At 62.3% G+C, this 115343-nt stretch carries 97 protein-coding genes and 1 pseudogene (1 of these 98 running past the window's edge); 51 read left to right on the top strand and 47 right to left on the bottom strand.

Annotation, left to right across the window (positions count from 1 at the left end; all coding sequences use genetic code 11):
• The coding region (locus F6S08_RS00005; protein WP_315871131.1) for a transposase at window positions 1–496 on the top strand (496 nt) is incomplete at its 5' end.
• 135 nt (window positions 497–631) lie between these two features.
• Here the strand turns inward: F6S08_RS00005 and F6S08_RS00010 are convergent.
• From F6S08_RS00010 to dadA, 6 genes are all read right to left on the bottom strand, one after another.
• Window positions 632–2554 carry an acetyl-CoA hydrolase/transferase C-terminal domain-containing protein gene (locus tag F6S08_RS00010; protein ID WP_315871132.1) on the bottom strand — a complete coding sequence of 641 codons (1923 nt, stop codon included), beginning with the start codon at window positions 2552–2554 and terminating at the stop codon, window positions 632–634.
• 136 nt (window positions 2555–2690) lie between these two features.
• The gene (locus tag F6S08_RS00015; RefSeq protein WP_043293857.1) at window positions 2691–3101 is read right to left on the bottom strand and encodes a c-type cytochrome; all 411 of its coding nucleotides are present in this window, start codon (window positions 3099–3101) and stop codon (window positions 2691–2693) included.
• Window positions 3102–3283: 182 nt separating this feature from the next.
• Window positions 3284–3832: a cupin domain-containing protein gene (locus F6S08_RS00020; protein WP_003176893.1), complete on the bottom strand. Its 549-nt coding sequence runs from the start codon at window positions 3830–3832 to the stop codon at window positions 3284–3286.
• Window positions 3833–3948: 116 nt separating this feature from the next.
• Window positions 3949–5022 carry an alanine racemase gene (gene alr / locus F6S08_RS00025; RefSeq protein ID WP_315871133.1) on the bottom strand — a complete coding sequence of 358 codons (1074 nt, stop codon included), beginning with the start codon at window positions 5020–5022 and terminating at the stop codon, window positions 3949–3951.
• 79 nt (window positions 5023–5101) lie between these two features.
• Window positions 5102–5455 (bottom strand): RidA family protein, encoded by a 354-nt coding sequence (locus F6S08_RS00030; protein WP_065926702.1) that lies wholly within the window; start codon window positions 5453–5455, stop codon window positions 5102–5104.
• Window positions 5427–6728, bottom strand: coding sequence for a D-amino acid dehydrogenase (dadA, locus tag F6S08_RS00035; RefSeq protein WP_315871134.1), 1302 nt, complete (start codon window positions 6726–6728; stop codon window positions 5427–5429). Before dadA ends, F6S08_RS00030 begins: the two co-directional genes overlap by 29 nt.
• A gap of 156 nt (window positions 6729–6884) precedes the next feature.
• Here dadA and F6S08_RS00040 point away from each other — a divergent pair, with 156 nt between their 5' ends.
• Complete coding sequence (locus F6S08_RS00040) at window positions 6885–7373, top strand: Lrp/AsnC ligand binding domain-containing protein (protein WP_003176896.1); 489 nt, start codon at window positions 6885–6887, stop codon at window positions 7371–7373.
• Here F6S08_RS00040 and F6S08_RS00045 read toward each other — a convergent pair.
• Window positions 7370–7723 (bottom strand): YkgJ family cysteine cluster protein, encoded by a 354-nt coding sequence (locus tag F6S08_RS00045; RefSeq protein ID WP_003176897.1) that lies wholly within the window; start codon window positions 7721–7723, stop codon window positions 7370–7372. The genes F6S08_RS00040 and F6S08_RS00045 overlap by 4 nt on opposite strands.
• 115 nt (window positions 7724–7838) lie before the next feature.
• Between F6S08_RS00045 and F6S08_RS00050 the strand changes: the two genes are divergently transcribed.
• Window positions 7839–9131, top strand: coding sequence for an FAD-binding oxidoreductase (locus F6S08_RS00050; protein ID WP_315871135.1), 1293 nt, complete (start codon window positions 7839–7841; stop codon window positions 9129–9131).
• Here F6S08_RS00050 and F6S08_RS00055 read toward each other — a convergent pair whose 3' ends face one another.
• A complete protein-coding gene (locus F6S08_RS00055) occupies window positions 9132–9356 on the bottom strand; it encodes a DUF1127 domain-containing protein (protein ID WP_065926706.1) in 225 nt (74 codons plus the stop codon).
• Between the two features lie 166 nt (window positions 9357–9522).
• Here F6S08_RS00055 and F6S08_RS00060 point away from each other — a divergent pair, with 166 nt between their 5' ends.
• Both F6S08_RS00060 and F6S08_RS00065 read left to right on the top strand, forming a co-directional pair.
• Complete coding sequence (locus F6S08_RS00060) at window positions 9523–10947, top strand: PLP-dependent aminotransferase family protein (RefSeq protein ID WP_065926707.1); 1425 nt, start codon at window positions 9523–9525, stop codon at window positions 10945–10947.
• 62 nt (window positions 10948–11009) lie between these two features.
• On the top strand, window positions 11010–12575 hold the full coding sequence (locus F6S08_RS00065) for a phospholipase D family protein (protein WP_065926708.1): 1566 nt from the start codon (window positions 11010–11012) through the stop codon (window positions 12573–12575).
• Window positions 12576–12587: 12 nt separating this feature from the next.
• On the opposite strand, the gene F6S08_RS00070 is transcribed toward F6S08_RS00065, so the two are convergent.
• Window positions 12588–13730, bottom strand: coding sequence for an MFS transporter (locus F6S08_RS00070; protein WP_146476964.1), 1143 nt, complete (start codon window positions 13728–13730; stop codon window positions 12588–12590).
• Between the two features lie 148 nt (window positions 13731–13878).
• On the bottom strand, window positions 13879–15372 hold the full coding sequence (locus F6S08_RS00075) for an aldehyde dehydrogenase (RefSeq protein WP_027608295.1): 1494 nt from the start codon (window positions 15370–15372) through the stop codon (window positions 13879–13881).
• Window positions 15373–15602: 230 nt separating this feature from the next.
• On the opposite strand from F6S08_RS00075, the gene F6S08_RS00080 reads away from it, so the two are divergent.
• Window positions 15603–15965, top strand: coding sequence for a cupin domain-containing protein (locus F6S08_RS00080; protein ID WP_027608294.1), 363 nt, complete (start codon window positions 15603–15605; stop codon window positions 15963–15965).
• A gap of 70 nt (window positions 15966–16035) precedes the next feature.
• Here F6S08_RS00080 and rpmG read toward each other — a convergent pair whose 3' ends face one another.
• Both rpmG and rpmB read right to left on the bottom strand, forming a co-directional pair.
• Window positions 16036–16191, bottom strand: a complete 156-nt coding sequence (gene rpmG / locus F6S08_RS00085; RefSeq protein ID WP_003176906.1) for a 50S ribosomal protein L33 — start codon at window positions 16189–16191, stop codon at window positions 16036–16038.
• An 11-nt stretch (window positions 16192–16202) separates the two neighbouring features.
• Window positions 16203–16436 carry a 50S ribosomal protein L28 gene (gene rpmB / locus F6S08_RS00090; protein WP_003176907.1) on the bottom strand — a complete coding sequence of 78 codons (234 nt, stop codon included), beginning with the start codon at window positions 16434–16436 and terminating at the stop codon, window positions 16203–16205.
• A 458-nt stretch (window positions 16437–16894) separates the two neighbouring features.
• On the opposite strand from rpmB, the gene F6S08_RS00095 reads away from it, so the two are divergent.
• Entirely contained in the window at window positions 16895–18487 is a 1593-nt protein-coding gene (locus F6S08_RS00095; RefSeq protein ID WP_065926710.1) for an ABC transporter substrate-binding protein, read from the top strand.
• A 50-nt stretch (window positions 18488–18537) separates the two neighbouring features.
• Here the strand turns inward: F6S08_RS00095 and radC are convergent, their stop codons facing one another.
• Window positions 18538–19212: a RadC family protein gene (gene radC, locus F6S08_RS00100; RefSeq protein WP_065926711.1), complete on the bottom strand. Its 675-nt coding sequence runs from the start codon at window positions 19210–19212 to the stop codon at window positions 18538–18540.
• A gap of 143 nt (window positions 19213–19355) precedes the next feature.
• Here radC and coaBC point away from each other — a divergent pair, with 143 nt between their 5' ends.
• From coaBC to argB, 4 genes and pseudogenes are all read left to right on the top strand, one after another.
• Window positions 19356–20564, top strand: a complete 1209-nt coding sequence (gene coaBC / locus F6S08_RS00105) for a bifunctional phosphopantothenoylcysteine decarboxylase/phosphopantothenate--cysteine ligase CoaBC (RefSeq protein WP_027608291.1) — start codon at window positions 19356–19358, stop codon at window positions 20562–20564.
• Between the two features lie 5 nt (window positions 20565–20569).
• Window positions 20570–21025 carry a dUTP diphosphatase gene (dut, locus tag F6S08_RS00110; protein WP_065926712.1) on the top strand — a complete coding sequence of 152 codons (456 nt, stop codon included), beginning with the start codon at window positions 20570–20572 and terminating at the stop codon, window positions 21023–21025.
• A gap of 241 nt (window positions 21026–21266) precedes the next feature.
• Window positions 21267–22688: pseudogene (locus tag F6S08_RS00115) on the top strand (phosphomannomutase/phosphoglucomutase); the annotation flags it as partial.
• A gap of 18 nt (window positions 22689–22706) precedes the next feature.
• On the top strand, window positions 22707–23612 hold the full coding sequence (gene argB, locus F6S08_RS00120; RefSeq protein WP_015886532.1) for an acetylglutamate kinase: 906 nt from the start codon (window positions 22707–22709) through the stop codon (window positions 23610–23612).
• Between the two features lie 62 nt (window positions 23613–23674).
• Here the strand turns inward: argB and pyrE are convergent, their stop codons facing one another.
• Window positions 23675–24322 (bottom strand): orotate phosphoribosyltransferase, encoded by a 648-nt coding sequence (gene pyrE, locus F6S08_RS00125; RefSeq protein ID WP_027608288.1) that lies wholly within the window; start codon window positions 24320–24322, stop codon window positions 23675–23677.
• An 82-nt stretch (window positions 24323–24404) separates the two neighbouring features.
• Between pyrE and F6S08_RS00130 the strand changes: the two genes are divergently transcribed.
• Window positions 24405–25184, top strand: a complete 780-nt coding sequence (locus F6S08_RS00130) for an exodeoxyribonuclease III (protein WP_003195493.1) — start codon at window positions 24405–24407, stop codon at window positions 25182–25184.
• A 58-nt stretch (window positions 25185–25242) separates the two neighbouring features.
• Here the strand turns inward: F6S08_RS00130 and F6S08_RS00135 are convergent, their stop codons facing one another.
• Both F6S08_RS00135 and rph read right to left on the bottom strand, forming a co-directional pair.
• Window positions 25243–25611 (bottom strand): DUF4870 domain-containing protein, encoded by a 369-nt coding sequence (locus F6S08_RS00135; RefSeq protein WP_027608287.1) that lies wholly within the window; start codon window positions 25609–25611, stop codon window positions 25243–25245.
• A gap of 22 nt (window positions 25612–25633) precedes the next feature.
• Entirely contained in the window at window positions 25634–26356 is a 723-nt protein-coding gene (gene rph, locus F6S08_RS00140; protein ID WP_027608286.1) for a ribonuclease PH, read from the bottom strand.
• 204 nt (window positions 26357–26560) lie between these two features.
• On the opposite strand from rph, the gene F6S08_RS00145 reads away from it, so the two are divergent.
• The 6 genes from F6S08_RS00145 to F6S08_RS00170 all read left to right on the top strand — a co-directional run bounded on the left by F6S08_RS00145 (window position 26561) and on the right by F6S08_RS00170 (window position 31857).
• Entirely contained in the window at window positions 26561–27424 is an 864-nt protein-coding gene (locus F6S08_RS00145; RefSeq protein WP_065948733.1) for a YicC/YloC family endoribonuclease, read from the top strand.
• A 10-nt stretch (window positions 27425–27434) separates the two neighbouring features.
• Window positions 27435–28055 carry a guanylate kinase gene (gmk, locus tag F6S08_RS00150; protein ID WP_027608284.1) on the top strand — a complete coding sequence of 207 codons (621 nt, stop codon included), beginning with the start codon at window positions 27435–27437 and terminating at the stop codon, window positions 28053–28055.
• Window positions 28056–28222: 167 nt separating this feature from the next.
• Window positions 28223–28486 carry a DNA-directed RNA polymerase subunit omega gene (rpoZ, locus tag F6S08_RS00155; RefSeq protein WP_017735757.1) on the top strand — a complete coding sequence of 88 codons (264 nt, stop codon included), beginning with the start codon at window positions 28223–28225 and terminating at the stop codon, window positions 28484–28486.
• Window positions 28487–28546: 60 nt separating this feature from the next.
• Window positions 28547–30652, top strand: coding sequence for a bifunctional GTP diphosphokinase/guanosine-3',5'-bis pyrophosphate 3'-pyrophosphohydrolase (spoT, locus tag F6S08_RS00160; RefSeq protein WP_005792489.1), 2106 nt, complete (start codon window positions 28547–28549; stop codon window positions 30650–30652).
• Window positions 30653–30676: 24 nt separating this feature from the next.
• Window positions 30677–31057, top strand: a complete 381-nt coding sequence (locus F6S08_RS00165) for a RidA family protein (RefSeq protein ID WP_003176922.1) — start codon at window positions 30677–30679, stop codon at window positions 31055–31057.
• A gap of 56 nt (window positions 31058–31113) precedes the next feature.
• Window positions 31114–31857, top strand: coding sequence for a hypothetical protein (locus tag F6S08_RS00170; protein ID WP_065926715.1), 744 nt, complete (start codon window positions 31114–31116; stop codon window positions 31855–31857).
• A gap of 64 nt (window positions 31858–31921) precedes the next feature.
• Here F6S08_RS00170 and F6S08_RS00175 read toward each other — a convergent pair whose 3' ends face one another.
• Window positions 31922–32773 (bottom strand): SDR family oxidoreductase, encoded by an 852-nt coding sequence (locus F6S08_RS00175; protein ID WP_065926716.1) that lies wholly within the window; start codon window positions 32771–32773, stop codon window positions 31922–31924.
• A gap of 189 nt (window positions 32774–32962) precedes the next feature.
• On the opposite strand from F6S08_RS00175, the gene exbB reads away from it, so the two are divergent.
• The 6 genes from exbB (at window position 32963) to F6S08_RS00205 (ending at window position 39737) form a co-directional block, all read left to right on the top strand.
• Window positions 32963–33934, top strand: coding sequence for a tonB-system energizer ExbB (gene exbB, locus F6S08_RS00180; RefSeq protein WP_315871136.1), 972 nt, complete (start codon window positions 32963–32965; stop codon window positions 33932–33934).
• Between the two features lie 6 nt (window positions 33935–33940).
• Window positions 33941–34366 carry a TonB system transport protein ExbD gene (gene exbD / locus F6S08_RS00185; protein WP_017526806.1) on the top strand — a complete coding sequence of 142 codons (426 nt, stop codon included), beginning with the start codon at window positions 33941–33943 and terminating at the stop codon, window positions 34364–34366.
• Window positions 34363–35112, top strand: a complete 750-nt coding sequence (locus tag F6S08_RS00190; protein ID WP_027608280.1) for a TonB family protein — start codon at window positions 34363–34365, stop codon at window positions 35110–35112. Before exbD ends, F6S08_RS00190 begins: the two co-directional genes overlap by 4 nt.
• 142 nt (window positions 35113–35254) lie before the next feature.
• On the top strand, window positions 35255–36175 hold the full coding sequence (locus F6S08_RS00195; RefSeq protein ID WP_015886540.1) for a hydrogen peroxide-inducible genes activator: 921 nt from the start codon (window positions 35255–35257) through the stop codon (window positions 36173–36175).
• Between the two features lie 8 nt (window positions 36176–36183).
• A complete protein-coding gene (gene recG / locus F6S08_RS00200) occupies window positions 36184–38259 on the top strand; it encodes an ATP-dependent DNA helicase RecG (RefSeq protein ID WP_065926719.1) in 2076 nt (691 codons plus the stop codon).
• A gap of 77 nt (window positions 38260–38336) precedes the next feature.
• On the top strand, window positions 38337–39737 hold the full coding sequence (locus F6S08_RS00205; protein WP_065926720.1) for an aminoacyl-tRNA deacylase and HDOD domain-containing protein: 1401 nt from the start codon (window positions 38337–38339) through the stop codon (window positions 39735–39737).
• 49 nt (window positions 39738–39786) lie between these two features.
• Here F6S08_RS00205 and F6S08_RS00210 read toward each other — a convergent pair whose 3' ends face one another.
• From F6S08_RS00210 to tagH, 13 genes are all read right to left on the bottom strand, one after another.
• A complete protein-coding gene (locus tag F6S08_RS00210) occupies window positions 39787–40167 on the bottom strand; it encodes a helicase (protein WP_065948786.1) in 381 nt (126 codons plus the stop codon).
• Window positions 40168–40291: 124 nt separating this feature from the next.
• Entirely contained in the window at window positions 40292–41218 is a 927-nt protein-coding gene (tagQ, locus tag F6S08_RS00215) for a type VI secretion system-associated lipoprotein TagQ (RefSeq protein ID WP_027608277.1), read from the bottom strand.
• Between the two features lie 84 nt (window positions 41219–41302).
• Window positions 41303–42961, bottom strand: coding sequence for a formylglycine-generating enzyme family protein (locus F6S08_RS00220; protein ID WP_242001056.1), 1659 nt, complete (start codon window positions 42959–42961; stop codon window positions 41303–41305).
• A gap of 43 nt (window positions 42962–43004) precedes the next feature.
• The gene (locus F6S08_RS00225; RefSeq protein WP_065926722.1) at window positions 43005–44189 is read right to left on the bottom strand and encodes an FtsX-like permease family protein; all 1185 of its coding nucleotides are present in this window, start codon (window positions 44187–44189) and stop codon (window positions 43005–43007) included.
• Window positions 44189–44893 carry an ABC transporter ATP-binding protein gene (locus tag F6S08_RS00230; RefSeq protein ID WP_074847988.1) on the bottom strand — a complete coding sequence of 235 codons (705 nt, stop codon included), beginning with the start codon at window positions 44891–44893 and terminating at the stop codon, window positions 44189–44191. Before F6S08_RS00230 ends, F6S08_RS00225 begins: the two co-directional genes overlap by 1 nt.
• Window positions 44893–47901, bottom strand: a complete 3009-nt coding sequence (locus F6S08_RS00235) for a serine/threonine-protein kinase (RefSeq protein ID WP_315871137.1) — start codon at window positions 47899–47901, stop codon at window positions 44893–44895. Before F6S08_RS00235 ends, F6S08_RS00230 begins: the two co-directional genes overlap by 1 nt.
• A complete protein-coding gene (locus F6S08_RS00240) occupies window positions 47898–48617 on the bottom strand; it encodes a PP2C family protein-serine/threonine phosphatase (RefSeq protein WP_027608272.1) in 720 nt (239 codons plus the stop codon). The genes F6S08_RS00235 and F6S08_RS00240 overlap by 4 nt, the downstream gene beginning before the upstream one ends.
• Complete coding sequence (gene tagF / locus F6S08_RS00245; RefSeq protein WP_065926726.1) at window positions 48618–49271, bottom strand: type VI secretion system-associated protein TagF; 654 nt, start codon at window positions 49269–49271, stop codon at window positions 48618–48620.
• The gene (gene tssM, locus F6S08_RS00250; protein WP_065926727.1) at window positions 49268–52768 is read right to left on the bottom strand and encodes a type VI secretion system membrane subunit TssM; all 3501 of its coding nucleotides are present in this window, start codon (window positions 52766–52768) and stop codon (window positions 49268–49270) included. Before tssM ends, tagF begins: the two co-directional genes overlap by 4 nt.
• Window positions 52765–54054: a DotU family type VI secretion system protein gene (locus F6S08_RS00255; RefSeq protein ID WP_027608269.1), complete on the bottom strand. Its 1290-nt coding sequence runs from the start codon at window positions 54052–54054 to the stop codon at window positions 52765–52767. Before F6S08_RS00255 ends, tssM begins: the two co-directional genes overlap by 4 nt.
• A gap of 6 nt (window positions 54055–54060) precedes the next feature.
• Window positions 54061–55395, bottom strand: a complete 1335-nt coding sequence (tssK, locus tag F6S08_RS00260; RefSeq protein ID WP_065926728.1) for a type VI secretion system baseplate subunit TssK — start codon at window positions 55393–55395, stop codon at window positions 54061–54063.
• Window positions 55396–55414: 19 nt separating this feature from the next.
• Entirely contained in the window at window positions 55415–55924 is a 510-nt protein-coding gene (gene tssJ, locus F6S08_RS00265) for a type VI secretion system lipoprotein TssJ (protein ID WP_315871138.1), read from the bottom strand.
• Between the two features lie 57 nt (window positions 55925–55981).
• Window positions 55982–57316, bottom strand: coding sequence for a type VI secretion system-associated FHA domain protein TagH (tagH, locus tag F6S08_RS00270; RefSeq protein WP_315871139.1), 1335 nt, complete (start codon window positions 57314–57316; stop codon window positions 55982–55984).
• Between the two features lie 393 nt (window positions 57317–57709).
• Here tagH and tssA point away from each other — a divergent pair, with 393 nt between their 5' ends.
• The 12 genes from tssA (at window position 57710) to F6S08_RS00335 (ending at window position 75282) form a co-directional block, all read left to right on the top strand.
• Window positions 57710–58729, top strand: coding sequence for a type VI secretion system protein TssA (gene tssA, locus F6S08_RS00275; protein WP_315871140.1), 1020 nt, complete (start codon window positions 57710–57712; stop codon window positions 58727–58729).
• Between the two features lie 54 nt (window positions 58730–58783).
• The gene (gene tssB / locus F6S08_RS00280) at window positions 58784–59290 is read left to right on the top strand and encodes a type VI secretion system contractile sheath small subunit (RefSeq protein ID WP_065926732.1); all 507 of its coding nucleotides are present in this window, start codon (window positions 58784–58786) and stop codon (window positions 59288–59290) included.
• A gap of 2 nt (window positions 59291–59292) precedes the next feature.
• The gene (gene tssC, locus F6S08_RS00285; RefSeq protein WP_065926733.1) at window positions 59293–60789 is read left to right on the top strand and encodes a type VI secretion system contractile sheath large subunit; all 1497 of its coding nucleotides are present in this window, start codon (window positions 59293–59295) and stop codon (window positions 60787–60789) included.
• Between the two features lie 175 nt (window positions 60790–60964).
• Window positions 60965–61453 (top strand): Hcp family type VI secretion system effector, encoded by a 489-nt coding sequence (locus tag F6S08_RS00295; protein WP_015886558.1) that lies wholly within the window; start codon window positions 60965–60967, stop codon window positions 61451–61453.
• A 207-nt stretch (window positions 61454–61660) separates the two neighbouring features.
• Complete coding sequence (gene tssE / locus F6S08_RS00300; RefSeq protein ID WP_027608263.1) at window positions 61661–62176, top strand: type VI secretion system baseplate subunit TssE; 516 nt, start codon at window positions 61661–61663, stop codon at window positions 62174–62176.
• Window positions 62173–64032 (top strand): type VI secretion system baseplate subunit TssF, encoded by a 1860-nt coding sequence (gene tssF, locus F6S08_RS00305; RefSeq protein WP_027608262.1) that lies wholly within the window; start codon window positions 62173–62175, stop codon window positions 64030–64032. Before tssE ends, tssF begins: the two co-directional genes overlap by 4 nt.
• The gene (gene tssG, locus F6S08_RS00310; RefSeq protein ID WP_065926735.1) at window positions 63996–65039 is read left to right on the top strand and encodes a type VI secretion system baseplate subunit TssG; all 1044 of its coding nucleotides are present in this window, start codon (window positions 63996–63998) and stop codon (window positions 65037–65039) included. The genes tssF and tssG overlap by 37 nt, the downstream gene beginning before the upstream one ends.
• On the top strand, window positions 65032–67695 hold the full coding sequence (gene tssH, locus F6S08_RS00315) for a type VI secretion system ATPase TssH (RefSeq protein WP_065946493.1): 2664 nt from the start codon (window positions 65032–65034) through the stop codon (window positions 67693–67695). The genes tssG and tssH overlap by 8 nt, the downstream gene beginning before the upstream one ends.
• Window positions 67696–67792: 97 nt before the next feature.
• On the top strand, window positions 67793–69733 hold the full coding sequence (locus F6S08_RS00320) for a type VI secretion system Vgr family protein (RefSeq protein WP_065946492.1): 1941 nt from the start codon (window positions 67793–67795) through the stop codon (window positions 69731–69733).
• Between the two features lie 15 nt (window positions 69734–69748).
• Entirely contained in the window at window positions 69749–70183 is a 435-nt protein-coding gene (locus F6S08_RS00325; protein ID WP_065946491.1) for a DcrB-related protein, read from the top strand.
• A gap of 12 nt (window positions 70184–70195) precedes the next feature.
• A complete protein-coding gene (locus tag F6S08_RS00330) occupies window positions 70196–74659 on the top strand; it encodes an RHS repeat-associated core domain-containing protein (protein ID WP_065926739.1) in 4464 nt (1487 codons plus the stop codon).
• A 35-nt stretch (window positions 74660–74694) separates the two neighbouring features.
• Entirely contained in the window at window positions 74695–75282 is a 588-nt protein-coding gene (locus F6S08_RS00335) for a hypothetical protein (protein WP_065926740.1), read from the top strand.
• A gap of 105 nt (window positions 75283–75387) precedes the next feature.
• On the opposite strand, the gene F6S08_RS00340 is transcribed toward F6S08_RS00335, so the two are convergent.
• The 3 genes from F6S08_RS00340 to F6S08_RS00350 all read right to left on the bottom strand — a co-directional run bounded on the left by F6S08_RS00340 (window position 75388) and on the right by F6S08_RS00350 (window position 77207).
• Complete coding sequence (locus F6S08_RS00340; RefSeq protein WP_003213368.1) at window positions 75388–75663, bottom strand: HU family DNA-binding protein; 276 nt, start codon at window positions 75661–75663, stop codon at window positions 75388–75390.
• Window positions 75664–75854: 191 nt separating this feature from the next.
• The gene (locus F6S08_RS00345; RefSeq protein ID WP_315871141.1) at window positions 75855–77003 is read right to left on the bottom strand and encodes an NAD(P)/FAD-dependent oxidoreductase; all 1149 of its coding nucleotides are present in this window, start codon (window positions 77001–77003) and stop codon (window positions 75855–75857) included.
• A gap of 36 nt (window positions 77004–77039) precedes the next feature.
• Window positions 77040–77207 carry a rubredoxin gene (locus tag F6S08_RS00350; RefSeq protein WP_003176960.1) on the bottom strand — a complete coding sequence of 56 codons (168 nt, stop codon included), beginning with the start codon at window positions 77205–77207 and terminating at the stop codon, window positions 77040–77042.
• A 197-nt stretch (window positions 77208–77404) separates the two neighbouring features.
• Between F6S08_RS00350 and F6S08_RS00355 the strand changes: the two genes are divergently transcribed.
• Window positions 77405–77968: a chorismate--pyruvate lyase family protein gene (locus F6S08_RS00355; protein WP_315871142.1), complete on the top strand. Its 564-nt coding sequence runs from the start codon at window positions 77405–77407 to the stop codon at window positions 77966–77968.
• Window positions 77968–78858 (top strand): 4-hydroxybenzoate octaprenyltransferase, encoded by an 891-nt coding sequence (ubiA, locus tag F6S08_RS00360; protein ID WP_065926743.1) that lies wholly within the window; start codon window positions 77968–77970, stop codon window positions 78856–78858. The genes F6S08_RS00355 and ubiA overlap by 1 nt, the downstream gene beginning before the upstream one ends.
• A 120-nt stretch (window positions 78859–78978) precedes the next feature.
• On the opposite strand, the gene F6S08_RS00365 is transcribed toward ubiA, so the two are convergent.
• The gene (locus F6S08_RS00365) at window positions 78979–79356 is read right to left on the bottom strand and encodes a hypothetical protein (protein ID WP_027608253.1); all 378 of its coding nucleotides are present in this window, start codon (window positions 79354–79356) and stop codon (window positions 78979–78981) included.
• Between the two features lie 155 nt (window positions 79357–79511).
• Between F6S08_RS00365 and phoB the strand changes: the two genes are divergently transcribed.
• The 3 genes from phoB (at window position 79512) to F6S08_RS00380 (ending at window position 83181) form a co-directional block, all read left to right on the top strand.
• Window positions 79512–80201, top strand: coding sequence for a phosphate regulon transcriptional regulator PhoB (gene phoB, locus F6S08_RS00370; protein ID WP_003176964.1), 690 nt, complete (start codon window positions 79512–79514; stop codon window positions 80199–80201).
• An 82-nt stretch (window positions 80202–80283) separates the two neighbouring features.
• On the top strand, window positions 80284–81570 hold the full coding sequence (gene phoR / locus F6S08_RS00375) for a phosphate regulon sensor histidine kinase PhoR (protein WP_235865632.1): 1287 nt from the start codon (window positions 80284–80286) through the stop codon (window positions 81568–81570).
• Window positions 81571–81840: 270 nt separating this feature from the next.
• Entirely contained in the window at window positions 81841–83181 is a 1341-nt protein-coding gene (locus tag F6S08_RS00380; RefSeq protein ID WP_027608251.1) for a hemolysin family protein, read from the top strand.
• 3 nt (window positions 83182–83184) lie between these two features.
• Here F6S08_RS00380 and F6S08_RS00385 read toward each other — a convergent pair whose 3' ends face one another.
• From F6S08_RS00385 to F6S08_RS00420, 8 genes are all read right to left on the bottom strand, one after another.
• Window positions 83185–83856, bottom strand: a complete 672-nt coding sequence (locus F6S08_RS00385) for a peptidoglycan DD-metalloendopeptidase family protein (RefSeq protein WP_065926746.1) — start codon at window positions 83854–83856, stop codon at window positions 83185–83187.
• Window positions 83857–83938: 82 nt separating this feature from the next.
• Window positions 83939–84850: a response regulator gene (locus tag F6S08_RS00390; RefSeq protein ID WP_027608249.1), complete on the bottom strand. Its 912-nt coding sequence runs from the start codon at window positions 84848–84850 to the stop codon at window positions 83939–83941.
• Between the two features lie 168 nt (window positions 84851–85018).
• Window positions 85019–85780: a phosphate signaling complex protein PhoU gene (gene phoU, locus F6S08_RS00395; protein ID WP_027608248.1), complete on the bottom strand. Its 762-nt coding sequence runs from the start codon at window positions 85778–85780 to the stop codon at window positions 85019–85021.
• A gap of 70 nt (window positions 85781–85850) precedes the next feature.
• Entirely contained in the window at window positions 85851–86684 is an 834-nt protein-coding gene (gene pstB, locus F6S08_RS00400) for a phosphate ABC transporter ATP-binding protein PstB (protein WP_027608247.1), read from the bottom strand.
• Window positions 86685–86777: 93 nt separating this feature from the next.
• A complete protein-coding gene (pstA, locus tag F6S08_RS00405; protein ID WP_027608246.1) occupies window positions 86778–88448 on the bottom strand; it encodes a phosphate ABC transporter permease PstA in 1671 nt (556 codons plus the stop codon).
• 15 nt (window positions 88449–88463) lie between these two features.
• Window positions 88464–90497 carry an ABC transporter permease subunit gene (locus tag F6S08_RS00410; protein WP_174562752.1) on the bottom strand — a complete coding sequence of 678 codons (2034 nt, stop codon included), beginning with the start codon at window positions 90495–90497 and terminating at the stop codon, window positions 88464–88466.
• Between the two features lie 384 nt (window positions 90498–90881).
• Window positions 90882–91868: a phosphate ABC transporter substrate-binding protein PstS gene (locus F6S08_RS00415; protein WP_016978637.1), complete on the bottom strand. Its 987-nt coding sequence runs from the start codon at window positions 91866–91868 to the stop codon at window positions 90882–90884.
• A 267-nt stretch (window positions 91869–92135) separates the two neighbouring features.
• A complete protein-coding gene (locus F6S08_RS00420; RefSeq protein ID WP_027608244.1) occupies window positions 92136–93425 on the bottom strand; it encodes an MFS transporter in 1290 nt (429 codons plus the stop codon).
• 409 nt (window positions 93426–93834) lie between these two features.
• Between F6S08_RS00420 and F6S08_RS00425 the strand changes: the two genes are divergently transcribed.
• Both F6S08_RS00425 and F6S08_RS00430 read left to right on the top strand, forming a co-directional pair.
• Entirely contained in the window at window positions 93835–94239 is a 405-nt protein-coding gene (locus tag F6S08_RS00425; protein WP_003176975.1) for an acyl-CoA thioesterase, read from the top strand.
• Between the two features lie 57 nt (window positions 94240–94296).
• The gene (locus F6S08_RS00430) at window positions 94297–95196 is read left to right on the top strand and encodes a D-hexose-6-phosphate mutarotase (protein WP_065926750.1); all 900 of its coding nucleotides are present in this window, start codon (window positions 94297–94299) and stop codon (window positions 95194–95196) included.
• 57 nt (window positions 95197–95253) lie between these two features.
• Here the strand turns inward: F6S08_RS00430 and F6S08_RS00435 are convergent, their stop codons facing one another.
• The 5 genes from F6S08_RS00435 to F6S08_RS00455 all read right to left on the bottom strand — a co-directional run bounded on the left by F6S08_RS00435 (window position 95254) and on the right by F6S08_RS00455 (window position 99023).
• Complete coding sequence (locus F6S08_RS00435) at window positions 95254–95790, bottom strand: DUF3299 domain-containing protein (RefSeq protein WP_027608241.1); 537 nt, start codon at window positions 95788–95790, stop codon at window positions 95254–95256.
• 77 nt (window positions 95791–95867) lie between these two features.
• Window positions 95868–96113 carry a GlsB/YeaQ/YmgE family stress response membrane protein gene (locus tag F6S08_RS00440; protein ID WP_065926751.1) on the bottom strand — a complete coding sequence of 82 codons (246 nt, stop codon included), beginning with the start codon at window positions 96111–96113 and terminating at the stop codon, window positions 95868–95870.
• 104 nt (window positions 96114–96217) lie between these two features.
• The gene (locus tag F6S08_RS00445) at window positions 96218–97303 is read right to left on the bottom strand and encodes a 5-(carboxyamino)imidazole ribonucleotide synthase (protein WP_065926752.1); all 1086 of its coding nucleotides are present in this window, start codon (window positions 97301–97303) and stop codon (window positions 96218–96220) included.
• A gap of 11 nt (window positions 97304–97314) precedes the next feature.
• Window positions 97315–97806 (bottom strand): 5-(carboxyamino)imidazole ribonucleotide mutase, encoded by a 492-nt coding sequence (gene purE / locus F6S08_RS00450; RefSeq protein WP_003176980.1) that lies wholly within the window; start codon window positions 97804–97806, stop codon window positions 97315–97317.
• A gap of 308 nt (window positions 97807–98114) precedes the next feature.
• Window positions 98115–99023, bottom strand: coding sequence for a LysR substrate-binding domain-containing protein (locus F6S08_RS00455; protein WP_065926753.1), 909 nt, complete (start codon window positions 99021–99023; stop codon window positions 98115–98117).
• 182 nt (window positions 99024–99205) lie between these two features.
• On the opposite strand from F6S08_RS00455, the gene aspA reads away from it, so the two are divergent.
• The 8 genes from aspA to F6S08_RS00495 form a co-directional block, all read left to right on the top strand.
• Complete coding sequence (gene aspA / locus F6S08_RS00460; RefSeq protein WP_025854459.1) at window positions 99206–100630, top strand: aspartate ammonia-lyase; 1425 nt, start codon at window positions 99206–99208, stop codon at window positions 100628–100630.
• A gap of 415 nt (window positions 100631–101045) precedes the next feature.
• On the top strand, window positions 101046–102491 hold the full coding sequence (locus F6S08_RS00465) for an alanine/glycine:cation symporter family protein (RefSeq protein WP_065926754.1): 1446 nt from the start codon (window positions 101046–101048) through the stop codon (window positions 102489–102491).
• A 77-nt stretch (window positions 102492–102568) separates the two neighbouring features.
• Window positions 102569–103546 carry an asparaginase gene (locus F6S08_RS00470; protein ID WP_065946487.1) on the top strand — a complete coding sequence of 326 codons (978 nt, stop codon included), beginning with the start codon at window positions 102569–102571 and terminating at the stop codon, window positions 103544–103546.
• A gap of 116 nt (window positions 103547–103662) precedes the next feature.
• Window positions 103663–108225 carry a hypothetical protein gene (locus F6S08_RS00475; RefSeq protein WP_315871143.1) on the top strand — a complete coding sequence of 1521 codons (4563 nt, stop codon included), beginning with the start codon at window positions 103663–103665 and terminating at the stop codon, window positions 108223–108225.
• Window positions 108226–108273: 48 nt separating this feature from the next.
• Window positions 108274–109266, top strand: a complete 993-nt coding sequence (locus tag F6S08_RS00480; protein WP_065946485.1) for an AraC family transcriptional regulator — start codon at window positions 108274–108276, stop codon at window positions 109264–109266.
• A gap of 139 nt (window positions 109267–109405) precedes the next feature.
• Window positions 109406–110440, top strand: a complete 1035-nt coding sequence (locus F6S08_RS00485; RefSeq protein ID WP_315871144.1) for a histone deacetylase family protein — start codon at window positions 109406–109408, stop codon at window positions 110438–110440.
• Complete coding sequence (locus F6S08_RS00490; RefSeq protein ID WP_315871145.1) at window positions 110437–111528, top strand: polyamine ABC transporter substrate-binding protein; 1092 nt, start codon at window positions 110437–110439, stop codon at window positions 111526–111528. The genes F6S08_RS00485 and F6S08_RS00490 overlap by 4 nt, the downstream gene beginning before the upstream one ends.
• Before the next feature lie 115 nt (window positions 111529–111643).
• Window positions 111644–115343: the 5' portion of a dermonecrotic toxin domain-containing protein gene (locus tag F6S08_RS00495; RefSeq protein ID WP_315871146.1), read on the top strand. The gene runs 914 nt beyond the window's last position; 3700 of the gene's 4614 nt are visible here — the first part of the coding sequence; the start codon lies at window positions 111644–111646; its stop codon lies beyond the right edge, outside the window.

The raw sequence follows: 115343 nt of genomic DNA on the forward strand, positions 1-115343 counted from the left end.
CCTGGCAAGAATATCCACACTGGCAGTTTGGTGGATTCGGCTGGGTATTTATCCCGAGCGAACCATGCCGGGAAGACCCGCCCAGAATGGTCGCCATGAACGAATGCACCGTAGCTTGAAACTTGAGTTGCCCTTAGGGAAAAACTTAGTCGAGCAGCAGCTTTTGCTGGAGCATTTCAGGCATGAGTTTAATTACGTACGCCCTCACGAAGCGCTCGGCATGAAACGTCCGGGAGACTTGTATGTGCCGTCCACCCGAATTTATCCTGGATGCTTGCCCGATGTGGAATATCCGGCAGAAATGAAAGTTCGAAGCGTCAGGCAGGACGGATCGATCAAGTGGAACGGCAAGTTGGTATTTATCAGCGAGGCGCTGTCCGGGGAAAGGATAGGGCTCAAAGAAGCTGAAGATGAAGCTTGGGATTTGTACCTGTGTGATTATCCCTTGGGGAGGCTGGGACGAGGTATGACCCGCGTCCAGGCCTCAAATGTGTAAACGATGTCCCCGGTTTCAGATGTAAACGATGTCTACGGTTCTACACCCCGATAGCAGCGGGTCAGCCAACACATTTGGGACTGATACACCGCTATCGGGGCAAGCCCCCTCCCACATTTTGATCTGTGTTGGTTTTTAGTGTGCGGTTGCTTGTAAGCCAGCGAGCAATAGACGCTGATAGAGATCCTCCTTCAAACCCTCCGGCGAATCCAACCCCATCCGCTTCAGATGCTCGGGAAACGCCTGGGGCTCCGGGGCATCCAGCGCCGCCTTGCCCAGCTCCAGAATCTCCGTCAGCTTGAATTTGCTCTTGAGCCAGTTCAAGGCGCGCAACAGATCCCGCTCTTCGTCCGTGAAATCGCTGCCCAGCGGATACTCCGGGAACAAACGTCGATGCCGCGCCTGGATACCCTGGAGCCGCTCCGGCGTGTTGTCGCTGAAGCGCGGATCGAGCTGGAAATCCTTGGGCAACTTGCCGGCCTTTTGCGCCTGCTCGATCAAGTCGGCCTGGAAGCGTGAGTCGGTGATGTTGAGCAACGCCTCGATCACCTTGGCATCCGTCTGCCCACGCAGGTCGGCAATGCCGTACTCAGTGATGACGATGTCCCGCAGGTGCCGAGGAATGGTGCAATGCCCATACTCCCAGACGATAGTGGAACTGACCTCACCCGCCGACTCACGCCAACTGCGCAGGATCAGGATCGAGCGCGCGCCCTCCAGCGCATGCCCCTGAGCCACAAAGTTGTATTGCCCGCCCACGCCGCTGAGCACGCGACCGTCCTCCAACTGGTCGGCCACGCCTGCGCCCAGCAACGTCACCGTGATCGCGCTGTTGATAAACCGTGCATCCTGGCGCTGCAGGCGCTTGAGTTCTTCCTGGCCGTACAGCTCGTTAATGTAGCTGATGCGGGTCATGTTGAATTCCAGGCGCTTGGCGTGGGCCATCTCCTGCAGGCGCTGGTAAAAACTGCGCGGCCCCAGGAAGAAACCGCCGTGGATCGAAACGCCGTCGGGCTGCGCCGCATCGTCCAGCAAACCGGCGTTGGCTTGCTCCTGGGTGGCCACATCCGGATAGACCTTGCGCCGGATAATCCCCGCATCCGCCAGCACCAACAGGCCGTTGACGAACATTTCGCTGCAACCGTAGAGGCCACGGGCGAAGGGCTCGACACCGCCTTCCCGGCTGATCAGCGGGGCCCACTGGTACACATCGATGTCCGTCAGCAGCAGTCGATAGGCTTCGTTGTCCGCCTGGCGCGCCAGCAACGCGGCGGTCAGCGCATCCCCCATGGAGCCGATGCCGATCTGCAAGGTGCCCCCGTCGCGCACCAGGGTGCTGGCATGCAAGCCGATGAAATGGTCCTGGAACCCCACCGGCATGTTCGGTGTGGAGAACAGTGTGGTGCTGTCCTTTGCATCGATCAGGTAGTCGAACGCGTCCATGCCCAACTCCGAGTCGCCCGGCATGTAGGGCAACTCGGTGTGAACCTGGCCAACGATCAAGACGGTTTCGCCCGCTTCACGGCGCTTGGCGATCATGGGCAGCAGGTCGAGGGTGATATCGGGGTTGCAGCTCAGGCTCAGGCGATCCGGGTGTTCGGCGCTGCTCGCGACCAACTGCGCCACCAGGTTCAAGCCGGCGGCGTTGATGTCGCGGGCGGCATGGCTGTAGTTGCTGCTGACATAGTCCTGCTGGGCCGAAGTGCTATGAAGCAGGCTGCCGGGCTGCATGAAGAACTGCTGCACATGGATATTCTTCGGCAGGCTGTCTGAATGCAGCGCGGCGAGAAACTCCAACTCTGGGTAATCACCAAACACCCGCTCGATAAAGGGTTCGAGAAAGCGTTTCTGCAAGCCATCGCCCAAGGTCGGGCGGCCCAGGCTCAACGCGGTGTAAATCGTCAGCGCCCGCTCCGGCAGCTTGGCGATACGCCGGTACAGTGCATTGGCAAACAGGTTGGGCTTGCCCAGCCCCAGGGGCATGCCCATGTGGATATGCGCCGGTAGCCGCGCGAGTACATCGTCAACTGCTTGCTCGATTGAACACAACTGCACCATCCGACCCTCCTGAACATTCCATGATTAGGGGTTGGACAGAGAATGGCGGGTCTTTGCTGCAAAGAACAGCCTCGAAACACACATCACACCCACAAAAAAGCCGCTCGTAAGCGGCATTTTTGACGAAGATCGACGGTTACAGGCCGGACATCTTCTTGATCGCGCCCTTCAGGTCATCATCCGAGCAATCCGCACAGGTGCCTTTAGGCGGCATGGCGTTGATACCGGTAATGGCCTTAGCCAGGATGCCATCAAGGCCGCCCTGGTGGTCGGCGCGTTCTTTCCAGGCAGCGGTGTCGCCGATTTTCGGCGCGCCCAGCAGCCCGGTACCGTGGCATGCGTTGCAGTGCTTGGCGATGATGTCGTCGGGCGTCTTCGCAGCGCCCCCGCCCGCAGCTACCGCCACTTCCATGCCCTTGCACTCCTGGCCCTGGACGCAGACTTGGCCAACCGGCTCCAGGCGCTTGGCAATGTCATCGTTGGTCGCAGCTTGAGCGCTGACAGCCCATAGGGCCAGTACGGTTGCTGGTGCAGCCAGCATTTTCATAATTAGATTCACGCGTTCACCCTCAATGGTGGCTATTCACGCCTGCGGCCACGGTTTCGCAGGCGGCGAAAGTATAACGGTTAGCCCGTCCGGCCGAAACAACCCTATTAAATAAAGGGAGATTAGACCTCGCGGAATGCAGCTGCGGGAGCCTCTGCAACGCTGGCAGGACGCCTCTTTTGTTAAAAGTTCGCGGGTGTGGCTGCGCTGATTAGTCGCGCCGGCACATCGAACGGATTACGGAAACGATGAGGCTTGGTGCTTTCAAAGTAGTAGCTATCGCCGGCTTCGAGCACAAAAGTTTCAAGACCGACCACCAACTCCAGACGGCCTTCCACCAGAATCCCGGTTTCCTCGCCCTCGTGGGTGAGCATTTCTTCGCCTGTATCGGCGCCAGGCGGGTAGATTTCATTGAGAAACGCAATTGCCCGGCTCGGGTGCGCACGGCCCACCAGCTTCATGGTGACGGCGCCGTCGGAGATGTCGATCAGCTCATTGGCTTTATAGACGATCTGCGTCGGTATTTCCTGGAGGATCTCCTCGGAAAAGAACTCGACCATGGACATGGGGATGCCGCCCAGCACCTTGCGCAAGGAACTGATCGAGGGGCTGACGCTGTTTTTTTCGATCATCGAAATGGTGCTGTTGGTGACACCCGCGCGCTTGGCGAGCTCACGCTGGGAAAGACCCTTCAGCTTACGGATGGATTGCAGTCGTTCACCGACGTCCAATGCGGGAGCCTCCTAGGATTCAGGCGTTGTTGTAATTGAGCGTTATCATGGCGACAGCGTTCAGTATTTACAACACTTGGGCCTAAATCCCAGGGAGCTGTGTTCGTCCCTGTCGCTCAAACGCCGGAATAGAGCCTTGGCACACGACGCAGGTTGCAGAAGATCTGGTACGGGATGGTCTCGGCAGCGGCGGCGACGTCACTGGCGAGGATATTTTTGCCCCACAGCTCCACCGTGGAACCAAGACCCGCCTCGGGGACGTCCGTCAGGTCGATACACAGCATGTCCATGGACACGCGACCCAGCAATTGGCTGCGCTGCCCCGCCACCAGCACCGGCGTGCCGGTGGGCGCATGGCGCGGGTAGCCGTCGGCATAGCCCATGGCAACCACGCCGATACGCATCGGTTTGGGCGTGATGAACCGGGCGCCGTAGCCTACCGGCTCGCCGGCTGGCAGTTCACGCACGCAGATCACTTTCGATTCCAGGGTCATCACCGGCTGCAAACGCGCGGCCAAGGCCTGGTCCTCACCAAACGGTGTGGCGCCATAAAGCATAATGCCAGGACGCACCCAGTCGCTGGATACGCTCGGCCAGCCCAGGACCGACGGCGAGTTGCGCAGGCTGACCTCCGCCACCAGGCCCTGGCGCGCCGCATCGAATACCGCCACTTGCTCGTTGCTGCTGACGCAATCGAGTTCATCGGCACGGGCAAAATGGCTCATCAACACAATCTTTGCGACTTTGCCGCTGGCCAGCAGGCGCTGGTAAGCCTCGTGGTAATCCTTGGGGTGCAGGCCAACGCGGTGCATCCCCGAATCGAGCTTGAGCCAGATGGTCAGCGGCGCGCTCAACCGGGCCTGTTCGATGGCCTCCAGTTGCCACAGCGAATGCACCACGCACCAGAAATCATGCTCGACGATCAGCGGCAACTCGTCGGCTTCGAAAAAGCCTTCCAGCAGCAGCACTGGCGCGCGAATACCAGCGGCGCGCAACTCCAGCGCCTCCTCGATGCACGCCACGGCAAACCCGTCGGCCTCGGCTTCCAGCGCCTGGGCAACGCGTACGGCACCATGGCCGTAGGCGTCGGCCTTGACCACGGCGAGGGCCTTGGCCCCCGTGACTTCACGGGCCAGTTGGTAGTTATGGCGCAAGGCTTGGAGGTCGATCAGGGCACGGGCAGGACGCATGGCGGCAGGCTTCTAGGCGGCAAAGTGAAGAAAAACCGGCGCCGACCAACAGCGTCAGCACCGGGAGAGGGAGCGTTGTTTAAGGCAGCGCGGCCACGACGGACAGCTCTACCAGGATTTCCGGTTCGCACAGCCTGGCTTCAACCGTGGCGCGGGCCGGGGCGACGCCTTTGGGCAGCCACTTGTCCCACACCGCGTTCATACCGGCGAAATCGGCGTCGATGTCCTTCAAATAGATCGTCACCGACAGCAGCTTGGTTTTGTCGGTGCCGGCCAAGTCCAGCAAACGTTCGATATTGGCCAGGGTTTCACGGGTCTGCTGTTCGATCCCGGCGTTCATGTCGTCACCGACTTGCCCGGCCAGATACACGGTACCGCTGTGAACAACGATCTGGCTCATGCGCTCATTGGTGAGCTGGCGCTGGATTGACATGTTTTGCGGACTCCTGGTGGTTGCCATAACGGGAAATATCGAGGCCTTCGGCGCTGATCTGCGGCGTTTTCTTCGCCATCAGGTCGGCCAACAGGCGACCGGAGCCGCACGCCATGGTCCAACCGAGAGTGCCATGGCCGGTGTTGAGGAACAGGTTCTTGAACGGCGTGGCACCGACAATCGGCGTGCCGTCGGGTGTGGTCGGGCGCAGGCCGGTCCAGAACGTGGCTTCGGCCAGATCGCCGCCCTGAGGATAAAGGTCGTTGACGATCATCTCCAGGGTTTCACGCCGACGCGGGTTAAGCGACAGGTCAAAACCGGCTATTTCAGCCATGCCGCCGACGCGGATGCGGTTGTCGAAACGGGTGATGGCGACCTTGTAGGTCTCGTCGAGAATGGTCGACGTTGGCGCCATCGCCGGGTTGGTGATCGGCACCGTCAGCGAGTAACCCTTGAGCGGGTACACCGGCGCCTTGATCCCCAGCGGCTTGAGCAGCTTCGGCGAGTAGCTGCCGAGGGCCAGCACGTAGCGGTCGGCGGTTTCCAACTTGCCGTCGATCCATACGCCGTTGATGCGGTCGCCGGCGTAGTCGAGACGCTGGATGTCCTGCTCGAAGCGAAACTCCACACCCAACTGCTTGCACATCTCGGCAAGGCGGGTGGTGAACATCTGGCAGTCGCCGGTCTGGTCGTTGGGCAGGCGCAGGGCACCGGCGAGAATATCGGTGACGCTGGCCAGGGCCGGCTCAACACGGGCGATACCGGCGCGGTCGAGCAGCTCGAACGGCACACCGGACTCTTTCAAAACGGCAATGTCCTTGGCGGCGCCATCCAACTGGGCCTGGGTACGGAACAACTGGGTAGTCCCGAGGCTGCGGCCTTCGTAGGCGATACCGGTTTGCGCACGTAATTCGTCGAGGCAGTCACGGCTGTACTCGGACAGGCGCACCATGCGCTCCTTGTTCACCGCATAACGGCTGGCGGTGCAGTTGCGCAGCATCTGCGCCATCCACAGGTATTGGTCGATATCGGCAGTGGCCTTGATCGCCAGCGGCGCGTGGCGTTGCAGCAGCCACTTGATGGCCTTGAGCGGCACGCCCGGCGCGGCCCATGGCGATGCATAGCCTGGGGACACCTGGCCGGCGTTGGCGAAACTGGTTTCCATGGCAGCAGCCGGCTGACGGTCGACCACAACCACTTCAAAGCCAGCCCGCGCCAAATAGTAGGCACTGGTCACCCCAATGACGCCGCTACCCAAGACCAGAACGCGCATTTTTATACCCTCATCGCGGGCTTGGCCGCTGACGTGTGTTATTCGAGCAATGATGGGCGCAGTATAAAAAGCAATCGCCAGTGCATTTCACTATATAAATGCCTATATTTGGCGACAATTCTCGGCAAAAACCCTTTTTACAGAGGCGTATCCCCTATGCGTACCAACACCCAGACCAAGCGGGAGCTGGACAAGATCGACCGCAACATCCTGCGCATCCTGCAAACCGATGGGCGAATTTCGTTCACCGAGCTGGGGGAAAAGGTCGGGCTCTCCACCACGCCGTGTACCGAGCGGGTGCGACGGCTGGAGCGCGAGGGGATCATCATGGGTTACAACGCGCGGCTCAATCCCCAGCATTTGAAGGGAAGTTTGCTGGTATTTGTCGAGATCAGCCTCGATTACAAATCCGGCGACACCTTTGAAGAGTTCCGCCGCGCCGTGCTGAAACTGCCCCATGTGCTGGAATGCCACCTGGTCTCGGGGGACTTCGACTACCTGGTGAAAGCGCGGATTTCCGAGATGGCCTCGTACCGCAAATTGCTCGGCGACATCCTGCTCAAGTTGCCCCATGTGCGGGAATCGAAGAGCTATATCGTGATGGAAGAGGTCAAGGAGAGCCTCAACCTGCCTATTCCCGATTAAACCAGCACCTGCCGGGTGCTCGCCATGTATTCATGGATCTGCTTTTCCACCCGTGGATGAATCAGCTCCACCGGCCCCCGCCCATTGGGGCATGGCAAGGTCTTCGTGGTACCGAACAGCCGACAGATCAGCGGCCGCTCGTCATACACGGTGCAGCCGTTGGGCCCCAGGTGCACACAGTTCAGCTCGTCCATCGCCGCGTCCTGCTCGGCAGCGGTCTTGCGTGGCAGGCGCGACATTTCCTCGGGCGAAGTGGTGACCGGCCCACAGCAGTCGTGGCAGCCGGGGACGCACTCGAACGAAGGAATCTGACGGCGCAGCGCGCTGATTTTCTGACTGTTGCAACTCATCGAAACACGTACCGAACGGCAAATAGAGGTGGATTCTGAAGCAAAACGCCCTGCGCAGACAGCTTCGTCCGACCGCTGTATCCTGCGTCAAATTTTCCAAACAGGGATGCTCCCCATGACTGCCAGCACCCGGCACACCGCTTCCTACTACGCCGCCAGCAGCGTGCCGCAACCCGATTACCCAGCGTTGACGGGCGAAGTGAGCGCCGATGTGTGCGTGATCGGCGGCGGTTTCTCCGGGCTCAACACGGCCCTGGAGCTGGCTGAGCGCGGCTTCAGTGTGGTGCTGCTGGAGGCGCGCAAGATCGCCTGGGGCGCCAGCGGGCGCAATGGCGGCCAGTTGATTCGCGGCGTCGGTCATGGCCTGGAGCAGTTCACCAACGTGATCGGCACCGATGGCGTGCGCCAGATGAAGCTGATGGGCCTGGAAGCCGTGGAGATCGTGCGTGAACGTGTCGAACGCTACCAGATCCCCTGCGACCTGACCTGGGGCTACTGCGACCTGGCCAACAAGCCTCGCGACCTGCAAGGCCTTGCCGAAGACGCCGAAGAACTGCGCAGCCTGGGCTATCGCCACGAAGTACGCTTGCTGCAAGCGCGCGACATGGGCAGCGTCATCGGCTCCGACCGCTATGTGGGCGGCATGATCGACATGGGTTCCGGCCACCTGCACCCGTTGAACCTGGCTCTCGGCGAAGCCGCCGCCGCGCAGCAATGGGGTGTGCAGTTGTTCGAACAGTCGGAAGTCACGCGCATCGACTACGGCCCCGAGGTCAAGGTGCACACCGCCCAAGGCACAGTGCGCGGCAAGACCCTGGTACTCGCTTGCAATGCCTATCTCAATGGACTGAATCCGCAATTGAGCGGCAAGGTGCTGCCCGCCGGCAGCTACATCATCGCCACCGAACCGTTGAGCCAGGCGCAAGCCGCCAACCTGCTACCGCAGAACATGGCCGTGTGTGACCAGCGCGTGACGGTGGATTACTTCCGGCTGTCCGCCGACCGTCGCCTGTTATTCGGCGGCGCCTGTCACTACTCCGGACGCGACCCCAAGGACATCGGCGCCTACATGCGGCCAAAGATGCTGCAGGTGTTCCCACAGCTGGCCGACGTGAAGATCGATTACCAATGGGGCGGCATGATCGGCATCGGCGCCAACCGCCTGCCGCAGATCGGCCGCCTGGCGGATCAGCCCAACGTGTATTACGCCCAGGCCTACGCAGGCCACGGCCTCAACGCCACACACCTGGCGGGCAAACTGCTGGCCGAAGCCATCAGCGGCCAGCAGCAGGGACGTTTCGACCTGTTCGCCCGGGTGCCACACATCACCTTCCCCGGCGGCAAGCACCTGCGCTCGCCGCTGCTGGCCTTGGGAATGCTCTGGCACCGTCTCAAAGAGCTGGTCTGATCAATCGCGCCAGAAGGGTTTCAAGCCTTCCTGGCGGGCTTGCTCCAGGGTCAACCCAACGTCGCGCAATTGCTCGCGAGTCAAGTGCAGCAAGGCCTTGCGCGTATGGCGGCGGTGCCAGAACAAGCTCCAGCGGCTGATCTCGCGCGGCGACGTCGCCCGCTCTTGCCCAGCCTGCAATTCCTGACTGTGTAACGTCAGCCGCACATCACTCATGCCGTTCATTTTGCTGCCCCTCATTTGCCTGTTGCCATGAGTGGCTAGAATGGGCGAGCAGACAAAACCATTACAGATTCAACCCACCTTTATTAAATCCATACAGATACTGCCTATGCGCGGCTGAATCCTGTATTTTCCCCCTATCTGTACTGGTCCCCTGGGAGCGACCGCCATGACGCTTTACGTCAACCTCGCCGAATTACTGGGCACACGCATCGAACAGGGGTTCTATCGCCCCGGAGATCGGCTGCCGTCCGTACGCGCCTTGAGTGTGGAGCACGGGGTCAGCCTGAGCACCGTGCAGCAAGCGTATCGGTTGCTGGAAGACAATGGCCTGGCGATGCCCAAGCCCAAGTCTGGGTACTTTGTACCGGTGGGCCGGGAGTTGCCGGCGCTGCCCGAGGTCGGCCGCCCGGCCCAGCGCCCGGTGGAAATCTCCCAGTGGGATCTGGTGCTGGAACTGATTCGCGCCGTTCCGCGCAAAGACGTCATACAGATGGGCCGCGGCATGCCGGACGTATTGTCACCCACCCTCAAACCCCTGCTGCGCAGCCTGGCCCGCGTCAGCCGGCGCCAGGATCTGCCGGGGCTGTATTACGACAATATTCTCGGCTGTATGGAACTACGTGAGCAAATCGCCCGGCTGTCATTGGATTCCGGCTGCCAACTGACGGCCGAGGACATCGTGATTACCACCGGCTGCCACGAGGCGCTGTCCGCCAGCATCCACGCCATCTGCGAGCCGGGCGATATCGTCGCGGTGGACTCGCCCAGCTTCCACGGGGCCATGCAGACCCTCAAGGGCCTGGGCATGAAAGCCCTGGAAATCCCCACCGACCCGATCACCGGCATCAGCCTCGAAGCCCTGGAACTGGCACTGGAACAGTGGCCGATCAAGGTCATCCAGCTGACCCCCAACTGCAATAACCCGCTGGGCTACATCATGCCGGAAGCGCGCAAACGCGCATTGCTGACCCTGGCCCAGCGCTTTGACGTAGCGATCATCGAAGACGATGTGTATGGCGAACTGGCCTACAGCTACCCACGCCCGCGCACCATCAAATCCTTCGACGAAGACGGTCGTGTGCTGCTGTGCAGTTCGTTCTCCAAGACCCTGGCGCCAGGCCTGCGCATTGGTTGGGTCGCTCCGGGCCGGTACCTGGAGCGGGTACTGCACATGAAGTACATCAGCACCGGCTCCACCGCCACGCAGCCGCAGATCGCAATTGCCGAATTTCTCAAAGGGGGTCATTTCGAACCGCATTTGCGACGGATGCGCACACAATACCAGCGTAATCGCGACCTGATGCTCGACTGGGTCAGCCGCTACTTCCCTGCCGGCACCCGCGCCAGCCGCCCACAAGGCAGCTTCATGCTGTGGATAGAACTGCCGGAAGGCTTCGACACCCTCAAGCTCAACCGCGCACTGGTGGAACAAGGCGTACAGGTGGCTGTGGGAAGCATCTTTTCCGCGTCGGGGAAGTACCGTAACTGCCTGCGCATGAACTACGCTGCCAAGCCTACCGCCCAGATTGAAGAGGCCGTGCGCAAAGTCGGCGCTGCCGCGATCAAGATGCTGGCCGAAACGGTGGACTGACCTTTCGCAAGAAATCGCCGTCATATGTCGACAACCGCCCTGACCTGGACACGACTCCCTTGATGATTCGACGGCTTTTACCGTTTTTCCTGCTGGGAGCCCTGGCCCTGAGCGGCTGCGCCACGGTGAGTACCCCGCGCATACCCAGCGATGCCCTGCCGGCCGCCCAATCGTCGTTCGGCCGCTCGATCCAGGCCCAGGCCGCGCCTTACCAGGGCCGTTCAGGTTTTCGCCTGCTGCCCAACAGCAGCGAAGCCTTCATGGCCCGCGCCGAGCTGATCCGCAATGCCCAGACCAGCCTTGACCTGCAGTACTACATCGTCCACGACGGCATCAGCACGCGGATGCTGGTGGATGAACTGCTCAAGGCCGCCGACCGTGGCGTGCGCGTGCGCATCCTGCTGGATGACACCACCAGCGACGGCCTCGACCAGATCATCGCCACCCTCGCCGCCCACCCCAAGATCGAGATTCGCCTGTTCAACCCCCTGCACCTGGGACGCAGCACCGGTGTGACGCGCGCCATGGGCCGCCTGTTCAACCTGTCGCTGCAACACCGGCGCATGCACAACAAGCTGTGGCTGGCGGACAACAGCGTGGCCATCGTCGGTGGGCGCAACCTGGGGGATGAGTATTTCGACGCCGAGCCCAACCTGAACTTCACCGATATCGACATGCTCAGCGTGGGGCCGGTGGCCGAGCAACTCGGGCACAGTTTCGATCAGTACTGGAACAGCGCCCTGAGCAAACCCATTGATGATTTCGTCTCCAATACGCCCTCCAAAGGTGACCTGGCCGCCGCGCGCCTGAGCCTGGAGGCGTCGCTGGCCGAATCGCGCCAGCAGAAGCACGCGCTGTACGCGCGCCTGCGCACCTACCAGACCCAGCCGCGCATGGACATCTGGCGCCGCGAACTGATCTGGGCCTGGAACCAGGCGTTGTGGGACGCACCCAGCAAGGTGCTGTCCAAGGCCGACCCGGACCCGCACCTGCTGCTGACCACGCAACTGGCCCCGGAGCTGGAAGGCGTCAACCATGAACTGATGATGATCTCGGCGTACTTCGTGCCGGGACAGCCCGGGCTGGTGTACCTGACGGGGCGCGCCGACGCGGGCGTATCGGTGAGCTTGTTGACCAACTCCCTTGAAGCCACCGACGTGCCTGCCGTACATGGCGGCTATGCACCGTACCGCAAGGCGCTGCTGGAGCACGGGGTAAAACTCTACGAGCTACGCCGCCAACCGGGTGACGGCGGCGGCAGCGGCCCGCACCTGTTTCGTCGAGGCACGTTCCGCGGCTCGGACTCGAGCCTGCACAGCAAGGCGATGATCTTTGATCGGCAAAAATCGTTTGTCGGCTCTTTCAATTTCGACCCGCGCTCCGTGCTGTGGAACACCGAGGTCGGCGTGCTGGTGGACAGCCCCGAACTGGCGGAACACGTGCGCAATCTCGCCCTGCAAGGCATGGCGCCGGCCCTGAGCTACGAGGCGAAACTGCAGGACGGCAACGTGGTATGGGTGACCGAGGACAACGGCCAACTGCACACCCTGACCCGTGAACCGGGCAGTTGGTGGCGACGGTTCAATGCCTGGTTCGCCACCTCGGTCGGCCTGGAACGCATGCTCTAGGAACAGCGAGGATCAAGCCGGCTGAGCAGCACCGAATGCGCCTTGGCGCAGCAACAGCACCACCAAGCCCAATGCCCCGGCCGCCATCAGCCACGGCAGCGCGTGCCCGCTGATCCATTGGCTGCCGGCGCCGGCCACCAGCGGGCCGATCAGGCAACCGATACCCCATAACTGCGCGATGTGGGCATTGGCACGCACCAGCGCATCGTCACGATAACGCTCGCCGATCAGGATCAGCGACAACGTGAACAACCCGCCGGCACTGGCGCCGAACAGCACCCATATTGGCCAGATCAGCAGCGTGTGCATCAGCAACGGAACCGCCAGGCTCGATGCCAGCAACAGCAGTGCGCAACTCAAAAACAGCGTGCGTCGTGGCAGATAATCCGCCAGCGCACCGATGGGCAGTTGCAGCAGCGCGTCACCGACCACTACCGTGCTGACCATCGCCAGGGCAATTTCGGCAGTGAAGCCCTGTTGCAGGCAATACACCGGCAGCAGCGTCAGGATCATCGCCTCAAACGCGGCGAACAGCGCCACCGCCCAGGCAATCGCCGGCAGGCTCAGGCAGAAGCGCCACAGGTCCGCGAAGGTCACGCTGAACGATTCGGCACTGGGCGCACCAGAGCGACCCAGCAATGCCAACGGAGCCACCACCAGCAGGCCAACGCCGACCCAGAAACCATAGTCATGGTCGGTACCGATCAGGCCCAGCAGCAACGGGCCCGAGAGCTGGCTCAAGGCATAACTGCAGCCATACAGCGCCACCAGCCGGCCACGCCACTGCTCCACCACCAACTGGTTGATCCAGCTTTCACCGAGGATAAACACGATGGTCAGGATCACCCCGATCATCAGGCGCAACGCCAGCCATATCGGGTAGCTGGGCAGAATGGCCAGCAAACCGATGGACACCGCGCCAGCCCACAGGCACAGACGCATGAGATTCGCGGTGCCGAGCCAGGCGGCCAGACGGCTGGAGACCTTGGCGCCGAGCAATACGCCAAAGGCCGGCATGGCGGCCATAACGCCAATAGCGAAACTGCCGTAGCCCCAGCCCTCAAGGCGCAGGGAGACCAGCGGCATGCTGACGCCCAGGGCCAGGCCGACACTGAGCACCGAGGCCAGGACGGCGAAATAGGTCGCCCAACGCATTGCCACGCTCCTGTGGATAATCATGGGTTCACACAAAACAGTGTGGGAGGGGGCTTGCTCCCGATTGCGGTGGATCATTGAGCACTGTTAGTGCCTGACACACTGCTATCGGGGGCAAGCCCCCTCCCACATTTGCCTGCGGTGTTGCTTACAGCTTGATCCAGGTCGCCTTCAGCTCGGTGTACTTGTCGAACGCATGCAGCGACTTGTCTCGACCATTACCCGACTGCTTGAAGCCGCCAAACGGTGCGGTCATGTCGCCGCCGTCGTATTGGTTGACCCACACGCTACCGGCACGCAGAGCCTTGGCGGTGAGGTGCGCCTTGGAAATGTCCGACGTCCACACCGCAGCGGCGAGGCCGTATTGGGTGTCGTTGGCGATCTTGATCGCTTCCTCGGCGCCGTCAAAGGTGATCACCGACAGCACCGGGCCGAAGATCTCTTCCTGGGCGATTCTCATGGCGTTGGTTACACCGTCGAAAATCGTCGGCTCGACGTAGGTGCCGCCCGTCTCTTCCAGGATGCGCTTGCCACCCGCCACCAACTTGGCGCCGTCAGTGTGGCCGGCTTCGATGTACGACAGCACGGTGTTCATCTGCTGGGTGTCCACCAGGGCACCGACGTTGGTCGCCGGGTCCAGCGGGTTGCCGGGCTTCCAGCCCTTGAGGGCCTCGATCACCAGCGGCAGGAAGGTGTCCTTGATCGAACGTTCCACCAGCAGGCGCGAACCGGCAGTGCAGACTTCACCCTGGTTGAAGGCGATGGCGCTGGCAGCGGATTCGGCAGCGGCTTGCAGGTTCGGAGCATCGGCAAAAACGATGTTCGGGCTCTTGCCGCCGGCTTCCAGCCATACACGCTTCATGTTCGATTCGCCGGAGCGGATCAACAGTTGCTTGGCGATCTTGGTCGAACCGGTGAACACCAGTGTGTCGACGTCCATGTGCAGCGCCAGCGCATTGCCGACGGTGTGGCCGTAGCCCGGCAGCACGTTGAACACGCCTTTCGGAATACCGGCTTCAACGGCCAGGGCCGCGATGCGGATGGCGGTGAGTGGAGATTTTTCGGACGGCTTGAGGATCACCGAGTTACCGGTGGACAGCGCCGGGCCGAGTTTCCAGCAGGCCATCATCAGCGGGAAGTTCCACGGCACGATGGCACCCACCACGCCGACCGGCTCGCGGGTCACCAGACCCAACTGATCGTGCGGGGTGGCTGCGACTTCGTCGTAGATCTTGTCGATTGCCTCGCCGCTCCAGCTCAGGGCATTTGCCGCGCCGGGTACGTCAATGTTCAGGGAGTCACTGATCGGCTTGCCCATGTCCAGGGTTTCGAGCAGCGCCAGTTCTTCGGCATTGGCCTTGAGCAGCGCGGCGAAACGGATCATGGTGGCTTTGCGTTTGGCCGGCGCGAGGCGCGACCAGACACCGGAATTGAAGGTGGCGCGGGCATTTTCTACGGCGCGCTGGGCATCGGCGGCGTCACAACTGGCAACACTGGTCAGCAGGCGACCATCGACCGGGCTGATGCATTCGAAGGTGTCGCCGGAAACAGCAGCGGTGTATTCGCCATTGATGTAGGCGCGGCCTTCGATCTTCAGATCCTTGGCGCGTTGTTCCCAGTCGGCACGGGTCAGGGTGGTCATGCGAGTGTCCTCCTCTTATTGAATACAAGGGCCAGGCGATGTCCCCCGGCAGCCTCAAAGAATGCTTGCCCGCCAGCCAGCTGTTCGGCTCAAAGGCAGCTGCCACCCTAAACCAGCGGCCAGGGATGTTTCAATATATTTGACATAACCGCGGTAAACGCCCTTGCGATGTTCATTTTAATAAACATAGACTTTGGGCTCTCCAACCGCAGGCCAGACGGGACACGCACATGAGCATCCAGGACATCGTCGACTTCAGCCAGGCCAACACCGCCCCAGACCGCTACCGCCCTGCCGCAGAAAAAATCCTCAAGGGCGATCCCGAACAAACGGTGTACAACCATTACAACAGCCCGTGCGGCCAGATGAACGCCGGTGTCTGGGAAGGTGAGGTCGGGCAGTGGCAGGTCAACTACAGCGAGCATGAGTATTGCGAGATCGTGCAGGGCGTCTCTGTATTGCGCGACGCCGAGGGCAATGCGAAGACCTTGCGTGCCGGCGACCGCTTCGTGATCCCCGCCGGCTTCAGCGGCACCTGGGAAGTGCTGGAGCCGTGCCGCAAGATCTACGTGGTGTTCGAGCAGAAAGCCTGATCAGTAAATCCGACGCAAAAAAAAGCCCGTATCGTGAGATACGGGCTTTTTTCACAAGGAGGAAAATCAATTACTTGATTTTGCCTTCTTTGTAGATCACGTGCTTGCGAACGCGCGGGTCGAACATTTTCTTTTCGAGCTTGTCCGGGGTAGTACGCTTGTTCTTGTCGGTAGTGTAGAAGTGACCAGTACCGGCGCTAGAGATCATTCGAATCAATTCACGCATGATAGAGCTCCTTAGATCTTGCCAGCGGCGCGGATTTCGGCCAGCACGACAGTGATGCCACGCTTGTCGATAATACGCATGCCTTTGGCAGATACACGCAGGCGAACAAAACGTTTCTCTTCTTCAACCCAGAAGCGGTGATGCTGCAGGTTCGGCAGGAAACGACGACGGGTTTTGTTATTTGCGTGGGAAATGTTATTCCCAGTCACCGGACCCTTACCGGTAACTTGACAGACTCTCGACATGCCTCAGCCCTCTAAAACCACATGCCCAACCCGGCATGGGTTGGCCGCTTAATCTCTCAGTCATTTGGCGCCAGGCGCCGCGTTTCTTTAGGGTCTTACCGGCTACACCTACAAGCGAAGGAACCGGGCCCCTAGAAAAGAGCGCTGCTTTATACCAGAAAGACCCATGTGCAACAACAGCCCGTGTATTTTTACCGGCGTAAATCTCGGCGACAGACGCCCGAACCGTTGCCAGGAGGGGCCGCTGTAACAACCGACCGCTCGTCGCACAGAATGATTTACAGCGCTCGCGCGCGCAGCAAAGCGCACAGCGAAACGCGCTGGGGTGCCATCAAAACAGTATTTGAAGCAAAAGCACAGGCAAAAATGGGCTAGTCATTTATCAACCAGACCACTACGGTAGGGCTTTTCCAGACTGCACTCGCAGATGGGCCTTCGATCTGCAAAGGAAACCGAACATGCGCCTCGCTGCCCTACCGCTATTGCTAGCCCCTCTATTTATCGCGCCGCTGGCCTCTGCCGCCAGCAACTTGAGCGTCTGCACCGAGGCCAGCCCCGAAGGGTTCGATGTGGTGCAATACAACTCGCTGACCACCACCAACGCCTCGGCCGATGTGCTGATGAATCGCCTGGTGGACTACGACGCGGCCAGCGGCAAACTGGTGCCCAGCCTGGCGGACAGCTGGGACGTCTCGCCGGATGGCCTGACCTATACCTTCAAGCTGCACCCGGACGTGAAATTCCATCGCACCGAGTATTTCACCCCAAGCCGCACCCTGACCGCCGAAGACGTGCGCTTCAGCTTCGAACGCATGCTCGACCCGGCCAACCCGTGGCACAAGATCGCCCAGAGCGGCTTCCCCCACGCCCAGTCCCTGCAATTGCCAACGCTGGTCAAGAAGATCGATGCCCTCGACCCGCTGACCGTGCGCTTTACCCTCGATCACGCCGACTCCACCTTCCTCGCGGCCCTGAGCATGGGCTTTGCCTCGATCTACCCGGCGGAATACGCCGACAAACTGCTCAAGGCCGGCACGCCGGAGAAGCTCAACAGCCAGCCGATCGGCACCGGGCCGTTCATCTTCAGCCGTTTCCAGAAAGATGCCGTGGTGCGCTACAAGGCCAACCCGGACTATTTTGCCGGCAAACCGGCTGTGGATAACTTGATCTTCGCCATTACCCCGGACGCCAACGTGCGCCTGCAGAAACTGCATCGCAACGAATGCCAGATCGCCCTGTCGCCCAAGCCCCTGGATGTGGGCGAGGCCGAAAAGGACCCCGCACTCAAGGTAGAAAAAACCGCAGCATTCATGACCGCATTCGTGGCCATCAACAGCCAGCACCCACCGTTGGACAAGCCCGAGGTGCGCCAGGCCATTAACCTGGCCTTCGACAAGGGCAGCTACCTCAAGGCGGTGTTTGAAGGCACCGCCGAAGCCGCCAACGGCCCGTACCCGCCCAATACCTGGAGCTACGCCAAAGACTTGCCGGGTTATCCACAGGACCTCGCCAAGGCCAAGGCCTTGCTGGACCGTGCCGGCCTCAAGGACGGCTTCAAGACCACCCTCTGGACGCGCCCCACCGGCAGCCTGCTGAACCCTAACCCGAACCTCGGCGCGCAACTGCTGCAGGCGGACCTGGCCAAGGTGGGCATCCAGGCCGAGATCCGCGTGATCGAATGGGGCGAGCTGATTCGCCGCGCCAAAGCGGGTGAACACGACCTGCTGTTCATGGGCTGGGCCGGCGACAACGGCGACCCGGATAACTTCCTGACCCCACAGTTTTCCTGCGCGGCGGTTAAATCCGGCACCAACTTCGCCCGCTACTGTGACCCGACGCTGGACAAGCTGATCAGCGCCGGCAAGACCACCAGCGAACAAGGTGTACGCAGCAAGCTGTACCAGCAGGCCCAGGCGCAGATCCAGCAACAGGCGCTGTGGTTGCCGCTGGCGCACCCGACGGCGTTCGCCCTGGCGCGCAAGAGCGTCGAGGGCTACCAGGTGAGCCCGTTCGGGCGCCAGGATTTCTCGAAGGTCAGCGTCAAGCCCTAAGCTGCAAGCTGCAAGCTGCAAGCCCGTTTGAGGCTTGCAGCTGTTCCGTCCTACATCCACCCATATTCCGCCATCGACAACGGATCACCGTCCCCCACGATGATGTGATCCAGTACCCGCACATCCACCACTTCCAGGGCCTTTTGCAGCAGCTTGGTCAATTTTCGATCAGCCGCGCTGGGCTCCACGCTCCCGGAAGGATGGTTGTGACACAGAATCAACGCCGCCGCGTTATAGGCCAGGGCGCGCTTGACCACTTGCCGCGGGTAGACCACGGCAGCGTCGATGGTCCCCTCGGACAACACTTCGAACCCCAGCACCCGATGCTTTGAATCGAGAAACAGGCAGCCGAAAACTTCATGGGGCTCATGGCGCAACAGCGACTTGAGGTAATTGCGCACGGCCACCGGGCTTTCCAGCACCGAATCGCTGCGCAGGCGTTCGGCCATATGGCGCCGGGACATTTCCAGTACCGCCTGCAACTGCGCAAACTTCGCCGGCCCCAAGCCCAATTGCTGGCTGAACACCGCCTGGCTGGCTTCCAGCAGCGGGCGCAAACCGCCAAATTGCGCCAGCAGATGGCGCGCCAGGTCCACCGCGCTCCTGCCGGTTACCCCGGTGCGCAGGAAGATCGCCAGCAATTCAGCATCGGACAGACTCGCAGCACCCCACTCCAAAAGCTTCTCTCGCGGCCGCTCTGCCGCCGGCCAATCACGAATACTCATTCCACCTCCCTGTGCATGTGCGCCGCTGTTGCGGGGCGGGCGCTGTGTTATCGTAGGCCCTCTTTTTTGCGTGCGATTTCACCTGGGGAGGGGGCATCGCAGGCGTCACTGAACTGGCTTCACTGAACTGGAAAGGCAAACCAATGCAGCGTCTGTATCGGAAACGCATCGTTCTCGGCGTCGGCGGCGGCATTGCCGCCTACAAGAGCGCAGAGCTGGTCCGCAGGCTTCTCGACCAGGGCGCTGAAGTGCGCGTGGTCATGACCCGCGGCGGCAGTGAGTTCATTACTCCGCTGACCATGCAGGCCTTGTCCGGACACCCGGTTCACCTGGACCTGCTGGACCCGGCAGCCGAAGCCGCCATGGGTCATATCGAACTTGCCAAGTGGGCCGACCTGGTACTGATCGCCCCAGCCACCGCCGACCTGATTGCGCGCCTGGCGCAAGGCATTGCCGATGACCTGCTGACCACCCTGGTACTGGCCACCGACGCCACCGTCGCCATCGCCCCGGCCATGAATCAGGCCATGTGGCGCGACCCGGCGACCCAGGCCAACACCCAGCTCCTGCAAAGTCGTGGCCTCAAGGTGTTCGGCCCGGCCTCCGGCAGCCAGGCCTGCGGCGATGTCGGCATGGGCCGCATGCTCGAAGCCACCGACCTGGCATTGTGCGCCGCCGAATGCTTCCAGCACCTGGCCCTGACCGGCCGGCACGTGCTGATTACGGCCGGCCCGACCCAGGAAAACATCGACCCGGTACGCTACATCACCAACCATAGCTCAGGAAAAATGGGCTTTGCCTTGGCGGAAGCCGCGGTCGAGGCAGGCGCACGCGTTACCCTGATCACCGGTCCGGTGCACTTGCCGACCCCCGATCGCGTCACGCGAATCGACGTAGTCAGCGCCCGGGACATGCTGGCCGCCTGTGAGGCCGCCATTCCCTGTGACCTGTTTATCGCTTCGGCAGCGGTTGCAGACTACCGCCCTGAAGTCGTCGCCCCGCAAAAGCTCAAGAAAGACCCTACGAGCGGTGACGGGCTGCTCCTGCAAATGGTGCGCAACCCGGACATCCTGGCCACAATCGCCACGCGTCCGGACCGCCCGTTCAGTGTCGGCTTTGCCGCCGAGACCGAGCACCTGCTGGACTACGCCGCACGCAAACTGAAAGACAAAAACCTCGACCTGATCGTTGCCAATGATGTCGCCAACCCGAGCATCGGCTTCAACAGCGAGGAAAACGCCTGCAGCGTGATCGACCGCGAGCTGCACGCCACTCTTTTCGCCCAGACCAGCAAAGGCAAGATTGCCCGCCAACTGATCTCTTTTATCGCCCAACGGCTGAACCAGGTTTAATTTCCATGCACGCTTTGCAAGCCAAGATCCTCGACCCCCGCATCGGCACCGAATTCCCGCTGCCGGCCTACGCCACCCCAGGTTCCGCCGGCCTGGACCTGCGCGCCATGCTCAAGCAAGACACCGTCCTTGAACCGGGCCAGACCGTCCTGATTCCCACCGGCCTGTCGATCTATGTCGGCGACCCGGGCCTGGCGGCGCTGATCCTGCCGCGCTCCGGCCTGGGCCACAAACACGGCATCGTGCTGGGTAACCTGGTAGGCCTGATCGACTCGGACTACCAAGGCGAGTTGATGGTGTCGTGCTGGAATCGTGGCCAGACGGCGTTCAACATCGTTGTCGGCGAGCGCATTGCCCAGCTTGTATTGGTGCCGGTGGTGCAGGCGCGCTTCGAACTGGTGCAGGATTTCGACGAAACCCAACGCGGCGCAGGCGGTTTTGGGCATTCCGGCAGTCACTGACTACGCTGAACCTGGCCGGGCGCTTTTGCCCGGCTCGATGCCCCCGCAAGGCTTTTCAGGATGAAGAATGCGCGGACTTTATCAGCGAGATTTCCCATTTGAAATCAATGCATTACGCAGGAATAAAGACAGGGGCCAAGCTCCGATGGCACTTTTGCACCACGAACTCTCTGCCGAAAACACCGTCATACCCTTCAGTTTGAGCCTGCCGGTCAGCCACATTAAGGCCAGCCTTGCCCCCCTTGAGATGGAGTTTCCCCCCGCGATGAGTACCGCAGCCCGAGTAGCCCCGACATTCCCCGACAGCATCTTTCGCGCCTATGACATTCGTGGCGTAGTCCCCAAGACCCTGACCGCCGAAACCGCCTACTGGATTGGCCGCGCCATTGGTTCCCAGAGCCTGGCCCAGGACGAGCCGAACGTCTCGGTCGGTCGTGACGGTCGCCTGTCCGGTCCGGAACTGGTGGAACAACTGATCCAGGGCCTGGCCGACAGCGGCTGCCATGTCAGCGATGTGGGCCTGGTGCCCACTCCCGCGCTGTACTACGCCGCCAATGTACTGGCCGGCAAATCCGGGGTAATGCTGACCGGTAGTCATAACCCGTCGGACTACAACGGCTTCAAGATCGTCATCGCCGGCGACACCCTGGCCAACGAACAGATCCAGGCCCTGCACACCCGCCTGAAGACCAACGACCTGACCAGCGGCAAAGGCAGCATCACCAAAGTTGACATCCTGCAGCGCTACTCTGATGAAATCACCGGCGACGTCAAACTCGCACGCCGCCTCAAAGTGGTGGTGGACTGCGGCAACGGCGCGGCCGGCGTGATCGCCCCGCAGCTGCTCGAAGCCTTGAACTGCGAAGTGATCCCGCTGTTCTGCGAAGTCGATGGCAACTTCCCCAACCACCACCCGGACCCAGGCAAGCCGGAAAACCTGGTGGACCTGATCGCCAAGGTCAAGGAAACCGGTGCTGACGTCGGCCTGGCCTTTGACGGCGACGGCGACCGTGTAGGCGTAGTGACCGAAACCGGCGAGATCGTATTCCCGGACCGCCTGCTGATGCTGTTCGCCCGCGATGTGGTGGCACGCAACCCGGGTGCCGAGATCATTTTCGACGTGAAGTGCACCCGCCGCCTCACCCCGCTGATCAAGGAATATGGTGGCCGTCCGCTAATGTGGAAGACCGGTCACTCGTTGATCAAAAAGAAAATGAAGGAAACCGGCGCGCTGTTGGCCGGCGAAATGAGCGGCCACGTGTTCTTCAAGGAGCGCTGGTTCGGGTTTGACGACGGCATTTACAGCGCCGCCCGTCTGCTGGAGATCCTCAGCAAGGAAAAATCCACCTGCGATTCGCTGTTTCAGACCTTCCCGAATGATATTTCTACGCCAGAGATCAATATCCATGTGACCGAGGAGAGCAAATTCAGCATCATTGACGCACTGCACGATGCGCAATGGGGTGAAGGCGCCCACCTGACCACCATTGATGGTGTGCGAGTCGATTACGCCAAGGGCTGGGGCCTGGTTCGCGCGTCCAACACCACACCGGTGCTGGTGCTGCGTTTCGAGGCGGATACCGAGGCTGAGTTGCAGCGCATCAAGGACGTGTTCCACGCCCAGTTGAAACGTGTTGCCCCTGATCTCCAATTACCGTTCTGATTTTTACCGGAGCCCTGAATGACCCTCGAACGCGAAGCCGCTGCCAACACCGCCAAGGTCCTGTCCGAAGCGTTGCCTTATATTCGACGCTACGTCGGCAAGACGCTGGTGATCAAGTACGGCGGCAATGCCATGGAAAGCGACGAGCTGAAAACCGGCTTTGCCCGCGACATCGTGTTGATGAAAGCCGTGGGAATCAACCCCGTGGTGGTCCACGGCGGCGGCCCGCAGATCGGCGACCTGCTCAAGCGCTTGTCGATCGAGAGTCACTTCATCGATGGCATGCGCGTCACTGACGCGCAGACCATGGACGTGGTGGAGATGGTCCTCGGCGGCCAGGTGAACAAAGACATCGTCAACCTGATCAACCGTCATGGCGGCAGCGCCATTGGCCTGACCGGCAAGGACGCCGAGCTGATCCGCGCGAAAAAACTGACCGTTACCCGTCAGACGCCGGAAATGACCCAGCCGGAAATCATCGATATCGGCCAGGTAGGCGAAGTGATCGGCATCAACACCGACCTGCTGAACCTGCTGGTCAAGGGCGACTTCATCCCGGTGATCGCGCCGATCGGCGTGGGTGCCAACGGTGAGTCCTACAACATCAACGCCGACCTGGTGGCGGGCAAGGTGGCCGAAGCATTGAAGGCTGAAAAGCTGATGCTGCTGACCAACATTGCCGGCCTGATGGACAAGGAAGGCAAGGTGCTGACCGGTTTGACCACTCAACAAGTGGACGAACTGATCGCCGACGGCACCATCTACGGCGGCATGCTGCCGAAGATCCGTTGCGCGCTGGAAGCGGTGCAAGGCGGCGTCGGCAGCTCGCTGATCCTGGATGGTCGTGTACCGAATGCAATCCTGCTGGAAATCTTCACCGATACGGGTGTGGGCACGCTGATCAGTAATCGCAAGCGCCCTTAAAACGCTGAAAACAAAAAGCCCCGCTCAACCTGGTTGAGCGGGGCTTTTTTATGGTTCGGCGATTACTGAACGCCGAACTGCTCGCGATACGCCTTAACTGCCGGCAAGTGCTGCTTGAGCTGCGGGTCGTCTTCCAGGAACTGCAGCACCTGGTTCAACGACACGATGCTGACCACTGGAATGCCGAAATCACGCTCCACTTCCTGGATCGCCGACAACTCACCGTTGCCACGCTCCTGGCGGTTCAGCGCGATCAGCACACCGGCGGCCTTGGCGCCGTCCTGGGACGCGATGATCTGCATCACTTCACGGATAGCCGTACCGGCCGTGATCACGTCATCGATGATCAATACATCGCCGGTAAGCGGCGCGCCCACCAGGCTGCCGCCTTCGCCATGGGCCTTGGCTTCCTTGCGGTTGAAGCACCATGGCAGATCGCGCCCATGATGTTCCGCCAGGGCCACGGCTGTTGCAGCGGCCAGGGGGATACCCTTGTAGGCCGGGCCAAACAGCACGTCGAAGGAAATACCGCTTTCAACGATGGCTGCCGCGTAGAAGCGCCCCAACTGAGCCAGGGCCGAGCCCGAGTTGAACAAGCCTGCATTGAAGAAATACGGGCTGGTGCGCCCGGACTTGAGGGTGAACTCACCGAAGCGCAAAACCCCGCGATCGATGGCAAAACGAATGAAATCGCGTTGATACGCCTGCATGAAAAAAGCCTCAGATACCACGGATTTAGCTAATTAGGTAGACGGCGTGTATCATACACGCACGCGATTTTTGGGGCCATTTATGCGGATCATCAGTGTGAACGTTAATGGTATTCAGGCTGCAGTCGAGCGTGGTTTGCTCAGTTGGCTGCAAGCTCAGAATGCCGACGTCATCTGCCTGCAGGACACCCGCGCCTCCGCCTTTGAACTGGACGACCCAGCCTTCCAACTGGATGGCTACTTCCTTTATGCCTGCGATGCCGAAGTGCCCACCCAAGGTGGCGTGGCTTTGTACTCGCGGTTGCAACCCAAGGCGGTCATCAGCGGCCTCGGCTTCGAGACAGCCGACCGCTACGGGCGCTACCTGCAAGCCGATTTCGACAAGGTCAGCATCGCGACCTTGCTGCTTCCTTCGGGGCAGAACGGCGATGAAGACTTGAACCAGAAGTTCAAGCTAATGGACGATTTCGCCCGTTACCTGGATAAACAGCGACGCAAACGTCGCGAGTACATTTACTGTGGCTCGCTGTACGTGGCGCAACAGAAGCTGGATATCAAGAACTGGCGTGACAGCCAGCAATCCCCGGGCTTCCTGGCGCCGGAACGGGCCTGGATGGACGAGATTGTCGGCAACATGGGCTATGTGGATGCGCTGCGCGAAGTCAGCCGCGAAGGTGACCAGTACAGCTGGTGGCCAGACAATGAACAGGCTGAGATGCTCAACCTGGGCTGGCGCTTCGACTACCAGTTGCTGACCCCGGGTCTGCGCCGGTTCGTTCGCAGTGCACGCCTGCCGCGCCAGCCGCGCTTCTCGCAGCACGCGCCGCTGATCGTGGACTATGACTGGACACTGACCATCTAGGGTCTTTATCCAGGCACAAAAAAACCGACATCGCTGTCGGTTTTTTTGTGGGTGTCGATTATTTGACCAGGCGCCAGGTCAAGGGATAGCGATAGGCGATCCCTTTGTTGGCTTTGATTGCGCCGATGATCGTCAGCACCACGCTTGCGATGACCAAGGCCGTCATCAGGAAAAACCCAATGACCGCGAAGGCCAGCACGATGCAAATGATCCAGGCGATGGCTACGGTGATCTGGAAATTCAGTGCCTCCTTGCCCTGGTCGTCAATGAACGGATCCACTTCTTTTTTCATCTGCCACAGGATCAGCGGCCCCACGACGCTGCCGAAGGGGAATACAAACCCCAGGAACGCAGCAAGATGGCACAACATTGCCCCCTGACGCACCTCGTAGGAAGGCGTAGGCACCGGCATTTGGCTGTCATTCATGGCGCTTCTCCTTGAGGCGTACTCAGTCAGCCAGTGCGGCGTTCTGCAGTTCGAAGATCTCAGTCATGCCTTTCTGGGCCAGGGCCAGCATGGCGTTCAGCTCGGCCGGCTGGAATGGCGCACCTTCGGCGGTGCCCTGCACTTCGATGAAACCACCGGTGCTGGTCATCACTACGTTCAGATCGGTCTCGGCAGCCGAGTCTTCCAGGTAATCCAGGTCCAGCACCGGCTCGCCCTGGTACATGCCCACCGATACGGCGGCGATCATCTGCTTCAGTGGGTCGCCGCCTTTCAGGCCGCCGCGCTTCTTGATGACTTTAAGCGCGTCGACCAGCGCCACCATGGCGCCGGTGATGGAGGCGGTGCGCGTACCGCCATCGGCCTGGATCACGTCGCAGTCGACGTAGAGAGTCACGTCGCCCAGCTTGGTCATATCCAGGGCCGCGCGCAGGGAGCGCCCGATCAGGCGCTGGATTTCCAGGGTACGGCCGCCTTGCTTGCCACGGCTGGCTTCACGCTGGTTACGCTCGCCGGTGGCGCGTGGCAGCATGCCATATTCGGCGGTCAGCCAACCCTGGCCCTGGCCCTTGAGGAAGCGCGGCACGCCATTTTCAACGCTGACGGTGCAGATAACCTTGGTATCGCCAAACTCGACCAGTACGGATCCCTCGGCGTGTTTGGTGTAGTTGCGGGTGATGCGGATCGAGCGGAGCTGATCGGCAACGCGACCACTTGGACGTTTCATAGGGGATACCTGTACTGAGGACGAAAAACTGCCGAGCATTATAGAGCCGCGAGCCGATTCGGGGCACTGCTAAAAATCTGGTTACGAATGCCCAGGGTTTGGGCGCGCCCGCCCCACTGCGCTACAATCCCGCGCCTTCGCAGCCTGTCGGCTTCAATTTACCCATCAGCCCGCTTTCGCGGGACTGCATCGCGAGGTACCTCCATGGTGCACAGCATGACCGCCTTTGCCCGCGTCGAAAAAGCCGGCGCCCAAGGCACCCTGAGCTGGGAACTGCGCTCGGTCAACAGCCGCTACCTGGAGCCGCACCTGCGCCTGCCGGAATCCTTCCGCGACCTCGAAGGCGCCGTGCGTGAGGCACTGCGCCAGGGCATCTCCCGCGGCAAGCTGGAATGCACCCTGCGCTTTACCGAAGAAACCACCGGCAAGCCGCTGCAGGTAGACCGCGAGCGCGCTGCGCAACTGGTCGCCGCGGCCGAAACCGTCGCCGGCCTGATCAAGCAGCCCGCCGCACTGAACCCTCTGGAAGTACTGGCCTGGCCCGGTGTGCTGGTGGCCGACGCCTCCGATCCGCAAGCCCTCAACGCCGAAGCCCTCGCCCTGTTCACCCAGGGATTGAAGGAACTCAAGGCTGGCCGCGAGCGTGAAGGCGCCGAACTGGCCCGACTGATCAACGAGCGCCTGACGTCGATCGAAGCAGACGTGGTCACCTTGCGCGAGCTGGTACCGCAGATGCTCGCCACCCAACGCCAGAAGGTCCTCGACCGCTTCACCGACATGAAGGCCGACCTCGACCCCGTGCGCCTGGAGCAGGAAATGGTGCTGCTCGCGCAGAAGAGCGATGTCGCCGAAGAACTGGATCGCCTGAACACCCACATCCTCGAAGTGCGCCGCGTGCTCAAGTCCGGCGGCGCCGCTGGTCGGCGCCTGGACTTCCTGATGCAGGAACTCAACCGCGAAGCCAATACACTGGGCTCCAAGGCTTTCGATCCGCGCAGCACCACGGCGGCGGTCAACCTCAAGGTGTTGATCGAGCAGATGCGCGAACAAGTACAGAATATTGAGTAAGGCAACCTCCATGACCCATAGCACCGGCACCCTGTACATCATTTCCGCCCCTTCGGGCGCGGGCAAGAGCAGCCTGGTCAAGGCCCTGACCGACGCTGACGAGCAGATTCGCATCTCGATCTCCCACACCACCCGCGCCATGCGTCCGGGCGAGGTGAACGGCGTGCACTATCACTTCGTCGAGCGCACCGAGTTCGTCAAGATGATCGAGCATGGCGACTTCCTCGAGCGCGCCGAGGTGTTCGGCAACCTCTACGGCACCTCGCAGAGCCACCTGCAGCAGACCCTGGACGAAGGCCACGACCTGATCCTGGAAATCGACTGGCAGGGCGCCGAGCAAGTGCGCCAGCTGATGCCCAAGGCACGCTCGATCTTTATCCTGCCGCCGTCGCTCGAAGCCTTGCACCAGCGCCTGACCAACCGTGGCCAGGACAGCGACGAGATCATCGAAGGCCGCATGCGGGAAGCTGTCAGCGAAATGAGCCACTATGTCGACTACGACTACCTGATCATTAACGACGATTTTTCCCACGCGCTGGATGACCTGAAGGCGATTTTCCGCGCCAATCAGCTCCAGCAAAAGCGTCAACAGCAGCGTTTCGGCAAATTACTAGCCGAACTGCTCGGCTGATTGGCCCTTCCCAAAACCGCTGCAAGGGCTTTACATTGGCGCTTGCAGCGGTTTTGCGAGAGCCTGCGAAAAATCAGCGCTTCCCTAAACGCTGGTGATTTTTTAAACTGCTCAGTCCGCTCGCCCAACCGGGCAGCGCGCATCTTGCATTCGCTCCGAGGAATATCATGGCCCGCGTAACCGTTGAAGACTGCCTAGACCACGTGGCAAACCGCTTTGAGCTGGTCATGCTCTCTACCAAGCGTGCCCGTCAACTGGCCACTGGCGGCAAAGAGCCCCTGGTCCAGTGGGAAAACGACAAGCCTACCGTTGTAGCCCTGCGTGAAATCGCTGAAGGCCTGATGAGCTACGAGTTCATCGCCAACGCTGAAATCGTTGAAGACGAACCGTTGTTTGCAGCGTTCGAGGACGAGTCCAACGAGGCCGTCTAAGCCTATGCCTGGTCGACGTAGCACGGCGCGGGGTCACAGCCTTCGGCAGGAGTTCACACTTTGCCGAGCATAGACGCCCTCGCCGATCGCTTATCGGCCTACCTCGGCCCCGACCAGGTCAACCTGGTCCGCCGAGCGTATTTCTACGCCGAACAGGCCCACGACGGGCAACGCCGCCGAAGCGGTGAGGCGTACGTCACCCATCCTCTTGCGGTGGCGAATATCCTGGCCGACATGCACATGGACCATCAGAGCCTGATGGCCGCGATGCTGCATGACGTGATCGAAGACACCGGCATTGCCAAGGAAGCGCTCAGTGCGCAATTTGGCGAAACCGTGGCCGAACTGGTCGACGGGGTCAGCAAACTGACCCAGATGAACTTCGAGACCAAGGCCGAAGCCCAGGCGGAAAACTTCCAGAAAATGGCCATGGCCATGGCCCGGGACATCCGGGTGATCCTGGTCAAGCTGGCCGACCGGCTGCACAACATGCGCACGCTGGAAGTGCTGTCCGGCGAAAAACGCCGGCGCATCGCCAAGGAAACCCTGGAAATCTACGCGCCCATTGCCAACCGGCTGGGTATGCACGCCATTCGTATCGAGTTCGAAGACCTCGGCTTCAAGGCCATGCACCCGATGCGTTCGGCGCGCATCTACCAGGCCGTCAAGCGCGCCCGGGGCAACCGCAAGGAAATCGTCAACAAGATCGAAGAATCCCTGAGCCATTGCCTGGCGATCGACGAGATCGAGGGCGAGGTCAGCGGCCGGCAGAAGCACATCTATGGCATCTACAAGAAGATGCGCGGCAAGCGCCGGGCCTTCAACGAGATCATGGACGTGTACGCGTTCCGCATCATCGTGGACAAGGTCGATACCTGCTACCGCGTCCTCGGTGCTGTACATAATTTGTACAAACCCCTGCCGGGGCGCTTCAAGGACTACATCGCCATTCCCAAGGCCAACGGCTATCAATCGCTGCATACCACACTGTTCGGTATGCACGGGGTGCCGATCGAGATCCAGATCCGCACCCGCGAAATGGAAGAGATGGCCAACAACGGCATCGCCGCCCATTGGCTGTACAAATCCAGCGGCGACGAGCAGCCCAAAGGCACCCATGCCCGCGCCCGCCAGTGGGTCAAGGGCGTGCTGGAAATGCAGCAACGTGCCGGCAACTCCCTGGAATTTATCGAAAGCGTGAAGATCGACCTGTTCCCGGACGAGGTCTACGTATTCACGCCCAAAGGCCGCATCATGGAGCTGCCCAAAGGCTCCACTGCGGTCGACTTTGCCTACGCGGTGCACACCGACGTCGGCAACAGCTGCATTGCCTGCCGGATCAACCGCCGTCTCGCGCCGCTGTCCGAACCGCTGCAAAGCGGCTCCACGGTCGAGATCGTCAGTGCACCCGGAGCCCGCCCGAATCCGGCGTGGCTCAACTTCGTGGTCACCGGCAAGGCCCGCACCCACATCCGCCACGCGCTGAAACTGCAGCGCCGCTCCGAGTCCATCAGCCTGGGCGAACGCCTGCTGAACAAAGTGCTCAACGGCTTCGACAGCGCCTTGGACAAGATTGCGCAGGAGCGCGTGCAAGCGATGCTCCACGAGTACCGCCAGGAAACCATCGAAGACCTGCTGGAAGATATCGGCCTGGGCAACCGCATGGCCTACGTGGTCGCACGCCGCCTGCTGGGCGAAGGCGAACAGTTGCCAAGCCCCGAAGGCCCGCTGGCGATTCGCGGCACAGAGGGCCTGGTGCTCAGCTACGCCAAATGCTGCACGCCGATCCCTGGCGACCCGATTGTCGGCCACCTGTCGGCTGGCAAGGGCATGGTCGTTCACCTCGACAACTGCCGCAACATCACCGAGATCCGTCACAACCCGGAAAAATGCATCCAGCTCTCGTGGGCCAAGGATGTCACCGGCGAATTCAACGTCGAGCTGCGCGTGGAGCTGGAACACCAGCGCGGCCTGATCGCCCTGCTGGCCAGCAGCGTCAACGCGGCCGACGGCAATATCGAGAAAATCAGCATGGACGAGCGCGATGGTCGCATCAGCGTGGTCCAGCTGGTGGTCAGCGTGCATGACCGCGTGCACCTGGCCCGCGTGATCAAGAAACTGCGCGCCTTGACCGGTGTGATCCGCATCACCCGCATGCGTGCGTAGCCCATCCATTACAAGGAGTCATTCATGACCAAGACCGTTATCACCAGCGACAAGGCCCCAGCCGCCATCGGTACTTACTCCCAGGCCATCAAGGCGGGCAACACCGTCTACATGTCCGGCCAGATCCCGCTGGACCCAAAGACCATGGAACTGGTGGAAGGCTTCGAAGCCCAGACCGTACAGGTCTTCGAAAACCTAAAGTCCGTGGCCGAAGCTGCCGGCGGCTCGTTCAAGGACATCGTCAAGCTGAACATCTTCCTCACCGACCTGAGCCACTTCGCCAAGGTCAACGAGATCATGGGCAAGTACTTCGAACAACCTTACCCAGCCCGCGCCGCCATTGGTGTTGCCGCCCTGCCAAAGGGCGCACAGGTTGAGATGGACGCAATTCTGGTCATCGAGTAAAACACCCGGCGCAGCCTCCATAGGCTGCGCCGACTTCGTTTTAAAAGGATTTCATGATGCGCAAAGCGCTTGTAGCCTCTTCGTTGCTCGCCCTGTTGCTCGGCGGCTGCGCCAGCAACCCTGCCAACCAGGATGTGAGCGGCACCTGGATCAACCAGGTCGCCATCGATGCAGCAGCCAAGGGCGGCCCTTTGCGTGAAGCGCTGCAAAGCTATGGCCCGAACCTCGAATGGGAGGTCAACCCCAAGGCTTCGCAGGCACGTTACTACAACGGTTTTGAAGTCGCGGAAGGCAAGTTGCTCGGCGAACAGTCCGGCGCCTGGAGCGTCGACTTCTACGGCAGCTCCGCCACTGAACTCAAGCGCAAAGGCAGGCAACTGCTGCAAGTGGCCAACGACAACGAGCCCGAGCAGCTCTTTGCCCGCGCCAAGGAACCTGCACCGGAAGGTGCGCCGCTGGGTGCCAACTTCGAACGCGCCCTGTACGCAGCCTATATGGGCGGCGACTGGAAGATCACCGACGGCTTCGGCAACGGTGCCACTGTCCAGTTCCAGCCTGACGGCAAGGTCGCCGGTTTGCCCAATGTTGATCGGTACTCTCTGTGCCTGGCCGGTGACTGTGCCTCCATGAGCGGCGGCTACGACAGCATGTGGCTGCAGCTCAACGGCGTGGGTAACCCGTGGATCTTCGTGCGCAAGGGCAAGCAGTTGGAGATCTTCCAGGCGGTCAACACCGCTCAAGCGGATGAAGTGCCTCAGTTCACTCCCGGGCCGCGCCAATGGCTGCTTGAAAAACAATAGCAGTCATCACCCAGCTCCAAATGTGGGAGAGGGACTTACCCCCTCCCACATCTTTAACCGCATTTCAGCCTTTAAGAATGGCTGCGTACCCTTCGCGGTAGCTCGCATACGTGGGCGTCCACCCCAGCGCCTTTATCCGGGCATTGCTGCATTGCTTGCTGCCCGCACGCCGCACACTCGCGTCCTCGGACCACTCAGTGACGCCCAGGTAGTCACGCAGCCAGGCCACCACCTCGGCCAAGGGCGCCGGTGCATCGTCGACGCCGATATAGACCTTATCCAGCGAACCGCCCTGCTCCACGTGGCGTAGCAAAAATGCCAGCAAGCCCGCCGCATCATCGGCGTGTATACGGTTGCCGTATAAAGGCGGATCAAGCGCTACACGGTACCCCTGGCGCACCTGGGTCAGCAGCCATTCGCGACCAGGACCGTAAATGCCGGTCAACCGCACGACGCTCGCAGGAATGCCACTGTTAAGTGCCACCTGCTCGGCCTCCAGCATGACTTGCCCGGAATAACCCTTGGCCTGGGTTTCGGAGGTTTCGTCGACCCACTCGCCATTCTGCTGCCCGTATACGCTGCTGCTGGACACAAACAGCAAGTGCCTGGGCTCCTGGCCATAATCCTTCAGCCACTCCAGCACATGCTGCAACCCTTGCACGTAAGCGGCGCGATAACCGGCCTCATCGTGGTCGGTGGCGGCGGCGCAGTACACCAGGTAATCCACCCCGCCGATCGGCCAGGTGTCAGGGCAATCCTTGTTGAACAGGTCGCCGGCGATGCCGATCACCCCGTCGGGCAGGCGTGAAATATCGCGCCGCAGGCCATGAACCTCCCATTCCGAGGCCAGCAATTGGCTAGCCAGCCGACTACCCACATCGCCACATCCGGCAATCACAACCGAAGGCACAGACATCATAAAACTCCGTTCTTAAAGGTCTAGATTAGCCCTCGCAGCAGACCGGCGGCCAGAAAAAGGGCAAATAAAGTTACTGTATTACTTCTGTTAACAAGAATTACTTGCAATAATAACCGCCCATTTGTCCTCGACCCCTTTGGGTCTGGAAGGACGATCAGTCATTTTCTTCTCTCAGGTCCGGCCAGCATGACACGTAATACAACCCCCGCTTCGCCAACCAAGCTTCACAGCCCATCCCGCGCCTGGCGTGCGATTGCTGCGATGCTGTTCAGCGTACTGCTGGCGCCGACCGCCGCATTCGCTGATGCCACCGCCCCGGCTACCCCGGCCGCCGCCGAGCACAATGCTGCGGCTCCAACCGCACCCGCTGCGGCCACCGACCCGGCCCAGGCTGCAGTCCCAGCCGCCGCCGACGAAACCGGTGTCGTGCTGGAAGAAGACAACACCCTGGGCATGGCCCACGACCTGTCGCCATGGGGCATGTACCAGAATGCTGACGTGGTGGTGAAAGCCGTGATGATCGGCCTGGCCATCGCGTCGATCATGACCTGGACCATCTGGATCGCCAAAGGCTTCGAGCTGCTGGGTGCCAAGCGCCGTCTGCGCACTGAAATCGTCCACCTGAAGAAGGCCACCACCCTCAAGGAAGCCAGCGAAAGCGCGACCAAGAAAGGCACCCTGGCCAACACCCTGGTGCACGACGCACTGGAAGAAATGCGCCTGTCGGCCAACACCCGTGAAAAAGAAGGCATCAAGGAGCGCGTGGCGTTCCGCCTGGAACGCCTGGTTGCAGCCTGCGGCCGTAACATGAGCAGCGGCACCGGCGTGCTCGCGACCATCGGCTCCACCGCGCCGTTCGTCGGCCTGTTCGGTACCGTCTGGGGCATCATGAACAGCTTCATCGGCATCGCCAAAACCCAGACCACCAACCTCGCCGTCGTCGCCCCCGGCATCGCCGAAGCCCTGCTGGCAACAGCCCTGGGCCTGGTCGCCGCGATTCCTGCGGTAGTGATCTACAACGTCTTCGCCCGTTCGATTGCCGGCTACAAGGCCCAGGTATCGGACGCGTCGGCAGAAGTCCTGCTGCTGGTCAGCCGCGACCTCGATCACCTGCCTACCGAGCGCAGCTCGCAACCGCACATGGTGAAAGTGGGGTAATCGGCCATGGGCCTGCATTTGAATCAAGGCGACGACGAACTCGTCGAGAACCACGAAATCAACGTCACGCCGTTTATCGACGTGATGCTCGTGCTGCTGATCATCTTCATGGTGGCCGCTCCATTGGCCACCGTGGACATCAAGGTTGACCTGCCCGCCTCCAGCGCCAAGCCTGCGCCGCGGCCGGAGAAACCGATCTTCCTCAGCGTCAAGGCGGACCAACGCCTGTTCCTGGGCGAAGAAGAGGTCAAGACCGAAACCCTGGGGCCGGTGCTCGATGCCAAGACCCAAGGCAAGAAGGACACGACGATCTTCTTCCAGGCCGACAAGGGCGTGGACTACGGCGACCTGATGAGCGTGATGGATGCCCTGCGGGCAGCCGGCTACCTCAAGGTAGGCCTGGTCGGACTTGAGACGGCAGCCAAGAAATGATCACGACGCGCCACAAACTGACGCGTTATGGCACCAGCCTCGCCGTCGTGCTGGGCGTGCATGCCGTCGCGATTGCCATCGCGCTCCACTGGTCAGCGCCGCGCACGGTGCAGTTGCCGCCGGCAGCCATGGTCATCGACCTGGCCCCGATGCCAGCACCGCCGCCGCCGGCGCCGCCGAAAGTGGTAACGCCGCCGCAACCGCCTGCACCGGTGGAAGAGCTGCCCCTGCCGAAACTGGCCGAGGCTCCCAAGCCAACGATCCAGGTGCCCAAGCCGGTCAAGCCAAAACCTAAACCGCAGCCGCCCAAGCCGGTGGAGAAAAAGATCGAGCCGCCCAAGGAGAAACCCTCCGAGGACCCGCCGAGCGACGCTCCGCCCACCAAGGCACCGGCTGAAAAATCGGCCCAGCCCGTACCTGGCCCGTCGCCGCAACAGATCGCCGCCAAAGCGTCCTGGGAAGGCACCCTGCTGGCACACTTGCAGAAGTACAAGAAGTACCCGCCAGGTGCCCAGGCCCGTGGCAAGGAAGGCCTGAACCGCCTGAAGTTCGTGGTGGATGGCGACGGTAACGTGCTGTCCTACGAGTTGGTGGGGCGTTCCGGCAACGCCGACCTGGACCGCGCCACCCTGGACATGATCCGTCGTGCCCAGCCGCTGCCCAAGCCGCCAGCCGATATGCTCAAGGGCGGCAGCATCGAGATCGTTGCACCGTTCGTGTACAACATCGAGAAGCGTCGTCGCTGAAAATGATGATGGCGAGGGACACCCCTCGCCACTCTCAGCAAAATCCCGCGCATTCCCCCCTCAATCCCCAGCAAAGTTCTGATAACGTGCGTCTATCGATTGCAGCCGGTATGCTTGGCCCGCAACCTCATGGACGCCCGCTATGACTCTTACAGAATTACGCTACATCGTCACCCTCGCCCAAGAGCAACACTTTGGCCACGCGGCCGAGCGTTGCCACGTCAGCCAGCCGACGCTGTCGGTGGGCGTGAAGAAGCTTGAAGACGAACTCGGTGTGCTGATTTTCGAGCGCAGCAAAAGCGCCGTGCGCCTCACCCCGGTGGGCGAAGGCATCGTGGCCCAGGCCCAGAAGGTGCTGGAACAGGCGCAAAGCATTCGCGAACTGGCCCAGGCCGGCAAGAACCAGCTGACCGCACCGCTGAAAGTCGGCGCCATCTATACCGTCGGCCCGTACCTGTTCCCGCACCTGATCCCGCAACTGCACCGCGTCGCGCCGCAGATGCCGCTGTATATCGAAGAAAACTTTACCCACGTGCTGCGCGACAAACTGCGCAACGGCGAGCTGGACGCGATCATCATCGCGCTGCCGTTCAACGAAGCGGATGTGTTGACCCTGCCGCTCTACGACGAGCCGTTCTACGTGCTGATGCCCGCCTCCCATCCGTGGACGCAAAAAGACACCATCGACGCCGGCCTGCTCAACGACAAGAGCCTGCTGCTGCTCGGCGAAGGCCACTGCTTCCGCGACCAGGTGCTGGAAGCCTGCCCGACCCTGACCAAAGGCAACGACGGCGCCAAGCACACCACTGTGGAATCCAGCTCCCTGGAAACCATCCGGCATATGGTCGCGTCCGGCCTGGGCATCTCGATCCTGCCGCTGTCGGCAGTGGACAGCCATCACTACGCCCCCGGCGTGATCGAAGTGCGCCCACTCACGCCACCGGTGCCGTTCCGTACCGTGGCGATTGCCTGGCGCGCCAGCTTCCCACGGCCCAAAGCCATTGAGATCCTCGCCGATTCGATCCGCCTGTGTTCGGTGGCCAAGCCGCCTGCTGCGAGCTAAGTAAACGTATGACTGAGCTGTCGCAGGTGTCGGTGACGGCACTCAAGGGTGTCGGCGAGGCCATGGCCGAGAAGCTGGCCAAGGTCGGCCTGGAAAACCTCCAGGACGTGCTGTTCCACCTGCCCCTGCGCTATCAGGATCGCACTCGCGTGGTGCCCATCGGCCAACTGCGTCCTGGGCAGGATGCGGTGGTCGAAGGCACCGTCAGCGGTGCCGACGTGGTGATGGGCAAGCGCCGCAGTCTGGTGGTGCGCCTGCAGGATGGCACCGGCGGCCTGAGCCTGCGCTTCTACCATTTCAGTAACGCACAGAAAGAAGGCCTCAAGCGCGGCACCCGCGTGCGCTGCTACGGCGAAGCGCGCCCCGGCGCCTCCGGCCTGGAGATCTACCACCCGGAATACCGCGCCATTACCGGTGACGAACCGCCGCCGGTGGACACCACCCTCACGCCGATCTACCCGCTCACCGAAGGCCTGACCCAACAGCGCCTGCGCCAATTGTGCATGCAGACCCTGAGCATGCTTGGCCCGCAGAGCCTGCCCGACTGGCTGCCCCTGGAACTGGCCCGCGACTACCAACTGGCGCCACTGGCCGATGCGATCCGCTACCTGCATCACCCCCCTGCGGACGCCGATGTCGACGAACTGGCCCTCGGTCATCACTGGGCCCAGCACCGCCTGGCGTTCGAAGAACTGCTGACTCACCAACTGTCCCAGCAACGCCTGCGCGAAAGCATGCGCTCCCTGCGTGCGCCGGCCATGCCCAAGGCCACGCGCTTGCCTGCGCAATACCTGGCCAACCTCGGCTTTGCGCCGACCGGCGCCCAGCAGCGCGTGGGCAATGAAATCGCCTACGACCTCAGCCAGCACGAGCCGATGCTGCGCCTGATTCAGGGCGACGTGGGCGCGGGCAAGACCGTGGTCGCCGCCCTCGCCGCCCTGCAAGCCCTGGAAGCCGGTTACCAGGTGGCGCTGATGGCGCCCACCGAGATCCTCGCCGAGCAGCACTTCATCACGTTCAAGCGCTGGCTCGAGCCCCTGGGCCTGGAAGTCGCGTGGCTGGCCGGCAAGCTCAAGGGCAAGACGCGCGCGGCCGCGCTGGAACAGATCGCCGGCGGTGCACCGATGGTGGTGGGTACCCATGCGCTGTTCCAGGACGAAGTGCAGTTCAAGAACCTGGCCCTGGTGATCATCGACGAACAGCACCGCTTCGGCGTGCAACAGCGCCTGGCCCTGCGCCAGAAAGGCGTGGGCGGGCGCATGAACCCGCACCAGTTGATCATGACCGCCACCCCGATCCCGCGCACCCTGGCCATGAGCGCCTACGCCGACCTCGACACTTCGATCCTCGACGAACTGCCCCCCGGCCGCACACCGGTCAACACCGTGCTGGTCACCGACACCCGGCGCGTCGAAGTGATCGAACGTGTGCGCGGCGCCTGTGCCGAAGGCCGCCAGGCGTACTGGGTGTGCACACTGATCGAAGAGTCCGAGGAGCTGACCTGCCAGGCCGCCGAGACCACCTATGAAGACCTCACCAGCGCCCTGGGCGAACTCAAGGTCGGGCTGATCCATGGGCGCATGAAGCCCGCGGAAAAGGCCGCGGTGATGGCTGAATTCAAGGCCGGTAACCTGCAGCTGCTGGTCGCTACCACCGTGATTGAAGTGGGCGTGGACGTGCCCAACGCCAGCCTGATGATCATCGAAAACCCCGAACGCCTGGGCCTGGCGCAACTGCACCAATTGCGCGGCCGTGTGGGCCGAGGCAGCGCCGCCAGTCACTGTGTGCTGCTTTACCACCCTCCGTTGTCGCAGATCGGCCGCCAGCGCCTGGGCATCATGCGCGAGACCAACGACGGTTTTGTCATCGCCGAGAAAGACCTCGAACTGCGCGGCCCCGGCGAAATGCTCGGCACCCGCCAGACCGGCCTGCTGCAGTTCAAGGTCGCCGACCTGATGCGCGACGCCGACCTGTTGCCTGCCGTACGCGATGCAGCGCAGGCGTTGCTGGAGCGCTGGCCGGATCACGTCAGCCCGCTGCTGGATCGCTGGCTGCGCCATGGGCAGCAATACGGCCAAGTGTGACGCCTGACGCACTTATCCGACCTACAGGTGTATCAAGCTGGTTATACTTCGGTGACTGTAAGAAATTGGATCAGGCCATGTCAGAAGTTGCCCACGCCACAGCCCCACTGACCGCCCCACCGGTCATTCGGGCTTTGCTCGCAAAACTCGCCATCAGCTACACGGAAGTCACCGAACATCCGGGCCTGAATCCTGCGCAAAAAGTCCAGGCCGTCTTGCTGGAAGACGCGGTGGGCGCCCTGATGGTGCTGTTCCCGCAGAACCAGCTGCTGGACCTCAACCGCCTCACCGAACTCACGGGTCGCCGCCTTACGGCCGTGTCGCCGGACCGCGTCGCGCGCATGCTGGGCAAGCACGACCTGAGCCTGCTGCCGGGCCTGCCGGCACTCACCAGTTCGCCGTGCCTGTACGAAGGCAGCCTGCTCGACGAGCCGAGCCTGCTAGTGCATTCGGGCGAAGCCGGGCTGCTGCTGGAAATCGCCAGCGACGCGTTCAAGACCATGCTCACCAAGGCCAGCGCGGCCCAGTTCGGTGAACCGCTGAGCAACATCCGCCCGAACCTCGACCGCCCCAATGATGACCGTGAGGAAATCACCCAGGCGATGCAGGCGTTTACCGCCCGTCGCATCCAGCAACGCCTGGAAGCGACCATCGAGATTCCACCGCTGGCCGACACCGCCCAGAAGATCATCAAGCTGCGCGTCGACCCCAATGCCACCATCGACGACATCACCGGCGTGGTCGAAACCGACCCGGCCCTGGCCGCCCAAGTGGTGAGCTGGGCCGCATCGCCGTACTACGCATCGCCGGGCAAGATCCGCTCGGTGGAAGACGCCATCGTGCGCGTGCTGGGTTTTGATCTGGTGATCAACCTCGCCTTGGGCCTGGCCCTGGGCAAGACCTTGAGCCTGCCCAAGGACCATCCGCACCAGGCCACACCGTACTGGCACCAGTCCATCTACACCGCCGCCGTGATCGAAGGCCTGACCCGCGCCATGCCCCGTGCTCAGCGCCCGGAAGCCGGCCTGACCTACCTCGCCGGCCTGCTGCACAACTTCGGCTACCTGTTGCTGGCCCATGTGTTCCCGCCGCACTTCTCGCTGATCTGCCGCCACCTGGAGGTCAACCCGCACCTGTGCCACAGCTATGTGGAGCAACACCTGCTGGGCATCAGCCGCGAGCAGATCGGCGCCTGGCTGATGCGCTACTGGGACATGCCGGACGAGCTGTCCACTGCCCTGCGCTTCCAGCACGACCCGACCTACGATGGGCAATACGCCGAATACCCGAACCTGGTGTGCCTGGCCGTGCGCCTGCTGCGCAGCCGGGGGATTGGGTCCGGGCCGGACGAGACCATCCCGGACGAACTGCTTGAGCGTTTGGGCTTGAGCCGTGACAAAGCGGATGAAGTCGTGGCCAAGGTGCTGGATGCCGAGGTGCTGCTGCGCGAATTGGCCTCGCAGTTCAGCCAGGCTTAACAGCAGCTGCAAGCTTCAAGTAGTCAGCTTCAAGCTTGCAGCTTGTGGCTCATCGCTTGGAGCTGCGCTTACGCCCCAAATACTTGGTCAACCCCTGGAACCAGATCACCAGCGCCGGGTTGCCCTTGATCTGGATCGACTTGTCCTGAATCCCCGTCATGAACGCCAGTTGCTTGTTCTTCGCCTGCATCGTGGCGAAGCCGTAGGCGGCATCCTTGAACGCGATGGCGAACGCCGGCGCCGGGTGAACGCCCGAGCGGCTGGTGATGCGTTGGTCTTTGACGATGAAGTGACGGGCAACCTTGCCGTCGAGGGTCTGCAACTGGAACGCGAGGTCTTTGTCACCCAGCTGTTGCTGGAAGGCAGGATTGGTGCGGCTGGCTTTGCCCATCATCAGGCCCAGCACCCACAGGAGAAGACGAAATTTCATGCACACGGCCTCGGTGTAATTATTGAGTGGCCGCAGCAGTTTAACCAATTGCAAAAAGAACGCTACCGATCTTGCGCATTAGCGGAAGATCGGCTGGCGTTTGACGCTTATAGCAGCATGTTACTTAAACGTTAGGGCAAGGCACCGGTGCCCAGTCGACCAGGTTAGGATCGCGGCAAGTGCCTTCGATCTGCGCTTTACCGGCGCTGGCGACCTTCTTGCTTTCATCCTGCTTGGTCTGGGCGGTCTGGAAGGTTTTCTCGGTGCTCACGGCTTCTGTTGGTACGGTTGGAAGCGGTGGCTTTTTCGGTGGCTTGGTGCCGGTACCTTTCTTCTTGCCCGGCGTCACAACGGGCGTTACATCGGCCTTGGCCACGGTGACCACGTCGGCACGCTGTACGCCGACCTGCTGCAGGTCTTTCTCGTAGGCCTGGGTGTAGTTGTTCAGGTCTTCGGCGGCTTTGCCGTTGACCGCCACGATCAGGTCATTGGATTCCTTCAGGCCCGAAACGATTTCCGCCAGGCGCTTGCGGCCTTCGGTGTCGTTGACGGTCTTGGCTTTGCGATCAGCCACCAACTTGGTGAATGCGCTCTGGTAGCACTGCTGGGACGCCCTGGCGTACGCGGTGCTGCGGTCGATGTCGGAGGCGCTTTTGTTCACGTCAGCCGCATACGAGGCAATGCGCTGGTTGTCGTCGGCGATCTGCTTCTGACGCTCGGTGTAGTAACCCGCTGCGCCGCCGGCCAGGGCCCCGCCCGCTGCGCCGATGGCGGCGTTACGGCCACGTTTTTCCTTGTCGCCGGTCAGGGCGCCGAGCAGGGCACCGCCGGCCGCGCCGATGGCCGCACCGGTCACCACCGACTTGGTCATGTTCGAATCGGTGGCGCGCAAGTGCTGCACCGGCTCGTAGCAGTTAGGGTAGTACTCGACCTTGGTGCTCGACGCGACCTTGGAGGCCGGCGACGTGGCGCAGCCGGTCAGCACAGTGCTGAAACCGGCCGCGATCAGCAGCAAGTGACGCTTGGAAACCGCCTTACGGGAAAAAAGCATAGGTTGTGTTCTCTTCTAAGTTTGACTTGCCCAGTGCGGCCACTGCCGCCTGAGTCCCTTCCAAGCTCGCCATACAGCCAGCGATCAGCGCTGACCGCTCGCTGCGAGCAATTCCTTCAAGATCGTCGCCGGGTCGGCCCGCTGTTGCTTGCGGTAGTTGCCGACATGGCGAACGAACAGTGTTGCGCGCGTCACCAGGCTCTTGCCGAGCACGGGCTTGCGATCCAACTCTTCCTTGATCCGTTGAAACTGCGCCTGGATCACCGCATCGGTGTAACGCGTGCCGGTGGCCAGGTTGTCGATATAGATCGCCACCGCGCCATCGAGGGCGCTGCGTCCGTTCTCGATGGCCGTGGCAAACAGTGCCGCGCTGGCCTCTTCCTTGTTGTCCAGGGCCTGCTGGCGACTCTTCTGCAGGTTGGCCAGGCGGATGTTGTAGTTGCTGATGGTCTCGGCCACCAACGCGGCCGACTGAATCAGGTTGCCCGCCGCTTCTTCGCGTTGCTGGGCGATCAGCGAGACATTGCGCTTGAGCTCTTCGTTGACCAGCCCCAACTCAGCCTGCAGCTTGGGGTCAACGCTGGCGGCGATGATGCTGTCCAGGCGCTTGGTCGGGTCCTGGGCGTCGTCGATGGCGTCGGTCAGCGAGGCCAGGCGGCCTTCTTTCTGCCACTGCGCAAACAACTCCTTGTAACGCGAGCGCGGCGCCGACAACGCCCCGATTGCCACGCGGAATCCCGTGGTCTCGTTGCTTTGCTCGGTGCCGTCGGCGGCGAACAGCGGGTATTCGCGGCGCATGCCGGTAAACAGCGTGCCCTCGCCTTCGAGGTAGTTGCCGCCCTTGACCACAAAGCCGCCGTAGGTGCCCTGGCGACGACCGGCGTGCACCAGCTGGAAGGACTCCTGGACCATTTCCGCGGCGTTGCCGATCACGTCGAACATGCCGATGGGGTTGGGCAGCTTGGTACCGATAGGCATCAAGCGTGCGGCCTGGCCAGTACCGCCGGCGACCTGGTTGAACACCGCGTAATCACCCAGCGGGCCATCGCTTTCACTGCCTTCGGTGCGGCGTGGAAACAGGCGCCCTTCCAAGTCCTGGCGACTCACAGCCTGGCCACCGCGTGCGGCGAACTCCCACTCCACTTCAGTGGGCAGGCGCACGAAACCCAGGCCGCCGTCTTCCGCCGACGACCCACGACCGCTCACCGGCAGCAAATCGCGGTGGTATTTCATCAGCCAGGCGCTGTACACCGCCGAGAAGCGCTCAGCCTCAAAGCGCGACAGCTTCACCTTGGGCAAACGCCCGGCCATGCCGGTGGGCGCATCGCACGCCGGTGCCGGTTCGCCACTGGCCAGGGATTGCGCCTGGGCCATCACCTGGGCGTACTGGCGGGCGGTCACTTCGTACTTGCCGATGAAGTACAGCATGGGCTTGAGCGGGGTCTTGGCGTCGGTCTTCGGCATCAACGGCGCGATGACTTTGCTCCAGTCTTTCGGCAAGTCCTTGAGGGTAAACTGGCCGTTGATAAAGTCGCGGCGGTAGCCGGAGATAAATGACTGCTGGTAACCCGCCTCGCCTTCGGCGAAGGGGTAGCCGAGACTGATCTCGCGGTCATCCAAGGTCCCTTGGGCCAGCACATAGGCGTAGCGGAACACCATAGTGCCTTCGCACGGCAGCGGGAGGCTGACGTCGTCGGGCAACGGCTTGGGGTTGTCGAGCTTGTCGCTCGCTTCATCGGCCATGGCCAGCGAGGCCAGGCTCAGCGCCACAACGGCGCCCAGTAACTTATACATCTCTGATTCCTTCAGAAGCCTGGATACGCGCCACTCGCCAACCACCACAGGCTGCCGCCACGGCGCTGACGCCAAGGACTGCAACCAGGGCCAGGCCATAGTGACGCGCCAGCAGGTGGCTGGCGTGTTCGCCCGGCACCTGCACGAATAACTTGTTCAACGCGGCCTCGGCCAGGCCATACAGCCCAACGCTGAGTAAAGCGGCAAACCCTGCGCTGTACAGCGCCTGCAGCACCACAAACAGCAACAGCGCGCCGGTGGAAAACCCCAACAGACGCAACACCGACAATTCCCGGCGCTTGCGTGCCACAGCGGCCAACGCCCCGGCGAAGATCGCCGCAAACGCGCCCGCCAAGGCCAGCCCGGCGATGATCCAGAAGACGATCGACAGGTTGCGGCTCAGCGACTGCACCTGGGCGATCGTCTGTGCCTGGGTCGATACCAACAGATTCTGCCCGGCGAAAAATACCCGCAGCGGCTCCACATCGGCCAGGCTGCGCGCATACAAGCGAAACGCCGGATACACCCGCTGCTCGCTCACACCCACCTCGTCACCGGCCCAACCCAACGCCGGTACCGCACGGCCATCGCGGTAATCTTCCGCCGCTTCCAGCAATCTCAAATCGGCAAACAACCCATCCCGGGCGAAGGCTTCCAGCGGCAGCACCGCCAGTACCTGCAAGCGCGTGCGCTGGGCTTCTACACGCCCCGCCACTTGCCGCGCAAAGCTGGTCTCCAGCCAATCCCCAGGCCGCGCCGCAAGCTTCTCGGCAGCGGTGTGGCTCAGCACGATCCGGTCCAGGCCCCTGGGCATCGGCAGGCCGTTCAGCAGCGGATCACCCGCAGCGGTCGGCAGCATTTCCAGGGTCAGCGTGCCCACCTGCGCCGTCGCCGCAATCTGCCGCGTGCGCGGTAAGGCGAACGCCACATCGCTGCGCTGGCCGAGCTGTTCGACAAATGCGCTGCTGAATCGACCACCGCCCAGCGGAATAATTTCACGGGTGGCCGGATCGGTCTCCAAACGTTCGGTCAAACTGCTAACCAGTCCAAATTTCAGGCCGAACAACACCAGCAACGGCGCAATCACCGCCACCAGCGCCAACACCGAACAGGCCGACAGCCAGGCATCGTTGCGGTAATCCTGAAAGGCCAGGGACGCCACCAAAGGGATGCGCATCAGCACGCCTCCCCAAGGGTCGCGGTGACGCCGCCATCGGTATCGCGACGGCAACTGATGCGCCGCACCTGCAAGCCACTGGCACGGGCCAAGGGTTCGTCATGGGTGGCGATCACACAGGCGGCGCGGTGCTCGCGGGCCTGGGCCAGCAGGGCCTGCATTACGCGCTCGGCATTCAGCGGGTCAAGGGACGCCGTCGGTTCATCGGCCAGCACCAGTTGCGGTGCATGGGCCAGGGCGCGGGCGCAGCTCACACGCTGGCGCTGGCCCACCGACAACGCAGCCGGCTTCTTGGCCAACTGGTCGCTGATCTCCAGCTGTTCCGCCAGGCGCGTCACGCTGCCATCGTCTTTCAACCCCAGCAGTTGCCGGGACAGCGCGATATTGCTGCGCACATCCAGAAAGCCCAGCAGCCCGCCGGTTTGCAGCACATAGCCCAAATGCTGGCTGCGCAGCCCGGCCAGGGTGGATTGCTGATCGGCGCGCCACAGTCCACCAATGTCCTGCCGGTTGAATTCGAACCGGCCCACCTGATCCGGCGCCAGTACCAGCGCCAACAGATCCAGCAAGGTGCTCTTGCCGCACCCGCTCGGCCCGACAATTGCCAATTGCTCGCCGGCACGCAGGTGCAGCGCCGGGATCACCAGGCTGTAACGCTGGCTGCCGACACCCCGGCTTTTGTGCACCGCGCTCAAGTTCAGCATTACGGCAGTGTCGACAACGGCACGCGGTACAACGCATCACCCGGTTCGGCATCGCCGAAACGGACCCAGTTGGCCAGGTCATTGTGGAAGGTTTCGTAGAGGCGGATTTTCGAATCCAGCTCGTCGATAAAGTCTTCCTGCTCGGCCACGCTCAACGACAACCACAGGTCCTGGGTCATGTTCAGCGACTTGCTGCGGTACGGCAGGCCTTCCAGGTATTCGCCGAGAATGCCGCCGTCGGCCAGGTTGCCGCCCTTGCGCAGGGCTTGGGGGTCGCGGCTCATATAGGCCGAGGCGCTGGCGATTTCCTGGAAGAAATCCTTGGGCGAGGTCTGGGTCTTGCGCGCCGCATCGACGATCAGTTTCAGCGACTGTTGCAGGTCGTTGAGCTGCAATTTGGTCAGCATCACGCACACCTGGAACGCCGGCAGCGCGGGATTGGTCAGGTCGCGGTCGGCGGTCCAGGCACTGACCAGTTGCGGCGCCTGGCTGGCGTTCCGGCGCCCGAGGAAGTCCATGTGCATGGCATAGCCGACCGCGGCGGATTTGTCCGCCAGGCTCGGCGCGGTACTCAGCAGCGGCACCGCTTGCGGCGTATTGCTGCGCACCTGGTGCACGAGGTTGGCGAACACGCTGCCGATCTCGTCGACACGCTCGCCCAGCTTGCGCACATCGCCACCCGGCACCGGCGTGTACAGGTCGCCGATCTGCGGGTTGGCGTCGGCGGTGAGGGTGCGGTATTGGCTCTCGGCGCCGGCGTGGGTTTTCTTGCCGGCGTCGGTGCGCAGGTGCAGCGCGTAGATCTTGATCTGCTTGCCCAGTGCGGCCTGGCGCACTTCGGCTTCGTTCATCTGGGTGGCGGCAAACGGGTCGTTCTTGCGCAGCGCGCCCGCATCGGTGACAAGCAGGATGATACGACCGCCGTAGCCGGACCAGTCCATGCCGTCCACGGCCTGCATCACCCCGGCAAACGCGTCCTCGTTGAAGGAGTGGCTGGACACGGTGGACGCCTTGACCTGGCGCGCCATGTCGAGGAAGCGTTGCGGGTCACGGCCCTGGTCGAGGCTGATCAGGGTCTTGGCCACGTATTCCAGGCCTGGGGTTTTCTTGATGCTGCTCCGGAAACCGACCATGCCGAAGCTGACACTGTCCAGCTCGCCACGCTCGGCGATACGGGTTTGCAGCTCGTGCACCACATCGCGGATCTGGTCGATGTAGGGCTGCATGGAAACCGTGGTATCCACCACCAGCACCACGGCAGTGCGGAAGGCGTCGGCATTGGCGTTGATCACCGGGGTCGATGGTTTGGCCGCAGCGTTGCTGCCCGGGTCGATGGAGGCAACGTTAAGCAACTGCACCGGCTGGCCGTTTTCGTCGAAGCTCTCCTTGGCGTCGAAGATCGGCAACAGGTAGAACTGGTTCTGCGGCACCGCGCTGGCGGCCGGCTCCAGGGCCAGGACCTGGCCGTTGTCGTCGCTGTTCTTCTGCGCCTTGGCCAGCACGCCTTTGGCGGCGGCTGGATCGGCGAGCAACTTTTCCACTTCGCCGGATTGGCGCAGGAACATCACCGGCGCCCGGCCGGAGCGTTCGGTGAACTTGAGCACGAGGCTTTGCTTCCAGTCGCTGACCTGGGCGGCCGGCAACCAGCCGTCGCTGCGGCCATCGGTGGCGGCACCGACGCGCACCCACGGGCTGCCGTCGACGTCTTTGCGCTGGTACACATAAAGCACGGAGAACGCCGGCAGGGCCTTGCCCGGCGCGCCGCCGGCGTCATCCGACAGCTTGGCGCCGGGCTTGCTGAGGACGCGCTGGAACAGGGTCTTCTTGCCGGCCATCAATAACGGCCGTTGGCCGCCGTCCACTTCGGCGGACGCAGTGGGCGTTGCCGGGGGCACGTCGGCGACCGCCGCCGGTGACTTGGCCTGAGGCACGACGGCAGCCGGCGGCTTGGCCGGCTCATCACTGCCGCTCAACCACCAGTAACTGCCGCCACCAATGGCCAATGCGACGGCCACCGCCACGGCGGCCAGTGCCAGCACCGGCCCACGACGCTGCTCGGACACGGCGTTATGCTGGGTCGGCGTCACCACCGGCTGGCGCACCGGTTGCGGCTGGGGTCTGTCGGTCGGGATGTCGATGGTGACCGGGGTCATGCCCGCCAGATCAAAACTCAGCGGGATCGGCAACGGCCGCACCAGCGTGGCCTCCGGCGACTCCGCAGGCAGGTTATCCAGCGCCTGCAGCAACGCCGCCGCATCCGGGAAACGCTCCGCCGGGTCCTTGGCCAACAGCTTGCGCAGCACGCCCTGATACCGGCCGTGGTGCACCGGCAATTCCGGCAAGGGTTCGGTCAGGTGCGCCAGCGCGGTGGACAGCGCATCGTTGCCGTTGTACGGCAGCTTGCCGACGAGGATTTCATACAGCACCACGCCCAGCGCGTAGAGGTCGGCACGGCCATCGATCTCCTGGCCCCGAGCCTGCTCCGGGCTCATGTAGCTTGGCGTGCCCACGGCAAACCCGGCCTGGGTGAATTGGGTGCGGTCGTCCAGGGACTTGGCGATACCGAAGTCCGACAGCACCGCCGTGCCATCGGCGCGGAACAGGATGTTTGCCGGCTTTACGTCGCGGTGCACCAGCCCCTGGGCATGGGCATAGCCCAGCGCCGAGGCGATCTGGCGGATCAGCGTAATGCCCTGCTCCGGCGTCAGGCCGGCGGCGATGCGCTCCTTGAGCGTGCCGTTGGGCAGGTATTCCATGGCCATGTAGTACAGCTCACCGACATTGCCGATGTCATGGATGGTCACCGTGTGCGGGTGGGACAGCCGCGCCAGGGTCTTGCCCTCGCGCAGGAAACGTTCGCAGAAGCTCGGGTCGGCCGCCAGCGCCGCCGCCATCACCTTCAGCGCCACCTTGCGCTCCAGGGAGCGCTGGGTCGCCAGGTACACGCTGGCCATGGCGCCTTCGCCGATCTCGCCGTCGATGTCATAGCCCGGAATCACAATGTTCATGCCGATACCTTCACGACGATGGCGGTGATGTTGTCCGGCGCGCCACGGTTGAGCCCCAGGTGCACCAGGCTGCGCACGATTTCATCCGGCGCGTCGTGGCTGAGCACTTCGCGGATCTCATGGTCTTCGACGGTCTTGTTCAGGCCATCGCTGCACAGCAGGTAGCTGTCGCCGGGGGCGATCAGCAGGTCGACCACCGCCAGTTCCAGCTGGGCTTCCACGCCAATGGCGCGGGTGACGATGTTGGCGCGCGGGTGCACGCGGGCATCGGCTTCGCTGAGCAGGCCGCTGTCCTGCAGGTCCTGGACGTAGCTGTGGTCGCGGGAGATGCCTTCGAGCACGCCGTCGCGCAGGCGGTACAGGCGGCTGTCGCCGGCCCACAGGCACACACCGCGCAAACCGCGCGCGGCGAGCACCACCACCGTGCTGCCCATCATGGTCACACCACGGTTGGCGGTTTCTTCACGCACGGCGGCGTTGATGCGGGTCAGGTCATTGCGCAGGGCTGCCGAGTACTCGTCGAGGGAACGGCCCATCGGCACGCTGCGCAGGCTGTCGACGATCAGGCTGCTGACATAATCCCCCGCCGCGTGCCCGCCCATGCCGTCGGCCACCACCCACAGGCGGTTTTCCGGCAGGTCCAGGCACGCGTCTTCGTTGACCTGGCGAACCATGCCCACATGGCTTTTGCTCGCGGATTTGTACGTCGACCCCATCTACACCACACCTTCTTGTCCGAGCAGAAACTGCGCAAAATCGCCGGCGGCAGGCAGGCCCTGACACCGCAATAAACCAGGGGAAATCGTCTGCGAACCACGCCCCCACCACAGGCTCGCACCGTCGCAGGCCTGTTCGGCGAGCGCGGTCATGCGCTGGTGCGGCACGCTGGCCGCCACGCGCTGCAGGCCGGCGAAACGGCTGTCCACCGCACGCGGCTCGGTCGCCGGTAAGCCCAGGTCATCGAGGCCAGCGTTGAAGCGTTCAAACGTGGCGCCGGCATCCAGGGTGCTGAGCAACAGCTCTTCGGCCTGCTCAAACCAGCTGTCCGGCCCGCCCACCAGGGACGCTGGGTTGATGTCGTGATCGAGCAAGGTGACCACCGCCAACGGGAAATAGCGCCCGACCCGGTCAATGCTCGGCATCACCACGCCCGCCGCCGCGTCCGGCCCGCACACGCCGGGCGCCAGCACAAAGCGCCATAGAGGGCTGACCAGGTACGCATTGAGCCAGTCGGCGCCGAGGCTGTTCTGGCTGGCGAGCAACCCCGCCGCCAGCCAGCTGTCCCAAGGGCCGATAAAGCTCTGGGGCAAGGCACGGCTGACGAAGTCTCCGCGACTGGCCAGCTTGCCGTAGAAACCCAGCGTCGTCATAGCCGCTCCGGCAGGCTGAAGCCACTGAGCACACGGCTCTTGAACGGGTTGAAGGCGCTGTTGGCACGCAACTCGTAGGCGATGCTCGCACCGTCGACCCGCAGGCGCAGGTTGAAGCGGTCCGGCGAGTTGCCGGCGGTGAGGTCCGATTGCTCCAGCAGGCGGAACCAGGCCCACGGCCCGTCGAGGGTCACGCCCGAGCGACCACTGGCCGACGGCGGCATGATCGAGATACGCACCACGCCAATGCTGCCGGGGTTCGGCCATTGCATCGCCACCGGGCGGCTGGGGCCGTGGTCGTAGCTCAATTGCTGGCCGTCGAGGTCGAGCAGGAACTGGGTGATCGTCGGGTCCATCGACACCGGTTTGAGTTCAAAACGCACGATCGGTTGGGTACCACCGGAGCGGAAAAACGCATCGCGGATCGTCGCCGCGCGCTGGAAGGTTTGCAGCACGCCCGGCGCAATCCCGAGTTTCTGTGCCGCGCCCGGCTGCCAGCGCCAGGTCTGTGCCGAGGTGTCCACGTACGGCTGCAGGTATTTGCGGAAGTAGTTGTCCATCACCCCGCCCACGCCGAAGAACTGGCCGAAGTCATCCAGGGTCGCATCCCGCGCACTGCCCGGCGACATCGGGTAACGACCGGCCAGGGACTGGCGGTACACGTTGACCACTTCGCTGACCCACGCCGCGTTCAGTTGGTTACGCACCCCGCCCATCATGCTGTTGGTGGTGGAGTTGACCACCGACTTGACCATGCCCTGCACCAGCGGAGGTTGGCGCTCGGCGTTCAGGCTGACCCGTGTGGCCGCAGCCGCCGCCTGGTTCTTCGCCTCGCCAAGCAAGGCATCGCCGCTGGCCCCGACCATGGCGCTGACCTGCACATACAGCGCGTTCATGTCCGACAACAGGCCGTCGATGGCCGCCGGTTCGCCTTCGTTCTTGCTGACGATACTGTTGAGTTCGGCAAAGTGCGCGGTCACCGGATCATCCGCTGCAGCCGGCGCATTGGCCGTCGGTTGCTCCTGGCCGAGCAGGCTGCCGAGGCGCTCCTTGAGCTTGTCGACGCCACCTTCCACCGGCACGCCTTTGGCGGCCAATTGGCGCTCTTCGGCTTGCAGATCGGTTTCCTTGGCCACTGCCACCAGCAGTTTTTTCAGCGGCGAACTCGGGCCGGAAATCACCCGCAGCACATCGGCTGCCTGGGCCACGCTGGTGATGGGCACAAAGTCGATATCGGCGAGCAACGCATCCCATTGGCGCTGATAGTCCTGGAAATACAGGCGACGCACATCGGCGGCCAGGCTGACCACGTTCTGCTGATCGGCCTGCTCATGGCCCAGCACCCATTGCTCTTCAGCCAGGGTGCCGGTCTGGTTCAGGCTGCTGAGCAAAAACGCCTGGCGATAGCCCTTGGCGGTGAAAAAGCCACTCAACGGCTCGCCCAACGGCTTGCCGCTTTTACGGCTGAACACCAGCGCGGCATCGCGGCCAGCGGCTTCGTTGATACGGAAGTCCGGGATACCTTCAGGCAGTTTCTGGCGTTTGACCCGGTCGTAGACGCGCTGGGCCACCGGCAGCTGTTGCAACTGGCGACGCAGATCGTCGATCAAGCGCGGGTCAAGGCGCGCATTCGGCGGATGGCGCTCGAACAGCGCCTGCAAGTGCCCGGTCAACGCCTGGCGCTGATCGGCCGGCAGATCGCGCGGCAGGTTGCGGTCCCAGTCGAGGGCGATCCAGGCCTTGATGAAGTCCGGATCGTAATGCTCGCTGTCGGCGAGCATCAGGTAGGCCTTGAGGCCTTCGTAGAGGAAGTCGGAGTTGCCGCCGCCGTGCAGTTGCTCCTCGATGCGCGTCACCAGGCGCGGCGCGAACACGGCGATCAACAGCTTGCGATAGACGCTGGCGGACTCGGCTTCGAGCATATCGCCCTGATACAGCCCCAGGCCTTCGGACCAGCTCGGCGAATCCCCCGCGAGGTTCTTCACCGCATTGAGCAGCGGCAGCACCGCGAGCACTTCACGCTGCGCCGGGCTGAGGTTCTGGACGGTCTGGCCCAGTGGCGCGACCCTTTGGTCGACCTGGGCGATATACGCCTGGTTGGCGCGATAACTCACCCACCACAGGCTGCTGACCACGATCACCAAGGCCACGGTGGCCGCGAGTACACCGCGTGCGATCCACGTGCGCCGACGCTCGACTTTCGGGTTAACGCCCACCAGTCCTCGTTCGGCAAAGGCCACGGCGGTGAAGAGTTTTTCGATGAAGTAACTGCGCCCGGTGCCGCTCTGGCGCGCCAGGTGCTGGCGGTCCAGGTTCATGCTCTGGGCCATGGCGCCGATCAGGCGATCGATCGGGCTGCCTTCCTGGGTGCCGCTGGTGAAGTACACGCCGCGCAGCAACACGCGCTCTTCAAAGGCATTGGGCTTGAACACGCCTTCGAGGAAGCTTTGCAGGCAGTCCTTCAATGCGCCGAACTGCTGCGGAAAACCGTAGATCAGGTCGCGCCGCGCCGGGTCGCGCTCCTGTTGCAGGCGCTCCACCAGGCGTTCGTTGAGGCGCTGCTCGAGGCCGGCGAATTCGCTTTGCAGGTGCGCCAGGGGGCTGTCGCTGTTCTTGCCGTCGTCCAAGGCAAAGGTCATGCCCCAGACCTGGGCGCGTTCTTCCTTGCTCAGGTTGTCGAAGAACTCCATGAAGCCCGGCACCAGGTCGAGCTTGGTCAGCATCAGGTAGATCGGGAAACGCACGCCCAATTGGGTGTACAGCTCCTGGATACGCAGGCGGATCGCCGCCGCGTGGGCCGCGCGTTCGGCATCGGTGCCCAGCAGCAGGTCCGACAGGCTGATGGCGATAAAGGCGCCATCGATCGGGCGGCGCGAGCGCTGCTTTTTCAGCAGGTCGAGAAAGCCCAGCCAGGCGGCTTTGTCCACCGTGGAATTGCTGTCCTGGGTGGTGTAGCGGCCGGCGGTGTCGAGCAATACCGCCTGGTCGGTAAACCACCAGTCACAGTGACGCGTACCGCCAACACCGCGCACCGCCCCGGCGCCCAACTGGGCCGCCAGCGGAAAGTGCAGCCCGGAGTTGACCAGCGCCGTGGTCTTGCCCGAACCCGGCGGGCCGATGATCACGTACCACGGCAGCTCGTAGAGGTTGCGGCGTTCGTCGCCACCGAGCTTGGCCTTTTTCAGCAGCGCCAGGGCTTCGTCCATGCGCTGGCGCAGGGTGGTGAGCTCTTCGGCGGTCGCCACGCTGTTGGGGTCGGCCGGGGTTTCGGCCGCCAGGCTGCGCATCACTTCGGCCGCTTGGCGCCGCGCCTGGATGATGCGGAACACGCGGTAGGCGATCCACACCGCAAACACCAGGATGATCAGCGCCCAACGGCGCCCTTCCGGCACCAGCACGTCGAGCAACGGCCCCACAAACCAGATGATCAGGCTCAGGGCGATCAGGCCCAGCACGGGGATCACCCAGCGAATCATGAAACTGAAAAACGCCTTCACTCGACGCCCTCCGCCAATACGGTGATTTCAACCCGACGATTGCGGGCACGGCCTTCGGCAGTTGCGTTGGTCGCCAACGGCTCGGTGTCGCTGCGGCCCTCGGCACTGAAGCGATCAGCTTGGCCGGTCTTGGCCGCGAGGATCTCCAATACCGACTTGGCCCGCGCTTCGGACAAGGCCCAGTTGGATGGGAAACGCAGCGTGGCAATCGGGCGGTTGTCGCTGTGCCCGGTGACGCGCACCTGGCCCTTGACCTTGCGGATGGCGTCGGCGATGCGCAGCATCAGCGGCTGGTAGTCATCGACGATGCTGGAACTGGCGGACGCAAACAGCTCATCGCCACGAATGGTGACCACGGAGCGGTCGACCTTGTCTTCCACCGCGACGCGACCGGCCTTGATGTCTTCCGCCAGGAAGCCGGCCAGACGCGGACGCTCGATCACTTTTGGTTGCGCCACGGGACGGTCGATGGCCTGCACCGGGATCTCGCCCAGGGCATGGATGTTCTTGAACACCGGTTCAGCCTGCGCCGCGAGCAGCAGGCGCAAGGTGAACAGCAAGGCCAGCAACAACGCCAGGCCAATCGCCACGGCGATCCACGGCGGCATGAACTGCGCCAGCCGATCACGCGCGACGGTGACGCCGCGCCAATGGGGCGACAGCTCGCGCTCGTGGTCACCGCGAGCACTGCGAATCGCCGCCGCCGTGCGCTCACGCAAGGCTTCCAATTGGCTGCGACCGTCGTTCATCACGCGGTAACGGCCTTCGAACCCCAGGCACATGCACAGGTACAACAGCTCCAGCAGGTACAGGCGCTCCCGTGGACTTTGCAGGCAGTGGTCGAGCAACTGGAAGACTTTTTCGCCCCCCCAGGCTTCGTTGTGCACCGTGATCAACAGGCTCTGCTTGCCCCAATCGCTGGTGCTGCCCCACGGCGTGCTCAACACCGCTTCATCGAGGGCGGTGCACAGCGCGTAGCGCGCCAGCAGCACCTCGTTGCGGGCCACGCCAGCGGCTTCGGCGCGTTCTTCGAACTGGCGCAGGTACGCCAGCAACTGCGCGCGCAGGCTGGCCGGCGCCGGGTGCGCGATGGTGTTGCGCAGGCGCGTCAACAGCGCCAACAGCGGGCCGGCGGCGCTTTCCAGCGGGTTCAGGCCCTGGCTTTTGCCGGTGAGGATCGGCGCGGCCGGCATCGACAGCGGGGCCGGCTCGGCACGCGCGGGTTCCGGCGCGCGGCCACCCGGGCGCGGCATGAACTGGGTGCGGTCGTCATCATTGGGATGCATCGCGGATTATCCTCGGATCGCCCAGAAGGCCAGGTTCAAGCCCGGGAACTGCCCGGCGATATGGAAGGCAAAACCACCGGAATTGCCCAGTTGCTGCCAATGCTCGCTGCCACGGTCCAGCTCGTAGTAGGTCGAGCCTGCGTGGTACGGCAGTTGGCGCGGCGCCACCGGCAACGGCAGCAAGGTGATGCCCGGCAGTTGCAGGTTGACCAGGTCGCGGATGTGCTCCACCGAGCCGACCTTGCTCTGCTGGCCGAAGCGCGCACGCAGGGTTTCGCCGGGCACATCGGCACGGACCACGAGGATGAAGCTGGCGCTGTCGAGCAAGGTTTTGTCGGCCAGCATGGCCACGTGGACGCCGTAGGCTTTCTCGACAATCGGGATCGGCGTGGCCTTGCTGTCGATCAGCATCGACAGGGCTTCGCGCAGGGCCGCCATGACTGGGGCGAAGCTCAGGGCCAGGTCGTCGTGCTGGTATTGCGGGTATTCCTGGGGACGACGGCCTGAAGTGGAAAAGGTCGAGAACTCACCGGCCAGGCTGACCAGTGCGCTGAAAAAGCGCTCCGGGTGCAGCGGGCTCAACTGGCTGAAATGCTGGATCAGCGGCTGGGCGCGGTTGACCAGTTGCAGCAGCATGAAGTCGGCGATCTCCGACGCACCGCCTGCCCCCGAGGCAACCACGCGGCCCGCCAGGGCTTCGCCGCGCTGGTGCAACAGGCCCAGCAGTTCGCTGCGAAACGCGCTCAATGGCTTGCTCGCGGCCACGTCCAGCACGGGCGGGATGTAGCTGTCGTCGAGGACCAGCGCACGGTCGGCGCGTTTTTCCTTGATGCGCACCAGGCCCACGGCGGCGTAGTCACTGATGCCGTCCTGGGCGGTCAGCAAGCGCAGGGCCCGGGAACCCACGGCCACCGGCGCGCGGTTTTCGAACGGCGCATTGTCATCGCGCACTTCGCGCACCTGGCTCACGTAGCGCGCGGCTTCCAGGGCTTCGCCTTCATCCACGGTGTCGCGGGCACCCGCACGCTTGAGTGGCAAGGCCAGGTAGACCAGGCCATCGCGCAGATTGTCGTCGATATTCAGCGGGCTGGGCGCCAGGTCATCCTGGGGAATGTTGAACGGCGTGCCGTCGGGCAACAGGCCGCGCGCCGAGACGATGGCCAGCTTGCCCTGGGCCAGCAGGCCCTGGTCGATCAGCAATTCGGAAAACCCCCAGGCGCCGGCGGACAACGGGCGGCTGCGGGCGTCGATCAGGTTTTCCAGGTAACGGTCATGCTGCTGGAAGTGCTGCGTTCCGATGAACATGCCTTCCGACCAGACCACGCGATTGTTCCAGGACATGGGGAGCTCCGATTGCTTCTTATTGGGCAGGGCTGGATGGGGTGACCACGACGTCGGCGCGCACGGCACGCACATCGAGGCTGATCTGATATTCGGTGTATTGGCGCGCCGGTACGTTGATCACCGTGCGCCATTGCGCGCGGTCCAACTCGCGATAACCCACCAGCAAGCCGATCTGGCGCGTGGAGGGGTCGAGGTCGCGCTGGATGCTCAGTTGCTGGCCGGGTTGCACCATGACTTCGTCCTGGTCCAGCAGGTCCAGGCCGAGGGTCGATTGCGCACGGTCGGCCAGGGCGAAGTAATCGGAGCGGGCGAAGGTGGCGGCGTTCTTCAGTTCGAAAATGCGCACCCGCACCGGCGCGGCCTGGCCGTTGGCGCCGGGGTTAAGCCCGGCAATCGCGTGGAAGTGCAGCTCGACGGCGGCGGTGTTCACTTCAGCCTCAGCAGCCTTTTCGGGTTTGACCGCATCCTTGCTACACGCGGTCAGCAGCAGCGCGGTGGCGACTGCGAGTAAAAACCTGGGAATCATCCTGCGTCCTCAATGACGTACTTAGCTATCCGTTAATCCGTAGGTTGCGGCGCGGTTTTACCGACGCTGTCGCGCGCTGTGTTCTTCGTAGGCCCGGCTGAATTCACGGCCGAACAGGTCCTGGAAATCTTCCTGGGCCTCGCGGGAAATATTGCTGTAGAGCTCGGTGAACTGCTGCCAGTACTGGGCCTGGCGCGAGCCGGCGAACAGGTTCGACAGCCCGCCGGGCTTGCCCATGCGCTCTTCCAGTTGCGCCGGTTCAAAGCGCGTGAGCAAGTGCTTGATCGCTGCTTCCACCCCGGCCATCACCGCCAGTTGGTGGGCGCGCAGGTCATCAAAACTGTCGCGCACGGCAATGTCCGGCGCCATAAACGCCTGGTTGCCGTGGCGAAGCAAAAGCAGTAAAGCTTCGTCGGCATTCGGTGCGAATTTCAACGGATTGTTTTCGGCAGGCTGGATCATGGTCTGCTGCATGCGGAACTCGCCCTTGAGGCTGGCGCGGGCACGCAATACGTCGATCAGGCCTTCGACCATCAGGCGGTAGCTGCGGCCGATGTTTTCCATCTGCGCCTCCGCCTGGGCCTTGTCCAGGCGCAACTGGTCCAGGCCGGCACCGCGCAGGAAGGCTTGCAAGAGATCGGGCGGCTGGGTGGCGGCCACGGGGAGCACTGGCTCGACCACGGGTGGCGGCTGGATGATCGGTGTGGGTGGCGGTGGCGGAGGTGGCGGCGCACTGGCCGACGGCGCCGGCGTGTCGCCAAACAGGTCCCAGTCTTCGGGAATCACCGAGCCCGAGACCACAGGCGTCTCGATCACGGGTACCGCCACCGGGGTCGGCGGGCGGAAGTCGTGTTGTTCGCTGGGAACATGGTCGGCCACGGTGGGCGGCGGCACGGCGGTGGGGCTGAGGAAGTCGAACAGGTCCGGCAGCGTGTCCATCGACGAAGCGCCCTGGAATTGCGGGGCAATCACCGGCGTCGGCGCGGGCTTGTTCGCCACGGCGCCCATCAGGGCCTCAAAGCTGTTCGGCGAATCACCGGCGAATGGCTGGCTGTCGATGGCCTGCACGTTGAAGTCGATCCGCGCCTGGATCTCGTAATCGCCGATGCGGATCAACTCGCCATCCTGCAACAGCTCGCTGTTACCCCTGCGCAAACGGATGCCGGCGTTAACCAACTCCACACCGTTTGTACTGTTATCGGTTAAATAATAACGACCATCTTTGTATTGAATAACGCAGTGCTGCGAAGACACCAGGCGCTCGGGATCAGGCAATACCCAGTCATTATCCGAGCTGCGGCCGATAGCCATCGAGCCCTGGTTCATGGACTTTTCCGAGCATTGCCCGGGGGTAATCTTGTGATAACTAGTGATAGTCAAACACAGCGACATCTTGCCTCCTTGCTGATACTTCGCGCGCAGTCGACCCCAGGGACAGCGACGCCCGGGAGATCCCCATCAGGTCGTGCAATCGACCGTTCAAAACCTGCTGATGCCAGCATGATCGCTGATCTTAACTGGGCTCCATGACAAAAATCCTATGCCGGTGCGTCGTTCGACCCACCAGTCGCGCAGGTTGTTAAGCACCGCACATCTGTCACAGAGGGCGAATAGCTTACCTTGACAAGGCATAAGTACTACACCAAAAATGCACAACTTCTTGAATACCAGTGATGGCACATTAGTGGCATCTTCTTATATGACCAAGAAAACATGCAAAGTTCCTTGCGCAACTAATGCATGCATTGCCCGCCATGTAACGGGCTGATAGGGAGATCAATTTCAGTGGATGTGCCGTTGCTGCTCACCGCCGTTTCCGCGACTTCGCCCTGTGGCGAAGACATGGAATATGACGCGGATTTTCTCCAGCTGGAGCGTGATGCCAAGGGCCAACCCGAGCGCAGCATGGGCGATTCGATCCTGCCCGCCGAGCCGCCGGAATGGCGCAGCATCCAGCAGCAGAGCCTCGACTTGCTGCAGCGCAGCAAAGACCTGCGCATCACCCATTTCCTGTTGCAAAGCTCCCTCGCCCTCCAGGGTGCGGCCGGGCTGGCTGAAGTCCTTACGTTGATCAATGCGCTGCTGCGCGAATACTGGGCCGACCTGCACCCGCGCCTGGATGCCGACGACGATAACGACCCCACCGTACGCATCAACGCCCTCTCCGGCCTGACCAGCGACGCAACCATTCGTCTGCTGCGCGAGAGCATTCTCACGCGCTCGCGCACCTTCGGTCCGGTGAGCCTGCGCGCCGCGTTGAATGCCAGCGGCCTGATGAGTTTCCCCGACGAACAGCTCGGCGCCCAGCAGCTCAACGCCGCGTTCCTCGACAGCGACCCCGAACACCTGCAAGCCACCCGCGACGCCTTGAGCGCCGCACGCGCCGCCTGCGAAGCCATCGAGCAGCAGGTCAGCGACCAGGTGGGTTCCGCCCAAGGCGTGGACCTCAGCCTGTTGAAGCAACCGCTCAAGCAGGCGCTGCAGGTGCTTAACCAGTTTGTTCCGAACGGCGCTGCCAGCAGCGAGCCCGAGGCCGTCAGTGACGACAATGCCCCCTCGGTGGACTTCGCCGCTGCCCCCGCCGCACCTCGCCCCAGCGGCGACATCAGCAACCGTGATGACGTGCTGCGCAGCCTCGACAAGATCCTTGCGTATTACACCCGGCACGAGCCTTCGAGCCCGTTGCCTGTGTTGCTGAACCGGGCCAAGCACCTTGTGCACGCCGACTTCGCGGCCATCGTGCGCAATCTGATTCCCGATGGGATATCCCAATTTGAAAACCTGCGCGGCCCGGACGGCGAGTAAGCCGCTCGACTGCGCAGTAACAACACCGTCGCTCAAGCGACCAGGAGCAGCAACGTGGCGAAGCAAAGTTCTCAGAAATTCATCGCGCGCAACCGCGCGCCTCGAGTGCAGATCGAGTACGACGTCGAGCTCTACGGCGCCGAGAAAAAGGTCCAGCTGCCCTTCGTGATGGGTGTGATGGCCGACCTCGCCGGCAAGCCTGCCGAGCCTCTTCTGCCTGTGGCCGACCGCAAGTTCCTTGAAGTGGACGTCGACAACTTCGACTCGCGCCTCAAGGCCATGCAGCCGCGCGTGGCGTTCCACGTACCCAACGAGCTGACCGGCGAAGGCAACCTGAGCCTGGACATCACCTTCGAAAGCATGGACGACTTCAGCCCGGCCGCCGTGGCCCGCAAGGTCGACTCGCTCAAGCAACTGCTCGAAGCCCGCACCCAGCTGGCCAACCTGCTGACCTACATGGACGGCAAGACTGGCGCTGAAGAAATCATCATGAAGGCGATCAAGGACCCGGCACTGCTCCAGGCACTTGCCAGTGCGCCTAAGCCTGCAGGGGACCAGTAATAATGACTGACAATACCGCCCGCGAAGGCGCCCAGAGCCTGGGTGCAACCGAGGAAACCAGCGAGTTCGCATCCTTGCTGATGCAGGAATTCAAGCCCAAGACCGAGCGTGCCCGCGAAGCCGTGGAAACCGCCGTGCGCACCCTGGCCGAACAGGCCCTGGCGCAAACCGACCTGGTGTCCAACGACGCGATCAAATCGATCGAATCGATCATCGCCGCCATCGACGCCAAGCTCACCGCCCAGGTCAACCAGATCATCCACCACCAGGATTTCCAGCAGCTGGAAAGCGCCTGGCGTGGCCTGCACTACCTGGTCAATAACACCGAGAGCGATGAGCAGCTGAAGATTCGCGTGCTCAACATCTCCAAGCCGGACCTGCACAAGACCCTGAAGAAATTCAAGGGCACCGCGTGGGACCAGAGCCCGCTCTTCAAGAAGATGTACGAAGAAGAGTACGGCCAGTTCGGCGGCGAACCGTACGGCTGCCTGGTAGGCGACTACTACTTCGACCAGTCGCCACCGGACGTGGAACTGCTGGGCGAGCTGTCGAAAGTCTGCGCCGCCATGCACGCCCCGTTCATTGCTGCGGCATCGCCGACCGTGATGGGCATGGGCTCGTGGCAGGAACTGTCGAACCCGCGCGACCTGACCAAGATCTTCACCACCCCGGAATACGCCGGCTGGCGCTCGCTGCGTGAATCGGAAGACTCGCGCTACATCGGCCTGACCATGCCGCGCTTCCTGGCGCGCCTGCCGTATGGCGCCAAGACCGACCCGGTGGAAGCCTTCGCCTTCGAAGAAAACACCGACGGCGCCGACAGCTCCAAGTACACCTGGGCCAACGCCGCCTACGCGATGGCGGTGAACATCAACCGCTCGTTCAAGCACTACGGCTGGTGCTCGCGCATCCGTGGCGTGGAGTCCGGCGGTGAAGTGGAAAACCTGCCGGCCCACACGTTCCCTACCGATGACGGTGGCGTGGACATGAAGTGCCCGACCGAAATCGCCATCAGCGACCGCCGTGAAGCGGAACTGGCGAAGAACGGTTTCATGCCGCTGCTGCACAAGAAAAACACTGACTTCGCCGCGTTCATCGGCGCCCAGTCGCTGCAGAAACCGGCCGAATACGACGACCCCGACGCCACCGCCAACGCCAACCTGGCCGCGCGCCTGCCGTACCTTTTCGCCACTTGCCGTTTCGCGCACTACTTGAAGTGCATCGTGCGCGACAAGATCGGTTCCTTCAAAGAGAAGGACGAGATGCAGCGCTGGTTGCAGGACTGGATCCTCAACTACGTCGACGGTGACCCGGCGCACTCCACCGAGACCACCAAGGCCCAGCACCCGCTGGCCGCCGCCGAGGTGATCGTGGAAGACGTCGAGGGCAACCCGGGGTACTACAACTCCAAGTTCTACCTGCGCCCGCACTACCAGCTCGAAGGGCTGACCGTGTCGTTGCGCCTGGTATCGAAGCTGCCTTCGGCGAAAAGCGCGTAAAAAATCGGGACTGGCTCGCTCCCTGTAGGAGCGAGCTTGCTCGCGAAAAACTTGAAGGCGCTGCGTTCATCCAGAATGCCCGCGTCACCGTTGACGACCTTCGCGAGCAAGCTCGCTCCTACAGGGGTCGGCGGCGTTAACAAATACAGTGGCTGAGGCCACACAGGGAGAAAACATGGCTGTTGATATTTTCATCAAGATCGGCGACATCAAGGGCGAGTCCATGGACAAGGCCCACAAGGACGAAATCGACGTGCTGAACTGGAGCTGGGGCATGGCCCAGTCCGGTAACATGCACGTTGGCGGTGGCGGCGGTGCGGGCAAGGTGAACATCCAGGACCTGTCGCTGACCAAGTACGTCGACAAGGCCTCGCCGAACCTGATGATGCACTGCGCCAGCGGCAAGCACATCGACAAGGTCAAGCTGACCGTGCGCAAGGCCGGTGGCGAAAGCCAGGTCGAGTACATGGTGATCAATCTGGAAGAAGTGCTGGTAACGTCCCTGAGCACCGGCGGCTCGGGCGGCGATGACCGCCTGACTGAAAACGTCACCTTGAACTTCGCCCAAGTGATGGTCGACTACCAGCCGCAGAAAGCCGACGGCACCAAAGACGGCGGCGCGATCAAGTTTGGCTGGAACATCCGTTCCAACACCAAGCGCTGATACGCCTACCTCGCTCCGCCGTAGCAGCTGCCGAGCGAAGCGAGGCTGCGTTCGAGGACGAAGTCCTCGCACACCAGGCACTGAGGTTTACCTGATGAAACTCAGTGCCTGCTCTACGACTGCTTCGCAGTCGGACGCAGCCTTGCTTCGCTCGGCAGCTGCTACGGCGGGTCTTTCATTTTCGATATTGTCCGTGGAGCTGCTTTGGTGGTAACTGAAATCGCTTCCCGCGACCGTCTGCAACCGTCCCTGCTGGACCGGTTGACCGACGACGACCCAACCAATCCCAAGGAAAGCGCCGATAAACGCGTGCTGTCCCTGACCCAACTGAAAGCCTCGGTGCTGCGCGACCTGGCGTGGCTGCTCAATACCACGTCGTTGCTCGATGCCGATGCCACGCTGCACACACAGGCAGGCACCTCGGTGGTCAATTACGGCCTGCCGGCGCTGGCGGGCAACAGCGTTTCCAGCGTCGACATCAAGGCCCTGGAAGCCCTGATCTACCAGGCGATTGCCACCTTTGAACCGCGCATCCTGCGCCATACACTGCGGGTGAAGGCCCGCGTCGGCCATGGCGAGATGAATCACAACGCCCTGAGTTTCGAGATCGAAGGCGACCTGTGGGCGCAGCCGGTGCCCTTGCGCCTGTTGCTGCAAACCGACCTCGACCTGGAATCCGGCCATGTGCGCGTAGTGAATGCCGACCAGCGGAGACGCCCATGAACCCGCGCCTGCTGGAGCTGTACAACCAGGAACTGCACCACGTGCGTGAAAGCGCGGCGGAGTTCGCCAAGGAATACCCGAAGATCGCCAGTCGGCTGACCTTGTCCGGTATGGACTGCGCCGACCCGTACGTCGAACGCCTGCTTGAGGGCTTTGCCTACCTCACTGCCCGCGTACAGCTCAAACTCGACGCCGAGTACCCGACCTTCACCCACAACCTGCTGGAAATCGCCTACCCGCACTACCTGGCGCCGACGCCGTCGATGACCGTGGTGCAATTGCACACTGACCCCGATGAAGGCTCCCTGGCCAGCGGCTTTCCGCTGCCGCGCGACACCGTGTTGCGCGCCGCCCTGGGCCGCGAAACCCAGACCTGCTGCGAGTACCGCACCGCGCATCCGGTGACGTTGTGGCCGTTGCAGGTCAGCAGCGCCGAGTACTTCGGCAACCCCGCCGCCGTACTCGGGCGCCTGGCCGCCAGCGAGCCGAAAGCCAAGGCCGGCTTGCGCCTGACCCTGCGCACCGGCGCCGAATTGCCGTTCAACAGCCTCGACCTGGACAACCTGCCGCTGTACCTCAGCGGTGCCGACGAGCAACCGTTCCGCCTTTATGAACAACTGCTGGGCAATGCCTGCGCAGTGTTTGCACGCAAGCCCGGTGGCGATTGGGTCGAGCGCCTGCCCCAGGACGCGCTGCGCTCGCGGGGTTTCGACGACGCCGATGCGGCCATGCCGGTCGTCGCGCGCGCATTCCAGGGCTATCGCCTGTTGCAGGAATACTTCGCCCTGCCCCACCGCTTCCTGTTCGTCGAATTCGCCGAGCTGAGCCGCGCGGTCAAGCGTTGCGACGGCCAGGAGCTGGAACTGATCGTGCTGTTCGACCGTCACGAGCCAAGCCTGGAAGGCAGCGTCGGCGCGGCGCAGTTCCTGCCGTTCTGCACCCCGGCGATCAACCTGTTCCCGAAACGCGTGGACCGCATCCACTTGTCCGACCGAGTCAACGAGCACCACGTGATCGCCGACCGCACACGGCCGATGGATTTCGAGATTCATTCGTTGAGCGGCATCACCGGCCACGGCACCGGGCCAGAGCAGCCCTTTTTACCGTTCTATGCGGTCCGCGATCCATCCCGTTATGGCCGCGACCAGGCGTACTACACCGTGCGCCGCGAGCCACGGGTGTTGTCCAGCGACCAGCGCCGCAACGGCCCGCGCTCCACCTATGTGGGCAGCGAAACCTTTGTCAGCCTGGTCGACAGCCGCCAGGCGCCGTATCGCCACGACCTGCGCCAACTCGGCGTGACCGCGCTGTGCACCAACCGCGACCTGCCGTTGTTCATGAGCGTGGGCAACGGCAAGACCGACTTCACCCTGGCCGACAGCGCGCCGGTGTTATCCGTGCGTTGCGTCGCCGGGCCAAGCCGTCCACGCGCCAGCCATGCCCATGACGCCAAGGCCTGGCGCCTGATCAGCCAGTTGTCGCTCAACTATTTGTCCCTGAGCGAGCAAGGCCAGGGCGCGGCGGCGTTGCGCGAACTGCTGCGCCTGTATGGCGACAGCAACGACGCGGCGCTGCAATTGCAGATCGAAGGCTTGCGCGACGTCAGCAGCAAGGCCGTCACCCGGCGCCTGCCGATGCCCGGCCCGATTGTGTTTGGTCGCGGCCTGGAAATTACCTTGGAGTTCGATGAAAACGCGTTTCGCGGCACCGGCGTGTTCCTGCTCGGTGCGGTGCTGGAACGCTTCCTGGCACGCTACGTGTCGATCAACAGTTTTACCGAGACGGTGATCCGTACCACCGAACGCGGCGAGATCATGCGATGGAAAGCCAAGCCCGGGCGTCGTCCGACCCTGTGAGTACGTTGGATGCGATGCATCAGGAGCCCTGGGAATACGATTTCTTCCAGGCGTTGCGGCGTATCGAGTGCGAATCGCCCGAGCTGCCGCGCCTGGGCCATTCCCTGCGCCTGGCGGATGACCCGTTGCGCCTGGGGCAACAGGCCGATTGCACCTTCGCCCCGGCCACCCTGGCCTCGGTCGATCCCGGCGGCGACGGCAAACCGGCACGGCTGGAACAGTTCTTCTTCGGCCTGGGTGGCCCCAACGGCCCGTTGCCGCTGCATATCACCGAGTACGTACGCGAGCGTCAGCGCAACAACGCCGACAGCACCAGCAAGCAGTTCCTGGACGTCTTCCACCACCGCCTGCTGAGCCTGTTTTACCGAGCCTGGGCCGAGGCGCGGCCGACGGTCAGCCACGACCGCCCGGACGATGACTACTGGTCCGCACGCCTCGCGGCCTTGAGTGGCCGGGGCATGCCGAGCCTGCTTAACCAGGGGTTGATCCCCGACACGGCAAAGCTGCACTACAGCGGCCACCTGTCGGCACAAACCCGCTACCCGGACGGTTTGAAGGCGATCCTCGGCGAGTATTTCGGCCTGCCGGTGGAGATCGAAGAATACGTCGGCCAATGGCTGGAACTGCCCGAGCGCAGCCGCGTAGGCGTGAGCGCCAACCAGCTGGGGGTGGACTTCTGCCTGGGCAGCCACGTGTGGGACCGCCAGCATAAATTCCGCATCCGCCTGGGCCCGCTCAAGTTGGACGACTACATGGGCATGCTGCCCGGCAGCCAGCCGTTCAACGAGCTGGTGGCGTGGGTGGCCGAGTACCTGGGCCATGAATTGGACTGGGACTTGAACCTGATTCTGCAACAACCCGAAGTACCGGCGCTGCAACTCAATGGCCAGTTCCGCCTGGGCTTCAACACCTGGCTCGGCTGCCCTGCGGTTGATGCCAACGACCTAATCCTGGCCCGGCATTACGCCGATCAAGCCACCACCTCAAGGAATCCAGAGCATGGGTGAAATCAGTCGCGCCGCACTGTTCGGCAAACTCAACAGCGTGGCCTACAAGGCCATCGAAGCCGCCACCGTGTTCTGCAAGCTGCGGGGCAACCCGTACGTGGAACTGGCCCACTGGTTCCACCAGTTGCTGCAACTGCAGGACTCGGACCTGCACCGCATCATCCGCCAGTTCAACGTCGAGCCGGCGCGCCTGGCCCGAGACCTCACCGAAGCCCTGGACCGCCTGCCGCGTGGCTCGACGTCGATCACCGACTTGTCGTCCCACGTGGAAGAGGCGGTGGAACGCGGCTGGGTGTACGGCAGCCTGATGTTCGGCGAAAGCCAGGTGCGCACCGGCTACCTGGTGCTGGGCATCCTCAAGACGCCAAGCCTGCGCCATGCGCTGCTGGGCTTGTCCTCGGAGTTCGACAAGATCAAGGCCGAAGCCCTGAGCGAGCGTTTTGACGAATACGTCGGTGATTCGCCGGAAAACGCCCTGACTGCCAGCGACGGTTTCAATGCCGGCGCCGTGCCGGGCGAGGCCAGCGGCGCCATGGCACCGAGTGCGATGGGCAAGCAGGAGGCGCTCAAGCGCTTCACCGTTGACCTCACCGAACAAGCGCGCAGCGGCAAGCTCGATCCGATCGTGGGCCGTGACGAAGAGATCCGCCAACTGGTGGACATCCTCATGCGCCGCCGCCAGAACAACCCGATCCTCACCGGTGAGGCCGGTGTGGGCAAGACCGCTGTGGTCGAAGGTTTTGCCCTGCGCATCGTCGCCGGTGACGTGCCGCCCGCCTTGAAAGACGTGGAACTGCGCAGCCTCGACGTCGGCCTGCTGCAAGCCGGCGCGAGCATGAAAGGCGAGTTCGAACAGCGTCTGCGCCAGGTCATCGAAGACGTCCAGGCCTCGCCCAAACCGATCATTCTGTTTATCGACGAAGCCCACACCCTGGTAGGTGCCGGTGGCGCCGCCGGGACCGGTGATGCGGCCAACCTGCTCAAACCCGCCCTGGCCCGTGGCACCCTGCGCACCGTGGCCGCGACTACCTGGGCCGAGTACAAAAAACACATCGAGAAAGACCCGGCCCTGACCCGCCGCTTCCAGGTGGTACAAGTGGCCGAGCCATCGGAAGACAAGGCGCTGCTGATGATGCGGGGCGTGGCCTCGACCATGGAGAAACACCACCAGGTGCAGATCCTCGACGAAGCCCTGGAAGCCTCGGTGAAGCTGTCCCATCGCTATATCCCGGCGCGCCAGTTGCCGGACAAATCCGTGAGCCTGCTGGACACCGCCTGCGCCCGCGTCGCCATCAGCCTGCACGCGGTGCCGGCCGAAGTGGACGACAGTCGCCGCCGCATCGAAGCCCTGGAAACCGAGCTGCAAATCATCGCCCGCGAGCATGCCATCGGCATTGCCATTGGTGCGCGCCAGAGCAACAGCGAAGCCCTGTTAAGCGCCGAGCGTGAGCGCCTGGCGACCCTGGAAAGCCGCTGGGCCGAAGAGAAAACCCTGGTGGATGAGCTGCTCGCCACCCGTGCAACCCTGCGCGAAAAGGCCGGCGTCGTGGACAGCGGCAACGATGAATTGCGTGCGCAACTGGTCGACCTGCAACAGCGCCTCACCGCGCTGCAAGGCGAAACCCCGTTGATCCTGCCGACCGTGGATTACCAGGCCGTGGCCTCGGTGGTCGCCGACTGGACCGGTATCCCGGTGGGCCGCATGGCCCGCAACGAACTGGAAACCGTGCTCAACCTCGACCAGCACCTGAAAAAACGCATCATCGGCCAGGACCACGCCCTGCAGATGATCGCCAAGCGCATCCAGACCTCCCGCGCCGGCCTCGACAACCCGAGCAAGCCGATTGGCGTGTTCATGCTGGCCGGCACCTCCGGCGTGGGCAAGACCGAAACCGCCCTGGCCCTGGCCGAAGCCATGTATGGCGGTGAGCAGAATGTAATCACCATCAACATGAGCGAGTTCCAGGAAGCCCACACGGTGTCCACCCTCAAGGGCGCGCCTCCGGGCTATATCGGCTACGGCGAAGGCGGCGTGCTGACCGAAGCGGTGCGGCGCAAGCCCTACAGCGTGGTGCTGCTGGACGAGGTGGAAAAAGCCCACCCGGACGTGCATGAGATCTTCTTCCAGGTGTTCGACAAGGGCGTGATGGAAGACGGCGAAGGCCGGGTGATCGACTTCAAGAACACCCTGATCCTGCTGACCACCAACGCCGGTACCGAGCTGATTTCCCAGGTCTGCAAGGACCCGGCGAACATCCCCGAACCGGAAGAAATCGCCAAGGCCCTGCGCCAGCCGCTGCTGGAGATCTTCCCGCCCGCCTTGCTCGGCCGCCTGGTGACGATCCCGTACTACCCGCTGAGCGACGAGATGCTCAAGGCGATCACCCGCCTGCAACTCAACCGCATCAAGAAGCGCGTGGAGACGACCCACAAGGTCGCCTTCGACTACGACGACGCGGTGGTCGACCTGATCGTCTCGCGCTGCACCGAGACCGAAAGCGGCGGGCGCATGATCGACACCATCCTCACCAACAGCCTGCTGCCGGACATGAGCCGTGAATTCCTCACGCGCATGCTCGAAGGCAAGGCATTGGCGGGTGTGCGCATCAGCAGCCGGGATAACGAGCTGCATTACGACTTCAGCGACGCCGAATAACGACTGTTGGAATGCAATGCAAATGTGGGAGGGGGCTTGCCCCCTCCCATATTTCGAACCGGTTCCGTCAGTTATTTAGTCATTTACAGGTTAACCGATGCTATTCAACCAAGCCTCACGCCTGGCCAAGATCACCAGCCCTCTCGGGCCGGATGTGCTGCTGCTCAATGAAATGGGCGGCGGCGAAGAGCTGGGCCGCCTGTTCAACTATGAACTGCAACTGACGTCCCTGGACGCCAACATCGACCTCAACCAGTTGCTCGGCAAGCCCATGAGCGTGGGCGTGCAACTGGCGGACGGCGGCGAGCGGCACTTCCACGGCATCGTCGCGCGCTGCAGCCAGAACATAGACCAGGGCCAGTTCGCCAGTTACCAGGTGACGCTGCGCCCGTGGTTCTGGCTGCTGACTCGCACCTCGGACTGCCGGATTTTCCAGAACCTGAGCATCCCGCAGATCATCAAGCAGGTGTTCCGCGACCTGGGGTTTTCCGACTTCGAAGACGCCCTGAGCCGGCCGTACCGCGAGTGGGAATACTGCGTGCAGTACCGCGAGACCAGCTTCGATTTCGTCAGCCGCCTGATGGAACAGGAAGGCATCTACTACTTCTTCCGCCATGAACAGGACCGCCATGTGCTGGTGCTGGCCGACGCCTATGGCGCCCACACCACGGTGCCGGGCTATGCGTCGATCCCGTATTACCCCAAGGACGAGCAGCAGCGCGAACGCGACCACATGCACAACTGGCACCTGGCGCAGGAGGTTCAGCCCGGCTCGCTGGAGCTCAACGACTACGACTTCCAGCGCCCCAGCGCCAGCATCGACGTGCGCTCGGCCATGCCGCGCCCGCATACCGCCGGCGACTACCCGCTGTACGACTACCCCGGCACCTACGTGCAAAGCGCCGACGGCGAACACTACGCGCGCACCCGCATCGAAGCCCTGCAAACCCTGCATGAACAGGTCGAGTTCGCCGGCAATGCCCGTGGCCTGGGTTCCGGCCACCTGTTCAGCCTCACCGGCTTCAGCCGCCAGGACCAGAACCGCGAATACCTGATCGTCGGCTGCCGCTACTACATCGTCCAGGAAAGCCTGGAAAGCGGCGGCGGTTCGGGTTCGGCGCAGTTCGAAAGCAGCCTGACCTGCATCGACGCCCAGCAAAGCTTCCGCCCGCTGGCCACCACCCACCGCCCCATCGTCAAAGGCCCGCAGACGGCATTGGTGGTTGGCCCCAAAGGCGAGGAAATCTGGACCGACCAGTACGGCCGCGTGAAGGTGCACTTCTACTGGGACCGCCACGACCAATCCAACGAAAACAGCTCGTGCTGGATCCGCGTGTCGCAGTCCTGGGCCGGCAAGAACTGGGGCTCGATGCAGATTCCACGGATCGGCCAGGAAGTGATTGTCAGCTTTCTCGAAGGTGATCCGGACCGCCCGATCATCACCGGGCGGGTGTACAACGCCGAGCAGACCGTGCCCTACGACCTGCCGGAGAACGCGACCCAGAGCGGCATGAAGAGTCGCTCGAGCAAGGGCGGCACGCCGGCCAATTTCAATGAAATCCGCATGGAGGACAAGAAGGGGTTGGAGCAGTTGTATATCCATGCAGAGCGTAACCAGGACATTGTTGTCGAGGTGGACGAGAGTCATTCCGTCGGGCACGACCGCAATAAAAGTATCGGCCATAACGAGACGGTGACCATCGGCAACAACCGCCTGCGCATCGTCAAGCAGGAAGACATCCTCTCGGTGGGCCAGAGAAAGACCGACAGCATCAGCCAGAGCTACGTCATCGAAGTGGGCGAAAACCTGCGCCTGGTCTGCGGTGAAAGCATCCTGGAGCTCAACGCCAGTGGGCAGATCAACCTGACCGGCGTGCAAATCAGCTTCTACGCCAGCGGCGATGCCGAGTTCAATACCGGCGGCGTGCTGCACCTGAACAACGGCGGCGGCCCTGGCGCCACGCCCGACGGCCAGGGCCAGAAAGGCGCCATCGACGCCAATATCAAAGCCGCCTTCCCCGCGCCTAAAAGCTCCTGACGAGACCCGTTTGCCATGACGTACCGAATCAACGAATTCCAGTTTCAATTGCCCGCCAGTGAGTTGCAGGACGCGACGATCAATATCCTCAAGTTCCCGGAGTTGGGCACATCCCTGATCGTCAGCCGCAGCCTGTTGGCCGACGGCGAAACCCTGCACAGCAACTTCAACGACCAGCTCCAGCGCCTGGAAAAACAGGTGCAGGATTTGCGCTATCAACCGGGTGTGGACGTGCGTTTGGGCGCCGCGCAGGAGGTGGAAGGCATCGAGCTGCGCAGCCAATTCAACAAGGGCAATGACAAGGTGTTCCAGTACCAGCTGGCCTTGGTGATACCGGGCACGCGCAAGATGCTCGCGTTGAGTTATGTGAAGGCGGACACGCTGGGGGATGCCGAGGCGGCGCACTGGGCCTTGATCAAAAACTCGCTGTCGTTCGACGCTATTTCCTGATGAGTTGCTTGTATGTCTGACGCGTTATGGGCGGCCCGGATGGGCGATGCGCTCTCCCACACTTCGATGATGGCCGACATCCTCGGCGGTGTGCTGGAGGTGGCGGCCAATATTGCGATCACCGCCGTGGCGACTGCGGCGGTGGTTGCCGCCACCGGGATTACCGTGGCCACCGGCGGGCTGGGTTGCTTCCTGCTGGGCGCCGTGGTGGGCACGATTGTCGGCCTGGCCATGAGCAAGACCGGGGCGGACAAAGGCTTATCGAATTTATGCGAGAGCTTCAGCAACGCCCTGTTCCCGCCTACGGTACAGGCGAACATTCTCACCGGTTCCACCAATACCCTGACCAACAGTATTCCGGCCGCTCGCGCCGCTGGCGCGATCAGTTCTCACGTCGCACCCGCCGGCACTGAGCTGGAAGAACCCGCGCCCGAGCCGGAAGCCAGCTACCTGGACATGGCCGAGAGTTTCTTCTCGCAGATGTGGCGCCCCACGGTTGCCACACCTGCGCCCGGCGCCGAACCCAAGCCGCTGGATTTGGTCACGTGCATGAAGCACCCGCCGATGCCGCCGCAGTTTCTGGCCGAGGGTTCGGAAAAAGTCACCATCAATGGCCAGCCGGCAGTGCGCAGCGGTGACCGCAGCACCTGCGATGCAACGGTGGTGTCGTCGGGGCTGATTTCCTCCAACGTGACCATTGGCGGCGGTTCGGTGGTGGTGCGCGAGATCCGCAGCGGCAAGACGCCGGGCGTCGGGCTGGCGGTGACAGCGTTGTTGATGCTCAAGGGCGGCAAGGGCAAGTTCTTCAGCAAGCTGCCGTGCATGTTGATCGGCGGCGCGACCTCGATGGCCGTGAGCAGCGCGATGGGGGCTATGGCCAATGCGGCCATGGGCTCGTCGAACCCGGTGCATGCGGCCACCGGCGCCAAGGTGCTGGGCGGCGATGATGAGCTGGATTTCGTACTGCCCGGCATCCTGCCGATTGATTGGCAACGCTTCTACAACAGCCGCGACGAACGCTCGGGCAGCCTGTTCGGCGCAGGCTGGAGCCTGCCGTATGAAGTGTGCGTCGACATCCAGCCTCACCCCGACGGCGGCGAAACGCTGGTCTACACCGATGAACAGGGCCGGCCTATCGACATGGGCAGTATTCCCCTGGGCGGCGCGGTGTTCAGCGCCGGTGAAGGGCTGGCCGTGCGCCGACACCTCAATGGGCAGTTGCTGATCGAAAGCGATGACGGGCTGTATCGCTTATTTGAGCCTTCCGCCAACCCGGCGTTGCTGCGCCTCAGCCAGCTCGGCGACCGCAACGACAACCGCATCCATGTTGATTACGACGAAGCCGGGCGGCTGATCCGGCTGCGCGATACGTTCGACCTGGTGCAAGTGGAGTTGATCCGCGATCAAGGCCACGTGGTGCGGCTCGAACGACTGTACCCCGATCAGCGTCGCGAAGTACTCGTAAGCTATGGCTACGACGCTATCGGCAACCTGGCTGAGGTCCGCGATGCCACTGGCCAGGTACAGCGACGCTTCAGCTATGATGCCGGCCAGCGCATGGTCGAGCACCAGTTGCCGACCGGTCTGCGCTGTTTCTACGAATGGGCCTTGGTTGAAGACGTGGAATGGCGCGTGGTCCGGCACTGGACCGACGAAGGCGACGCCTACCAGTTCGACTATGACTTGCAGGCCGGTATCACGCGGATTACCGACGGCTTGCAACGCGTCAGTACTCGCCACTGGAACACCCAGCACCAGATCGTTCGCTACTGCGACAACCTCGGGCAAACCTGGCTGTTCGAGTGGAACGACGAGCGCCAATTGCTCAGCGCCACCGATCCACTGGGCGGGCGCTATACGTACAGCTACGACGACGCCGGCAACCTGATCGGCGAGACCGACCCGCTGGGCCGCAGTGACTCGACCTTGTGGCTTGAGCATTGGGCACTGCCGCTGGTGGAGACCGACGCCGCCGACAATAGCTGGGCGTATCGCTACGATCAGCGCGGCAACTGCATCGCCGAAACCGACCCGCTGGGCTACGTCACCCGCTACCGTTATGACGATCACGGCCAGGTCGTGGAGATCATCGACGCCACCGGCAAAAGCAAGAAGCTGCGCTGGAATCCGTTTGGGCAGTTGGTCGAGCATATCGATTGTTCGGGTTACCCGACGCGTTTCAGTTACGACGAGCGCGGTTATTTGCAGGTCATTACCGACCCGCTAGGGGAACGAACAACCTTCACATACGACACGACGGGCAGGATGCTCAGCCAGCAGTTGCCAGATGGTCGCATCGAGTATTTTCAACGCAACGCCTGCGGACAATTGACGGTCCATACCGACCCGTCAGGCCACTCGACTCATTATCAGTACAACCCTCGCGGGCGCATTCGCCAGCGCACGGATGCGCACGGCCGCAAAGTGCAATTCAGCTATGACAGCTACGCACGGCTGCAAGCACTGACCAATGAGAATGGCGAATGTTATCGTTTCACGTGGAATGCCAATGATCGCCTGGTCGAGCAGCGCGACCTAGATGGCAGCGCCCATCACTATGACTACGATGCATTGAACAGCATCACCAGCGTCACTGCTTTACCAGCTCACGACAGCAATGCGCCAGGTATCCCTGAACAGCCTATTGTTCACTATTTGGAGCGTGATGCTGCCGGGCGCCTGGTTGTCAAAATCACCGACGATGGCCGCACGGATTATTTATACGATCTCCTGGATCAATTGATCGCAATCACATTCAAGGACGCCCAGGGCAACGAACAAAAATTGAGTTATCGCTATGACGCCCTCGGCCAGCCACTTGAAGAGCAAAGCTCGGCCGGCAGTTTGAAACATCGCTATGACGAATTGGGCAATCTGACCCAGACCCAATTACCCGATGGTCGCTGGATCAACCGTCTGTACTACGGCAGCGGTCATTTGCACCAGATCAACCTCGATGGCCAAGTCATCAGTGACTTCGAGCGTGACCGCCTGCATCGTGAAGTACTTCGCACACAAGGTCAGATCAGCACCCGCACTGAATATGATCGAGGCGGGCGGTTGCGCGCTCGTGTACGGTATCCAAGTACCCTGCCGCGACCACTGACGGGAATGAGCCCGACATACTTCGACTTTGATCCCAGCGACAACCTGATCGCCCGCCACGAACAAAAAGCAGGAATTGCACACCAACAGTCGTTTCACTACGACGCCACTGATCGCATCATTGCCAGCCAGAATCCAATACATGGGACGCAGGAAAGCTTTGCTTATGACGCAGCGGCCAACCTTCTGGATGGTCCCCTGCCGGGTGTAGGCCTGGTGGTACATAACAAATTAATGACCTACCAAGACAAGCGTTACCGGTATGACAGTTTCGGTCGGCTGGTTGAAAAACGTAGTGCTCGTCGCGCCGTTCAACTATTCAAGTACGACGCTGAAAGCAGAGTGGTCGAAATACGAAATCAGCACGCCGCCAATGAAACCGTCATCACAATGACCTACGACCCTTTAGGTCGTCGGATTACAAAAACCGAACAAAACAGCAACGGTAATACGCTTGGTACCACTCGTTTTGTCTGGGACGGGTTGCAACTGATACAAGAGCATCGTAATAACCAGACCAGCCTTTATCTTTATGAAGATGGGAGCTATGAAGCGCTGGCACGTGTTGATGGCCTGGGCCCACTGCAAAGAATCAGGTACTACCACAACGACCCTAACGGACTGCCGCACGAATTGACGGACCACGATGGGCACCGTGTATGGCAGGCCAGTTATTACGCTTGGGGTAATACCGCCGAGGAAACCAGAGAATCTTCTTACATCGAAGAGCAGAACTTGAGGTTTCAGGGGCAATACTTGGACCGGGAAACCGGTTTGCACTACAACACGTTCAGGTTTTACGACCCCGATATAGGTCGGTTTATCACACCGGACCCCATAGGACTCGCCGGTGGCTTGAACCTCTATCAGTACGGGCCTAATCCGATGGGCTGGTGTGATGCGTGGGGGCTGGCAGGCAGTCCAACCACAGCGACTCATATCACCTACCTGGGCGTCGACAAAGCGACCGGCAAACCTTATGTGGGTTATGCCAGCATGCAAGGCAAGCAGGTAGGTTCAGACGTGTTGAACTATCGCTACGGGTCAAATTTCGATCGCTTTGGCGGCCAGGCACCTCAAGTCCTGCATACCGCCTATGGACAGGATGGCAAGGACACCACACGAGGGCTGGAACAACGAGTGTATGAAGGTTTGGGAGGAAAAGATGGAACCGCCAACGCACAAAATCCGGTCGGCAAAGGAAATGGCCGAAGGAAAGAATACCTAGCTGCGGCGGATAAACATTTGTCTCAGACTGACTCAGGCAAAGCACTGGATAAACGCATAAAAGCCGCGAATAAAACCAAGGGCAAAGCCCCTGCCAAAGTCGCCGGCAAAAGCAGGGGTGCGCGAGCAGGCCGCTGCTCGTGAATATCATCAATGACTATTGAAAATGGAGTGAGCCCATGGCCAAGCGCATCCTCTGGAAGGAAGGCGATCTAGTCAGCCTCAAATTGCGAGATGACTTATACACCGTAGGCCAGATGATCAAAAACTCCGTCATGCGCTTCTACGATGTGAGAAGTGTGGACGGCGCCTGGACCGAGCTTGCGCTGGACAACAGTATGATCCTGTTCAGTGGTTTTGTCGGCAAGGTGGTGACCCAGAGATTGGCAACGGAAAAACTAATTTCCGTCACACCATTTAGCCTTTCGGATCATGAGCGTTATTGGCTCAGGCCCCACGTCAGCTTTGAGGGCGGCTTTCCGTTTCGAGATGCTGATCTTGTTGACCTCGGCATCGGCTGCGATGCTGACTACAGCCTGGTACCTGCACTAAAGGAAGATCTGCAACTTTCTGACAGTCGCGACATTATCGAAAAGTATGAGTTGACCAACATGTGGGGAGACGAGGACCTCACCGACAGACTGTGTCGCTACTTCGATACCGGTGTTAACCGGGATGATTTGAAATTTGAAGTCTTTCCGGGACTCTGGAACGATCGTGAAAGCCTCAGGCCTTTGACCCGACGACTGCCTTTGCCGTTGAGATAAACAAGCAGTGTTTAGGTGATTTGAAGCATTAAAAAATGGGCACCCAACCCAGTCGGCGTGCCCATTCTTCTTACCGCCCCGCCTCCCTTCGAGACGGTACCGCAATTACGGGTTGACGCTGTCTTTGAGCGACTTGCCCGGCTTGAACGCAACGGTGTTGCTCGCCTTGATCTTCACAGGCTCACCGGTTTGCGGGTTTTTGCCGGTGCGGGCGCCACGGTGGCGTTGCAGGAAGGTGCCGAAGCCCACCAGGGTGACGCTGTCCTTGCGGTGCAGGGCGCCGGTGATTTCTTCGAGAACGGCGTTGAGGACGCGGTTGGCCTGTTCTTTGGTGAGATCCGCTTTTTCAGCGATGGCGGCTGCGAGTTCTGGTTTACGCATATGTGAAGCCTCTTTGACGGTTTTTTGTTGTTATGTCCGTGCTGCTCGTCTGTGGAGCAGCGCCCAAAGCGCCGCAGGCTCTACTCTGCGGCAGACGGGAGTGAGGATGGCATGCCCTCGCACGCTCCGCCAGTCTCGCGGCGACCTTTCTCGGGGGAAAAACGTGCTTATTCCGACAGAACGACCGGTATTTACGCCAGCAACGGCGGAAGTTCTTTGTTAAGGGCAAGTTTTTCCATCACGGCGTTGCCGGTCAGCGCGTAACCCAGCAGACGACCGTTGGCGTCGCGGCACAGGGCCTTGATGTCGGCACCCTGGCCTTCGACGCTCCACACCCCTTCGGTGCCCCGTGGCGGCGGGGATACCACCAGCGGGCAGACCGGGGTTTTCACGGTGACCGGCATCGGACCGTAGCTGACGGCCGTGGCGTTACCGGCCAGGGTCTGGGCCAGGGCACGGGCGCAGCTCATCAGCGGCATGACGTACAGCAGGTTGAGGCCATCAACCTCGGCGCAGTCGCCCAGGGCGTAGATATTGGCGTGGGAGGTCTTGAGGTGGCGATCCACCATGACCCCACGGTTGGTCTGCAGGCCGGCCGCCGCAGCCAGGTCGACACGCGGACGCAGGCCGATGGCCGAGACCACCAGATCGCAGTGCACCACTTCACCGTCCGACAGATGCGCTTCCAGGCCGTCAGCGCTGCGTTGCAGGCGGTTGAGCACCGGGCCCAGGTGGAAACGCGCCCCCACCCCTTCCAGGCCAGCCTGTACCGCTGCGGCCGCCGCCGGGTGCAGCAGGGTCGGCATGACTTGCTCGCACGGCGCCACCAGGTCGATTTCATAACCGCCGAGGATCAGGTCGTTGGCGAATTCACAGCCGATCAGGCCGGCGCCGAGCAGCAGCACGCGGCGCTTGCCGGCAGCGGCGGCGCGAAAGCGGGCGTAATCTTCGAGGTCGTTGATCGGAAAAACCAGCTCAGCGGCGTCGCCTTCAACCGGTACCCGCACGGTCTCCGCGCCCCAGGCCAGGACCAGATCACGATAGACCACCGCTTCTTCACCGATCCACAGGCGCTTGTGGCCGGGGTCGATGCCGCTGACGCGGGTGTGGGTGCGCACTTCGGCCTTGAGTTGCTCGGCCATGGCGCCGGGTTCGGCCATGCTCAGGCCATCGGCTTCCTTGTTCTTGCCAAAGCCGGTGGAGAGCATGGGCTTGGAGTAGGAGCGCCCGTCATCCGCGGTGATCAGCAGCAATGGGGTCTCGCTGTCGAGCTTGCGAAATTCCCGGGCCACGTTGTAACCGGCCAATCCTGTGCCGATGATCACGACAGGTGCGTTCATTCCTTTCTCCTTGTAGTACGTTTCTTAAATTTGGGATTAAGCGATTTCGATCATTTCGAAATCCATCTTGCCCACGCCGCAGTCCGGGCACAGCCAGTCTTCGGGTACGTCCTGCCACAGGGTGCCCGGAGCGATACCATCATCCGGCCAGCCGTCTTTTTCGTCATAGATCAGGCCGCAGACTACACATTGCCACTTCTTCATTTACTTGCTTCCTCAGGGTCCAGGCAGGTTGGCCGGCGGTCGATGGATCCAGCGTTGCCGCGCGGCTCAGGGCGTTTTGTACTGATCGGGGCCGACAGATGCAAGCTCGATCGACACAAGGCGCCGGGCCGGGCCGGCAAAAGATCAGGACGCCATGGTAAGCTCGCCGCCTCTTTTGCCGCCAATACTGACGCACCGTGCCGCACTCAATCGCCCTTCCCGATGCTTGCCAATGGTTGACCCAGAGCCTCCTGAGCCCTGCGCCCGCGCCCTTGACCCTGAACTGGCTGTTCGACGAAGGCTCGCTGACCCGCCGGTTGACGTGGCTGTCCCACGATGGCTTCAGCGTGACCCCGCTGTTCGAAGGCTGGCAGCCGCTGCGCGATGATGAATGCGCGGCGCTGTACATGCCCCCGGCCAGTATCGGTTGGGTGCGCGAAGTGTATTTGCGCGGGCATGGCCAACCGTGGGTGTTTGCCCGCAGTGTGGCCGCGCGCAGTGCATTGCAGGGCGACGGCTTGCATATGGATGAATTGGGCAGCCGTTCCTTGGGCGAATTGCTGTTTTGCGACCGCGCGTTCACCCGCCAGGCCATCGAGGTGTGCCATTACCCTCGCCAATGGTTGCCCACCACGGACCAGGCCGACGGGCTGTGGGCGCGCCGCTCACGCTTCGATCGCGGGCCGCTGAGCGTGCTGGTGGCGGAAGTCTTCCTGCCGGCTTTCTGGCACGCGCTGCATGACCATCCGGAGAACTGCTGATGTATCAACGTCTGCTCAAATCCTTGAACCGCCTGCACCCCCGGGCCTGGGATTTCATTCAGTTGACCCGCATGGACAAGCCCATCGGCATCTACCTGCTGCTGTGGCCGACGCTGTGGGCGCTGTGGATCGCCGGCAAGGGCTCGCCGTCCCTGGCCAATATCGTGATTTTTGTGCTGGGCGTTACGCTGACTCGCGCTGCCGGTTGCGTCATCAATGACTGGGCGGACCGCAAGGTCGACGGCCATGTGAAGCGCACCGCGCAACGCCCGCTGGCCAGCGGCAGGATCCGTTCGAAAGAGGCCCTGGTGTTCTTTGCGGTACTGATGCTGATCAGCTTCCTGCTGGTACTGCTGACCAACGCCACCACCATCTGGTTATCGCTGGGCGGCCTGGCACTGGCGGTCAGCTACCCGTTCATGAAGCGCTACACCTATTACCCCCAGGTGGTGTTGGGCGCGGCGTTTTCCTGGGGCATGCCGATGGCGTTCACCGCCGAAACCGGCCACCTGCCCGCTACCGCCTGGCTGCTCTATATAGCCAACCTGTTGTGGACAGTGGCCTACGACACCTATTACGCGATGACCGACCGCGACGACGACTTGAAGATCGGCGTCAAATCCACTGCCATTCTGTTCGGCGATGCCGACCGGGTGATCATCCTGACCCTGCAAGGCCTGGCGCTGCTGTGCCTGTTGCTGGCCGGCGCACGGTTTGAGCTGGGGAGTTGGTTCCACCTGGGGCTGCTGGCGGCGGCAGGCTGCTTTGCCTGGGAGTTCTGGTACACCCGCGACCGGGACCGGATGAAATGCTTCAAGGCGTTTTTGCACAACCACTGGGCCGGGTTGGCGATTTTTGTCGGGATTGTGGCGGATTACGCGTTTCGCTGAGGTTTTTGCAGTGCCTGGTCGGGCCTCATCGGGGGCAAGCCTCCTCCCACATTTGAATGTGTTCACACATCAAAAGGTGGGAGGAGGCTTGCCCCCGATGGTTTCCGCAGCGCCGCGAAATCAGGGCTTGATCACATGCCATGCCCCACCCTTGCCATCACCGCTCTTGTCACCGGCCTTGTGGTCATCCTTGTAGGTGTAGACAGGTTTGCCCTTGTAGGCCCATTGACTGGTCTGGTCATCACGGGTGATCACGGTCCAATCGCCCATTGATTTGTCGGTAGACTCTGCTTTCAGCGGCGGCCAGTTGGTCGCGCACTGGTCCTTGCACACTGACTTGCCATCGGCGTCCTTGTCGAAGGTGTAAAGGGTCTTCCCACTGTGATCCACTAACAGACCGTTCTGGGTCATCGCCGGCTCCGCCGCGAATGCCAGTGTCGGGAGCGTCAACGCCGCCGTGACCAGCAGGGCCTTCCAAGAAAAAGTACTGTGAGTCATCGGAACCTTCCTTTTGTGGTTGTCAGGATTCGGACCCAAAGCGTAGTCCAGAGTGCCCCGAATTGCCCAAGCGACTAAATTACTGTCACACGACTGCAATAATTCCGTTATCTAATGCGGCGCAAGACAGTTAAATGACAAGAGGATTTTCGAGCATGGTTGGCAGGAGCATTCTGATTGTTGACGACGAAGCGCCCATCCGCGAGATGATCGCCGTTGCGTTGGAAATGGCCGGCTATGACTGCCTGGAGGCGGAGAACTCCCAGCAGGCCCATGCCATTATCGTCGACCGCAAGCCGGACCTGATCCTGCTGGACTGGATGCTGCCCGGCACCTCCGGCATCGAACTGGCCCGCCGCCTCAAGCGCGATGAGCTGACCGGGGATATCCCGATCATCATGCTCACCGCCAAGGGCGAAGAAGACAATAAGATCCAGGGCCTGGAAGTCGGCGCCGATGACTACATCACCAAGCCGTTTTCCCCACGGGAACTGGTAGCGCGCCTGAAAGCCGTGCTGCGCCGTGCCGGCCCGACCGATGGCGAAGCACCTATCGAAGTCGGTGGCCTGCTGCTGGACCCGATCAGCCACCGCGTAACCATCGACGGCAAGCCGGCCGAGATGGGCCCGACCGAATACCGCCTGCTGCAGTTCTTCATGACCCACCAGGAGCGTGCCTATACCCGTGGCCAATTGCTGGACCAGGTGTGGGGCGGCAACGTGTATGTCGAGGAGCGCACCGTCGACGTGCATATCCGTCGCCTGCGCAAAGCCTTGGGCGATGCCTACGAGAATCTGGTACAAACCGTGCGCGGCACCGGCTACCGGTTCTCCACCAAGGGCTGAGCCAGCCACTTTCCTTCCTTAACAGCTGACAAGGACGCATGTTTAAGTGAACCAGAACTGGCATGGCACCCTGATCCGCCACATGCTCCTGTTGATCACCGCCTGCCTGTTGGTGGGCCTGGTCAGCGGCTATTACGGCTGGAGCCTGGCCATCGGTATCGGCCTGTACCTGGGCTGGACCCTCAAGCAATTGCTGCGCCTGCATGAATGGCTGCGCCAGCACAAACCCGACGAAGCACCGCCCGATGGTTACGGCCTGTGGGGTGAGGTGTTCGACAGCATCTACCACCTGCAACGCCGCGACCAACGGGTACGCGGGCGCCTGCAAGCCGTGATCGACCGGGTGCAGGAGTCCACCGCTGCGCTCAAGGACGCGGTGATCATGCTCGACAGCGACGGCAACCTGGAGTGGTGGAACCGCGCCGCCGAGACCCTGCTGGGCCTCAAGACGCCCCAGGACAGCGGCCAGCCGGTAACCAACCTGGTGCGTCACCCGCGCTTCAAGGAATACTTCGAGCAGGACAACTACGAAGAAGCCCTGGAAATCCCCTCGCCCACCAACGACCGTGTGCGTATCCAGTTGTACCTGACCCGCTACGGCAACAACGAACACCTGATGCTGGTGCGCGACGTAACCCGCATCCATCAGCTGGAGCAGATGCGCAAAGACTTCGTTGCCAACGTCTCCCACGAACTGCGCACGCCCTTGACGGTGATCTGCGGCTACCTGGAGACGCTGCTGGACAACGTCGAGGAGATCAACCCACGCTGGAGCCGTGCCCTGCAGCAAATGCAGCAGCAGGGTTCACGCATGCAGACCCTGCTCAACGACTTGCTGTTGCTGGCCAAGCTCGAGGCCACGGATTATCCGTCGGACAACCAACCGGTAGCCGTCCAGAGCCTGTTGCAGACCATCAAGAATGACGCCAAGGCCCTGTCGGGCGAGCGCGGGCAGCAGATCAGCCTGGATGCCGACCCGCAGGTGTTGCTCAAAGGCAGCGAGGGCGAATTGCGCAGCGCGTTCTCCAACCTGGTGTTCAACGCGGTGAAGTACACCCAGGACAAGGGCACTATCCGCATCCGCTGGTGGGCCGACGAGCAAGGCGCACACCTGAGCGTGCAGGACTCCGGCATCGGCATCGACGCCAAGCATCTGCCGCGCCTGACCGAGCGTTTCTACCGCGTCGATTCCAGCCGCAACTCCAACACCGGCGGCACCGGGCTGGGCCTGGCCATTGTCAAGCATGTGCTGCTGCGCCACCGTGCACGCCTGGAAATCAGCAGCGTGCTGGGACATGGCAGTACATTCACCTGCCATTTTCCACCCGCGCAGATGACCCGTTCGCGGCTCGTCGGAAATGACGAATAACTCAAACACAGTACAAAACTAAATGTGGGAGGTGGCTTGCTCCCGATGGCGGTGCATCAGTAACAGATATGCAGACTGACACACTGCTCTCGGGAGCAAGGCCCCTCCCACAATTGGAATTGTGCTGTTTCGAATAAGGCATTCCAGGCCCCACCCGGCAGCAACCACTAGGCAAGCGCCCCGTCAGCCGCTACATTGGCCGACTTGCGCCTGCCTTTCAGGCCCTTCTGTCACCCCTTATTGAACACACGGAACCTGCAAAACCCAATCATGGACCCTTCCCCTGGTATCACCCTCGCCACACTCTTCGCCGATTTCGGCATGATTCTTTTTGCTCTAATCCTGGTACTGCTCAACGGTTTTTTCGTTGCGGCGGAATTTGCCATGGTCAAGCTGCGCTCGACCCGGGTCGAGGCCATCGCCCACACCAACGGCTGGCGCGGGCAGATCCTGCGTACCGTGCACAGCCAGCTCGACGCCTACCTGTCGGCCTGCCAGCTGGGTATCACCCTGGCCTCCCTGGGCCTGGGCTGGGTCGGTGAGCCGGCGTTCGCGCACATCCTCGAACCGCTGCTGGGCGCCGCAGGCGTCGAATCGCCGGAAGTGATCAAGGGCGTGTCGTTCTTTGCCGCGTTCTTCGTGATTTCCTACCTGCACATCGTGGTCGGTGAACTGGCGCCCAAGTCCTGGGCCATTCGCAAGCCCGAACTGCTGTCACTGTGGACGGCGGTGCCGCTGTACCTGTTCTACTGGGCCATGTACCCGGCGATCTACCTGCTCAACGCCAGCGCCAACGCGATCCTGCGCATCGCCGGCCAAGGCGAGCCCGGCCCGCACCACGAGCACCATTACAGCCGCGAAGAGCTCAAGCTGATCCTGCACTCCAGCCGTGGCCAGGACCCGAGCGACCAAGGCATGCGCGTACTGGCCTCGGCCGTGGAGATGGGCGAGCTGGAAGTGGTGGATTGGGCCAACTCCCGTGAAGACCTGGTGACCCTGGACTTCAACGCCCCGCTCAAGGAAATCCTCGCGCTGTTCCGTCGCCATAAATTCAGCCGCTATCCGGTGTATGACGCGGTGCGCAACGAGTTTGTCGGGCTTTTGCACATCAAGGACCTGCTGCTGGAACTGGCGGCCCTGGACCACATCCCCGAATCGTTCAACCTGGCCGAGCTGACCCGCCCGCTGGAACGTGTGTCGCGGCACATGCCGTTGTCGCAGTTGCTGGAGCAGTTCCGCAAAGGCGGCGCGCACTTTGCCCTGGTGGAAGAAGCCGACGGCAAGATCATCGGCTACCTGACCATGGAAGACGTGCTGGAAGTGCTGGTGGGCGATATCCAGGACGAACACCGCAAGGCCGAGCGCGGCATCCTCGCCTACCAGCCTGGCAAACTGCTGGTACGGGGCGATACGCCGCTGTTCAAGGTGGAACGCCTGCTGGGCGTCGACCTGGACCACATCGAGGCCGAAACCCTGGCAGGGCTGATCTACGACACCCTCAAGCGCGTGCCGGAAGAGGAAGAAGTGCTGGAGGTTGAAGGCTTGCGGATCATCATCAAGAAGATGAAAGGGCCGAAGATCGTGCTGGCCAAGGTCCTGCTGCTGGATTGACCCTCAATTGCCCAATGCAAAATTGGGCAATGTCCCGACCGGCTGGTTGAATTCGTAAGGAATCGACACCAGCCCGGCCGCGGTACTCTGTTGCACCACAAAGTGCAGGTGCGGCCCGCTGCTGTTGCCGGTATTGCCCGACAACCCCAGCGCGCTGCCCACCGCCACACGCTGCCCCGGCCTGACACTCACCGAGCCTTGCTTGAGGTGCAGGTACACACCCTGGGTGCCGTCATCGTGCTGCACGCGCACGAAATTGCCTGACGCATCGTTGCCGCGTCCGATCTGGCTATTCTCGATTTTCACCACCACACCGCTGCGTGCCGCGATGATCGGCGTGCCTTCGGGCATGGCGATGTCCATGGCGTAGCGGCTTTTGGCGTCGGTGTGGCTGAAGCTGCCGTTGGGACCTTGGGTCAGGCGGAACGGACCGCCACGCCAGGGCAAGGGGTAACGGTAGGCTTGTTGCGGGTAAACGGGTTTTGGCCTGTAGAGTACCGGCGGCTGTACGCGCTCGACCCTACGTTCCTGGATCACGAACGCCTGGGCGCCGGGGGTTTGCCGATCGCTGAAAAACACCATGCCGTTGGCATCGGTGGATTTGTACAGGGTCATGGCCTGGGTCGAATTGGCGACCAAGGCCAACATGCAGGACAGCAAAAGGCGAAGGAGCATGGCGCGAACCTGCCGGAGTGAATGAACAGCAAGCTAGCAAGGGATCATGACAATCCCGGGGCACGCCCCTTCGGACTGAAAGTCAGGCCCCCGGCACAAAATGCTTCTGCGCCGTACCGCGCGCAATCAGGCGGGAGATGTAGTCGAGCTTCTGCGCATCCTGGTCGATAAAGCGGAAGGTCAGTTGCAGCCAGTCACTGTCCGGCTTGGGTTCGAAGGCGACGATGGCGTGCAGGTAGCCGTTGAGACGCGCCACCTCGGCGTTGTCGCCCTGTTCCAGGTCGAGCACGGCACTTTCCAGTACCTGAGGCAGGACCTCACCGCGACGCACCACCAGCAGCGCCTCCTTGATGCTCAGCGCCTTGATCACGCATTGCTGGGTGCCGCTGGACAGGCGCAACTGGCCCTGGCCACGGCCGCCAGTGGGTGCAGCGCCTGGCGCTTGGACCGGTGGGGCGTTGTTAAGCAGGCCTTTGCTTGGCGCAGACGCAGCCGCCGCAACGGGGGCTGCACGTACGGCTTCAGGCTTGCCACCGGTCAGGGCACTCAGGGAATCATTGCCGAAGGCCGAGTTCATCTTGGTCGGCGCGCTGGCGACCAGGGCGTCGAGGCGACCGACCTTGTGCAGGGCTTGCTTGACCTTGTTCAGCAGTTGCTCGTTGGTGAACGGTTTGCTGACGTAACCGGAAACCCCGGCCTGGATCGCCTGGACCACGTTCTCTTTGTCGCCACGGCTGGTCACCATCACAAACGGCATGGCCTTGAGGTGCGGTTGCTCACGGCACCAGGTCAACAGCTCCAGGCCGGACATCTCCGGCATTTCCCAGTCGCACAGCACCAGGTCGAAGCTCTCGCGCATCAGGATGGTCTGGGCCTTCTTGCCGTTTACCGCATCTTCAAGCTTGATCCCGGGGAAGTAGTTGCGCAGGCACTTCTTCACCAGGTCGCGGATAAACGAGGCGTCATCCACCACCAATACACTGACTTTACTCATCGACCCTTCATCCTATAAAAACTTCGGCACGCAAAACGCCTGACTAATGGCATTTTGCCAAAACTCTGTAGTCACGTTCGGACTTTCTTTTACCCGATTCGCAAAAAATTCAGGCGCCACAAACGAAAACGCCCGACCAGAGGCCGGGCGTTAATTTCTCGGGCAACCTTACTTATCGTCAGGTTCGCCCGGAACATTAGGGATTTGATCGGCTGAACCCTCAACTTCGGCCTTCATGCGCTTGAGACCCATGTGCCGTACGTCGGTACCGCGCACCAGATAGATCACCAGTTCCGAGATATTGCGCGCGTGATCACCGATCCGCTCCAGGGAGCGCAACACCCAGATGATGCTCAAGACCCGCGAGATAGAGCGCGGGTCTTCCATCATGTAGGTGGCCAGCTCACGCAGGGCGGTCTTGTATTCTCGGTCGATGACCTTGTCGTACTGCGCTACCGACAATGCCAGCTCGGCGTCAAAGCGCGCAAAGGCATCCAGGGCATCCCGTACCATGTTGCGCACCTGGTCGCCGATATGACGCACTTCGACATAACCGCGCGGCGCTTCACCCTCTTCGCACAGCTGGATGGCACGGCGGGCAATCTTGGTGGCTTCGTCGCCGATCCGCTCGAGGTCGATCACCGACTTGGAAATGCTGATGATCAGGCGCAGGTCGGATGCTGCCGGCTGGCGACGGGCGAGAATGCGCAGGCATTCTTCGTCGATGTTGCGTTCCATCTGGTTGATCTGGTCGTCGATCTCGCGCACTTGCTGGGCCAGGCCCGAGTCGGCCTCGATCAGCGCGGTCACGGCGTCGTTGACTTGCTTCTCCACCAGCCCGCCCATCGCCAGGAGGTGGCTGCGCACTTCCTCCAGCTCGGCGTTGAACTGCGCGGAGATGTGGTGGGTAAGGCCTTCTTTGCTAATCATGTTGGCGTCCTTGGAGCGTCCGGTAAGGTGCGGAGAACCGCAGCGTCAGTGCAATCAGAACCACAGCTTCCTAGCCGTAGCGACCGGTGATGTAGTCTTCGGTCTGCTTCTTCGCCGGATTGGTGAACAGGGTGTCGGTATCGCCGAACTCCACCAGCTTGCCCATGTACATGAACGCGGTGTAGTCGGAAACCCGCGCCGCCTGTTGCATGTTGTGGGTCACGATAACGATGGTGAACTTGGACTTGAGCTCGTAGATCAGTTCTTCGACTTTCAGCGTCGAGATCGGGTCGAGTGCCGAGCACGGTTCGTCGAGCAGCAGCACTTCCGGCTCCACGGCGATGGTGCGCGCGATCACCAGACGTTGCTGCTGGCCGCCGGACAGGCCGAGTGCCGATTCGTGCAGGCGGTCCTTGACCTCGTCCCACAGCGCCGCGCCTTTAAGGGCCCACTCAACGGCTTCGTCGAGGATGCGCTTCTTGTTGATGCCCTGGATGCGCAGGCCGTAGACCACGTTTTCGTAGATGGTCTTGGGGAACGGGTTAGGCTTCTGGAACACCATGCCCACACGGCGACGCAGTTCGGCCACGTCTTCGCCCTTGCGGTAGATGTTGGTGCCGTAGAGGTTGATGGCCCCGTCCACGCGGCAACCGTCCACCAGGTCGTTCATGCGGTTGAAGGTACGCAGCAGCGTGGACTTGCCGCAGCCCGACGGGCCGATAAAGGCGGTCACGCGCTGCTTGGGGATGTTCATGCTGACGTCGAACAGTGCCTGCTTGTCACCGTAATACAGGCTCAGGCCCGGTACTTCGATGGCCACGGTTTCCTGGGCCAGGCTCAGGCTCTGTTTGTCGCGACCCAGGGCAGACATGTTGATGCCGTGGGAATGGGTGTCGTGTTGCATGGTCTCACTCCGTTCGTAGCTGCACGCTTTTAGCTGCAAGCTGCAAGATTTGAGCAAAAGCGGCTTGTAGCTTGCCGCTTGTGGCGAATAGCTTTAGCTGTCCAGCGCCTTGTACTTCTCGCGCAGGTGGTTACGAATCCACACCGCCGACAGGTTGAGCGTGGCGATCACCAGCACCAGCAGCAAGGCGGTGGCGTACACCAGCGGCCGTGCGGCCTCGACGTTAGGGCTCTGAAAGCCGACGTCATAGATATGGAAGCCCAGGTGCATGATCTTCTGGTCCAGGTGCAGGTACGGGTAGTTGCCGTCCAGCGGCAGCGACGGGGCCAGTTTCACCACGCCGACCAGCATCAGCGGCGCCACTTCACCGGCGGCGCGGGCCACGGCGAGGATCATGCCGGTCATCATCGCCGGGCTGGCCATCGGCAGCACGATCTTCCACAGCGTTTCCGCCTTGGTCGCGCCCAGCGCCAGGGAGCCTTCACGCACCGTACGCGGAATCCGTGCCAGGCCTTCTTCGGTGGCCACGATCACCACCGGTACCGCCAGCAGCGCCAGGGTCAGCGAGGCCCAGAGCAGGCCCGGTGTACCGAAGGTCGGTGCCGGCAGCGCTTCGGCGAAGAACAGACGGTCGACCGAGCCACCCAATACATACACGAAGAAACCCAGGCCGAACACGCCGTAGACGATGGCCGGTACACCCGCCAGGTTGTTCACGGCGATGCGGATGATGCGCGTCAGGGTGTTCTGCTTGGCGTATTCACGCAGGTACACCGCCGCCAGCACGCCGAACGGGGTCACGATCATCGCCATGATCAGGGTCATCATCACGGTGCCGAAGATCGCCGGGAAGATCCCGCCTTCGGTGTTGGCCTCCCGCGGGTCATCACTGAGGAATTCCCACACCTTGCTGACATAGAAACCGATCTTGGTCACGGTCCCCATGGCGTTCGGCTGGTAGGCGTGCACCACCTTGCCGATGCCGATTTCAATTTCCTTGCCGTTGCCATCGCGAGCGGTCAAGGCATCGCGATTGAATTGGGCGTGCAGGTCGGCCAGGCGCGCTTCGATGTCCTGGTAGCGCGCGTTCAGCTCGGCACGATCGGCCTCCATGTCGGCCTGGGCGGCAGCGTCGAGCTTGCCTTCCAGTTCCAGTTTGCGGCCATGCAGGCGGATGCGCTCGAGGCCGGCGTTGATCGCGCCGATGTCGGACTTCTCCAGGGTCTTGAGCTGGGCCGCCAGCTTGTTCACACGGTCCACGCGGGCTTGCAGCTCCGGCCACGCGGCCTCGCCTTCAGCGATGACCTTGCCATCCTGCTTGACGTTGACCAGGGTGCCGTAGAAGTTGCCCCACTCACGACGTTCGATGGTCATCAGGTTCTTCGGCGTGCTCTGGTCCTTCAACCATTCGCCGACGATCCAGGTGAAGTCGTTGCCGTTCAGGTCGCGGTTGCCGACCTTGATCAGCTCGCGGGTCATGAACTCCGGGCCCGCATCGGGCACCGGCAGGCCCGCGCTTTTCAGGCGCTCGCGCGGCACTTCTTCTTTCTGCACCACTTCGCCGATGACGATATGGTTTTCCTGGCCCGGCACGTTGTAGTTGGCCTGGATCAGGTCGGCCGGCCAGAAGTGGCCCAGGCCACGCACGGCAATCACGGCCAGCAAACCAATGGTCATGATGACCGCGATGGACACCGCGCCACCGCTGATCCAGACGCCCGGAGCGCCGCTCTTGAACCATCCATTCAGGGAGTTCTGTTTCACAGACTTCTACCTTTCTTAAAGCGACGAGTATTTCTTGCGCAGACGCTGACGAATCAGCTCGGCGAGGGTGTTCATGATGAAGGTGAACAGCAGCAGCACCAGCGCCGAGAGGAACAACACGCGGTAGTGACTGCCGCCGACTTCCGACTCGGGCATTTCCACCGCGACGTTGGCCGCCAGGGTGCGCAGGCCTTCGAACAGGTTCATCTCCATCACCGGCGTGTTACCGGTGGCCATCAGCACGATCATGGTCTCGCCCACGGCGCGGCCCATGCCGATCATCAGCGCCGAGAAGATGCCCGGGCTGGCGGTCAGGATCACTACGCGGGTCATGGTCTGCCACGGCGTGGCGCCCAGGGCCAGGGAACCCAGGGTCAGGCCGCGCGGTACGCTGAACACGGCGTCTTCGGCGATGGAATAGATGTTCGGGATCACCGCAAAGCCCATGGCCAGGCCGACCACCAGGGCGTTGCGCTGGTCGTAGGTAATGCCCAGGTCGTGGGAGATCCACATGCGCATGTCGCCGCCGAAGAACCAGGTTTCCAGGTACGGGCTCATGTACAGCGAGAGCCAGCCCACGAACAGGATCACCGGGATCAGGATTGCGCTTTCCCAACCGTCGGGAACCCGCAGGCGAATCGACTCGGGCAGGCGACTGAAGACAAACCCGGCCACCAGGATGCCAATCGGCAACAGCATCAGCAGGCTGAAGATCCCCGGCAGATGCCCTTCGACATACGGCGCCAGGAACAGGCCGGCGAAGAAGCCGAGGATCACCGTCGGCATGGCTTCCATCAGTTCGATCACCGGCTTGACCTTGCGGCGCAGGCTCGGGGCCATGAAGTAAGCGGTGTAGATCGCCGCGGCAACGGCCAGTGGCGCCGCCAGCAGCATGGCGTAGAACGCCGCCTTCAGGGTACCGAAGGTCAATGGCGCCAGGCTCATCTTGGGTTCGAAGTCGGTGTTGGCGGCGGTCGATTGCCAGACGTACTTAGGCTCGTCGTAGTTTTCGTACCAGACCTTGCTCCACAACGCGCTCCAGGACACTTCCGGGTGCGGGTTATCCAGCAGCAGCGGCTGCAGCTTGCCGCCGGCTTCGACGATCACGCGGTTGGCGCGCGGCGACATACCAAACACGCCCTGGCCGTCGACCACCGGATCCACCAGCAGGGTGCGGTGGGCGGTGCTGTGGAACACGCCGAACTTGCCGGAAGCGTCGAGGGCGGTAAAGCCTTTGCGCCGCTCTTCGGCGGTGATTTCCACGATGGGCGCGGTGCCCATCTGGAAGGTACGGATCTGCTTGAAGCGCTGCTCGCCATCCGGGTCACGGGCCATGAACCACTGGGCCAGGCCGCCTTTGGAGTTACCGACGATCAGCGAGATGCCGCCCACCAACTGGGTGCTGGCGGTGACTTCGGCAGTGCCATCTTCCAGTAATTTGTAGCGACCGTTGAGGCTCTTGTCGCGCAGGCTGAACACATCCGCCAGGGCGCGGCCGTTGATCACGTACAGCCATTGCTGGCGCGGATCGATGAAGATCGCCTTCACCGGCTCGGTCATTTGCGGCAGCTCGACACGCTTCTGCTCGCTGGTGACTTCACCGGTCATCATGTTTTCTTCGCGGCTCAGGGTCAGCACGTTCAAGTGCGAACCGGCCGAGCCTGCCACCACCAGCGACGAATCGGTGGCGTTGAGGGCGACATGCTCCAACGGGCGGCCGGCATCGTCGAGCACGATCGGCGTTTCACCGTAGGGGTATTCAATCGCAGGCGTGATGGTCTTCTTGCCGTCCGGGTACGACACCTTATAGGTGTGACGGAACACCAGGGACTGGCCATTGGACAAACCGAGGATCACCAGCGGGCTGCCCGGCTGGTCTTCACCGATGGAAGCCACGCTCACGCCGGGCGCAAGCGGCAGGTCGACACGCTTGAGTTCGGCACCGCTCGTGACGTCAAAGAACAGCGCCTGGCCCTTGTCGGAAACCCGCATGGCGACCTGGTTCTGCTCTTCCAGGGAGATCAACAACGGCTTGCCGGCGTCCTGCATCCAGGCGGGCGTCAGTGCGTCTTCCTTGGTCAGCGAGGCGCCTTGGAACAGTGGCGCGACCACGTAGGCGAGGAAAAAGAAAATCAGGGTGATCGCACCCAGAACGGCGAGGCCGCCCACCAGCACATACCAACGGGTCAGGCGATCCTTGAGCGCGCGAATACGGCGCTTGCGTTGCAGCTCAGGCGTATTGAAATCAATGCGCTTGGGGGGAGAAGTTGTCGTCATGGTGGAATTGGCCAGATCATTCATGCGCACACCCTAGCGATCCTGTATGACAGAAAGATGACAGTGCAGTGACGCAACAAATCCGCCGCGAAGCAGGGCTGGCAGCGGACTAGAAAATTCGGATGCGGGGCCGGTATTCCGGCCCCGCAGAGGCAATCAGTTGCCTTCTTTCAGACCCAGGTCAGCCAGGGCCTTGGCGGCAACCTTGGCTGGCAGTGGGATGTAGCCGTCCTTGACGACAACTTCCTGGCCCTGTTTGGACAGAACCAGTTTCACGAACTCGGCTTCCAGCGGGGCCAGAGGCTTGTTCGGGGCTTTGTTGACGTAAACGTAGAGGAAACGCGACAGCGGGTATTTGCCGTTCAGGGCGTTTTCTTCGCTGTCTTCGATGAAGTCAGTGCTGCCTTTCTTGGCCAGGGCCACGGTCTTCACACTGGCGGTCTTGTAGCCGATGCCCGAGTAACCGATGCCGTTCAGCGAAGAGCTGATCGACTGCACGACCGAAGCCGAGCCGGGTTGTTCGTTCACGTTAGGCTTGTAGTCGCCTTTGCACAGGGCTTCTTCCTTGAAGTAGCCGTAGGTGCCGGATACCGAGTTACGGCCGAACAGTTGCACTGGCTTGTTGGCCAGGTCGCCGGTCACACCCAGGTCACCCCAGGTTTTCACATCGGCTTTGCCACCACACAGGCGAGTCGAGGAGAAGATCGCGTCGACTTGTTCCATGGTCAGGTGCTGGATCGGGTTGTCCTTGTGCACGAACACGGCCAGGGCATCCACGGCAACCGGGATAGCGGTTGGCTTGTAGCCGTACTTCTGCTCGAAGGCCGCCAGTTCGGTGTCCTTCATCTTGCGGCTCATCGGGCCCAGGTTGGAGGTGCCTTCAGTCAGCGCAGGTGGCGCGGTGGCGGAGCCGGCAGCTTGAATCTGGATGTTGACGTTCGGGTATTCCTTTTTGTAACCCTCGGCCCACAGGGTCATCAGGTTGGCCAGGGTATCGGAACCGACGCTGGACAAGTTGCCCGACACACCAGTGGTCTTGACGTAAGCCGGGATTGCCGGATCAACACCTGCGGCCACCGCGTTGGCGGTCGCAACGCCAGCAGCGACAAAAGTCATTGCCGCCATCAAACGTTTCAGTTTCATGCCTTGCTCCTAGCAGATAGGGATAGTTGGATCGGGGCCAAGTATCGAGAGGCCGTGTGAACACTATATGTCTGAAATATGACAATTGGATGAAAGGCCAGCATTGGAGATCACACAACGAAAGGAGAGAAGGTCGGGACGTACGAGGAGGTTAGAGCGACTAAGCGACTTCTTGGAAACAAGCTGTAATTGTTATAAAACGCAAGGCATGTGGCGAGGGAGCTTGCTCCCTCGCCACATGGTTACCGGTAAAAGCGCTAAACGGGGTTACCGCCCGCGCTTCCATAGATACCCACCCACCACCATCCCCATCACACACAGGACAGCCACGTAGTAAGCCGGGCCCATCGGGCTTTCCTTCATCAGCAGCGACACCGCCAGCGGCGTCAGCCCGCCGAACACGGCGTAGGCCACGTTGTAGGAAAACGACAGGCCACTGAAGCGCACCACGGGCGGGAAGGCTTTCACCATCACGTAAGGCACCACGCCAATGGTGCCGACGAACAGGCCGGTCAAGGCGTACAGCGGGAACAGCCAGTCCGGGTGGGTCATGAGGCTGTGGTACAGCGTCCAGGAGGTCGCCAGCAGCAATGCGCAACCGCTTACCAGTACACGCCCGGCACCAAAACGGTCAGCCAGGGCGCCGGAGGCAATGCAGCCAAGGCTCAAAGTCACGATGGCCAGGCTATTGGCTTGCAGCGCAACAGTCGGGCTGAAGTGGTAGATGGTCTGCAACACGGTCGGGGTCATCAGGATGACCACCACGACGCCGGCCGACAACAGCCAGGTCAGCAGCATCGACAATACGATGGCACCACGGTGGTCGCGCAGCACGGCACGCAATGGCAGCTCGGCGGCCAGGGTCTTGCGTTGCTGCATCTCGGCGAAGATCGGCGTTTCATGCAGCCAGCGGCGCAGGTACACCGACAGCAGGCCGAACACGCCACCGAGCAGGAAAGGAATGCGCCAGGCGTAATCCGAGACCTGCTCCGGGCTGTAAATAGTGTTGATGGCAGTGGCCACCAGCGAACCCAGCAGGATACCGGCGGTCAGGCCGCTGGTCAGGGTGCCGCAGGCGTAACCAATGTGGCGCGGCGGTACGTGTTCGGACACGAACACCCAGGCGCCCGGGACCTCACCGCCAATCGCTGCGCCCTGGATGATGCGCATCAACAGCAACAGGACCGGCGCCCACAGGCCGATCTGCGCGTAGGTCGGCAGCAGGCCCATGATCAGGGTCGGCACCGCCATCATGAAGATGCTCAGGGTGAACATCTTCTTGCGGCCCAGCAGGTCACCGAAGTGCGCCATGATGATGCCGCCCAGCGGGCGTGCCAGGTAACCGGCGGCGAAGATGCCGAAGGTCTGCATCATGCGCAGCCATTCGGGCATATCGACAGGGAAGAACAATTTTCCGACCACGGTGGCGAAAAACACGAAAATGATGAAGTCATAAAACTCCAGCGCCCCGCCCAAGGCAGACAGCGACAGGGTTTTGTAGTCGTTGCGGGTCAGCGGGCGCGACGGTTGCGCACTGCTTGCGGGCACGGAGGACATGGCAAGGCTTCTCTTATAGTAGTCAGCTTGATAAGGACGGCACGCCCGGGACTGGCGGCGGGTCTGGCAAGATAGCAAATCGCTTGTAAAAGCACAGCGCCAGGAGAACAGTTGCGCGCAAAAGCCGCGATACAGCGGCTATTTACCGACCAAATGAGCGTCGGGAGGTCGTCGTGGCGCCAGGGTCTCGATATACTCGGCCCTTGCAAGCGCAAGAACCCCAGGCTTGAGGGGCTGCTGCGCCAAAACGCCGTTGGGTGCCATCCAGCCGATTTGGCAGAGTTTCCCTTTAGCACGCCTTACGAGAAACGTATCGAACGGAGTATGTTTGTGCTGAAACGTTTTTCTAACAGTCGGCTATCCACCTTGCTCCACCTATAAAAGCGTCACGGGTCAGAGGCCCCCCGGCATGATCGAACTCGAACAAGAAGATCCTATCCCGCAAGGCGATCTCGCCCTGCAAATCACCGCGCTCCCGCGTGAAACCAACGGTTTTGGCGATATTTTCGGCGGCTGGCTGGTCGCGCAGATGGACCTCGCCGGTACCGCCATGGCCAGCAAGGTCGCGGGCGGGCGTGTGGCCACCGTGGCCATTGACCGCATGGCGTTCCTGGTGCCGGTGGCAGTGGGCGCGCAATTGTCCTTCTATACCCAGGCCCTGGAAATCGGCCGCAGCTCGATCCAGATGATGGTCGAAGTGTGGAGCGACGACCCGCTGTCCAGCGAATGGCGCAAGGTCACCGAGGCGGTGTTTGTGTTCGTCGCTATCGATGGCAGCGGCCGCACACGCTCGGTGCCATCGCGCGCGCGTTAAACCTCGCGGGGTTTTGACGGTCAATTGTCCCATTGCCTGCCATTGAGAGTGCCTGTTATGCCTACGCCCCACGTTGAGACCGTGAAAGTCGACGAACTGGACTGCTGGCGCATCCGCCATAACGGCGCCGAACTGATGATCGCCCAGCAGGGCGCGCATATCTTCAGTTACGGCCGCGAAGGCGAGCAGCCGCTGATCTGGCCGAACCCTGAGGCGGTGTTCAAGAAGGGCAAGGGCATTCGTACCGGCGTCCCGGTGTGCTGGCCCTGGTTTGGGGTGTTCGACCGCAACCCGCCCAGCGTAAAGGCGATGCGCCAAAGTGATCAGCCTGCGGGCGCTCACGGTTTCGTGCGTACCGCGACCTGGGCATTGGCCGGGACCACCCTTGAAGGTGAAGCGCTGCGGGTGGACCTGCAACTACCGGTTCCTGCAGGCGGCTTCCCCGGCTGGCCCCATCAGGTCGACCTGAGCCTGAGCCTGCTGCTGGACAACCAACTGCACATCCGCCTGACCAGCCACAACCGTGGCAACGACACTGTCACGCTCAGCCAGGCGCTGCACACCTATTTCGCCGTGAGCGACGTACGCAACGTGCAGGTCGAAGGCCTGGACGGCTCGGTATACATCGATACCGCCGATGGCTGGAGCGAGAAAACCCAGTCCGGCCTGCTGCACTTCACTGCCGAGACCGACCGCATCTACCTCGATACGCCCCCGTCGCTGAGCATCCTCGATCAGGACTGGCAGCGTCGCATCCAGCTCACCAGCCAAGGCTCGAAATCCACCGTGATCTGGAACCCCTGGACCGAACGCGCCAAAGCCTTCGACGACATGGCCGATGATGGCTGGCAGGGCATGCTGTGCATCGAGACGGCGAATGTGCTGGATGATGTGGTGAGCCTGGCCCCAGGTGAAAGCCACACTCTGGGCGTGAGCATCACCGCTATCGCCCTGTAAACCCAATCGAAAATGTGGGAGGGGCACACCGCCCCCCACATTGGGTTCAGCGTAAGCTTATAGATCGGATTCCTTTACGACCCGCACCTTGCCCGCATCCAGCGCATAGGCGGCGTCGGCCAAATCGTTATTCACCGTCTCCACCTTCAACGTGCCGGTCACCCACAGCGGCGTGTAGATATCATCCAGCTTCAAACCCTTGGGATAACGCACCAGCACCAACTGGTTAGGCGGCGGTGGCGGCACGTGGATGCAGGCGCCCGGGTATGGCACCAGGAAGAACAGGGTGCTGCGGCCTTTGGCGTCGGTTTCCAACGGCACCGGGTAGCCGCCGATGCGGATGTTCCTGCCGTTCATGGCAGCCACGGTCTTGGTCGAATACATCACCGCCGGCAAGCCTTTGCTCTGCTTCAGGCCACCTTTGTCGGTGAACGTGCCTTGGGCTTCGGGGGAGTTGTGGTCGATCTCGGGCATGGCCTCGAGGGCCTTCTGGTCCGACAGCGGCATCAGGTCGAGCCAGTCGGTTTCCGGCAATTCACCGGCGTGGGCCAGGCCAGAGCCCAGCAGAAGGAGAGTCAACAGGAGACGGCGCATGGAGAGGCTCGGCAAGTACAAGTGGCGAGCATTCTAGCCCTCTGCGCCTGCGCAGCGCAGAGGACTTTGTCGGCTGATTACTTCTTTTTGATCAGGCCGTAGAGCACCAGCAGCACAATGGCGCCGACCAGTGCGCCGATAAAGCCTGCGCCTTGACCCGCCTGGTAGATACCCAGTGCCTGGCCACCGTAGGTCGCGGCCAGGGAACCGGCGATACCCAGCAGGATGGTCATGATCCAGCCCATGCTGTCGTCGCCGGGCTTGAGGAAACGCGCCAACAGGCCGACGATCAAGCCGATAAAGATGGTTCCGATGATACCCATGGCATTTCCCTCTGAATGAAGTGAGCTATGCCAAAGCCTAGACAGGCTTTGGCATCCTGCAATCAGAGGACGGCGATAACCAATGGTTCCCGCCGATCCCCGGGTTATTGCTCGGCGATCAGCGCTTCGACCTTGAGGATCTGCGCTTGCAGCGTTGCGCGGTCCTTGCAGCGCAGGTTGGCGTGGCCGACCTTGCGCCCGGCCTTGAAGGCCTTGCCGTAGTGATGCAGGTGGCAGTCTTGGATGGCGATCACGCGCTCCACCGGCGGTACCACGCCGATAAAGTTGAGCATCGCGCTCTCACCGACCTTGGCCGTGGAGCCCAATGGCAAGCCCGCGACAGCGCGCAGGTGGTTTTCGAACTGGCTGCACTCGGCGCCTTCGGTGGTCCAGTGCCCGGAGTTATGCACACGCGGGGCGATTTCGTTGGCCTTGAGGCCGCCGTCGACTTCAAAGAACTCGAACGCCATCACACCGACGTAATCCAGCTGCTTGAGCACGCGGCTGGAATAGTCTTCGGCCAGGGCCTGCAACGGGTGATCGGTGCTGGCCACGGACAGCTTGAGGATGCCGCTGTCGTGGGTGTTGTGCACCAACGGGTAGAAGCGGGTCTCACCATCCCGGGCACGCACGGCGATCAACGAGACTTCGCCGGTGAACGGCACGAAGCCTTCCAGCAGGCAGGCGACGCTGCCCAGTTCGGCGAAGGTGCCGACCACATCGGCGGCGGTGCGCAGGACTTTCTGGCCCTTGCCGTCGTAGCCCAGGGTGCGGGTTTTGAGCACGGCTGGCAGGCCAATGCTGGCGACGGCGGCGTCCAGGTCCGCCTGGGACTGGATATCGGCGAAGGCTGGGGTCGGAATGCCGAGGTCCTTGAACATGCTCTTCTCGAACCAGCGGTCACGGGCAATGCGCAAGGCTTCGGCGCTCGGGTACACCGGTACGAACTGCGACAGGAAGGCCACGGTTTCGGCCGGGACGCTTTCAAACTCGAACGTCACCAGGTCGACTTCGTCGGCCAGTTGGCGCAGGTGGTCCGGGTCGCTGTAGTCAGCGCGCAGGTGTTCACCCAAGGCTGCCGCACAGGCGTCCGGCGCAGGATCCAGGAAAGCGAAGTTCATCCCCAGCGGGGTGCCCGCCAAGGCCAGCATACGGCCCAGTTGGCCGCCACCGATTACACCGATTTTCATCGTCAACACCCTCAGGCGATACGTGGGTCTGGATTGTCCAGCACGCTGTCTGTCTGCTCGGCGCGGAATTTCTTCAGCACCGCGTGGAACTGCGGGTGCTTGGCGCCCAGGATGCTGGCGGACAGCAGGGCTGCGTTGATCGCGCCGGCCTTGCCGATCGCCAGGGTGGCCACCGGGATACCGGCCGGCATCTGCACGATGGACAACAGCGAATCCACGCCCGAGAGCATTGCCGACTGCACCGGTACGCCAAGCACCGGCAGGTGGGTCTTGGCCGCACACATGCCCGGCAGGTGTGCCGCACCGCCGGCACCGGCAATGATCACCTCGATGCCACGGGATTCTGCTTCATCGGCATACTGGAACAGCAAATCCGGGGTGCGGTGGGCAGAGACCACTTTCACTTCATACGGAATGCCGAGTTTTTCCAGCATATCGGCGGTGTGGCTAAGGGTGGACCAATCGGACTTGGAGCCCATGATCACGCCAACCAATGCACTCATCGTCGTGCCTCTTCTCTCTGGGCGCCCGCAGGCGCGTCAAAAAACAACAAGCCACGCGGGAAATCCGGCGTGGCTTGTTGTACGAAATGTGGCCGGTTGGACCGGCCGAAGGCCGCGCAGTATACCGTAATAATCCAGATAAACAGCCCCTGGGATGACCATCTGTCTAGCGGGGCAAAGTGGCGGTTTTATTGACCCTGTAGGAGCGAGCTTGCTCGCGAAGATCGCCAACGATGACGCGGGCGTTCTGAATGGATGCGGCGCTCTCAGGTTTTTCGCGAGCACGCTCGCTCCTACAGGGATCGCATTCAGGTACTTTGCGCCGCGCCACCTTCCAACTTGCGCCACAACAACCGCACATTCGCCTTGCGCACCAGCGCGCAGCGATACAGACGAATTTCCAGCGGCACATGCCATTGCGGCCCGCCGCAGACCACCAATTCACCGCGGGCCAGTTCGGCACGCACGCTCAGTTGCGGCACCCAGGCGATGCCCAGGCCTTCCAGGGCCATGCTTTTGAGGCTGTCGGCCATGGCGGTTTCGTACACCGTGGTAAAGCGCAGCGCGCGCTGGCGCAGCAACAGATGCACCGAACGGCCGAGGAACGCCCCGGCGCTGTAGGCCAGCAACGGCACACTGCCCTCGCCTTCGAGGTCGAACAGCGGCTTGCCGTCGGCGTCGGCCGCGCATACCGGGAGCATTTCGGTGTTGCCCAGGTGCAGTGAGGGGAAGATTTCGGCGTCCATTTGCATCGCCGCATCCGGGTCGTAGAACGCCAGCATCAGGTCGCAGCCGCCTTCACGCAGGGCATGCACCGCATCGCCGACGTTGGTGGCCACCAGCCGCGTGGCGATGTTCAGGCCGTCGTTGCGCAGTTGCGCGATCCAGCGCGGAAAGAAACCCAACGCCAGGGAGTGGGCTGCGGCCACTTGCATGACTTCGCCCTGCCCGCCTTCCAGGTGATGCAAATGGCGCAGCACTTCGCCGAGCTGCTCGACCACGGTACGCGCGGTGACCAGGAACAACTGCCCCGCCGCCGTCAGCTCAACCGGCGTGCGCGAGCGGTTGACCAGGGTCAGGCCCAATGCGGCCTCAAGGCTGCGGATACGTCGGCTGAACGCCGGCTGGGTGACAAAGCGCCGCTCGGCCGCCTGGGAAAAGCTGCGAGTCGCCGCCAGGGCGCTGAAGTCTTCCAGCCATTTGCTCTCAAGGTTCATCACTGCCTCCCACGGATACGCACCATTTTGGCACACACGCCCGCCATGATAGCCGGGTCACACTCACATTATGCCGTTTATGCATAGGCCAGTGTTTAACAGCATTGGCCCAAAATTTCCTACAGGCCTAGCATTCGCAGCGTTCCGGCCTGTTCCGGGTCCATATCGAGATGATTTCCGTCATGTCCTCCGCTGCATCATTCCGCACAGAAAAAGACCTGCTTGGCGTACTCGAAGTACCTGCCCAAGCGTATTACGGCATCCAGACCCTGCGAGCGGTGAATAACTTCCGCCTCTCGGGCGTTCCGATTTCGCATTACCCGAAATTGGTGGTCGGCCTGGCAATGGTCAAGCAAGCGGCGGCTGACGCCAACCGCGAGCTGGGCCAGCTCAGCGAAGCCAAGCACGCGGCCATCAGCGAAGCCTGTGCCCGCCTGATCCGCGGCGATTTCCACGAAGAATTCGTGGTGGACATGATTCAAGGCGGCGCCGGCACTTCAACCAACATGAATGCCAACGAAGTCATCGCCAACATCGCGTTGGAGGCCATGGGCCACAACAAGGGCGAATACCAGTACCTGCACCCCAACAACGACGTGAACATGGCGCAGTCGACCAACGACGCCTACCCGACCGCGATCCGCCTGGGCCTGCTGCTGGGCCACGACGCGCTGCTGGCCAGCCTCGACAGCCTGATCCAGGCGTTCGCCGCCAAGGGCGTCGAATTCAGCCACGTGCTGAAAATGGGCCGCACCCAATTGCAGGACGCCGTGCCGATGACCCTCGGCCAGGAATTCCGCGCCTTCGCCACCACCCTCGGTGAAGACCTGGCCCGCCTGAAAACCCTGGCGCCAGAACTGCTGACCGAAGTGAACCTGGGCGGCACCGCCATCGGTACCGGCATCAACGCCGACCCGCGCTACCAGGCCCTGGCCGTACAACGCCTGGCCGTTATCAGCGGCCAGCCAGTGGTCCCGGCTGCCGACCTGATCGAAGCCACCTCCGACATGGGCGCCTTCGTGCTGTTCTCCGGCATGCTCAAGCGTACCGCGGTGAAACTGTCGAAGATCTGCAACGACCTGCGCCTGCTGTCCAGCGGCCCACGTACCGGCATCAACGAGATCAACCTGCCGGCGCGCCAGCCAGGCAGCTCGATCATGCCCGGCAAGGTCAACCCGGTGATCCCGGAAGCCGTCAACCAAGTCGCGTTCCAAGTCATCGGCAACGACCTGGCCCTGACGATGGCGGCCGAAGGCGGCCAGCTGCAACTGAACGTGATGGAGCCGCTGATCGCCTTCAAGATCTTCGACTCGATCCGCCTGCTGCAACGCGCCATGGACATGCTGCGCGAGCACTGCATCGTCGGCATCACCGCCAACGAAGCCCGCTGCCGCGAACTGGTGGAACACTCCATCGGCCTGGTCACCGCGCTGAACCCGTACATCGGCTATGAAAACGCCACCCGCATTGCGCGTATCGCCCTCGAAAGCGGCCGCGGCGTGCTGGAACTGGTGCGCGAAGAAGGCTTGCTCGACGACGCCATGCTCGACGACATCCTGCGCCCCGAAAACATGATTGCCCCACGCCTGGTCCCGTTGAAGGCCTAAGCGTTTGTTGCACCGCTCACCAGGTTGAGGGACTAGACACCTCTCACCTTTTGAGGGCCTGAAGGCTCGTTCTTCAGGCCCTTTTTTTTGCTTGTAGGAGCGAGCTTGCTCGCGAAAAACGCAAGGAGACCGCAACCGTCCAGACAGCCAACTTCATCGTTCACGACCTTCGCGAGCAAGCTCGCTCCTACAAACCTTTAATCAGCCCGAGCAGACGGATCACGTTCGCCTAGGTATAGTGCCGCCCCTCTTCGCGTCTGCGGCCGTCGGTAACGAGGCCCGGGTACACCGCGAAAGCGCATGAATAACAACACCCGCAAAAGGATGGGGATCGAGCGTCGTGCACTGCCTGGTGCCGAGCGATGCGTCGGACCGTCCTGCGTTTGCCATTAGAAAAATCAGCGAGGAACACTCCATGCTCGAAGTCATCAACGACTTCCTCTCAGGGAAAGTACTGATCGTGCTCATTGTCGGGCTCGGCGGTTATTTCACGATCCGCTCGCGTTTCGTTCAATTGCGTCACTTTTTCCACATGTTTTCGGTGTTTCGCGACAGCCTGAAAAACAGCTCCGACCAACTCAGCTCGTTCCAGGCGCTGATGCTCAGCCTGGCCGGTCGCGTCGGTGCCGGTAACATCGCGGGTGTCGGCATTGCCGTGACCCTGGGCGGCCCGGGTGCCGTGTTCTGGATGTGGGTCACCGCGCTGGTGGGCATGTCTTCGAGCTTTATCGAGTGCTCCCTCGGCCAGTTGTACAAGCGCACTGACGCGGAAGGCACCTACCGTGGCGGCCCGGCCTATTACATCCAGCACGGCCTGCACAAGCGCTGGCTGGGGATGGTCATGGCGTTCCTGCTGCTGGTGACCTTCGGCTTTGCCTTCAACGGCCTGCAAGCCCACGCCGTGACCCACTCGCTGAACAACGCGTTCGGCCTGGACACCACCTACACCGGCCTGGCCCTGGCGGTATTGCTGGGCCTGGTGTTCATCGGCGGGATCAAGCGCATCGCCTCGATCGCCGACCTGCTGGTGCCAGTCAAGACCCTGGTCTACATCGCCGTGACCCTGTATGTGATCGTGCTGCAATTCGACCACGTACCGGCCATGCTCGCGACCATCGTCAAAAGCGCCTTCGGCCTCGACCAAGCCTTCGGTGGCCTGGTAGGCAGCGCGATCATCATGGGTGTGAAACGCGGCGTGTTCGCCAACGAAGCCGGCTTGGGCAGTGCGCCGAACGTGGCGGCGGTAGCGTCGGTTGAACACCCGATCGCCCAAGGCGTGGTCCAGGCGTTCAGCGTGTTCCTCGACACCTTCGTGATCTGCACCTGCACCGCGTTGCTGATCCTGCTCTCCGGTTTCTACACCCCAGGCTTCGAAGGCGACGGCATTGCCCTGACCCAGAACTCCCTGGCCGCTGTGGTGGGTGACTGGGGCCGCATGTTTATCTCGGTGGCCCTGGCGTTGTTCGTGTTTACCTCGATCATGTACAACTACTACCTGGGCGAGAGCAACCTGCGCTTCCTGGTGGGCAACAACCGCAAGGTGCTGATGGGTTATCGCGCGCTGGTGCTGGTGCTGATTTTCTGGGGTTCGATCGAGAACCTGAGCACCGTGTTCGCCTTCGCCGACATCACCATGACCCTGCTGGCGTTCGTCAACCTGTTTGCCCTGGCGTTCCTGTTCAAGATTGCCATGCGCATCCTGAACGACTACGACAACCAGCGCGCGGCAGGCATCAAGACCCCGGTGTTCGACTCCAGCCAGTTCCCAGACCTGGACCTGGACCGCAAGGCCTGGCCGGCCAACCCGGCAAAACCGGACGTTGCCGCATCGGCAGAACTGAACGCTCAAGTGCAACGCTGAGCGTAGACAGATGACACGCCGCCCGGCCTTGGGCATGCTCTGGGCCCGGCGGCGTTTTTCGTTCAGGAGAATCTTCGATGTCCCCAGCCAATAACCTCATGGTGCTCTACACCGGTGGCACCATCGGCATGCAGGCCAGCGCCAATGGCCTGGCGCCCGCATCCGGTTTTGAAGCGCGCATGCGCGAACAGCTCGCCAACGTGTCAGTACCCGCCTGGCGCTTCCGGGAAATGTCCCCGCTGATCGACAGCGCCAACATGACCCCCGCCTACTGGCAGCGCCTGCGCACCGCCGTGGTCGAGGCCGTGGATGACGGTTGCGATGCCGTGCTGATCCTGCACGGCACCGACACCCTGGCCTACAGCGCGGCGGCGATGAGCTTCCAGCTGTTGGGCTTGCCGGCGCCGGTGGTGTTCACCGGCTCGATGTTGCCTGCCGGCGTCCCCGACAGCGATGCCTGGGAAAACGTCAGCGGAGCCCTGCTGGCGTTGGGCGAGGGCCTGGCGCCCGGCGTGCACCTGTACTTCCACGGCGCGCTGATGGCCCCGACCCGCTGCGCGAAGATCCGCAGCTTTGGTCGCCATCCGTTCGCCGCGCTGCAGCGCAACGGCGGTGTGGCCCAAGCCGAAGCGCTGCCCGCCGCGCTGGATTACCGCCAGCCGAAGGCCCTGGCCAATGTCGGCGTATTGCCGCTGGTACCGGGCATCGCCGCAGCACAATTGGACGCACTGCTCGGCAGTGGCATCCAGGCACTGGTGCTGGAATGCTTCGGCAGCGGCACCGGGCCCAGCGATAACCCTGAGTTTCTTGCCAGCCTCCAGCGCGCCGAAGAAAACGGCATCGTGGTCGTGGCAATCACCCAATGCCATGAAGGCGGCGTGGAACTGGATGTGTACGAAGCCGGCAGCCGCCTGCGCGGCGTGGGCGTGTTGTCAGGTGGCGGCATGACCCGTGAAGCGGTATTCGGCAAGCTCAACGCGTTGCTCGGGGCCGGGCTGTCCATCGCCGAAGTCCGGCGACTGGTAGAGCTGGACCTGTGCGGCGAACTGAGCTGACCCCACCGCCGCACTGTAGATAGTCACCCCCTTCCCTGGCTGGCCGGCCCCTAGCATGGAACACCCGAGCGAACACCTCGGGCCGTTCCCATCAACCGGCAAGACAGGGATGCCCCATGACCACGCCCATCTCAATCGCTTCACAACAGCCACTGGAATTGCTCACCCAACTGCTAACAGGCCCGTCATTCAGGGAGGTGGCGGCGGTGTTGTTGCGCCAGGCGCTGCAGGCCCGCTACCCCACACTGGCAATCGACCCCGATATCTGCCTGATCGGCACCCCCGGCTGGGAAATCATCGACGAACAGGCCTGCGCCACTACCACCGCCTACCGCACACTGAGCGACAGCCTGACCGATCAGGCCGTGCTCGGCGAACCGACCCTGTACATCGAAGGCGAACACTTCCTGACCCAGCAACCGCTCACCGAGCCGCCAACCCATTTGCCGGTGCGCATCGGTGACATCGCCCATCTGCTCAATACCCTGGCCCCCGTCATGCTGGCGGCCTGGCAGGAGCAACAGCTGGCGTTCTGGAACAAAAGCAACGGCAGCGGCCCCCATTGGCATCAGCTGTCCAACTCATTGCGCGGGGTGTGGAATGTCCGGCAGGCACCGGGCTGGAACGAAAGCGACTGCGCCATGGCGCGCCAGTTGTTTCACGCGCCCACCTACGATGTGCGACGGCTCGACGACCCATACACCAGCCACGCCTACCTGCTCGACATCGATCAGGTCGACGGCGCGCAGGTGACCCACCTCAACCGGCTCGCGCTGTCGGTCCTGATCGGCAAGCAGGCCGGGCGAGACGTTATCCTCACCCACTCGCTGCTCAAGGGCTATGAGAAGTTCACGTCCCTGGCACAGCTGGGCCGAAGCCTGCCCGCTCGCCTGGACACCTCGGCGCCCCGCACACAGTTGCAATGGCGCCTGTTCGAACCTGACGGCAATTTTTTCGATCACCAGGCCTGCAGCCTGATTGCCTTGCAGGTCGAGGCTATTGGCAGCCTGGACTTCTCCGACCTGCGCCACCCGGACACGGCTCCGCCACCCGGTGCCACCGAGTTGGCCACCGGCCCCGGCCCCGACCGCGAGTGGTATCAGCAGGCGCTGCCGGGCTGGCTGCAGGAGGCGTCGACGTCCGACCTGAACTTCTATGCGCGGCATCTCAAGGACCTCGCGTCCCTGAACAGCAGCACCGGCGGCAAGTCGTATCAGGACGATATCCCGCCCATCGAGCAGTACGCGCTCAATCACCTCAAGGCGGAAATCCTCAACGACCACCCGCAAGCCGGTGCCCTGGCCTTGGATACGCTCACCCTGAAAGTCCAGCAGCCGGTGGTGTGGGGGACTTTCACGGTGCCCGGCATGACCGAGACCACCACCTTCAACCTCGCCGAACTGGCGCTGCACAACCTGATCGCCATCCCGGTCGGCAACAAGACCTTGCAGCTGCATAACGGCCAAAATCTGCCGGACTGGCTGACCGTCGAGTACATCGAGAGCCTCGTTTCCCGGGTGGACATCGGCCAGAACTACCCGGCGCTGATCAAAAGCAAGCTGCTGGAAATGCCCCGCGAGGCCTCATCGCGAAAGAACCTCTACATCCAGCACCTGCGCATCCAGCTGCCGTTACTGGCCCTGCAAGGCAAGATTCAGCAACAGGATGGCATCGATGACTGCGGCTATCGATACGTCGCCACCCTGATGCAAGCCGATGCCTCGGATCACACAGTAGACGGGCAGACCATCGTCATGCGGCCTCTGGCGTTCATCCCGCAACGGCGGGGCGACGCCACTGCCGATGAGGTCGAAAACATGTACGTCATCGGCCCGCAAGATCCCGTCGCCGGCCCCTGCCTGCTCTATCGACCTCTGTTCACCCCGGCCCTGGTGCAATATCCGTCCCCGGCCAACCTGATGTACGCCATTGCCCAGTCCCCCGACCTGCGCCGTTCGGTGCTGGCCTGGTTGCCGGACAGCGCGCGCGATGCTTACGCCAACTATGTGTTCCCGGGAGCATTGCCTTCCCCCTGGGCCGTCGCCGATTTTCTGGTGGACGCCTCGACACTGGAAACCATGAGCGGCCCCATCGGCCTGGGCAAAGACCCACTCAAGGGTGACCTGCTCGCCGGCCTGTTTGAAGCCAACGCCCAGGCCCTGGTCAAGCTGGCCGACCGCCAGTCGACCTCCAATACCGAAAACCGCTGGGCGACCCTCAAGCAAACCGGCTGGACGCTCCTCAATGCCGCGCTGCCCTTTACCAGCCCCAGCGTGGCGACAGGCCTGTGGATCTGGCAGGTCGTCGATCAGTTGCAACAGTTTGTCGGGGCCACGGAGCAGGATGACACCGCGGTCCAATGGACCACTTTCACCGACGTGCTGCTGAACCTGTCGATGGCGATTACCCTGCATATCAGCACGCGCCTGCGTCCCCGCGGCGCTCGGCCCGAGCGGGAATCCAGGCCGACCGAGCCCTCGGCAGGGCAGCGTGTCGAGATCAAACAGCTGGGCGCCATCGCCGGCAATGAAAGCCCAGCGGGCCACACTCCACTGCTGCATACCAGCGGCGCGCTCAATCGGTCGCCCGCCACCCTGGGGCGGGTGCTGGACCGTTTCAAAGTCAGCCAGCCTGGCGCAGCGAGCAGCGTCGACACCCGCCCGGGGCCGACCCGCCACCTGACCCGCGTCGCCGAGCGTCTCTACGCACAGGTCGGCGAGCGCTGGTTTGAAGTGAGCGCGGACGACGAGGGCAACGTGGTCATCATCGACCCTCGGCAGCCGGATCGAACCGGACCGCCGCTGATTCACAACGCCGCCGGCCAATGGTTCGTCGACACCCGCCTGCGCCTGCGCGGCGGCGGCCCCAAGCGCATGCTCAACAAAGCCGAAGCGGAAGCGACCCTCAAGGCCGCCGAAGTACGGGCCAAGCTCGAGGCCTTCGAAAACGCCAAGAAGACCGCACAAAGAGCGCTGCAACAGGCCCGCCAGGCCATGACCGACGTCTCCGGTAACGCTGCAGAAGTCAAACGCCAGCACTACATGGACACCCTCGACCAGCAAAGCGCGGATTACGAAGCGGCACTGCAACACCTCAAGACCCTGAGTGTGTTCACCCCGGTCCCCGACTACCAGCAAAAAGCCCTGGGTTATATAAGAGCGCAACTGGAGCTTACCGAAGCAGCGATCAGGGAGGCCCAGACCACCTTCACCCCCCAGCTCAGGGTCGTGCTTGACCAGCTCGAACACCCCGACACCCGGCACCCGGCGCGGTACGTCGAAGACGCGCGACAAATGACCGAGATGAGTGAAGACATGATCACGCGCCTGGACTACACCCATGCGCGCTTCACTCAACTCAAGGCCCTGGCCAAGGAGGGCGTGCAGTTGATCCAGAGCGCCAGGAAAAAACTGCCGGCCTACACCAGCATCGACCTCAAGGCCCTGCAGATAACCCTGGCGCGCAGGTTGTGCCTGCCGGAGGACAGCGCGACCCGTGCACCCCAGGCCTGGGCCAACCTCAATGAGATTGTCGACAACGCCGATCTGTCGGTCCAGGCCCTGCGCGACACCCTCAACGAACGCAGCGAGGCGCGGCTGGACGAACGCATCGAATCCCTGAGCAGCCTGATCGAACAGTTCAAGGTCCTTGACGAGCGCCTGGAGGACTTCTCCCAGGAGTTTTCCAGCCTGACCCACCTCTCCCCGCTGGAACGCCTGCGCAAACAGGTCAAGGATTTTTCCCGGCAGGCCTTGACCCATCTGTCCCAGCTGCACGCTGAGCGGGACATCCTGCGCAACCGGCCCACCCCTCCACCGACGCCCCCCAAGCCCTTGAAGAAATTCATCCATACCCGTTACAACGGCGTGATGATCGGCGAGCCCCGCCTGACGGCGGTCGGCCTTGAAACTGACCTGGTGGATATCAAGTCACCGCTGACCCGGCAGGTCATTGCCACCTTCCATGAGAAAAGCCCCAACGTCTGGGTGCAACGGCTGAGCCCTGCACACACCGAGCAGGCGGTGCCCGAGCTTCAAGCCAGCCTCGGGCAGGGCCGCACGCTGCTGGACGGTTTGCCCGCGTTCAGGCAACGGGCCATCGAGCAAACACGCCAAGCCGGGCGCACCGCCGTCGGCATCGAATACCTGTACCACCGTCACGCGTTGCTGCTGGAAGAGACCAACCGGCACATCGAGCAGGCCCTGGCCGACAGCACCATCACAGCCGATCAAACCCAATCGGCAACCGCCCTTGGCAAGCAGCTCAACGACGCCGCGCAGGACCTGTACCGACGCGCATCCGAAAGCATGACGCGCATGATCAAGCATCAGCCCCCAACCACCAAAGGCGTCGAATGGCTGAGCGAGCGCGACGAGATCGTCATCAAGAAATCCGTGAGGCGTCGCCGGCTCAAAAGCAGCACACCGGACTACCTGGACGAATACATCATCACCGAGCGCGCGACCCATCAAGTGCTCTGGTACGCGCACTTTCATTATTCGACCGACTGGACGCCTGCCAAGGCCTACCTCAGCGCACGGTTGAAAACCACCCATGAATATCGACAAGGCTCGGCGGCCGACTCGGTCAAAGGCCTGAACGAGCAGCAGCAAATCGACTATTACCGCAGCGAGATCAGCCTGGAGGCGGCCAAACGGCTATTTTTTGACCACAAGTAGGCGGCACACTCCTTGCTGCCTCTGGGCAAACCCTGGCAGGACTCCCCCATGCTGCACTCGCACCTGACTACGCTCAACGCCGTCTCCCTGGTACTCGACACCTTCAGGGCCGAGGGCGTGAGCCGCGACGTGCTGCTGGCCGGCAGCGGTATCTGCGGCGCCGACCTGAACCGCGCCGACACGCGCATCACCACCAACCAGGAGATGCGCGTGTGTGCCAATGCCGTGGCCCTGCGCCGCGATATCGGCCTGGAGTTGGGCCGGCGCATGCACGTGTCATCCTACGGCATGCTCGGCTACGCGCTGCTGACCAGTGCCACCTTCGGTGACGCTTTGCGCCTGGCCCTGCGCTATCCGGCGCTGTTGGGAACACTTTTCGAGCTGAGCCTGGAAGACGACGGCCAGCGCATCTGGTTCACCGCCGACGGGTATCGGGAAAACCCGGCGCTGGCCACCTTCAATGTCGAGTTCTGCCTGGTGTCGTTGAAGGTCATCTGTGACGATCTGCTGGGCCATGCCCTGCCGTTGCTCGGTGCGCGTTTCGAACACCGCGCCCCCGACTATCGCGCACGCTATGCCGAGCACTTCGATTGCCCTCTTGCCTTCGCTGCCAGCGCCAATGCCTTCGCTTTCGACCGGCGCTGGCTCGACCAGCCGTTGCCGCTGGCCGACCCCATCACCCACCGCGCCATGGCCGAGCGCTGCCGCAAACAGAACACCGAATTCACCGGGCGCCAGGCCTGGCTCGGCCGGGTACGCCAATTGCTGGCCGCCCAATTGAACGCCGCCCCCGGCATCGATGGCCTGGCCGGGCAGATGAACTGTTCGCCGCGCACCTTGCGCCGGCATCTGCATGACCTGGGTTGCAGCTATCAGGAACTGCTGGACGAGTTACGCTTCGAGCGGGCCAAGCAGTTGCTGGGCGAGGACCAACTGCCGATCTATCGCATCGCCGAGCAGTTAGGCTTCAGTGAAACCGCAAGTTTCAGGCACGCCTTCGTACGCTGGAGCGGCGTGGCACCGAGTCAGTTCCGCGCTTGAGTCGCGTGCCCCCACATGGGGCGAATAACGGACACAGGCTTTGGCCATATTTATCCCCTTTTGGCCGCTCCTGCCGTTCTCCAAACCTGCCCACGCCGCAACACTGCAAGGCATCCCAAGCAGCCTGCGGAGAACAACAATGCTGACGATCTATTCGGACGATCATCATCTGCACCACGGCCGTTGTGAATTGATGGACGGGCAATTGATGCCCTGCTTCGAAATGCCCGCCCGCGCCGACCATGTGCTGCAGCGGGTCAAGGACCGCCAGCTCGGCCCGGTGCAAGCCCCGCAGGACTTTGGCCTGGCCCCCTTGCAGCGCATCCACAGCCGCGAGTACCTGGATTTTTTCAAAGGTGCCTGGGCCCGTTGGCTCGAGTTCGGCCAGGACGGCGACCTGCTGCCCTATACCTGGCCCGCCCGTACCCTGCGCGCCGTCATGCCCACCAGCCTGCACGGCCAGTTGGGTTACTACAGCTTCGACGGCGGCGCGCCGATTACCGCCGGCACCTGGCAGGCAGCCTACAGTGCGGCGCAGGTGGCGCTGACCGCGCAACGGGCGATCCAGCAAGGCGCCCACAGTGCCTTCGCGCTGTGCCGGCCACCGGGACACCACGCCGCCAGCGACTTGATGGGCGGTTATTGCTACCTCAATAACGCCGCCATCGCCGCCCAGGCATTTCTCGATCACGGCCACAGGAAGGTTGCGATCCTCGACGTGGATTACCACCACGGTAACGGCACCCAATCGATTTTCTATGAGCGCAGTGACGTGCTCTTTACCTCGATCCACGGGCACCCGGAAGCCGAGTTTCCGTTTTTTCTCGGCTATGCCGATGAGCGGGGCGACGGGGCCGGAGAGGGTTTCAACTTTAACTATCCGTTGCCGGCCGGTTCGGGCTGGGACACCTGGAGCGCCGCACTGGAACAGGCTTGCCAGGCGATTGAGGGCTACGGCGCCGACGTCATTGTGGTGTCCCTGGGCGTCGATACGTTCAAGGACGACCCCATCTCGCAGTTCAAGCTCGACAGCCCCGACTACCTGGCCATGGGCAAGCGTATCGCCCGCCTGGGCAAGCCGACGCTGTTCGTGATGGAAGGCGGTTACGCGGTGGAAGAAATCGGCATCAATGCCGTCAACGTTCTCGAAGGTTTTGAAGGGGCAGTCGAATGAATCTGTTCAAGTCGCTTGTACTCTGCGCCGCCGTGTTAAGCAGCGCCGCCCACGCCGAAGAAAAAACCCTGCGGGTCTACAACTGGTTCGACTACATCACCCCCAAGGCCCTGGAAGACTTCAAGGCCCAAAACCCGTCGATCAAGTTGGTCTACGACATCTTCGACACCAACGAAGCCCTGGAAGCCAAGCTACTCACCGGTAATTCCGGCTATGACGTGGTGGTGCCGTCCAACGTGTTCCTGGCCAAACAGATCGAGGCCGGTGTGTTCCAGGCCCTGGACCGCAGCCAGTTGCCGAACTGGAACCACCTCGATCCCAAGTTGATGAAGCTGATCGAGGCCAACGACCCGGGCAACAAATTCGCCGTGCCCTACATGTACGGCACCATCCTGATTGGTTTCAATCCCGACAAGGTCAAGGCCGCGCTGGGCGCAGATGCACCGGTGGACAGCTGGGACCTGATCTTCAAGGAGGAGAACATCAGCAAGCTCAAGCAATGCGGCGTGGCACTGCTGGATTCACCCTCGGAGATCCTGCCCCTGGCCTTGCAGCACCTGGGCCTGGACCCCAACAGCAACAACCCCAAGGACTATGAAAAAGCCGAAGCCTTGCTGCTGAAGATCCGCCCGTACATCACCTACTTCCACTCCTCCAAGTACATGGCCGATATCGCCAACGGCGACATCTGCGTCGCCGTCGGCTACTCCGGCAGCTTCTCCCAGGCCGCCAACCGCGCCAAGGAGGCCAGGAACGGCGTGATCGTAGACATGCGCCTGCCCAAGGAAGGCGCGCCGATCTGGTTCGACATGCTCGCCATTCCCAAGGGCGCGAAGAACCCCCAGGACGCCTACACCTTCATCAACTACCTGCTGCAACCGCACGTCATTGCGCCGATCAGTGATTTTGTCGGCTACCCCAATCCCAACAAAGACGCTACCGGGCAGGTGGACCCGGCGATCCGCAACAATCCCAACCTGTACCCCACCGAAGCCGCGATGGCCACGCTCTATACCTTGAAACCTCTGGGACGTGACGCCGAACGCGCCAGGACCCGCGCCTGGTCCAGGATCAAGTCCGGGACCTGAGCAAATGTGGCCGGGAAGTGCGCTTCCCGGCCATGATGACTTATCTACCGACCGCCCGGCCGCAGCGCCAATTACCTTGCAGCTCTTCATGCCGACCCAGGCCAAGGAGCTGCAGATGCCCAACGATTCACCCCCTAGCAACAATCGCCCGCCCAGCAGCTATGAGCTGCTGACGCAACTGAGCGTCGGCCCGTCGATCCGCGACGTTGCCGCCAACCTGTTGCGTTCGTCCCTCATGGAGCAATACCCGACACTCGCTATCGACCCTGACCTGGCCATGGTCATCACGCCGCGCTGGCGCATCGTTGGCGATGTCATCCAATCCGCACCCGCCACCGCGCAATCGCTGACCTCGGTGCTGGCCAACCAGGCCCTGGCGCCCGAGCCGGTGATCTATATCGACGGCGAACACTTCCTCACCCTGGAGCCCGAGGCCAAGCCCGCCGTGCACCTGCCGGTGCAGATCGATGCCATTGCGCGGCTGATCAATGAGCTGGCGGCGCTGATCTTTACCGCCTTCCAGGAGCAGCAACTTGACTACTGGAACGCTTCCAACGGCCTGGCGGGCCCACGCTGGCAAACACTTTCCCATTCCCTGCGCAACGTGTGGAACGTCACCGCGCAGGACGGCTGGGATGAACACGATTGCGCCATGGCCAGGACGTTGTTCCACTTTCCGGACCGGGCCAAGCGTCGGAACTTCGACACATTCCAGACACACGCTTACCTGATCGATATAGATGGACTTAAAAACAACCGCTCCACTCACGTCGGCCTGTCGGATATCGCGGTGCTGATCGGGGTACATGAGCAACGCCAGCGGGTCCTGACGTATTCGCTGATCAACGGCTACGAGAAATTCGAGTCACTGCAAAAGCTCGGCGAAGCCTTGCCCGCGGCACTGACTCAAGCGGAGGGGGAGGTAACCGTGCAATGGCGATTGTACGAACCCGCCGGGGATTTTTTCGACAGCCTGGCGTGCAACCTGATCGCCCTGCAATTGCAGGCCATCGGATCAATTGGCTCCGCCGACCTTGAAGCCCCCGCCACGGCTGCCGTCACCGGCCAGGCCGTCGCGCGCATCCTGCCGGTGATTGAAGACTTGAGCGATCACTCATTGTCGAGCATCCGCCAGATCCACGAGCAACTTCCCGACTGGCTTGCCAATGCCTCGGACCTGGACGTATCGACCTACAGCCGTTATGTGATCGAGCTGGCCGAACTGCATACCCACAACCACGGGCAGTCTTTCCAGGACGGTATCCCGCCGATCCGCGACTACGCCAGGCAGCAACTGCAAAACCGGATCAAGGCCCATGCAAATGGCGCGAGCCTGAACCTGGACAAGATAGAGATCAGCATCGAGAGCCCGGTGGTCTGGGGCACCTTCGTGCTGCCCGGAACCACTGACATCACCCGGCGCAGCCTGATCGACCTGGCCCTGGAAAACCTCACCGGGCTGCCCACCGGTACGCCCAGCGTGCACTACAACGGCGGCGAGGGGCCGCAATGGCTGACGTACAACTACCTCAAGGACGTGATCGAAACCCTCGACATCGGTGAACGCTACCCGACGCTGATCAAACACACCTTGCTCGACGACCCCGTTCAATCAAGGCGCCGGCAAACCCTCTACACCTCGCACTTGCGGGTGCAACTGCCACTGCTGGCCTTGCAGTGGAAGATCCAGGGCCTGCACGGCATCGATGATCGCGGTTATCGCTATATCGCTGCCGCGGTGCAGGCACACGTCCATGAACGGCAGGTCGAGGGGCAAGAGATCGTCATCCGGCGCCTGGCGTTCATTCCAACCCTGCGCACCAGCCAGGCGCAGGATGGGGTGGCGAATATGTTTGTGATCGGCCCCCGCGACCACACCCAAGGCCCGTGCCTGTTGTACCGCCCACTGCTGGAGCCGGTGCTGATCCAGTACCCGTCACGGCAAAACCTGTTGTACGCCATCAAGCATCACCGCACCCTGCGCGACTCGGTACTGGCCTGGCTGGCCGAAGATGTGCGCTTCAACTACGAGCAGTATGTCTTCCCTGCCGCATTACCTTCGCCGTGGACCGTGGTGCGCGGGTTGGTGGAGCCGCAAGTGGTGGTGCAAATGAGCGGCCCCCTGGCCTTGAGCGACGAAGTGATGGGCAACGACAGCCTGGCGACGCTGTTCAGGGACAACGCCAACGCGATGGTTGAATTGGCGACGCGGCAATCGGTGTCCAACGCCCAGAAACGCTGGGCAAGCTATCGAGAAGCCGGCTGGCTGATTTTCAGCGCGGCGTTGCCATTCATGGGCCGCACCGTGGGCATCGCGGCCTGGATCTGGCAAATCATGGACGACCTGCAGGCGACCGCCCAGGCGGAGCCGGAGCCTGACGGGCAGGTGTCCTGGACAGCCCAGGTGGATCTGCTGCTCAACCTGGGCATGGCCCTGGTGCTGCACGTCGCCCTACGCCATCCGCCGCTGCGAAAGACGCCCAAGGCCACGTTGCCGAAACATGAAGCCACCCCGACCCAAGCGCCTGAAACCAGACTGCCGCCGGAGCGCCGGATCCCCGTGATGCGCCGCCCCGACTTGCCCGACGCCGAACCGCCCGCTCGCCATCAAGGCCCGCTGTACAACAGCGGCGCACTCCAACGCTCTCCGACAAGCCTGGGGGCCACGTTGGATCGCTTCAAAGTGGCCAGGCCCGACGGGCTGGGGGAAGCCGTCAAGGAAACAGGGCCGCACCTGCATCTCTGTGCGCTTGCCGATAAATGGTACGCGCCGGTGGGCGCACGCTGGTTCGAGGTGGCGGTGGATGAAAACGACAATGTCATGATCGTCGATCCGGGCCGCCCCACTCACGTCGGCCCGCTGCTGGTGAGCAACCTGGCCGGGCAATGGTTTGTCGACACTCGCCTGCGCCTGCGCGGTGCCGGTTTCAGGAATCGCCGGCAATCGGCTCGCGGCAAGGCACCTTCGCGGATCACCGACCTCCGGCAGAAACTCAACCAATTCGATGCTGACGAACGGCGCGGGCAAGCTGAAGTCGCCCAGGCCCACGCCGCGATAGACCCGGTGCCCGGGCCCTCCTCCGATCGCCAGCGCCAGGCGTTCCTCGACAAGGTCGACAGCCGCCTGGCCGACTATGACGTGCCCATTCGCCAGTTACGTTCGCTGAATGTCATCGATTCGGTACCCAACTACCAGAGTTCGATGATCGACTACCTGAACAAACAACTGCTGCTGACCCGCTCGGCCATCTCGGAACGCTTGCCGGTCTTTCGCGACAAGTTGCTGGTGTCGGTGGAAGACATGGAAGCCGTCACCGCCCTGGACATCAAGCAGCGTAACGAGATCGCACAGACGATGGCGAAGCTGAACCTGGATATGATCAACCGCATGGAGTATGCGCAATCGCGCTATCGCCAATTGGAAAGCCTGGGCATAGAGGGTGCCAAGGTCATCCACACCAGCGTGCAGGCCCTGCCCGACTTCAAGCTGCACGACCTCAAGGCCATGCAACTCACCCTCAGCCGCTACCTGTGTATTGGCGAAGGCAGCGGGGAGGCCTTCACCGACGCCCGGGTACAACTCAATGACATCGTGGATACCGCCGATCTCACGGTGCAAACGTGGATCGAGACCCTGGTGGAAACCAGCATCAGCGACCTGCACGAGCGTATTGAAGTGCTCAACAGCCTGGTCGACCAGTTCGCGATTGTCGACCAACGCCTGCTGGACCTGCACGCCGAACACCCGGAACAGGTGCAGCGAGAACCCCTGGAACACCTGCGCCAACGCATCGATGAATTCAACCAACAGGCGG

This window comes from Pseudomonas sp. JV449 (assembly GCF_032424295.1).
Taxonomy (GTDB): domain Bacteria; phylum Pseudomonadota; class Gammaproteobacteria; order Pseudomonadales; family Pseudomonadaceae; genus Aquipseudomonas; species Aquipseudomonas marginalis.

Excerpts from the sequence above, each read along its gene's own strand:
- F6S08_RS00070 (WP_146476964.1), bottom strand. The coding sequence starts at position 13,730 with ATGCGTTGGGCGACCTATTTCGCCGTCCTGGCCTCGGTGCTCAGTGTC.
- F6S08_RS00365 (WP_027608253.1), bottom strand. The coding sequence starts at position 79,356 with ATGACTCACAGTACTTTTTCTTGGAAGGCCCTGCTGGTCACGGCGGCG.
- F6S08_RS00465 (WP_065926754.1), top strand. The coding sequence starts at position 101,046 with ATGCTCGAAGTCATCAACGACTTCCTCTCAGGGAAAGTACTGATCGTG.
- tssJ (WP_315871138.1), bottom strand. The coding sequence starts at position 55,924 with ATGATTCCCAGGTTTTTACTCGCAGTCGCCACCGCGCTGCTGCTGACC.
- F6S08_RS00225 (WP_065926722.1), bottom strand. The coding sequence starts at position 44,189 with ATGCGCATCCCTTTGGTGGCGTCCCTGGCCTTTCAGGATTACCGCAAC.
- F6S08_RS00205 (WP_065926720.1), top strand. The coding sequence starts at position 38,337 with ATGTCAGAAGTTGCCCACGCCACAGCCCCACTGACCGCCCCACCGGTC.
- pyrE (WP_027608288.1), bottom strand. The coding sequence starts at position 24,322 with ATGCAGGCGTATCAACGCGATTTCATTCGTTTTGCCATCGATCGCGGG.
- F6S08_RS00010 (WP_315871132.1), bottom strand. The coding sequence starts at position 2,554 with ATGGTGCAGTTGTGTTCAATCGAGCAAGCAGTTGACGATGTACTCGCG.
- rpmG (WP_003176906.1), bottom strand. The coding sequence starts at position 16,191 with ATGCGTGAATTGATTCGAATGATCTCTAGCGCCGGTACTGGTCACTTC.
- F6S08_RS00420 (WP_027608244.1), bottom strand. The coding sequence starts at position 93,425 with ATGTCCTCCGTGCCCGCAAGCAGTGCGCAACCGTCGCGCCCGCTGACC.
- tagF (WP_065926726.1), bottom strand. The coding sequence starts at position 49,271 with ATGACGACGCTGGGTTTCTACGGCAAGCTGGCCAGTCGCGGAGACTTC.
- F6S08_RS00320 (WP_065946492.1), top strand. The coding sequence starts at position 67,793 with ATGCTATTCAACCAAGCCTCACGCCTGGCCAAGATCACCAGCCCTCTC.
- F6S08_RS00190 (WP_027608280.1), top strand. The coding sequence starts at position 34,363 with ATGATCACGACGCGCCACAAACTGACGCGTTATGGCACCAGCCTCGCC.
- tssK (WP_065926728.1), bottom strand. The coding sequence starts at position 55,395 with ATGTCCTGGAACAATCGCGTGGTCTGGTCGGAAGGCATGTTCATCGGA.
- alr (WP_315871133.1), bottom strand. The coding sequence starts at position 5,022 with ATGCGTCCTGCCCGTGCCCTGATCGACCTCCAAGCCTTGCGCCATAAC.
- coaBC (WP_027608291.1), top strand. The coding sequence starts at position 19,356 with ATGCAGCGTCTGTATCGGAAACGCATCGTTCTCGGCGTCGGCGGCGGC.
- F6S08_RS00340 (WP_003213368.1), bottom strand. The coding sequence starts at position 75,663 with ATGCGTAAACCAGAACTCGCAGCCGCCATCGCTGAAAAAGCGGATCTC.
- F6S08_RS00335 (WP_065926740.1), top strand. The coding sequence starts at position 74,695 with ATGGCCAAGCGCATCCTCTGGAAGGAAGGCGATCTAGTCAGCCTCAAA.
- F6S08_RS00475 (WP_315871143.1), top strand. The coding sequence starts at position 103,663 with ATGACCACGCCCATCTCAATCGCTTCACAACAGCCACTGGAATTGCTC.
- F6S08_RS00045 (WP_003176897.1), bottom strand. The coding sequence starts at position 7,723 with ATGAGTTGCAACAGTCAGAAAATCAGCGCGCTGCGCCGTCAGATTCCT.
- ubiA (WP_065926743.1), top strand. The coding sequence starts at position 77,968 with ATGTATCAACGTCTGCTCAAATCCTTGAACCGCCTGCACCCCCGGGCC.
- F6S08_RS00235 (WP_315871137.1), bottom strand. The coding sequence starts at position 47,901 with ATGAACATTGTGATTCCGGGCTATGACATCGACGGCGAGATCGGCGAA.
- pstB (WP_027608247.1), bottom strand. The coding sequence starts at position 86,684 with ATGCAACACGACACCCATTCCCACGGCATCAACATGTCTGCCCTGGGT.
- F6S08_RS00390 (WP_027608249.1), bottom strand. The coding sequence starts at position 84,850 with ATGAGTAAAGTCAGTGTATTGGTGGTGGATGACGCCTCGTTTATCCGC.
- F6S08_RS00445 (WP_065926752.1), bottom strand. The coding sequence starts at position 97,303 with ATGAAAATCGGTGTAATCGGTGGCGGCCAACTGGGCCGTATGCTGGCC.
- F6S08_RS00170 (WP_065926715.1), top strand. The coding sequence starts at position 31,114 with ATGCGCAAAGCGCTTGTAGCCTCTTCGTTGCTCGCCCTGTTGCTCGGC.
- F6S08_RS00255 (WP_027608269.1), bottom strand. The coding sequence starts at position 54,054 with ATGCATCCCAATGATGACGACCGCACCCAGTTCATGCCGCGCCCGGGT.
- F6S08_RS00425 (WP_003176975.1), top strand. The coding sequence starts at position 93,835 with ATGATCGAACTCGAACAAGAAGATCCTATCCCGCAAGGCGATCTCGCC.
- exbD (WP_017526806.1), top strand. The coding sequence starts at position 33,941 with ATGGGCCTGCATTTGAATCAAGGCGACGACGAACTCGTCGAGAACCAC.
- F6S08_RS00330 (WP_065926739.1), top strand. The coding sequence starts at position 70,196 with ATGTCTGACGCGTTATGGGCGGCCCGGATGGGCGATGCGCTCTCCCAC.
- tagQ (WP_027608277.1), bottom strand. The coding sequence starts at position 41,218 with ATGCTTTTTTCCCGTAAGGCGGTTTCCAAGCGTCACTTGCTGCTGATC.
- dadA (WP_315871134.1), bottom strand. The coding sequence starts at position 6,728 with ATGCGCGTTCTGGTCTTGGGTAGCGGCGTCATTGGGGTGACCAGTGCC.
- F6S08_RS00015 (WP_043293857.1), bottom strand. The coding sequence starts at position 3,101 with ATGAAAATGCTGGCTGCACCAGCAACCGTACTGGCCCTATGGGCTGTC.
- gmk (WP_027608284.1), top strand. The coding sequence starts at position 27,435 with ATGACCCATAGCACCGGCACCCTGTACATCATTTCCGCCCCTTCGGGC.
- F6S08_RS00240 (WP_027608272.1), bottom strand. The coding sequence starts at position 48,617 with ATGGGGTCGACGTACAAATCCGCGAGCAAAAGCCATGTGGGCATGGTT.
- F6S08_RS00075 (WP_027608295.1), bottom strand. The coding sequence starts at position 15,372 with ATGACCACCCTGACCCGTGCCGACTGGGAACAACGCGCCAAGGATCTG.
- rpmB (WP_003176907.1), bottom strand. The coding sequence starts at position 16,436 with ATGTCGAGAGTCTGTCAAGTTACCGGTAAGGGTCCGGTGACTGGGAAT.
- tssC (WP_065926733.1), top strand. The coding sequence starts at position 59,293 with ATGACTGACAATACCGCCCGCGAAGGCGCCCAGAGCCTGGGTGCAACC.
- F6S08_RS00065 (WP_065926708.1), top strand. The coding sequence starts at position 11,010 with ATGATTCGACGGCTTTTACCGTTTTTCCTGCTGGGAGCCCTGGCCCTG.
- F6S08_RS00415 (WP_016978637.1), bottom strand. The coding sequence starts at position 91,868 with ATGAAACTGAAACGTTTGATGGCGGCAATGACTTTTGTCGCTGCTGGC.
- rpoZ (WP_017735757.1), top strand. The coding sequence starts at position 28,223 with ATGGCCCGCGTAACCGTTGAAGACTGCCTAGACCACGTGGCAAACCGC.
- F6S08_RS00220 (WP_242001056.1), bottom strand. The coding sequence starts at position 42,961 with ATGGCCGATGAAGCGAGCGACAAGCTCGACAACCCCAAGCCGTTGCCC.
- F6S08_RS00055 (WP_065926706.1), bottom strand. The coding sequence starts at position 9,356 with ATGAACGGCATGAGTGATGTGCGGCTGACGTTACACAGTCAGGAATTG.
- F6S08_RS00175 (WP_065926716.1), bottom strand. The coding sequence starts at position 32,773 with ATGTCTGTGCCTTCGGTTGTGATTGCCGGATGTGGCGATGTGGGTAGT.
- F6S08_RS00040 (WP_003176896.1), top strand. The coding sequence starts at position 6,885 with ATGCGTACCAACACCCAGACCAAGCGGGAGCTGGACAAGATCGACCGC.
- dut (WP_065926712.1), top strand. The coding sequence starts at position 20,570 with ATGCACGCTTTGCAAGCCAAGATCCTCGACCCCCGCATCGGCACCGAA.
- phoB (WP_003176964.1), top strand. The coding sequence starts at position 79,512 with ATGGTTGGCAGGAGCATTCTGATTGTTGACGACGAAGCGCCCATCCGC.
- argB (WP_015886532.1), top strand. The coding sequence starts at position 22,707 with ATGACCCTCGAACGCGAAGCCGCTGCCAACACCGCCAAGGTCCTGTCC.
- phoU (WP_027608248.1), bottom strand. The coding sequence starts at position 85,780 with ATGATTAGCAAAGAAGGCCTTACCCACCACATCTCCGCGCAGTTCAAC.
- tagH (WP_315871139.1), bottom strand. The coding sequence starts at position 57,316 with ATGTCGCTGTGTTTGACTATCACTAGTTATCACAAGATTACCCCCGGG.
- F6S08_RS00165 (WP_003176922.1), top strand. The coding sequence starts at position 30,677 with ATGACCAAGACCGTTATCACCAGCGACAAGGCCCCAGCCGCCATCGGT.
- phoR (WP_235865632.1), top strand. The coding sequence starts at position 80,284 with ATGCTCCTGTTGATCACCGCCTGCCTGTTGGTGGGCCTGGTCAGCGGC.
- F6S08_RS00145 (WP_065948733.1), top strand. The coding sequence starts at position 26,561 with ATGGTGCACAGCATGACCGCCTTTGCCCGCGTCGAAAAAGCCGGCGCC.
- F6S08_RS00430 (WP_065926750.1), top strand. The coding sequence starts at position 94,297 with ATGCCTACGCCCCACGTTGAGACCGTGAAAGTCGACGAACTGGACTGC.
- F6S08_RS00050 (WP_315871135.1), top strand. The coding sequence starts at position 7,839 with ATGACTGCCAGCACCCGGCACACCGCTTCCTACTACGCCGCCAGCAGC.
- aspA (WP_025854459.1), top strand. The coding sequence starts at position 99,206 with ATGTCCTCCGCTGCATCATTCCGCACAGAAAAAGACCTGCTTGGCGTA.
- F6S08_RS00230 (WP_074847988.1), bottom strand. The coding sequence starts at position 44,893 with ATGCTGAACTTGAGCGCGGTGCACAAAAGCCGGGGTGTCGGCAGCCAG.
- F6S08_RS00060 (WP_065926707.1), top strand. The coding sequence starts at position 9,523 with ATGACGCTTTACGTCAACCTCGCCGAATTACTGGGCACACGCATCGAA.
- tssH (WP_065946493.1), top strand. The coding sequence starts at position 65,032 with ATGGGTGAAATCAGTCGCGCCGCACTGTTCGGCAAACTCAACAGCGTG.
- tssF (WP_027608262.1), top strand. The coding sequence starts at position 62,173 with ATGAACCCGCGCCTGCTGGAGCTGTACAACCAGGAACTGCACCACGTG.
- F6S08_RS00350 (WP_003176960.1), bottom strand. The coding sequence starts at position 77,207 with ATGAAGAAGTGGCAATGTGTAGTCTGCGGCCTGATCTATGACGAAAAA.
- F6S08_RS00410 (WP_174562752.1), bottom strand. The coding sequence starts at position 90,497 with ATGCAGGACGCCGGCAAGCCGTTGTTGATCTCCCTGGAAGAGCAGAAC.
- tssG (WP_065926735.1), top strand. The coding sequence starts at position 63,996 with ATGGAAAGCCAAGCCCGGGCGTCGTCCGACCCTGTGAGTACGTTGGAT.
- F6S08_RS00380 (WP_027608251.1), top strand. The coding sequence starts at position 81,841 with ATGGACCCTTCCCCTGGTATCACCCTCGCCACACTCTTCGCCGATTTC.
- F6S08_RS00030 (WP_065926702.1), bottom strand. The coding sequence starts at position 5,455 with ATGTCAATCCAGCGCCAGCTCACCAATGAGCGCATGAGCCAGATCGTT.
- purE (WP_003176980.1), bottom strand. The coding sequence starts at position 97,806 with ATGAGTGCATTGGTTGGCGTGATCATGGGCTCCAAGTCCGATTGGTCC.
- F6S08_RS00490 (WP_315871145.1), top strand. The coding sequence starts at position 110,437 with ATGAATCTGTTCAAGTCGCTTGTACTCTGCGCCGCCGTGTTAAGCAGC.
- F6S08_RS00440 (WP_065926751.1), bottom strand. The coding sequence starts at position 96,113 with ATGGGTATCATCGGAACCATCTTTATCGGCTTGATCGTCGGCCTGTTG.
- F6S08_RS00095 (WP_065926710.1), top strand. The coding sequence starts at position 16,895 with ATGCGCCTCGCTGCCCTACCGCTATTGCTAGCCCCTCTATTTATCGCG.
- F6S08_RS00080 (WP_027608294.1), top strand. The coding sequence starts at position 15,603 with ATGAGCATCCAGGACATCGTCGACTTCAGCCAGGCCAACACCGCCCCA.
- F6S08_RS00455 (WP_065926753.1), bottom strand. The coding sequence starts at position 99,023 with ATGAACCTTGAGAGCAAATGGCTGGAAGACTTCAGCGCCCTGGCGGCG.
- exbB (WP_315871136.1), top strand. The coding sequence starts at position 32,963 with ATGACACGTAATACAACCCCCGCTTCGCCAACCAAGCTTCACAGCCCA.
- F6S08_RS00130 (WP_003195493.1), top strand. The coding sequence starts at position 24,405 with ATGCGGATCATCAGTGTGAACGTTAATGGTATTCAGGCTGCAGTCGAG.
- F6S08_RS00345 (WP_315871141.1), bottom strand. The coding sequence starts at position 77,003 with ATGAACGCACCTGTCGTGATCATCGGCACAGGATTGGCCGGTTACAAC.
- F6S08_RS00435 (WP_027608241.1), bottom strand. The coding sequence starts at position 95,790 with ATGCGCCGTCTCCTGTTGACTCTCCTTCTGCTGGGCTCTGGCCTGGCC.
- F6S08_RS00480 (WP_065946485.1), top strand. The coding sequence starts at position 108,274 with ATGCTGCACTCGCACCTGACTACGCTCAACGCCGTCTCCCTGGTACTC.
- rph (WP_027608286.1), bottom strand. The coding sequence starts at position 26,356 with ATGAAACGTCCAAGTGGTCGCGTTGCCGATCAGCTCCGCTCGATCCGC.
- F6S08_RS00470 (WP_065946487.1), top strand. The coding sequence starts at position 102,569 with ATGTCCCCAGCCAATAACCTCATGGTGCTCTACACCGGTGGCACCATC.
- F6S08_RS00295 (WP_015886558.1), top strand. The coding sequence starts at position 60,965 with ATGGCTGTTGATATTTTCATCAAGATCGGCGACATCAAGGGCGAGTCC.
- recG (WP_065926719.1), top strand. The coding sequence starts at position 36,184 with ATGACTGAGCTGTCGCAGGTGTCGGTGACGGCACTCAAGGGTGTCGGC.
- F6S08_RS00325 (WP_065946491.1), top strand. The coding sequence starts at position 69,749 with ATGACGTACCGAATCAACGAATTCCAGTTTCAATTGCCCGCCAGTGAG.
- F6S08_RS00135 (WP_027608287.1), bottom strand. The coding sequence starts at position 25,611 with ATGAATGACAGCCAAATGCCGGTGCCTACGCCTTCCTACGAGGTGCGT.
- F6S08_RS00485 (WP_315871144.1), top strand. The coding sequence starts at position 109,406 with ATGCTGACGATCTATTCGGACGATCATCATCTGCACCACGGCCGTTGT.
- F6S08_RS00385 (WP_065926746.1), bottom strand. The coding sequence starts at position 83,856 with ATGCTCCTTCGCCTTTTGCTGTCCTGCATGTTGGCCTTGGTCGCCAAT.
- F6S08_RS00210 (WP_065948786.1), bottom strand. The coding sequence starts at position 40,167 with ATGAAATTTCGTCTTCTCCTGTGGGTGCTGGGCCTGATGATGGGCAAA.
- radC (WP_065926711.1), bottom strand. The coding sequence starts at position 19,212 with ATGAGTATTCGTGATTGGCCGGCGGCAGAGCGGCCGCGAGAGAAGCTT.
- F6S08_RS00195 (WP_015886540.1), top strand. The coding sequence starts at position 35,255 with ATGACTCTTACAGAATTACGCTACATCGTCACCCTCGCCCAAGAGCAA.